This window comes from Clostridium sp. Marseille-Q7071 (genome assembly GCF_965112025.1).
Map to the genome: position 1 here is coordinate 2,573,630 of NZ_CBCOPR010000001.1, position 115,343 is coordinate 2,688,972.

Annotated in this window: 104 protein-coding genes, 1 pseudogene and 1 riboswitch (2 of these 106 running past the window's edge); of the genes and pseudogenes, 89 read left to right on the plus strand and 16 right to left on the minus strand. The window is 27.7% G+C overall.

What is annotated here, in order from left to right; all coding sequences use genetic code 11:
* Positions 1 to 968, minus strand: partial view of an APC family permease gene (locus ACWPW7_RS12065; RefSeq protein ID WP_454053699.1) — the 5' portion only. It extends 352 nt beyond the left edge of the window; 968 of the gene's 1,320 nt are visible here — the first part of the coding sequence; the start codon lies at positions 966 to 968; its stop codon lies beyond the left edge, outside the window.
* Between the two features lie 907 nt (positions 969 to 1,875).
* Here ACWPW7_RS12065 and ACWPW7_RS12070 point away from each other — a divergent pair.
* The 3 genes from ACWPW7_RS12070 to ACWPW7_RS12080 all read left to right on the plus strand — a co-directional run bounded on the left by ACWPW7_RS12070 (position 1,876) and on the right by ACWPW7_RS12080 (position 4,601).
* A complete protein-coding gene (locus ACWPW7_RS12070) occupies positions 1,876 to 3,318 on the plus strand; it encodes an amino acid permease (protein ID WP_454053700.1) in 1,443 nt (480 codons plus the stop codon).
* A gap of 271 nt (positions 3,319 to 3,589) precedes the next feature.
* Positions 3,590 to 4,069, plus strand: a complete 480-nt coding sequence (locus ACWPW7_RS12075; RefSeq protein ID WP_454053701.1) for a permease — start codon at positions 3,590 to 3,592, stop codon at positions 4,067 to 4,069.
* Positions 4,070 to 4,073: 4 nt separating this feature from the next.
* Positions 4,074 to 4,601, plus strand: coding sequence for a permease (locus tag ACWPW7_RS12080; protein ID WP_454053702.1), 528 nt, complete (start codon positions 4,074 to 4,076; stop codon positions 4,599 to 4,601).
* Positions 4,602 to 4,724: 123 nt separating this feature from the next.
* On the opposite strand, the gene ACWPW7_RS12085 is transcribed toward ACWPW7_RS12080, so the two are convergent.
* Positions 4,725 to 5,096: a hypothetical protein gene (locus ACWPW7_RS12085; protein ID WP_291566446.1), complete on the minus strand. Its 372-nt coding sequence runs from the start codon at positions 5,094 to 5,096 to the stop codon at positions 4,725 to 4,727.
* Positions 5,097 to 5,528: 432 nt separating this feature from the next.
* Positions 5,529 to 6,299, minus strand: coding sequence for an exodeoxyribonuclease III (locus ACWPW7_RS12090; protein ID WP_454053703.1), 771 nt, complete (start codon positions 6,297 to 6,299; stop codon positions 5,529 to 5,531).
* A gap of 550 nt (positions 6,300 to 6,849) precedes the next feature.
* A riboswitch (cobalamin riboswitch) is annotated at positions 6,850 to 7,052 on the plus strand.
* 298 nt (positions 7,053 to 7,350) lie between these two features.
* Between ACWPW7_RS12090 and ACWPW7_RS12095 the strand changes: the two genes are divergently transcribed.
* Both ACWPW7_RS12095 and ACWPW7_RS12100 read left to right on the plus strand, forming a co-directional pair.
* Positions 7,351 to 7,752, plus strand: coding sequence for a DUF4430 domain-containing protein (locus tag ACWPW7_RS12095; RefSeq protein WP_454053704.1), 402 nt, complete (start codon positions 7,351 to 7,353; stop codon positions 7,750 to 7,752).
* Positions 7,753 to 7,757: 5 nt separating this feature from the next.
* The gene (locus ACWPW7_RS12100; RefSeq protein WP_454053705.1) at positions 7,758 to 8,267 is read left to right on the plus strand and encodes a hypothetical protein; all 510 of its coding nucleotides are present in this window, start codon (positions 7,758 to 7,760) and stop codon (positions 8,265 to 8,267) included.
* Positions 8,268 to 8,408: 141 nt separating this feature from the next.
* Here ACWPW7_RS12100 and ACWPW7_RS12105 read toward each other — a convergent pair whose 3' ends face one another.
* Entirely contained in the window at positions 8,409 to 9,566 is a 1,158-nt protein-coding gene (locus ACWPW7_RS12105) for a sensor histidine kinase (protein WP_454053706.1), read from the minus strand.
* Positions 9,567 to 9,961: 395 nt separating this feature from the next.
* Between ACWPW7_RS12105 and ACWPW7_RS12110 the strand changes: the two genes are divergently transcribed.
* The 8 genes from ACWPW7_RS12110 (at position 9,962) to ACWPW7_RS12145 (ending at position 19,088) form a co-directional block, all read left to right on the plus strand.
* Positions 9,962 to 10,186, plus strand: a complete 225-nt coding sequence (locus ACWPW7_RS12110; protein ID WP_454053707.1) for a DUF1858 domain-containing protein — start codon at positions 9,962 to 9,964, stop codon at positions 10,184 to 10,186.
* Between the two features lie 105 nt (positions 10,187 to 10,291).
* Positions 10,292 to 11,449 carry a DUF438 domain-containing protein gene (locus tag ACWPW7_RS12115; protein WP_454053708.1) on the plus strand — a complete coding sequence of 386 codons (1,158 nt, stop codon included), beginning with the start codon at positions 10,292 to 10,294 and terminating at the stop codon, positions 11,447 to 11,449.
* Between the two features lie 202 nt (positions 11,450 to 11,651).
* The gene (locus ACWPW7_RS12120; protein WP_454053709.1) at positions 11,652 to 13,052 is read left to right on the plus strand and encodes an MATE family efflux transporter; all 1,401 of its coding nucleotides are present in this window, start codon (positions 11,652 to 11,654) and stop codon (positions 13,050 to 13,052) included.
* A gap of 348 nt (positions 13,053 to 13,400) precedes the next feature.
* A complete protein-coding gene (locus ACWPW7_RS12125) occupies positions 13,401 to 14,855 on the plus strand; it encodes a potassium/proton antiporter (RefSeq protein ID WP_454053710.1) in 1,455 nt (484 codons plus the stop codon).
* A gap of 413 nt (positions 14,856 to 15,268) precedes the next feature.
* Positions 15,269 to 15,706 (plus strand): heat shock protein Hsp18, encoded by a 438-nt coding sequence (gene hsp18, locus ACWPW7_RS12130; protein WP_454053711.1) that lies wholly within the window; start codon positions 15,269 to 15,271, stop codon positions 15,704 to 15,706.
* Between the two features lie 103 nt (positions 15,707 to 15,809).
* On the plus strand, positions 15,810 to 15,947 hold the full coding sequence (locus ACWPW7_RS12135; RefSeq protein WP_454053712.1) for a hypothetical protein: 138 nt from the start codon (positions 15,810 to 15,812) through the stop codon (positions 15,945 to 15,947).
* A 199-nt stretch (positions 15,948 to 16,146) separates the two neighbouring features.
* Positions 16,147 to 18,063 (plus strand): ribosomal protection-like ABC-F family protein, encoded by a 1,917-nt coding sequence (gene abc-f / locus ACWPW7_RS12140; RefSeq protein WP_454053713.1) that lies wholly within the window; start codon positions 16,147 to 16,149, stop codon positions 18,061 to 18,063.
* 71 nt (positions 18,064 to 18,134) lie between these two features.
* Positions 18,135 to 19,088 carry a patatin-like phospholipase family protein gene (locus tag ACWPW7_RS12145; protein ID WP_454053714.1) on the plus strand — a complete coding sequence of 318 codons (954 nt, stop codon included), beginning with the start codon at positions 18,135 to 18,137 and terminating at the stop codon, positions 19,086 to 19,088.
* 178 nt (positions 19,089 to 19,266) lie between these two features.
* Here ACWPW7_RS12145 and ACWPW7_RS12150 read toward each other — a convergent pair whose 3' ends face one another.
* Positions 19,267 to 19,998 (minus strand): NAD-dependent protein deacylase, encoded by a 732-nt coding sequence (locus tag ACWPW7_RS12150; protein WP_454053715.1) that lies wholly within the window; start codon positions 19,996 to 19,998, stop codon positions 19,267 to 19,269.
* Between the two features lie 391 nt (positions 19,999 to 20,389).
* On the opposite strand from ACWPW7_RS12150, the gene ACWPW7_RS12155 reads away from it, so the two are divergent.
* A complete protein-coding gene (locus ACWPW7_RS12155; protein WP_454053716.1) occupies positions 20,390 to 21,064 on the plus strand; it encodes a uracil-DNA glycosylase in 675 nt (224 codons plus the stop codon).
* A gap of 178 nt (positions 21,065 to 21,242) precedes the next feature.
* Here the strand turns inward: ACWPW7_RS12155 and ACWPW7_RS12160 are convergent, their stop codons facing one another.
* Positions 21,243 to 22,907: a putative ABC transporter permease subunit gene (locus tag ACWPW7_RS12160; protein WP_454053717.1), complete on the minus strand. Its 1,665-nt coding sequence runs from the start codon at positions 22,905 to 22,907 to the stop codon at positions 21,243 to 21,245.
* Positions 22,900 to 23,625: an ABC transporter ATP-binding protein gene (locus tag ACWPW7_RS12165; protein WP_454053718.1), complete on the minus strand. Its 726-nt coding sequence runs from the start codon at positions 23,623 to 23,625 to the stop codon at positions 22,900 to 22,902. The genes ACWPW7_RS12160 and ACWPW7_RS12165 overlap by 8 nt, the downstream gene beginning before the upstream one ends.
* 196 nt (positions 23,626 to 23,821) lie before the next feature.
* Here ACWPW7_RS12165 and ACWPW7_RS12170 point away from each other — a divergent pair, with 196 nt between their 5' ends.
* From ACWPW7_RS12170 to ACWPW7_RS12195, 6 genes are all read left to right on the plus strand, one after another.
* Positions 23,822 to 23,977, plus strand: a complete 156-nt coding sequence (locus tag ACWPW7_RS12170) for a CPC_1213 family protein (protein WP_163247980.1) — start codon at positions 23,822 to 23,824, stop codon at positions 23,975 to 23,977.
* A gap of 143 nt (positions 23,978 to 24,120) precedes the next feature.
* The gene (gene cobT, locus ACWPW7_RS12175; protein ID WP_454053719.1) at positions 24,121 to 25,197 is read left to right on the plus strand and encodes a nicotinate-nucleotide--dimethylbenzimidazole phosphoribosyltransferase; all 1,077 of its coding nucleotides are present in this window, start codon (positions 24,121 to 24,123) and stop codon (positions 25,195 to 25,197) included.
* Positions 25,198 to 25,415: 218 nt separating this feature from the next.
* Positions 25,416 to 27,275, plus strand: coding sequence for an LTA synthase family protein (locus ACWPW7_RS12180; RefSeq protein WP_454053720.1), 1,860 nt, complete (start codon positions 25,416 to 25,418; stop codon positions 27,273 to 27,275).
* 800 nt (positions 27,276 to 28,075) lie between these two features.
* Positions 28,076 to 28,342 (plus strand): hypothetical protein, encoded by a 267-nt coding sequence (locus tag ACWPW7_RS12185; protein WP_454053721.1) that lies wholly within the window; start codon positions 28,076 to 28,078, stop codon positions 28,340 to 28,342.
* A gap of 139 nt (positions 28,343 to 28,481) precedes the next feature.
* A complete protein-coding gene (locus ACWPW7_RS12190; protein ID WP_454053722.1) occupies positions 28,482 to 28,823 on the plus strand; it encodes a hypothetical protein in 342 nt (113 codons plus the stop codon).
* A gap of 99 nt (positions 28,824 to 28,922) precedes the next feature.
* On the plus strand, positions 28,923 to 29,189 hold the full coding sequence (locus tag ACWPW7_RS12195) for a DUF6262 family protein (RefSeq protein WP_454055503.1): 267 nt from the start codon (positions 28,923 to 28,925) through the stop codon (positions 29,187 to 29,189).
* 121 nt (positions 29,190 to 29,310) lie between these two features.
* Here ACWPW7_RS12195 and ACWPW7_RS12200 read toward each other — a convergent pair whose 3' ends face one another.
* The gene (locus tag ACWPW7_RS12200; protein ID WP_454053723.1) at positions 29,311 to 29,799 is read right to left on the minus strand and encodes a hypothetical protein; all 489 of its coding nucleotides are present in this window, start codon (positions 29,797 to 29,799) and stop codon (positions 29,311 to 29,313) included.
* Between the two features lie 188 nt (positions 29,800 to 29,987).
* On the opposite strand from ACWPW7_RS12200, the gene ACWPW7_RS12205 reads away from it, so the two are divergent.
* Positions 29,988 to 30,782 carry a polysaccharide deacetylase family protein gene (locus ACWPW7_RS12205; RefSeq protein WP_454053724.1) on the plus strand — a complete coding sequence of 265 codons (795 nt, stop codon included), beginning with the start codon at positions 29,988 to 29,990 and terminating at the stop codon, positions 30,780 to 30,782.
* A 320-nt stretch (positions 30,783 to 31,102) separates the two neighbouring features.
* Positions 31,103 to 31,912, plus strand: coding sequence for a YhfC family intramembrane metalloprotease (locus tag ACWPW7_RS12210; protein WP_454053725.1), 810 nt, complete (start codon positions 31,103 to 31,105; stop codon positions 31,910 to 31,912).
* Between the two features lie 167 nt (positions 31,913 to 32,079).
* Here the strand turns inward: ACWPW7_RS12210 and ACWPW7_RS12215 are convergent, their stop codons facing one another.
* Positions 32,080 to 33,015, minus strand: a complete 936-nt coding sequence (locus ACWPW7_RS12215) for a DUF4097 family beta strand repeat-containing protein (protein WP_454053726.1) — start codon at positions 33,013 to 33,015, stop codon at positions 32,080 to 32,082.
* A gap of 269 nt (positions 33,016 to 33,284) precedes the next feature.
* Between ACWPW7_RS12215 and ACWPW7_RS12220 the strand changes: the two genes are divergently transcribed.
* From ACWPW7_RS12220 to ACWPW7_RS12265, 10 genes are all read left to right on the plus strand, one after another.
* Complete coding sequence (locus ACWPW7_RS12220) at positions 33,285 to 33,746, plus strand: isochorismatase family protein (protein WP_454053727.1); 462 nt, start codon at positions 33,285 to 33,287, stop codon at positions 33,744 to 33,746.
* 41 nt (positions 33,747 to 33,787) lie between these two features.
* Positions 33,788 to 34,909, plus strand: a complete 1,122-nt coding sequence (locus tag ACWPW7_RS12225; protein ID WP_454051883.1) for an IS4 family transposase — start codon at positions 33,788 to 33,790, stop codon at positions 34,907 to 34,909.
* Between the two features lie 571 nt (positions 34,910 to 35,480).
* Entirely contained in the window at positions 35,481 to 36,197 is a 717-nt protein-coding gene (locus tag ACWPW7_RS12230; protein ID WP_454053728.1) for a metallophosphoesterase family protein, read from the plus strand.
* A gap of 88 nt (positions 36,198 to 36,285) precedes the next feature.
* Positions 36,286 to 37,260, plus strand: coding sequence for a 2-hydroxyacid dehydrogenase (locus ACWPW7_RS12235; protein ID WP_454053729.1), 975 nt, complete (start codon positions 36,286 to 36,288; stop codon positions 37,258 to 37,260).
* Between the two features lie 182 nt (positions 37,261 to 37,442).
* Complete coding sequence (locus tag ACWPW7_RS12240) at positions 37,443 to 38,531, plus strand: M23 family metallopeptidase (RefSeq protein WP_454053730.1); 1,089 nt, start codon at positions 37,443 to 37,445, stop codon at positions 38,529 to 38,531.
* A 26-nt stretch (positions 38,532 to 38,557) separates the two neighbouring features.
* On the plus strand, positions 38,558 to 39,064 hold the full coding sequence (gene lepB, locus ACWPW7_RS12245; RefSeq protein ID WP_454053731.1) for a signal peptidase I: 507 nt from the start codon (positions 38,558 to 38,560) through the stop codon (positions 39,062 to 39,064).
* A gap of 193 nt (positions 39,065 to 39,257) precedes the next feature.
* A complete protein-coding gene (locus tag ACWPW7_RS12250; RefSeq protein ID WP_454053732.1) occupies positions 39,258 to 40,058 on the plus strand; it encodes a hypothetical protein in 801 nt (266 codons plus the stop codon).
* A 10-nt stretch (positions 40,059 to 40,068) separates the two neighbouring features.
* Complete coding sequence (locus ACWPW7_RS12255) at positions 40,069 to 41,193, plus strand: AAA family ATPase (protein ID WP_454053733.1); 1,125 nt, start codon at positions 40,069 to 40,071, stop codon at positions 41,191 to 41,193.
* Positions 41,194 to 41,204: 11 nt separating this feature from the next.
* Positions 41,205 to 42,572 carry a vWA domain-containing protein gene (locus tag ACWPW7_RS12260; protein WP_454053734.1) on the plus strand — a complete coding sequence of 456 codons (1,368 nt, stop codon included), beginning with the start codon at positions 41,205 to 41,207 and terminating at the stop codon, positions 42,570 to 42,572.
* 364 nt (positions 42,573 to 42,936) lie between these two features.
* On the plus strand, positions 42,937 to 44,070 hold the full coding sequence (locus ACWPW7_RS12265; protein ID WP_454051923.1) for an IS4 family transposase: 1,134 nt from the start codon (positions 42,937 to 42,939) through the stop codon (positions 44,068 to 44,070).
* A gap of 340 nt (positions 44,071 to 44,410) precedes the next feature.
* Here the strand turns inward: ACWPW7_RS12265 and ACWPW7_RS12270 are convergent, their stop codons facing one another.
* Entirely contained in the window at positions 44,411 to 46,213 is a 1,803-nt protein-coding gene (locus ACWPW7_RS12270) for a MutS-related protein (protein WP_454053735.1), read from the minus strand.
* Positions 46,214 to 46,884: 671 nt separating this feature from the next.
* Here ACWPW7_RS12270 and mnmH point away from each other — a divergent pair.
* From mnmH to ACWPW7_RS12305, 7 genes are all read left to right on the plus strand, one after another.
* The gene (mnmH, locus tag ACWPW7_RS12275) at positions 46,885 to 47,922 is read left to right on the plus strand and encodes a tRNA 2-selenouridine(34) synthase MnmH (RefSeq protein WP_291566509.1); all 1,038 of its coding nucleotides are present in this window, start codon (positions 46,885 to 46,887) and stop codon (positions 47,920 to 47,922) included.
* A 110-nt stretch (positions 47,923 to 48,032) separates the two neighbouring features.
* A complete protein-coding gene (locus ACWPW7_RS12280; protein ID WP_454053736.1) occupies positions 48,033 to 49,988 on the plus strand; it encodes a DNA gyrase/topoisomerase IV subunit B in 1,956 nt (651 codons plus the stop codon).
* A gap of 13 nt (positions 49,989 to 50,001) precedes the next feature.
* Positions 50,002 to 52,923 carry a DNA topoisomerase IV subunit A gene (locus ACWPW7_RS12285; RefSeq protein WP_454053737.1) on the plus strand — a complete coding sequence of 974 codons (2,922 nt, stop codon included), beginning with the start codon at positions 50,002 to 50,004 and terminating at the stop codon, positions 52,921 to 52,923.
* Positions 52,924 to 52,928: 5 nt separating this feature from the next.
* Positions 52,929 to 54,146 carry a M16 family metallopeptidase gene (locus ACWPW7_RS12290; RefSeq protein ID WP_454053738.1) on the plus strand — a complete coding sequence of 406 codons (1,218 nt, stop codon included), beginning with the start codon at positions 52,929 to 52,931 and terminating at the stop codon, positions 54,144 to 54,146.
* A 223-nt stretch (positions 54,147 to 54,369) separates the two neighbouring features.
* On the plus strand, positions 54,370 to 54,867 hold the full coding sequence (locus ACWPW7_RS12295) for a hypothetical protein (RefSeq protein ID WP_454053739.1): 498 nt from the start codon (positions 54,370 to 54,372) through the stop codon (positions 54,865 to 54,867).
* A 262-nt stretch (positions 54,868 to 55,129) separates the two neighbouring features.
* Entirely contained in the window at positions 55,130 to 56,017 is an 888-nt protein-coding gene (locus tag ACWPW7_RS12300) for a hypothetical protein (RefSeq protein ID WP_454053740.1), read from the plus strand.
* Positions 56,018 to 56,238: 221 nt separating this feature from the next.
* Complete coding sequence (locus tag ACWPW7_RS12305; protein ID WP_454053741.1) at positions 56,239 to 57,198, plus strand: hypothetical protein; 960 nt, start codon at positions 56,239 to 56,241, stop codon at positions 57,196 to 57,198.
* A gap of 43 nt (positions 57,199 to 57,241) precedes the next feature.
* On the opposite strand, the gene ACWPW7_RS12310 is transcribed toward ACWPW7_RS12305, so the two are convergent.
* Complete coding sequence (locus ACWPW7_RS12310; RefSeq protein ID WP_454053742.1) at positions 57,242 to 58,060, minus strand: TIM barrel protein; 819 nt, start codon at positions 58,058 to 58,060, stop codon at positions 57,242 to 57,244.
* Positions 58,061 to 58,424: 364 nt separating this feature from the next.
* Here ACWPW7_RS12310 and recJ point away from each other — a divergent pair, with 364 nt between their 5' ends.
* Positions 58,425 to 60,191 (plus strand): single-stranded-DNA-specific exonuclease RecJ, encoded by a 1,767-nt coding sequence (gene recJ, locus ACWPW7_RS12315; protein WP_454053743.1) that lies wholly within the window; start codon positions 58,425 to 58,427, stop codon positions 60,189 to 60,191.
* Between the two features lie 106 nt (positions 60,192 to 60,297).
* Here recJ and ACWPW7_RS12320 read toward each other — a convergent pair whose 3' ends face one another.
* A complete protein-coding gene (locus ACWPW7_RS12320; RefSeq protein ID WP_454053744.1) occupies positions 60,298 to 61,542 on the minus strand; it encodes an HlyC/CorC family transporter in 1,245 nt (414 codons plus the stop codon).
* Positions 61,543 to 62,300: 758 nt separating this feature from the next.
* On the opposite strand from ACWPW7_RS12320, the gene ACWPW7_RS12325 reads away from it, so the two are divergent.
* Positions 62,301 to 62,450, plus strand: coding sequence for a hypothetical protein (locus ACWPW7_RS12325; protein WP_454053745.1), 150 nt, complete (start codon positions 62,301 to 62,303; stop codon positions 62,448 to 62,450).
* A 152-nt stretch (positions 62,451 to 62,602) separates the two neighbouring features.
* On the opposite strand, the gene ACWPW7_RS12330 is transcribed toward ACWPW7_RS12325, so the two are convergent.
* The 3 genes from ACWPW7_RS12330 to ACWPW7_RS12340 all read right to left on the minus strand — a co-directional run bounded on the left by ACWPW7_RS12330 (position 62,603) and on the right by ACWPW7_RS12340 (position 63,320).
* Positions 62,603 to 62,791, minus strand: a complete 189-nt coding sequence (locus ACWPW7_RS12330) for an alpha/beta-type small acid-soluble spore protein (protein ID WP_291566529.1) — start codon at positions 62,789 to 62,791, stop codon at positions 62,603 to 62,605.
* Positions 62,792 to 62,901: 110 nt separating this feature from the next.
* Positions 62,902 to 63,090 carry an alpha/beta-type small acid-soluble spore protein gene (locus ACWPW7_RS12335; RefSeq protein ID WP_039632433.1) on the minus strand — a complete coding sequence of 63 codons (189 nt, stop codon included), beginning with the start codon at positions 63,088 to 63,090 and terminating at the stop codon, positions 62,902 to 62,904.
* A gap of 35 nt (positions 63,091 to 63,125) precedes the next feature.
* Positions 63,126 to 63,320, minus strand: coding sequence for an alpha/beta-type small acid-soluble spore protein (locus ACWPW7_RS12340; RefSeq protein ID WP_039632435.1), 195 nt, complete (start codon positions 63,318 to 63,320; stop codon positions 63,126 to 63,128).
* Positions 63,321 to 63,890: 570 nt separating this feature from the next.
* Between ACWPW7_RS12340 and ACWPW7_RS12345 the strand changes: the two genes are divergently transcribed.
* The 27 genes from ACWPW7_RS12345 (at position 63,891) to ACWPW7_RS12475 (ending at position 91,145) form a co-directional block, all read left to right on the plus strand.
* On the plus strand, positions 63,891 to 64,964 hold the full coding sequence (locus tag ACWPW7_RS12345; protein ID WP_454053746.1) for an undecaprenyldiphospho-muramoylpentapeptide beta-N-acetylglucosaminyltransferase: 1,074 nt from the start codon (positions 63,891 to 63,893) through the stop codon (positions 64,962 to 64,964).
* Between the two features lie 193 nt (positions 64,965 to 65,157).
* A complete protein-coding gene (locus ACWPW7_RS12350; RefSeq protein WP_454053747.1) occupies positions 65,158 to 65,292 on the plus strand; it encodes a hypothetical protein in 135 nt (44 codons plus the stop codon).
* A gap of 935 nt (positions 65,293 to 66,227) precedes the next feature.
* Complete coding sequence (nifJ, locus tag ACWPW7_RS12355; protein ID WP_454053748.1) at positions 66,228 to 69,749, plus strand: pyruvate:ferredoxin (flavodoxin) oxidoreductase; 3,522 nt, start codon at positions 66,228 to 66,230, stop codon at positions 69,747 to 69,749.
* A gap of 414 nt (positions 69,750 to 70,163) precedes the next feature.
* Positions 70,164 to 70,490, plus strand: a complete 327-nt coding sequence (locus ACWPW7_RS12360) for a DUF1292 domain-containing protein (RefSeq protein ID WP_454053749.1) — start codon at positions 70,164 to 70,166, stop codon at positions 70,488 to 70,490.
* A 345-nt stretch (positions 70,491 to 70,835) separates the two neighbouring features.
* Complete coding sequence (locus tag ACWPW7_RS12365; protein WP_454053750.1) at positions 70,836 to 71,477, plus strand: HAD family hydrolase; 642 nt, start codon at positions 70,836 to 70,838, stop codon at positions 71,475 to 71,477.
* Positions 71,468 to 72,310 carry an aminotransferase class IV gene (locus ACWPW7_RS12370; protein WP_454053751.1) on the plus strand — a complete coding sequence of 281 codons (843 nt, stop codon included), beginning with the start codon at positions 71,468 to 71,470 and terminating at the stop codon, positions 72,308 to 72,310. Before ACWPW7_RS12365 ends, ACWPW7_RS12370 begins: the two co-directional genes overlap by 10 nt.
* A 92-nt stretch (positions 72,311 to 72,402) precedes the next feature.
* On the plus strand, positions 72,403 to 74,181 hold the full coding sequence (locus ACWPW7_RS12375; RefSeq protein ID WP_454053752.1) for a DUF342 domain-containing protein: 1,779 nt from the start codon (positions 72,403 to 72,405) through the stop codon (positions 74,179 to 74,181).
* A gap of 8 nt (positions 74,182 to 74,189) precedes the next feature.
* Positions 74,190 to 74,639 (plus strand): chemotaxis protein CheW, encoded by a 450-nt coding sequence (locus tag ACWPW7_RS12380; RefSeq protein WP_454055504.1) that lies wholly within the window; start codon positions 74,190 to 74,192, stop codon positions 74,637 to 74,639.
* Positions 74,640 to 74,651: 12 nt separating this feature from the next.
* Complete coding sequence (locus ACWPW7_RS12385) at positions 74,652 to 75,140, plus strand: chemotaxis protein CheD (RefSeq protein WP_454053753.1); 489 nt, start codon at positions 74,652 to 74,654, stop codon at positions 75,138 to 75,140.
* 22 nt (positions 75,141 to 75,162) lie between these two features.
* Positions 75,163 to 76,224 (plus strand): protein-glutamate methylesterase/protein-glutamine glutaminase, encoded by a 1,062-nt coding sequence (locus tag ACWPW7_RS12390; protein WP_454053754.1) that lies wholly within the window; start codon positions 75,163 to 75,165, stop codon positions 76,222 to 76,224.
* Positions 76,224 to 76,988 carry a CheR family methyltransferase gene (locus tag ACWPW7_RS12395; protein WP_291567749.1) on the plus strand — a complete coding sequence of 255 codons (765 nt, stop codon included), beginning with the start codon at positions 76,224 to 76,226 and terminating at the stop codon, positions 76,986 to 76,988. The genes ACWPW7_RS12390 and ACWPW7_RS12395 overlap by 1 nt, the downstream gene beginning before the upstream one ends.
* A gap of 11 nt (positions 76,989 to 76,999) precedes the next feature.
* On the plus strand, positions 77,000 to 79,450 hold the full coding sequence (locus ACWPW7_RS12400; protein ID WP_454053755.1) for a chemotaxis protein CheW: 2,451 nt from the start codon (positions 77,000 to 77,002) through the stop codon (positions 79,448 to 79,450).
* 16 nt (positions 79,451 to 79,466) lie between these two features.
* Positions 79,467 to 80,084 (plus strand): chemotaxis protein CheC, encoded by a 618-nt coding sequence (locus tag ACWPW7_RS12405; protein WP_291567745.1) that lies wholly within the window; start codon positions 79,467 to 79,469, stop codon positions 80,082 to 80,084.
* Complete coding sequence (locus ACWPW7_RS12410) at positions 80,077 to 80,436, plus strand: response regulator (protein ID WP_039632460.1); 360 nt, start codon at positions 80,077 to 80,079, stop codon at positions 80,434 to 80,436. Before ACWPW7_RS12405 ends, ACWPW7_RS12410 begins: the two co-directional genes overlap by 8 nt.
* Positions 80,437 to 80,448: 12 nt before the next feature.
* Positions 80,449 to 80,847 carry a chemotaxis protein CheW gene (locus tag ACWPW7_RS12415; protein ID WP_291567742.1) on the plus strand — a complete coding sequence of 133 codons (399 nt, stop codon included), beginning with the start codon at positions 80,449 to 80,451 and terminating at the stop codon, positions 80,845 to 80,847.
* Positions 80,848 to 80,881: 34 nt separating this feature from the next.
* Positions 80,882 to 81,877 carry a flagellar motor switch protein FliM gene (fliM, locus tag ACWPW7_RS12420; protein WP_454053756.1) on the plus strand — a complete coding sequence of 332 codons (996 nt, stop codon included), beginning with the start codon at positions 80,882 to 80,884 and terminating at the stop codon, positions 81,875 to 81,877.
* The gene (gene fliY / locus ACWPW7_RS12425) at positions 81,870 to 83,021 is read left to right on the plus strand and encodes a flagellar motor switch phosphatase FliY (protein ID WP_454053757.1); all 1,152 of its coding nucleotides are present in this window, start codon (positions 81,870 to 81,872) and stop codon (positions 83,019 to 83,021) included. Before fliM ends, fliY begins: the two co-directional genes overlap by 8 nt.
* Positions 83,022 to 83,437: 416 nt before the next feature.
* On the plus strand, positions 83,438 to 83,713 hold the full coding sequence (flgM, locus tag ACWPW7_RS12430) for a flagellar biosynthesis anti-sigma factor FlgM (RefSeq protein WP_454053758.1): 276 nt from the start codon (positions 83,438 to 83,440) through the stop codon (positions 83,711 to 83,713).
* Positions 83,714 to 83,715: 2 nt separating this feature from the next.
* The gene (locus tag ACWPW7_RS12435; protein ID WP_454053759.1) at positions 83,716 to 84,126 is read left to right on the plus strand and encodes a flagellar protein FlgN; all 411 of its coding nucleotides are present in this window, start codon (positions 83,716 to 83,718) and stop codon (positions 84,124 to 84,126) included.
* 12 nt (positions 84,127 to 84,138) lie between these two features.
* A complete protein-coding gene (gene flgK / locus ACWPW7_RS12440) occupies positions 84,139 to 85,860 on the plus strand; it encodes a flagellar hook-associated protein FlgK (protein ID WP_454053760.1) in 1,722 nt (573 codons plus the stop codon).
* Positions 85,861 to 85,872: 12 nt separating this feature from the next.
* Positions 85,873 to 87,057, plus strand: a complete 1,185-nt coding sequence (flgL, locus tag ACWPW7_RS12445) for a flagellar hook-associated protein FlgL (protein WP_454053761.1) — start codon at positions 85,873 to 85,875, stop codon at positions 87,055 to 87,057.
* 251 nt (positions 87,058 to 87,308) lie between these two features.
* Positions 87,309 to 87,734, plus strand: a complete 426-nt coding sequence (fliW, locus tag ACWPW7_RS12450; protein ID WP_454053762.1) for a flagellar assembly protein FliW — start codon at positions 87,309 to 87,311, stop codon at positions 87,732 to 87,734.
* Between the two features lies 1 nt (position 87,735).
* Complete coding sequence (csrA, locus tag ACWPW7_RS12455; RefSeq protein WP_039632477.1) at positions 87,736 to 87,951, plus strand: carbon storage regulator CsrA; 216 nt, start codon at positions 87,736 to 87,738, stop codon at positions 87,949 to 87,951.
* 14 nt (positions 87,952 to 87,965) lie between these two features.
* Positions 87,966 to 88,340 (plus strand): flagellar protein FlaG, encoded by a 375-nt coding sequence (locus tag ACWPW7_RS12460; RefSeq protein ID WP_454053763.1) that lies wholly within the window; start codon positions 87,966 to 87,968, stop codon positions 88,338 to 88,340.
* A gap of 25 nt (positions 88,341 to 88,365) precedes the next feature.
* Positions 88,366 to 88,752, plus strand: a complete 387-nt coding sequence (gene fliS, locus ACWPW7_RS12465; RefSeq protein ID WP_454053764.1) for a flagellar export chaperone FliS — start codon at positions 88,366 to 88,368, stop codon at positions 88,750 to 88,752.
* A gap of 183 nt (positions 88,753 to 88,935) precedes the next feature.
* Complete coding sequence (gene fliD, locus ACWPW7_RS12470) at positions 88,936 to 90,792, plus strand: flagellar filament capping protein FliD (RefSeq protein WP_454053765.1); 1,857 nt, start codon at positions 88,936 to 88,938, stop codon at positions 90,790 to 90,792.
* Positions 90,792 to 91,145, plus strand: coding sequence for a hypothetical protein (locus ACWPW7_RS12475; protein WP_454053766.1), 354 nt, complete (start codon positions 90,792 to 90,794; stop codon positions 91,143 to 91,145). The genes fliD and ACWPW7_RS12475 overlap by 1 nt, the downstream gene beginning before the upstream one ends.
* Positions 91,146 to 91,511: 366 nt before the next feature.
* Here the strand turns inward: ACWPW7_RS12475 and ACWPW7_RS12480 are convergent, their stop codons facing one another.
* Positions 91,512 to 92,633 (minus strand): IS4 family transposase, encoded by a 1,122-nt coding sequence (locus ACWPW7_RS12480; RefSeq protein WP_454053767.1) that lies wholly within the window; start codon positions 92,631 to 92,633, stop codon positions 91,512 to 91,514.
* 528 nt (positions 92,634 to 93,161) lie between these two features.
* Between ACWPW7_RS12480 and ACWPW7_RS12485 the strand changes: the two genes are divergently transcribed.
* From ACWPW7_RS12485 to ACWPW7_RS12585, 21 genes and pseudogenes are all read left to right on the plus strand, one after another.
* Positions 93,162 to 94,352, plus strand: coding sequence for a flagellin N-terminal helical domain-containing protein (locus tag ACWPW7_RS12485; RefSeq protein WP_454053768.1), 1,191 nt, complete (start codon positions 93,162 to 93,164; stop codon positions 94,350 to 94,352).
* Positions 94,353 to 94,824: 472 nt separating this feature from the next.
* A complete protein-coding gene (locus ACWPW7_RS12490; RefSeq protein ID WP_454053769.1) occupies positions 94,825 to 95,280 on the plus strand; it encodes an acyltransferase in 456 nt (151 codons plus the stop codon).
* Positions 95,281 to 95,657: 377 nt separating this feature from the next.
* Complete coding sequence (pseG, locus tag ACWPW7_RS12495; protein WP_454053770.1) at positions 95,658 to 96,644, plus strand: UDP-2,4-diacetamido-2,4,6-trideoxy-beta-L-altropyranose hydrolase; 987 nt, start codon at positions 95,658 to 95,660, stop codon at positions 96,642 to 96,644.
* Between the two features lie 1,374 nt (positions 96,645 to 98,018).
* Positions 98,019 to 98,996 (plus strand): annotated as a pseudogene (gene pseB, locus ACWPW7_RS12500) (UDP-N-acetylglucosamine 4,6-dehydratase (inverting)).
* A 20-nt stretch (positions 98,997 to 99,016) separates the two neighbouring features.
* On the plus strand, positions 99,017 to 99,742 hold the full coding sequence (locus ACWPW7_RS12505; RefSeq protein ID WP_454053771.1) for a cytidylyltransferase domain-containing protein: 726 nt from the start codon (positions 99,017 to 99,019) through the stop codon (positions 99,740 to 99,742).
* A gap of 95 nt (positions 99,743 to 99,837) precedes the next feature.
* Complete coding sequence (gene pseH / locus ACWPW7_RS12510) at positions 99,838 to 100,383, plus strand: UDP-4-amino-4,6-dideoxy-N-acetyl-beta-L-altrosamine N-acetyltransferase (protein ID WP_454053772.1); 546 nt, start codon at positions 99,838 to 99,840, stop codon at positions 100,381 to 100,383.
* A gap of 10 nt (positions 100,384 to 100,393) precedes the next feature.
* On the plus strand, positions 100,394 to 101,422 hold the full coding sequence (pseI, locus tag ACWPW7_RS12515) for a pseudaminic acid synthase (protein WP_454053773.1): 1,029 nt from the start codon (positions 100,394 to 100,396) through the stop codon (positions 101,420 to 101,422).
* 317 nt (positions 101,423 to 101,739) lie between these two features.
* The gene (locus ACWPW7_RS12520) at positions 101,740 to 102,447 is read left to right on the plus strand and encodes a glycosyltransferase family 2 protein (RefSeq protein ID WP_454053774.1); all 708 of its coding nucleotides are present in this window, start codon (positions 101,740 to 101,742) and stop codon (positions 102,445 to 102,447) included.
* Between the two features lie 63 nt (positions 102,448 to 102,510).
* Positions 102,511 to 104,985 (plus strand): class I SAM-dependent methyltransferase, encoded by a 2,475-nt coding sequence (locus tag ACWPW7_RS12525; protein WP_454053775.1) that lies wholly within the window; start codon positions 102,511 to 102,513, stop codon positions 104,983 to 104,985.
* 222 nt (positions 104,986 to 105,207) lie between these two features.
* Positions 105,208 to 106,059: a flagellin N-terminal helical domain-containing protein gene (locus tag ACWPW7_RS12530; RefSeq protein WP_454053776.1), complete on the plus strand. Its 852-nt coding sequence runs from the start codon at positions 105,208 to 105,210 to the stop codon at positions 106,057 to 106,059.
* 590 nt (positions 106,060 to 106,649) lie between these two features.
* A complete protein-coding gene (gene flgB, locus ACWPW7_RS12535) occupies positions 106,650 to 107,036 on the plus strand; it encodes a flagellar basal body rod protein FlgB (RefSeq protein ID WP_454053777.1) in 387 nt (128 codons plus the stop codon).
* Positions 107,037 to 107,038: 2 nt separating this feature from the next.
* The gene (flgC, locus tag ACWPW7_RS12540) at positions 107,039 to 107,470 is read left to right on the plus strand and encodes a flagellar basal body rod protein FlgC (RefSeq protein ID WP_454053778.1); all 432 of its coding nucleotides are present in this window, start codon (positions 107,039 to 107,041) and stop codon (positions 107,468 to 107,470) included.
* Positions 107,471 to 107,480: 10 nt separating this feature from the next.
* Positions 107,481 to 107,786: a flagellar hook-basal body complex protein FliE gene (fliE, locus tag ACWPW7_RS12545; protein WP_454053779.1), complete on the plus strand. Its 306-nt coding sequence runs from the start codon at positions 107,481 to 107,483 to the stop codon at positions 107,784 to 107,786.
* Between the two features lie 15 nt (positions 107,787 to 107,801).
* Positions 107,802 to 109,355 (plus strand): flagellar basal-body MS-ring/collar protein FliF, encoded by a 1,554-nt coding sequence (gene fliF, locus ACWPW7_RS12550; protein ID WP_454053780.1) that lies wholly within the window; start codon positions 107,802 to 107,804, stop codon positions 109,353 to 109,355.
* Positions 109,356 to 109,358: 3 nt separating this feature from the next.
* Complete coding sequence (gene fliG, locus ACWPW7_RS12555) at positions 109,359 to 110,375, plus strand: flagellar motor switch protein FliG (protein WP_454053781.1); 1,017 nt, start codon at positions 109,359 to 109,361, stop codon at positions 110,373 to 110,375.
* A complete protein-coding gene (locus ACWPW7_RS12560) occupies positions 110,359 to 111,105 on the plus strand; it encodes a FliH/SctL family protein (RefSeq protein WP_454053782.1) in 747 nt (248 codons plus the stop codon). Before fliG ends, ACWPW7_RS12560 begins: the two co-directional genes overlap by 17 nt.
* 27 nt (positions 111,106 to 111,132) lie before the next feature.
* Entirely contained in the window at positions 111,133 to 112,440 is a 1,308-nt protein-coding gene (gene fliI, locus ACWPW7_RS12565) for a flagellar protein export ATPase FliI (protein WP_454055505.1), read from the plus strand.
* Between the two features lie 187 nt (positions 112,441 to 112,627).
* Positions 112,628 to 113,065, plus strand: a complete 438-nt coding sequence (gene fliJ, locus ACWPW7_RS12570) for a flagellar export protein FliJ (RefSeq protein WP_454053783.1) — start codon at positions 112,628 to 112,630, stop codon at positions 113,063 to 113,065.
* 5 nt (positions 113,066 to 113,070) lie between these two features.
* Positions 113,071 to 114,393, plus strand: coding sequence for a flagellar hook-length control protein FliK (locus tag ACWPW7_RS12575; RefSeq protein WP_454053784.1), 1,323 nt, complete (start codon positions 113,071 to 113,073; stop codon positions 114,391 to 114,393).
* 12 nt (positions 114,394 to 114,405) lie between these two features.
* Entirely contained in the window at positions 114,406 to 115,152 is a 747-nt protein-coding gene (locus ACWPW7_RS12580) for a flagellar hook assembly protein FlgD (RefSeq protein WP_454053785.1), read from the plus strand.
* Positions 115,153 to 115,170: 18 nt separating this feature from the next.
* Positions 115,171 to 115,343 carry the 5' portion of a TIGR02530 family flagellar biosynthesis protein gene (locus ACWPW7_RS12585; RefSeq protein WP_454053786.1) on the plus strand. The gene runs 232 nt beyond the window's last position, so 173 of the gene's 405 nt are visible here — the first part of the coding sequence; its start codon is at positions 115,171 to 115,173; the stop codon falls past the right edge of the window.

The window sequence follows — 115,343 nt, forward strand, 5'->3', positions numbered from 1 at the left end:
TTTATTTTACCGAAAAATGAACTGAAAGGTGTTAAATTATCTTGAGCCATAGCAAAAGGAATTCTTACACCAGTCATCATGTATCCATTTAAAGCACCAAAGATAGAAACAAATATACCGATAGAAATAAATTTAGCTCCATTATTTCCGAATAAAACCATTGCAGCATCAGAAGCTGGTTTTTCTGAAGTTATAACCGCTTCTATTGGTATTATTTTAATTAATGCTAGGTTTATAAGTGCATAAACTATAATTGTTATAGATAACCCTAATATAATAGATTTTGGAAGATCTTTTTTAGGGTTTTTTAGTTCACCTGCCATATTTCCTACACTAATCCATCCATCATAAGCCCAAAGGGTACCTAATATAGCTGCACCAAAACCAGATACACTACTTGAATCTCCTAGATTAAAGCTAAAACTTTGAGCTGTTCCTTTCATAAAGCCAAGTACTATTATAATTATAATCGGCAAAAGCTTTGCTACAGTTACTATTCCTTGAATTTTACTTCCTAACTTTGTAGAAATTATATTAACTATTGTAAGAAATATTATAAATCCCATGGCTAATAGCTTTTGAGAAGTACTGCTTAAATTAATAAAATCTGTAGCTTGAGTTGATAATACAATAGCTAAGGCTGCAACTGCTCCAGGCAGGTAAACAACAGTTTGTACCCAGCCAAATAAAAATGCCCATTTTTCTCCATAAAGCTCTTTAAGATACACGAATAACCCGCCGGTTTTAGGGATAGCTGCTGCAATTTCTGCAATGGTTAGGCCTGACGCCATAGCTATTATTCCTCCTGATACCCAAGCTAATATACCTAATAATGGTGAACCAGCATTTTTAAAAACTATAGCAGGTTTGAAAAAAATACCTGAACCTATAACCATACCTAATACAATAGTTATGGCATCAAATAATCCAAGTTCTTTTTTTAAGACTTTTTCATTTGAACTCTCCATCAATTTTCATCCTTTCTAAGTATATAAATTATAATATTTTACGAAAATATTATTATATTGATTCTTTTGTACATATTTAAAAAGTTTACCCATATATATAAGAGTTTACTATTATATATCTTAAAAAATAATTAGTGAGGACTGACATATATTTTAGGTTACTTTAATATATCTATAGAAAATTTATTATGACTAGAACATTATACCATTAAATTTATTTAAATAAAGGAAATATTGTGTAAATTGGATTGATTATTTTTATTTTATTTATATAGAGCAAAATTTATATGATTTTTTAGTAAAGATTTAATTTGAAAATATAATGCTATGCTATTATTCTAAGGCTATAGCAGTATTAAGTAATAATAAAATATATTTAGACTTTGATTATTTATAGTTAATCATGTTGAAATTTTTATTTTTGATATAAAATTATGAATATAATGAATAATCTTACAATACTAATTTATATTGTCTATTACCTTTGATTATGGTAGGTTTGTTTTAGGATTAAGCATGTTTAAACCAAATTTTTCATTAAATAACAAAATTTAATTAGATGTTTTTAACAACAGAAAAGAGTTATTTGAGAAACATTAAATAATTTTAAGGCATTTAAAAAAATATCTAGCCAACATTTAAGTATATTTTTATAAAATACTGCATAATAAGAGATGATAAAAGAATGACTATATTAATACTATTTGTGAAAAAGGATGAAACTATATCTGTCTATATATTAAGCCTTAAGGCGGTTATGAAAGCGGATTTTAATATACTTAGATTAATTAATCTTTTTAGATGTCTAATAAAAAAGTATTCTTGTGGGAAATATATTTTTACATGAATAAAATTAAGTAAAAATATTATTATATGAAATGTTTTTACATAAGAGGAGAATGATATTATGGGTAACAACGAAGCTAAAAGGCTTACATGGCAAAATCTTGCGCTAATGGCCTTTGTTACAGTATGGGGTTTTGGTAATGTTGTTAACAATTTTGCTAACCAAGGATTAAAGGTAATAGTATCTTGGATATTAATTATAGGATTATATTTTGTGCCTTATGTTTTAATGGTAGGAGAGTTAGGAGCTACTTTTAAAGAAAGTAATTCAGGTGTAAGTGGATGGATTGACGCTACTATGGGTAAAAAATTAGCTTATCTAGCTGGATGGACTTATTGGGTTGTGCATATACCTTATTTAGCACAAAAGCCTCAATCAGTATTAATAGCATTAGGTTGGGGAGTATCACAAAGCGGAGATTTCATTAAAGGAATTAATCCACTAACATTGCAATTAATATCACTAGTAGTGTTCTTAGTATTTTTATGGATTGCTTCAAGAGGAATTACATCTTTAAAAAGAATAGGAACTTTAGCAGGTACTTCAATATTTGTAATGTCATTATTATATATATTATTAGTAATTGCAGCACCTGGAATGAGAGGAATTAAGCCTGCAACAACAAATATAACCTTTAGTTCAGTTATGCCAGAATTTAATTTTGCATATTTTACTACATTATCAATGTTAGTTTTTGCAGTTGGTGGTGCGGAAAAATTATCACCATATGTAAATAATACTAAAAATCCATCAAAAGATTTTCCAAGAGGAATGATAGTTCTTGCAATAATGGTAGCAGTATCAGCATTGTTAGGTTCATTTGCAATGTCAATAATGTTTGATGCAAACAACATTCCTGCAGATTTAAAGATGAATGGCCAATATTATGCCTTTAAAATGTTGGGAGAATATTATGGAGTAGGAAACTTCTTCTTAATTCTATATGCTCTTGCTAATATGACTGGTCAAATTTCTGCATTAGTATTTTCAATAGATGCACCATTAAAAGTATTATTAGGAGATGCAAATTCAGAGTATATACCAAAGTCATTAACTAAAACTAACAAATATGGTGCACCAATAAATGGATATAAAGTCACAGCAATTTTAGTTAGTATTCTAATAATAATACCTGCACTTGGTATTGGTGATATGAATACTTTATTCAACTGGTTATTAGACCTAAACTCAATAGTTATGCCACTAAGATATTTATGGGTATTCTTAGCGTATATGTTTTTAAGGAAAAAATATACAGAAAAGTATCCTTCAGAATATAGATTTATAAAAAATTCTAAGGTAGCCTATGGTGTTGGATTATGGTGTTTTGTCTTTACTGCTTTTGCATGCATTATGGGTATGTTCCCAAAGGGATTAGAAGCTTTTACATCAGAATGGTATTTTCAAATATCACTTAATATATTAACACCTTTTGTTCTTATAGGATTAGGGTTAATACTACCTTTTATTGCTAAGAGGAAAAATAATATATCAGAACTTTAAAAAATATTTTTAATTATTGAATATTATTACAGAGAGTATAATTTATGAGTCCATCTATTTTATATGAATTTAAGTTTCATAATAAATATTTTATTAGAAACTTAAAATCTTTAAATAGGTGGACTTTAATTTTATATATTTTATAAAAAATTAACAATTTATTAAAAAGTTGATTTGAAGAAAATTTACAAATTTACAAATATAGGAACTAATAAATATAAATTTAATATTAATATAATAAAGATTTAATAGTTTCTAGGGAGGATTTGTAATGACTACATTTTTGCTTTATGGAGCTGTAATTGTACTTTATTTGATTTCTTTTTTAAAAGATAAGAAGAAAACAAAAAGTGCATTATTGATAGGAATAAAGTCCTTTGAAAATATAATGCCACAGTTTTTAGGAATTATATTTATAGTAGGGATTATACTTACTATATTATCACCGGAGAACATATCATCTATTATTGGTGAAGAATCTGGAATCATTGGTGTGATAACTGCAGCTATAATAGGTTCATTAACTTTAGTACCTACATTTGTAGCTTTTTCTACAGTAGCATTACTTTTAGAAAATGGAGCAGGTTATACTCAAGTTACAGCATTAATTTCTGCTTTCATGTTTGTTGGAATATTTACTTTTACTATGGAAGCAAAGTTTATAGGTAAAAAGGCAACAGCAGTTAGAAATATAATTTATTTTGTTTATTCTATAGTAAGTGCATTTATTGTAGGGGTTATGATGAGGTGATTTTATGAAATGGCTAAAACGATATTCTTTTTTTATAATAATATTAATTATAACTTTAATAATAACTTTACTTGACTTTAATAAGGGTCAAAATATAGGGTTAATAGCACTGGATTCCTTTAAACAAATGCTAGCAGTATTGCCACCTATAATGCTATTATTAGGACTTTTAGATATTTGGGTTCCTAGAGAAACCATGATAAAATATATGGGAAACAACTCAGGAATTTTAGGAGTAGTCCTTGCTATATTATTAGGCTCATTAGCAGCAGGACCTGTATATGCAGCCTTTCCTATAACTGCTGTATTTATTAAAAAAGGAGCTAAATTTAGTAACATAATGGTCTTTATGGGAGCTTGGTGTACTACAAAAATACCAACATTTTTATTTGAATTATCAGCACTTGGATATAAATATACTTTTACTAGACTTTTAGTAAATTTACCTAGTATTATATTTTTAGCATACTTAATAGAAAGGCTATTAAGTAAAAATGATTTAGAAGAAATTTATAACAAATTTAAAGAATGAAGCATTATATAGATATGCTTCATTCTTTTTGTATGAAATGAATTATTTTTCATTGCTTTAAAATTAATATGAAAAATTATTTAATAAAATAAATTGAAACGTATTGCGTTATAGTAGAAAATATTAAAGTTGTTTTCTATAAAGGACATGGTGCATATTTTTAAAGTTATATAATTGTTCCTTAGTTATCTCTTCTATAGTATTAATTTTAATAACATTGTGTATAGTTCCTATCCTAAGTTTAGCATCCCCTAAATCTCTTGCTAGCATTATTCCACAATAAACTGCTACATCACTATTTATATTAAATAAAAACATTTTTAATTGATCTATTGGAACGACATCTTTCTTTAAAAATTCATCATCAAACTCAACTTCGCTATCTAATGAAATTAACCCATCTCTTACAATATGCTTATCCCATCCCTTATACTCACACAGTCTGCCCCATAAGCCTAGATTAATAAGATTTTTAACAGTTAATTTTATCATCATAATTCTCACTCCTTACTTATAATTAAACTATTAAATATATTTTAATAGTTATTTGAAAATTTTTCAAATTTTATACATATATATATTTTAAACATTATGTTAAAATACTTTATAATATTTATAAAAAATTAATGTTAATTAAAATTTATAAATATATAATAAACATATAACTTTAGATATAGCTATAAGATTTATACTATTATAATTAATATATTTCCCAATTATAATAAGTTCATTATAAATTATAGAAAACTTTAATATTAAATAAACTATAATTACTTTTCATATTTAAATATAAATTATATCATATTTTATGTTTTTATTATAAAAATATTTTATGAAAAGAAAAATATAATATACACAAATATAAAATAATTATTACTTTGTAATATTTTTAATATTTAAAGAGTATATAAATTAAAAGCCGTGATCTTAATCACGACTTTCAATTTCTAAAGTTATAGGACAGTGGTCTGAACCTAGAACTTCATTTAAAATCTCTGCCTTTAAAACTCGATTAACCATGTTTCTTGAAACAAAGAAATAATCTATTCTCCATCCGGCATTTCTTTCACGAGCCTTAAATCTGTAGCTCCACCAACTATATTTTATTTTATCTGGATTTATATATCTAAAGGTATCGATGTATCCATTTGATATAAATTTGTCTATCCAAGCTCTTTCCATTGGTAGAAAACCAGAGGTCTTTTCATTAGCTTTAGCATTTTTTATATCCATAGGAGTATGAGCAGTATTATAATCACCACAAATTATTAAATTAGTACCTTTTGATACTTCAATATTACAAAAATCTAATATAGCATCATAAAATTCCATTTTATATTCAAGTCTTTCTTCAGAAGATTGACCATTAGGAAAATAGATATTCATAAGAGTAAAGTCTTCATATTCAGCAATTAATATACGTCCTTCTATATCAAATCTTTTAATACCAATACCATTTTTAATAGATTTTGGTTTTGTTTTAGTGTAAATTGCAACTCCGCTATATCCTTTTTTTATTCCATGAGAAAAATATGAATAGTAGCCTTCAATATTAGTTATATTCTCATCTAAATTATTTTCTTGAAGCTTAGTTTCTTGAATACATAATATATCAGGTGATGACTCCATTATCCAAGGAATAAAATCTTTTTTTAACATGGCTCTAAGGCCATTTATATTCCATGAGTAAATTTTCATTGTAAAACTCCCCTCATAAGTATTTGAGATAAATTTATAAAATATATCTCAATTTTAAAATATTTTATAAGATAAAATATAAATAATAATTAACAAAAATTTTGTCATAATAATATATATGAATATTTTAATATTATTTATAATGATTAATTTTTATCTTTTCTATCATTATATAGTTTAATAGTCTATTAATAAAGACAAATTGATAATTCTTATCAATATAAAAAATTAATCTTTTTAAATAATTGTATTTATAGGCTTTATTAATGAAAATTTAACTTATACATTACTTTGATTTCTATAACAAAAATTATTGTTCGTAAATAAAAAAATAGAATGAAAGATACGAATTGTTGTTAAAACTTCATCATCAAAGTTCTTGGAGCTTTTTAGAATAAATTTTGTTTTAAAAAATTCACTAAAGGTGAATTTCATCTTCAATTCATATTCTTAAGTATTAACCCTTAATCTCTAAAAAGTTAAGTTATTTTTATAAAAAATTATTTCTTTCAGTATATTTTAAATTTTCACATTGCATACCTATATTCACTAGATTTATTGAAAGTTAAATTCTCATATGATAGAATTAAAATAAATTAATATTTGCTGTTCTGTAAGGAATATGGTTTTAAGCCATAGCAGCCCCCGCTACTGTAATCGTGGACAAAGAGCAATAGTCACTGGAATTTATCTGGGAAGACGCTTTGAGGTTGAAACGAGAGCCAGGATACTTATTAAACAGTATATTCAAGCTTTTCTTCGGAGGGAAGAGTTGGTTTAGTTTTACAGAAAGCCACTCTCTTTCTTTTACATTTAAAGAAAGAGAGTTTTTTATTTTGTAATACATAGAATTTAAATTTAAATATAGAAAGGAGCAATACACAAGTTGTTTCTATTTTAAAATAGAAACTATTATGGAATCAGCTAGGATATCTGAAAGAAAATATATCAAAATATTGACTAGTTATTTTTGAATATAGCTAAATAGAAATTGATTAGTCAGGGGCTTATATCGACTTAATTTATATGGAAAATATAGGAGGATATAGTTATGAAGAATAACAATAAAAGGATTATAACAACTATTTTAATTTTACTTATTGCTGTTGTAGGTTATTTCGCTTATGGAAAATTTGCAAAAGTTGAAACCGTTAAAGGAAATAAAAATATAACAGTAATTGTTAAATCTGAAAAAGATAAATATGAAAAAGAACATAAACATTCAACAGATGCTGAATTTTTAGGAAAGGCATTGGATGAGATGAAGATAATAGATGCAGAAAAGTCACAATTTGGAAGATATGTAAATAAAGTAGATGGAATTTTAGCAGATAAGAATAAACAAGAGTGGTGGAAACTTACAATAAACGGAGTGGATGCAACAGCAGGAATAGACGAAACTCCGATAGCTGATGGAGATAGATTTGAGTTTATATTTACAACAGGCTGGTAAATATTATGAATAAAACCAGAGAGTTAATTATAATAGTGTTATTATCTTCAATAATCACAGTATCAAAAATGTTTTTAAGCTTTTTACCGAATGTAGAACTTGTATCAATGCTTTTAATTGTTTATACACTTGTATTTAGGAAAAAAGCTATAATTATAGCACTATTATTTATTCTTATAGAAGGGCTAATCTACGGAATTGGATTATGGTGGTTTAGCTATGTTTTTGTTTGGCCATTATTAGTTATACTGACATTATTATTTACAAGGATAAATAAAGAAAACTTTTTACTTTGGTCTATATTTTCAGGAGTTTTCGGCTTAATCTTTGGTATGCTTTTTGCCCTTCCTTATATAATATTAAATGATCTTAGTTTTGCTGTTGCTTATTGGATAAGAGGAATACCTTATGATATAATCCATATGGTAGGAAATTATCTGGCAATGATGCTATTAGGAGAACATATTTATAAATTATTAGTAAGGCTAAATAAAGAAGAGTGCAAAAGTTATTAATTTTAAAATTTTATTGCTTAAATTTAGGTATCATATTAAAAGATCAAAAAAACCTTCTTGTAAATGGAGTTACTATACACCATTTACAAGAAGGTTTTTTTGATTCAATTATAAAGGTAATTCATTAATCAAAATGCTTTATTAATTATATATATCGGAAAATTCCATATATATCTTTTCTATAGGGTTAAAATTTATTTGTTTATTTTCACTATAATTACAATTTTTATTTTGTAATATAGGAATTTCCACTATAAATTCACTTCCTACATTTTCTTCACTTATAACAGAGATTTCACCATTATGCATTTCTACCAGAGATTTCACAATGGAAAGGCCTATACCACTACCTTCATGATTTCTGTTCATAAGAGGCTGTACTTGTCTAAACCTATTAAAGATTATCCTTTGTTTTTCTTTAGGGATTCCTATACCATTATCCTTTACCGAAATGATTAGGTTACCATTATTTTCAGAGATGTTCAGCTGAATTTTACTATGAGGCTTTGAGAACTTTGCAGCATTAGATAATAAATTTAAAATTATTTGCTCTATTTTTTCAGCATCACAGCTCATTATTTTACTAGTAATTGTACTATGATAGGTAAAGATTAAATCTTTACTTTCTATATAATTTTTAATAGAATTACAGATGTTTATTATTATGCAAATTATGTCTTGATCATGCATATTTAAAGATAAAAACCCAGCATCAATTTTTGTGGAATCGATGAGATTGTTGATCAATCTTAACAGTCTATAGCAGTTTTGTTTCATTATATTAACATAATTATATAGTTTTTCTTTACTTTTTAAATTATCTTCATTATCAAGATATACCTTAAAGAGTTGAATAGAACTAAATATACTATTTAAGGGTGTTCTAAGTTCGTGAGACATATTTGATAAAAATTCTGTTTTAAGATTACTATACTCTAAGGCTTCTTTTAAAAGAATATTATTTTTACCGTATGTATCTTTACTATATATGTATATATCATCTTCAATTATTTCTGATAATTTGTATTTTGAGTTATAACTTTTATTTTTTTTAAGTTTTTTACTTTTGTAATATAAATAAATTAAGTCACTAGGATGAATATATTCATATAAAATTTCTAGTGCAGTTAACATGAGCTTTTTTTGATTACAACCAACTACCTTACTAAGTTCTTCTGAGAATTTTACAGCATTTTTTTTAAAGATATATTCATAATCACCTACTTCATTTAAATTTTCTAAGGCATTTAGCATCTCTGATAAGTCTTCATTGTTTAACATTAAATTTACATCATTCACATTACATCACCTTTTAGTATCAAATATGTTTTATTATATCACCATTATTGTAAATATTATGTAAAATATTGCGCAGATTGAGAATAAAAGATGAACAATAAATAAATGCTGTATTTATAAGCATTTATTCTATTAAAGATAATATGCTATGGAATATTATTACATATATTCCCAAAAATTAATAGGTTTACTTTGTTGTATTAAAATTGTGTAAAGCTTAAATTGTTTTTACTTATTATAAATAAGATATTTGAAATATTGTATCAAAATTTAGTAGAAAATTTTTTTACATTTACTCTATTTTTAAATTTTGATTTAAATCACAGTTTATTAGAGAGATCTTTCTTATACTTGAATTAATAAATTAAGATATATTCTTAAAAAGAAGGTGAAGTATGAAGAATATATTAGATATGAATAAAACTATTTATGAGCTATGCAAGGAAAATTCTAGGCTTAAAGAAAGGTTAAAAAGTATAGGATTTGAAAATATAGCTAATGATAAAATGCTAAATACAGTTGGACGAGTTATGACCATTCCTAAAGGTGCGAAAATAAAAGGTTATGACATAAGTGAAGTTAAAGAAAAACTAATAAAAGAAGGTTATTATATAGTTTAATAGAAAAGGAGGTAGAGCATATGAGTGAGCTTATAAATAATAGAGAAAATAAAAAAAATAAATAAAAATAAGAGAGAGGAAAGGTTAAAGAAAATAATAAAAGATTTGCATAATGGAAAAAGTGTAGAAGAAGTCAAAGAGGAATTTGAAACTCTTATAAAAAATGTCTCTGTAAATGAAATATCTGAAATGGAAGCAGCCTTAATAAAGGAAGGAATGGAAGTAGAAGAGATTCAGAGATTATGTGATGTTCATGCTGAAGTATTTAAAGGTTCAATTGAGGAAATTCATAGAGATGAAAGAACTGAAAATAGTAAAGGACATCCTATCTATACTTTAAAAATGGAGAACCTAGCAATAGAAAACCTCTTAAATAAAAATATATTACAAGCTTTAGTATTATATAAAAAGGAAAATACCAATGAAAATTTACTAAAGCTATTAGAAGAATTTAATTTACTATGGGATATAGACAAACACTATAGTAGAAAAGAAAATATATTATTTCCTTATATGGAAAAATATAAAATTAAAGCTCCACCTAAAGTTATGTGGGCTGTAGATGATGAAATAAGAAGAGATATAAAAGATATAAAAGATATTTTAATTAATTTTAATGGTGATATAGAAGTGCTGGAAGAAAAAATTAATATCATTACAACAAAAATTTTAGATATGATCTTTAAGGAAGAAAATATATTATTTCCGTTATTATTAGAAACTTTAACAGAAGATGAATGGGTTGAAATAATGGAAGATAGTGATGAAATAGGATATTGCTTAATAGATGTAGTAGAAAAGTGGAAACCTCAGCGAATGGCTATGAAATATGCAAAAGAAGATAATAGATTTGAAAAAGAGTATATTAAATTAGATACAGGAATTTTGAATATAGAGGAATTATCAGCTATATTTAATCATTTACCAGTGGATATTACTTTTATTGATAAAGATGATGTAGTAAAATATTTTTCTCAGAGCCAAGAGAGGATATTTGCAAGAACTAAATCTGTAATTGGAAGAACTGTTCAAAATTGTCATCCACCTGCAAGTGTTCATATTGTAGAACAAATGCTTAAAGATTTTAAATCTGGAAAGAAGCATAGTGAAGAATTTTGGATTAAAATGGGAGAATTATATGTATATATAAGATATTTTGCAATCAAAAATGAAAAGGATGAATATATAGGGACATTAGAAGTAACTCAAAATATAAAGTCCATTCAAGAAATAACTGGTGAGAAGAGGTTATTATCACAATAATTTATATATAACTTTTAATAGTTATTGACATAGAAGAAAAAATTTTATATAATTCTATAGGAATTTAAAAAAATATATGAAATTCAATAATCTGCTTTATATATCTTTTACAAAAAAAGATATACAAGTGCTGAAGTTAAACACTTTGAAAATCTTCAAAGTGTTTTTTTTATCTAAAAACATAGAGAAAGGAGAAATAAAATTGAGTTTAAAGATAAACTTTAAAGAACTTTTTAACGACAAAAAATTCTATAAGAGCTTATTTCTATTGTCCATGCCTATTGTATTACAACAGTTAATAGCATCTTCATTAAATATGTTAGATACAGTTATGATTGGTATGGTTGGAGAAACTGAATTAGCATCAGTAGGTATAGCAAATCAGTATTATTTTTTATTTAGTATATTTATTATGGGTATAAGTTCTGGGTGTTCCGTATTTATATCTCAACTTTGGGGTAAAAAAGACAAGGAAAACATAAGAAAAGTATTAGGTATTGGACTTATAAGTGGTATGGTAATAACTGCATTATTTACCATTATAGCATTATTAATACCAAAATCAATTATAGGAATATTTAATAAAGATATAGAAGTTATAAGACTAGGAAGTGAATACTTAATTATAGTATGTTTAAGTTATGTATTTACGGCTATTAGCTTTAACTTTGCAGCAGCTTCTAGAAGCATTGAAAATACAGTACTTCCTATGGTGGCTAGTTTAGCAGGATTAATTTGTAATGGAATATTAAACTATGTATTTATATTTGGTAAATTTGGATTTGGGGCTATGGGAGTAAAGGGCGCTGCACTTGCTACCCTAATTGCAAGAATAGTAGAATCAATTATATTAGTAGCTCCTATATATTTTACTAAGGGAATATTAGCAGTTAAATTTAAAGAAATCTTTAGTATAACTAAAGATTTAGTTAAGAGTGTTTATGCAACTATAATACCTGTTATGCTTAATGAAGCTTGTTGGGGATTTGGAAATGTAACTTATGCAATAATCTACGGAAGAATAGGTACTCAAGCTTCCGCAGCAATACAAATTTGTACAACTGTTCAAAATTTATTTATGATAATTACTTTTGGATTAGCTAATGCTTCAGTAGTTATTGTAGGAAAAGAGATTGGTTCAGGACGTGAAGAAAGAGGTAAACTTTATGCAAGAAGACTATGTACAGTATCTGCATTGGTTGGACTAGCGTTATCCTTTATTCTTGCTTTAAGTGCTCCAATGGTATTATCACTATTTAATGTTTCACAGGCTGTATTAAATGATGCATTACTAATTTTGTATATCTATGCCGTAGTTATGACTGCAAAAGTATATAATGTTATGCTTATTGTAGGTGTACTTAGAGGAGGAGGAGATGCAAAGTTTGGTGCTATGGTGCAGGGTATCACACTATGGTTTATAGGAATACCATTAGCTTTTGTCGCTGCCTTTATATTTAAACTTCCTGTTTATATAGTTGCACTAATGACTGCTATTGAGGAAACTTTAAAAGTAGTGGTATTAGTTAAAAGATTTATTTCAAACAAATGGATTAACAATGTTATAAAAGATATAGAAAATGAAAGTGAAATTGCTATTTAAAATAAGCCTATTATGGGCTTATTTTATTTTTAATGAAATATTTACCTGTTATAAAAAAGAAAAATAAAGATAAATAAATGTAGCCTGTGATTAACAAAGAAAAATACATAAAAATTTTAATAGATTCATATATAATATACTAATTGACTATTTTTCAGATTTGATTTTATAGAAAAATTTAATCTAAATTATAGAAGTTTTTATGCGAACTATGTTATAATAACAACATGAGCTCCTATATACATTACTCCATAAAGAAATTTAAGACTTATTTAAAGTGTAAAGATTTAAATAAGGAAATTAACGGCTTTATACAATAAAATCTTAAAACTTTTGGGGGTGAAAAATATGCTAACAGTAGAAAATATTTTACTTATAAGCTCTATACTACTTTTTGTTAGTATTTTTGCTAGTAAGATATTATATAAAATTGGAATACCAACTTTAATATTATTTTTGGTTGTTGGTATGTTAGCAGGTTCTGATGGTATAGGGAAAATTTATTTTTATGATCCCAAAATAGCACAATTTATAGGAACTGTTGCATTAAGCTTCATTTTATTCTCTGGTGGATTAGATACAAAATACGATGTTATAAAACCAGTATTTAAGCAGGGAGTATTTTTATCCACATGTGGAGTTTTAATTACTGCTATAACAGTAGGATGCTTTGTTTACATTATAACAGATTTAAGTTTTTTAGAAGGAATGTTATTAGGTTCAATTGTTTCCTCTACTGATGCCGCAGCGGTATTTTCCATACTTCGTTCACAAAGTTTAAAACTTAAAGGGAATTTGGCACCATTATTGGAACTAGAAAGTGGTAGCAATGACCCTATGGCCTATATGTTGACTGTATCAATTCTTGGCCTTTTAACAGAAGGTGATATGGGTATAGCTAACTTTATTGCATTATTTTTTATGCAAATGGTTATTGGTTCATTACTAGGAGTTTTTTTTGGCAAGCTTATGGTATTTATAATCAATAAGATTAAGTTAGACATTGATGGGTTATATCCAGTGTTAACTATAGCTATGGCTATATTTACTTTTTCAATTACAGATTTAATTGGTGGAAATGGATTTTTAGCTATATACATTTCAGGATTAATACTAGGAAACAGTAGTTTTATACACAAAAAAACTGTAATGAAATTTTTTGATGGTCAATCTTGGCTTATGCAGATAATTTTATTTATAACCCTAGGACTATTAGTATTTCCTAAACAACTTACATCTATTAGTGGTACAGGACTTATGATATCAATATTTATGGTTTTAGTTGCAAGACCACTATGTGTGTTTATAATACTATCATTTTTTGATTTTACATTTAAAGAAAAACTTTTAATATCATGGGTTGGGTTAAGAGGAGCTGCACCTATAGTTTTTTCAATTTACCCATTGTTAGCAGGTATAGATATTGCACCTATGATATTTAATATAGTATTCTTTATATCTGTTACTTCTGTTTTAATTCAAGGCACTTTTTTGCCTAAAGTAGCAAAGCTTTTGGATCTAGCTGAAGAAGATATGGGAAAACTAGATAATGATAAGTTTGTAGATAGGTATGATAGTTTTAAGAATCAGCTATTTGAACTTAAAATTAATAAAGATTCTAAAGTTATAAATAAACCTATTGTTGATATTCAATTTCCTAAAACTTCTTTAATTATTACAATTAATCGTAATGGAAAATATGTTACACCTAATGGTTCTACTGTGTTGGAAGCAGGGGATAAATTAATTATAACTTCAGAAAAAAAAGAGGACATATTTGACATAAGGAAATGTATAAAATAAAAATTTAGAAAATTCATAATCTAAAAGTAAAAGACTATAGAGATAATTTTCCAATAAATCATTTAAAATAACATCATCATTTAACAGAAAATTATGGAGAGATTAGGAGTAAATATTGAGAGATTAGCTAACTTAAGTATATTTGCTAATGGAAAAATAAAGTGAAAACTTATACTAAATTAGGTAATTTTGCTAGAAAAAATTGATTTCTAAAGAGGTATGGCCGTGGATTGTTTAGAAATCTTATAAAATATAAAATTTTAATTAGGATAAATAAAATGTTGGAAAATAAGGATGTTTAATTAAAATATGAAAGACAGTAGTGAGAATAATCATTACTGTCTTTAGTTTTAATCTTTTGAATAAAATTAGGTGTTATACAAATAATATAAAAAAATTGAGGAGGTTTTTATATGTTTGAAATAATGCCATGGAAAAGACATAATTCTATAAGTAAAAGAGGGGATATTTTTAATCAGTTAATGAATCAATTTTTTGATGAAGATTTCTTAGAAAGAATAAATTATAATAGTTTTTCAGTAGATTTAAAAGAAGATGAAAAATCTTATATAATTGAAGCTGATTTGCCAGGAATAAAAAAAGAAGATATATATCTAGATTATAATAATGGTTATTTAACTATTAGTGCTAAAAGAGAAAATCTAGTTGAGGATAAAAAAGATAATTATGTAAGAAAAGAGAGAAGTTATGGTACATTTAAAAGAAGCTTTTATGTAGATAATATTGACGAAGATAATATTGATGCAAAGTTTGATAATGGAGTATTAAACATAATTATTCCTAAACTAAATGATAGTAAAGTAGAAAAAAGAAGGATAGAAATAAAATAAATATTAAAAATTGTTGAAATATATATGTAAATAAATTAGAATATAAATAGTGTAATCTTTTAATTACAAAATATATAAATAATTAAGAAAAGGAGGGTAGAAAATGGAATTTAATATTAGCAATATGACAGACAAAAATCAAAAATATAGTAGTTCCGTTGCAAAAAATGGAAATATCGATTTTTACGGGAGTAGTCTGTCCTTTTTTAAGTATATTGCTAATATAAGTGTAAATCCATGAGTATATCTGTAGCTTTTTTATAAGGAAAAGTATTTTTTGAGCTCTATGGGTTTTCCATAGAGCTTTTAATATTTAAAAAAGAATAGCTATTCTTGTAAGCCAATATGTCCATAAGTATGAGCGAAAGTTTTATGGATATTATTAGGCTTATTTTATTTTATAAAAAATTAATATTAGAGAAATATATGGAGGGATTAATATGATAGAGTTAGCTTTAAATAAAGTTTCAAAATACTATGGAGCTACAATGGTTTTAGAGGATATAAGTTTTGAGGTTCATAGCGGAGAAAGAATAGGATTAATAGGAAGAAATGGTTGTGGTAAAAGTACACTTTTAAAAATAATTGGTGGAATAGAAAGTAATGATGGAGGTATGGTAACTGTAAGAAAAGATGCAACCATAGGATATTTAGATCAACTTCCTCAGTATAATGATGATTTTAGGGTAATAGATGTACTTGATTTAGCTTTTAATGAAGCTAATGAGATTGCAAGAGAGATGAAGATACTAGAAAATAAAATGTCCATACTTCAAGGAAAAGATTTGGAAAAAGTTTTATATAAATATGAGGATCTACAGAAATCTTTTGAAATTTTAGGAGGATATGATATAGAAGAAAAACTAAGTAAGATTTGTAATGGCTTAAAAATTACTGAGAGTTTTAAAAATAGAATATTCAATAGTTTAAGTGGTGGAGAAAAAACTACTGTAATATTGGGTAAGATATTACTAGAGTCACCAGAGATTTTGCTCTTAGATGAACCTTCTAATCATTTAGATTTAAAATCTATAGAGTGGCTTGAGGATTATTTAAAAGATTATAAAGGAGTATCAATTATTGTTTCTCATGATAGATATTTCTTAGACAGGGTTGTTAATAAAATTGTAGAAATTGAAGATATGGTATCTACAGTTTATATGGGAAACTATTCTTCATATGTTAAAGAAAAAGAAGATAATATTCTTAGAATGTTACAAGCTTATGAAAATCAACAAAAGAAGATAAAATCTATGGAAAAAACCATAAAGGATTTAAGGGAATGGGGAAAAAGAGCTGATAATGTTAAATTTTTCAAAAGAGCAGCAAGTATGGAAAAACGGTTAGAAAAAATGGAAAAATTTCAAAAACCCAAAATAGAGAAAGAAAATATAAAATTATCACTAGAGGTAAAAAATCGTTCTGGTAAAGAAGTAATAAAAATTAAAGAGCTGAGTAAAAGATTCAATGATAAGATTTTACTAGATAAAGCTAATTTTCTTTTAACTTATGGAGAAAAAATAGCTCTTATTGGAGACAATGGTACAGGAAAATCAACACTTTTAAAAATACTTTTAAATAATTTTGATGAAAGCTTTAATGAAAAAGAATATTGTGGAGATAGTGGTATGGCAGAGTTAGGGGCTTCAGTGAAGTTAGGCTATTTACCTCAAAAGATTAAGTTTAACAATGAGGATAATACTGTTTTAGAGTGTTTTAGAGAAGACATTTCAATAACAGAAGGTAAGGCAAGGGAGTATGTTGCAAAATATATGTTTTTTGGTGAAGAAGTTTTTAAAAAAGTCAAAAACCTTTCTGGTGGAGAAAGAAGTAGATTATGTTTATGCAAGCTTATGTATAATGAGATTAATTTACTAATATTAGATGAGCCTACTAACCATTTAGATATTGACTCAAGAGAAGTATTAGAAGAGTGCTTAAAAGAATTTGAAGGTAGTATCTTCTTTGTATCTCATGACAGATATTTTATAAATCAACTATGTCATGGTATAGTTGAATTAAATAGTGGTAAATTAAATTTATATATAGGTAACTATGATTATTATAAAGAAAAGAAAAATGAGGAGAAAAATAAAGTAAAAACCATAAATGAAAAAACTATTAGTAAAAAAAGTTATAAAAGTGTTAATGAAGATAAAAGGTTAAAAAATAAAGAAAAAAAAGTGGAAGATTTAGAAGAGGAAATATCATGTCTAGAGATAAGATTAAAAAATATTGAGAAAGAGATGGTATCCAACTCTATAGATTATGAAAGTTTAAATACTTTATATGAGGAAAAATTATTTATAGAAAATAGTTTAGAAGAACTAATAAAAAAATGGGAACAATTGATTTAATATAGTTTATTTTCAAGAGCAAAATATTTATTGTATATGTATAGTTATAACTTAATTAAAGGAGTGAGTTTATGAAGGAGAGAATGGGGCTTGCTCTAGCTGGTGGTGGAGGAAAAGGCGCTTATGAAATAGGAGTATGGAGAGCACTTAAGGATTATGGGATAGAGGATTCTATAGGTGCTGTGGCAGGAGCATCTATAGGAGCATTAAATGGGGTATTATTTGCTTTAGGTGAATATGACTTAGCCTTAAATCTATGGACTTCTATATCACCAGAAAAGGCATTCGGAAAAGAAAATAAAAAAGAAAATATCATAGAAACTATTAAAGAAAACTATGATGATAAAAAAATGAAAAATACTAATGGTGAAAAAAGTTATTTAAAAGAAAAAAAATATATTTATTATTTAAGATGTTTAAAGGAGAGCTATATAAAGTTTAGAGAAAGAAAAAGAAGTGTAAGTTTAAAGAAACGAATTGAAAATATGGAGGTTAATGGTATATTCTCTAAAGAAGGGATAATAAATATTTTAGATAATTTAGTAGATTTAGAGAGATTGTCTCATACGGATATAGAATGTTTTGCTTCTTGTTGCAAAGCTCCTTTAAATAAACCTAAAATACTTTGTTATAGAAGCAATATGAACACAGAATATTTTAAATTAAATAACTGTGAAAAAGAAAAAGTTAAAACAATTTTATTAGCAACTTCAGCCCTTCCACTAGTTTTTGGTACAGAAATTATTGATGATATTGAGTATGTTGATGGGGGGATTGTAGAAAATATACCAATACTACCTTTGTATGAAGCAGGATATAAAAAAATAATAGCAGTTCATTTAAAAAAAGGTTATATAATAGATAAAGAACCTTTTCCAGGTCTAGAAATTATTGAAATTATACCTAGTGAACCTATTGGAGATTTTTTTAATGGAACTTTAGACTTCTCATTAGAGAATGCCCTAAAAAGAATGGAGCTTGGATATAAGGATACAGTTAAAATTATAAGAGAACTAAAACTTTAATAATGAATAATTAAGAAATAACAATTATAGAAACTTCTCCCTTCGTGGAGAAGTTTTAACTTGTTTTTTGAAAAAGCTACTTAGATATTTTTATTATAAAGTAATTAAGAGTGTATTAAAAAAATTAATTTGAATAGAATTAATTTAATTTTTAATTGTCAATAGTCAGTTGACTAACCTATTCTTCATTTATAAAGTTTAATGCCTTTCCTATACTTTCATTTATAACTAAGTGAGCATAATTGTCATAAGGAGTAGAGGATTTATTTATCAATACTAAATTTTTCCCATTAAAATATCTTATAAGACCAGCAGCTGGATAAACAACTAAAGATGTACCGCCTACAATTAAAGTATCCGCATTTGCAATAGCTTCTATAGAGTCAGTTAAAATTTGTTGGTCTAGAGATTCTTCATACAATACAACATTTGGTCTTACAATGCCACCGCAATTATCACAATAAGGTACTAATGTATCACTATCTAAAACATAATTTAAACTAAAATTTTTATTACATTTTATACAGAAATTTTTATGAACAGATCCATGAAGTTCGAAAACATTTCTACTTCCTGCAAGTTGATGCAATCCATCTATATTTTGAGTTATAACCGCTTTTAGTTTACCTATTTTTTCAAGTTTTGATAGAGCATAATGACAACTATTAGGAGAAGCATTAGGATATAACATTTTTTCTTTGTAAAATCTAAAGAAATCTTCTGGATATCTTATGAAAAAACTGTGGCTTAATATTTCTTCAGGATTATATTTCTTATTATTAGAAGAATTATATAATCCTTCAGCAGATCTAAAATCAGGGATAGAAGATTCAGTAGACACCCCTGCACCACCAAAAAATACTATGTTGTTGGAATTTTTAATACTATATTTTAAATTTTCAATGCACATGTAATCACCTCATAATTATTATACCAAAGATTAATGGAATAAAAAGTCTTTTAAAGACAAAAAATGTTATAAAAATATAATACCTAAATTTTTTATTTTTAAATTAGTATATTTATCATAATTGTCAACCCAATTGTGATTTTAGCAGGTAAACATAAGAAAGCAAGAGTGAACTATAATATTTATAACTAGTATACACATTCATTATAAGCTATAAACTTTTATTTTTTGTTATAATAATGTATAGCATATATTTACCAGATAAAAATAGAGTATATTTAAGAAAGAGAGTGTTCAATATAGATTTAGGACTTAAGATACATTAAAAAGATAAGCTTATAATAAAAATAGTATAAAACTTAAAATTATAATAATTAAAAAGGAGATAAATATGGTTGTTTTAAATAATGATTGGGATGAACTATTAAAAGATGAGTTTGAGAAAGACTATTATAAAAAACTTAGGCAATTTTTAATTGAAGAGTATAAGACTAAAACTATTTATCCAGATAAGCACAATATATTTAACGCTTTAAAGTTAACTTCATATAAGGATACAAAAATAGTTATATTAGGTCAGGATCCTTACCATGGACCTAACCAAGCTTATGGATTAGCATTTTCAGTAAAGCCAGAGGTACAAACACCACCTTCATTACTGAATATGTATAAAGAGCTTCATAATACCTTAGGGTGTTATATTCCTAATAACGGATATTTAGTTAATTGGGCGGAACAAGGAATATTATTACTTAATGCAGTACTTACTGTTAGAGCAGGAGAAGCAAACTCTCATAGAAATAAGGGATGGGAGATATTTACAGATAGAGTAATCTCAATCTTAAATGATAGAGAGGATCCAGTGATATTTATTCTTTGGGGAAATAATGCAAAAGAAAAAGTTAAGCTTATAACAAATAAGAATCATTTTATATTGAAGGCAGCCCATCCAAGTCCATTATCTGCTAGTAGAGGATTTTTTGGATGTAATCATTTTATGAAAGCTAATGATATATTAAAAAGCTTAAATAAAAATCCAATTGATTGGCAGATTAAAAATATATAAATAGGTTAGAATTGATTTCTTTTTTAAAAGAATTACAATAACATATTTTTAAAAACTAGCAATGAATTTGCTAGTTTTTAAAATTCATTAAAGAATTTATATGTTAATAGGTTATATATACACATATTACTTGAAAAGTTAATATATATTCCAGTATACATTACAAACATACTATATTTTAATTATTTAATAGCTTACTAAATCTTTTAACCCCTTTATTACACAATTTTTTATAAAGTATTATATTTAATATGATAAAAATTCCTAGAGTCACTATAGTCCATAATAATAAAGATGGATTAACAAGAAACACAAATATAGCATAGGCTACTAAAAATATAAGATTTATAAAATTTAACATAGTTAAACTTCTGTTCTTACTTACAACTTTGCTTTCATCATCCCAAAATAAATTAGGATTTTTTAAATTAATATAAACTCCTAGCATTGAACCATAAAACAATATTAATATAGCAATTATAATACTTAATACAATAATTACAGGAGGTGGAGTTAAGAGTATTATAAAAAAGATTAAAATAGCTAATATACTTAACCCATTTATGATTACAGAACTTATAACCTTAGATAAGATTTGTAGTTTGTAGCTTATAGGAATGTATTTTGCAACTATAATGTTTTCACCTTCTCTTGAAATTGATGATGTTGCAGCTATATTACTTCCACCTTGAAGCAAAAACAGTAGAGTTATACTGCCTAAAATAATTCCAATATCATTTGTGTTAGACATCATTACCTTAGCTTCACTTATAAGTTGAGATATATTATTATCTATCATTAAAGGAACTATAAAAAGCAAAGGAAATAGAAGAGTATAAACAACACAATTAGTAACATAGGCAGGAGTTCTAAAAATAATTTTAAGTTCTTTTATTACATAACTTTTTATAGGAGAGTTTTTCCTTAAAGCTTTATTATAGTTCTGTAAAGTAAGTTTTTTCTCTTTTGAGAAGCTTTCGGATCCACCAACTATCCCCTTTAAATAAAGTCTATTAGCAAGAAACATAAAAATCAAAAAGAAAGCAATACTAGAGCCTATAAATAACAATATGTTTAGAAATCCTTTTGCATTACCACTGTTAATAATAGAATTGGTTACTATTTCAATTTGGAACATTACTTTATAAAGAATATTTAAAATAGAATTATTATCGTTTTTAATTATATTTGATATATTTTCAGTACTATTACTTACTCTACTGTAAATTTGAGTACCTATATTAATTAAAAAGAAAAATAAAATAGCTATAATTCCACTTATAGTTTTAAATCTATCTTTATGCTTACTGAGGTTAGTGAAACTCATAATGACCATAATAATAATTGAAGAAATTACAAGAGGTATTATTGGTGTAAAAGTAAAAATTATTACTCCATATATATAATAAGCTAATCCCATGGAAGCTCTAATGCCATAAACAACATAAAAAGGCAAAAATAATATTAAACAAAAAGAATATTGGTAAATTAATACTGACACAAATTTAGAACATAATATCTCATTAGGTTTAAGAGGTAAGGGTAAAAGTTTATCTATATCATTAGAATAATAAAAGGTTGTAATTATTTGAGTAAAGCTAAATAATATTATAGAAATATTTACAAAGGATAAAGAAAAACTTATCAATAAATACTCTTTATTCATCGTTTCTAACATTTGATATAAAGAAGAGGCAAAGTATCCAATAGGAATGCAGAGGATTAATGAAAGTAATAAAAAAGCTATTAATTTGGAATCAAATTTATTCCTTTTTTTAGATGAGTCATAATTTTGATTACCATTTTTAATTAAAACTTTTGTTAAAGTGTAAATTTTATTCATTTTCAATCATCTCCAAGAACATATTTTCAAGAGAAGTATTTTCTTTAAAGTGTTCTTTCATTTCATCTAAGGTCCCGCAAAATAATAATTTTCCTCTGTTAATTATAGCAACCCTATCACAAAGTTTTTCTGCAACTTCCAATACGTGAGTAGAAAAGAATACAGTTTTGCCACTACTGGCATGATCTTTCATCATTTCTTTTAATAGATAGGAAGATTTAGGATCTAATCCAGTAAGAGGTTCATCTAATATCCAAATATCTGGATCATGAATTAGTGCACCTATTATAACTATTTTTTGTCTCATTCCATGTGAGTAACTTTGAATCTTATTATTTAATGCATTTTCAATTCCAAGCTTATCTGAGAGAGTTTTAATTCTCTCTACTCTTACTTCTTTAGGAACTTCATAAATATCTGCCATAAAATTAATGTATTCGATACCTTTAAGTCTTAAAAACATGTCAGGACTATCAGGAACAAAGGCAAATTGCTTTTTAGCTTCAATAGAATTTTTTAAGGTATTAATATTATTTAACAAAATTTCTCCACTATCTTGAGTTATGATTCCAGTAATCATTTTAATAGTAGTAGTTTTCCCAGCTCCGTTAGGGCCTAGAAAACCAAATATTTCTCCATCTTTAACAGTTATATTAAGATCATCTAATGCTTTAGTAGAGTCACTGTAGCTTTTATTTAAATTTTTTATTTCAATCATTATAACCTCCAAATTTTTATTTATAAAATACTAAGTTATTTTCTGAAGATGTCTGAATTTATAATAGCATAAGAGAATTATAAATTGTAAGCTTTTAAACATATTTTTATAATAAAATTCAAATTTTATAAAATATTTTTAAAGAATATTTAAATATTTTATGGGAGAAGCTAAAATTGAGAAAGGAGTGGTTAGAATGAGTAGTAAGATGAGAAACACCAAAAATAATAAAATGCAAGACGGAAAATTTAAAAAGAAAAATATAAAGCATGATCCTCAAGCAGAGAGTGCTAGAGCAGTGTTTGGTGAGCCTAAAGCTAAAGAATATGATCCAACAGATTTTAAAATATAGTATTAGAAATACATTAATGTACGCTTAAGATTTATTAAGTTTTATTGATTTTATTATATTTATGGCATAAACTTATATTAGTTTAAGTAACAGATGATATATTTGTCATCTGTTTATTCTATTTGATAAGGGGAGAAGCTTCCATGGATATATTAAACAATGCTTTAGAAAGTATAAAACCTTCATATAAAGAAGTGGAGGAGAAAGCTTGGGTAAGATTAGATTCATTGTCCAAGCCTATAGGTAGTTTAGGAATATTAGAAGATATAGTATCAAAAATCGCTGGAATAACAGGTGATATCTATAATGAGGTATCTAAGAGAAATATTATTATAATGTGTGCTGATAATGGTGTAGTAGAAGAGGGTGTAAGTACTTGTCCTCAAAAAGTAACAGAAACAGTGACTTACAATTTTACTAAAGGCATTACAGGAGTATGTGTACTTTCGGATTTTACTAACACTGATTTAACTATAGTAGATATTGGAATAAACTCTGATATAAAAAGTGATAAAATAATAAATAAAAAAATTTCTTATGGTACAAAAAATATGACTAAGGAACCTGCAATGACTAGAGAACAAGCAATAAAAGCTATAGAAACAGGAATTGAAGTTGTAGATGAACTAGTAAGTCAAGGTTATAATATTTTAGGTACTGGAGAAATGGGAATAGGAAATACTACAACAAGTGCAGCGGTATTAAGTGTGTTATCCGGGATTGATGTGGACAAAGTTACTGGAAAAGGTTCTGGACTTACAGATGAACAGCTAAATCATAAAATAGAAGTTATTAAAAAAGCTATTGAGGTAAACAAGCCTTCCAGTAATGATGTAGTAGATGTGTTAAGCAAAGTAGGAGGATATGATATTGCAGGACTTTGTGGATGTTTTATTGGGGCAGCTAAAAATAGAGTGCCTATAGTTATAGATGGATTTATTGCCTCTGCAGCAGCACTTTGTGCACAAAGATTAAATCCACATGCTAGAGAATTTATGTTTCCCTCTCATTTATCTGCTGAACCAGGAGCTTTATATATGATGAAGGAATTAAATTTAGAACCTATATTAAATTTAAAAATGCGATTAGGTGAAGGCTCAGGATGTCCATTAGCTTTTAATATAATTGATGCAGCACTATATACCATGAAACACATGGCAACCTTTGAAGAAGCTAGTATATGTAGAGATGACTATGTTGATATTAGAAAGGAAAATTAAGAGGAAGATTTTTTAAGCAATTTAAAACTTAGTAATGAATTTTAAATTAATAATAAAGAATTAACTTTTTAATGGATTTTTTTAACTAGCAATTTCTTTGCTAGTTAAAAAAATCAATTATAAATTTAAAACTAAAGAAAGAACATTTTAGCATAGGATTAAAATAGAGTTTAAAGATTCATATACAATTCAATATAAGACTTAATGAGGAGGAAATTATGAATGATATAAATTTACAACAACCGAAGATAAAAGAAAAAATTCCTCAAAGAATATCAGATGTATTTATTGATTATAAATATTATTTTTTTACTGTCTCAATTCTTTTGATAAAAACAATTCTTTTCATGGCAGTAATAGATTCAGTAGGAGCATCTTCTATTAATTTAAATAGAGTGATAACTAATCTACCAGTAATTCCAATCTATTTAAGTAGTATAATATTACTTTTATCAATAAGTTTGTTGTTTAATAAGAAAACACAATTTAAGATACTATTTATTTTGAATACATTAATATCAATTATCATGATAACAGATTTATGTTTTTATAGAAGTTTTTCAAGTTATTTTAATTTATTTGTACTTCAAATGGGATCTAATACAGAAAATTTAGGAAGTTCTATTTTAGCTATATTTAGACCAATAGACATTTTATTTTTAATAGATATATTTGTAGTTATTTTCTTATTTAAAAAGAGAAAAACAATAAATTCTAATAGAAGAAAAAGTAAAAAGTTATTTTTTACATTGACTATACTTTCTATTTTATATTTATCTGTAAACTTCTTAAATATAAATAAAAACTTCCAAAGTTTTAGTGGAGAAAAATCTTTTAGTAAAAGTATGATGCCAAATAATAAAATGTTTTATTTAGGACCTATAGGATATCATGTATATGATTTATACAATTTTTATCTAAATGTAAAACCTTATGAATTTTCAAAGGAAAAATTACAAGAAATAGATAATTGGTATAAAGATAATGATGAAAATATAATAGATAATAAATATAAAGATATGTTTAAAGGAAAAAATTTATTGTTTATTCAAGTTGAATCTCTTGAAAATTTTGTTATAAATAAAGAAATAAATGGTCAAGAAATAACGCCTAATATAAATAAAATGATAAGTAATTCTCTGTATTTTGATAACTTTCATGAACAGGTATGGAATGGAAATAGTTCAGATAGTGATTTAATTATGAATACATCAATTCATCCAGTAAGAGAAGGTTCAACATTTTTTAGATATCCTAATAATACTTATCCACATTCACTTCCAAATTTAATGGAGGGGTTGGGCTATTCTTCTATTGCCATTCATCCAGATAGTGGAGATTATTGGAATTATAAAAAGGCATTAGCCTCTATTGGATTTGATAAGTTTGTTTCAGCAGAAAATTTAGATACCAGTGAAAAAATAGGATTAGGTATTAGTGATAAATCTTATTTTAATCAAGCTATTAATTTTATAAAAGAACAAAAACAACCTTTTTATGGTTTTACAGTAACTTTAACTAGTCACACTCCTTTCAAGCTTCCTAAAGAATATAGAAATCTTAATCTTGATGAGGAGTTTGATAAAAATGAATTAGGAGATTATTTTCAATCAGTTAATTACACTGATAGTGCTATAGGAGAATTTATACAAAAATTAGATGAGGAAGGTATACTTGATAATACAGTGGTAGTACTTTATGGAGATCATACTGGCGTTCATAAGTATTTTCAAGATAAAATTAATCAAATTGAACCTAAGGAGCAATGGTGGTTAGATAATGAAAATAAAATACCTCTATTAATTTATAGCAAGGGATTAAAGAGCGAAACTATTTCTACTTATGGAGGACAAATAGATACGCTTCCTACAGTGGCTTATTTAATGGGAGTAAATAAAGAAAACTATAAATATGCCATGGGGAAAAATTTATTAAATACCAATAAAAATAGTGTAATACTTTCTGATTTTAAAGTTAAAGGAGAGGTAACAGAAAGTGATGTTGAACACCTTGAAAATAGTATTGAGCTTTCTGACAAGATTATAAGAGGAGATTATTTTAAGAAAATTTCTAAATAATAAATAGAAAAACTGCTAGATTTAAATTAATAGTATATAAGCAATAAGAGTAAGGTAAGTTATATTAGATATAATTTACCTTATTTTTATATATATAATTATATACAAATAATATATAGTAATTATAGAATAAATTAAGTCAGTATAGTAGGGATAGCGCCAACATTTCTGACAAAACCCCCGTTAAAGGCAAAAGTGGGTAGATTAATGATTTTTTACCCACGCTAAGCATTTTATGGATTGGTATTTAAAGGTCTTGATTGAACAAATTCATATTTTAGCATAATAGACTCCTACTTAATTTAATATATGTAATTAATATATAAATTTTATATATTAATATTTACAATGTAAATATATTACTTTATTATTTATATAATATGTTTCTTTAAATAAATTTAAATTGTGGTAATTTCACGAAAAAAATTTAAAATCAGTGAATCTTTTTTGAATGTTTTCTTTATCAGTTCTTAATTGTCAATATATTGTATATGTAAAATTTAATAATATGACAATCTTTAGAGAAAAAGATTATTTTGATAGTGTCTATAGTCAATATTTAGAGACTGTATATGGTTATTAAAATTTTCATTACTTAATATATTTATATTAAATAGAAAGAAGGTATTATATGAAAAATATTATTTATAAAATTAAAATGTTTATTATTAATCATTTTTCTATACTTATTTTATTACTTTTTTTAATTCTATCTATTTTTTTAAATATAAATATGCGAAATAAATTGAGTAAATATGAAAATACAATATATGGAACTTATATGAGACAAGTACTAAAGCATGGATGAATTAGAGTATTTTGTATTTGAAAAAGATAAATTTTATCATTATATTCCATTTAAATTATTAGATAAAGGAGATTATAATGAAGTATATGAAAACGTTTATTTTTTAAAAGGTAATAATGAGATAAATAATTTTATTATTAAAGGTGTTATGAAAGATAACGAAGTTATTTATTTTAAGGATAAAAATCTGAATAATATTAATATCTATTCAAAAATTTCCGATGTGCCTACATTTATAAATATAGAAATAAAAAAATAAGGAGTTATCTCAAAATTTTTATTTTGAGATAGCTCCTTATTTTTTTATACTCTTTTAGCAGAAGTAACAGTAGATATATGGAGCTTAGAATATCCAGAACTCCATTCTTTCCATTGATACCCAACAAAATCATCAACATATGTTCTTCTATATATTATATAAGGTTTTACTTCGTATTCGAGTTTTTGAGCTTGGTGATGGCTACTGTAAACACCCTTATAAAATGCCTTCTTGCTATCATATGGCTTGTAAAACCTGTGTTAAGAAAAAGATATATCCAAGGCATTTACAGACTGTTAAAGACACTATAGAAAGTGAAATTATACATAGAGATAATGCTCTAAAAATGAGACTGGATGAAAAAGCAGAAGAGTTTGATAAAATCGTTAGGTTTTACACTGTTACTTTAGAAATAATTAATAAGGGTGAAACTTTTGAAGACTCAAAACACTTTTATGTTAAGGGGTGGAATAATGGGTAATAAAAATCCTAATACATCAGAGATAATTAGATTAAAAAACAAACAGTTTTATCTGTTTTAAAAGAGTTAGAATTACTGGATGACCCTGTTAATAACTTCATCTCAAAGGCTGATATATGTTGCAGGGCAGGAGCAAGTAAAACATTCTTATACACTTATGCTGATGAACTTATAAGACCTATTAATGAGGCTATAAAGAGACAAAACAATAAAATGAGGGTAATATCTCAAAATCAGACATTCATAGAAACATTAAAAGATAGAGTTATAGAATCTCTTAAAAGAAGAATACAATCTTTGGAAGAAGAAAATAAGAAATTAAAAAATGACAATGCTATGTTGTTAGGAGAACTTGCTCAAAAGTAATTTTAGCCTATATCTTGTTTTAATTAGTAATTTAAGATATAGGCTTTATTTTATAAGTTTTTAAGTTGATTATATATTTTTAAAGTGTATCTAGTAGTTTTTCATTATTGGTAAAGAATAATTAATCAGAAACTCCTGCTCTTAAAGCAGTTATTAAATACATATGAGAAAATGAAAGTGATAGCTTATGTTGAGATATTCCTAAGAATAAGTTAATTATACCTAGCACTCCACCACAAACAATAGCAAGTATAATAGAGCCCAGTATTCCTTTAAAGGTTTTATCCTTAAAAATAGGAACATCAATACTACTATATTTGAACATACATCTTAATCCTATATATGCAATAGCAGTTATAAGTCCCATGAATGGAGATTTAACTCCAGCAATAATGCCAAAAAATATTCCTATAAAAATATCTTTTTTCTCAAGTTTCTTTGTTTTAAATATCATATAGATTGTGATTATTAATGTGGTTGTAAGACAAATCAAGAATAATCTTTGTGTATATGGATTTGTACTATTTTTATTAATTGGAATTATTAAATTTATAACAAATATAAACAAGAATATTAAGAATAGATAAATCAGCTTTAAACTTTTTCTCATAATCTTCCCTCATCCCATAACCTTTTAATTAAATTATAGCATTGATTTTAATGTAATCTATATGAGTAAATAAATATTGAGTTTCTTGATTGGATGTCCATTATTTTTTCAAGATGGGTTATGTAAGGATAATTTAATATTTTTAAGGAATACTATTGTTATTGAAAATATAACAGAAGGTGAGAAAAATGAAGAATGTAAAAGGATTTATAGCATTAATTTTAGCTTTTTTTCTATTGACAATATCTACTACTGCTTTTGGATCAATAGAAGGTGATGATAGTACATCAAATGAAAAGAAAGTTGCTTATTTAACTTTTGATGATGGTCCTTGTGAAGTTACACTAGAAATATTAAAAGTTTTAAAAGAAGAAAATATAAAAGGTACTTTTTTTGTTCTTGGTAAAATGGCTATGGAGAATCCTGAAATATTAAAACAAGTTCAAGATGAGGGACATGGAATCTGCATACACAGCCATTCTCATTTGGATAAAAATTATAGTTCCAAGGAAGCATATTTTCAAGACTATGAAAAATGCTATGTAGCTATAAATGACATTACTAAAGAAGAACCTATTATGTATATGAGAATGCCAGGTGGGTCAAGCACTAGAATACCTAATAAAGAGGTATTAAAGGATATAAGAGGTGAATTAGTTAGTAGAGGATTATATTATGTAGATTGGAATGTATCTTTAGAAGATGCTATAGGAGTTAATATTCCTGTAGAAAAACTGATAAAAAACTTTACAATGGAAATGAATAAGAAAAATTTAGATAAATCTACATTAATGATATTGATGCATGATGGAAATAGCAATAAAACTACTCCTGCTGCATTAAAATATGTAATTAAAGCATTAAAAGAACAAGGATATGAATTTAAAGCTTTAAATGATATTTCTCAAGAAGATCATGATAGGCTTTTAGAAAAGAAAATTATAAACAAACATAATGAGAGTCCTACTTGTGATTCTTTTTGAATTAATTTTTAGACTCTGGGAGTTATAACGAAAAATCATGGCATAAGCCATGGTTTTTTTAATATAAATATTATTAAAAATTAGATGATAAAAAAGAATAAAATTATATAATTATACTATTATTATGAAAAGCTTGGTAAATTTTATTTTAAAAAAATTGTTATATGTGGTATAGTATATAACAAAAAGATATGTGTGCATTATTTAAATTTAGCTTTTAATAAAAAATGTATGTATTCATCATAGGAAATAAATAATAAAACAATATTTACGAAAAATGTATAAAGGCTCAAATTTACCTTTGCTAGGGAGATGATTTTATGGTAAGTAATAATTCTATATTTTTTATGATTTTAACTTTTTTAGTAAGTACTATATTGCCTATTTTATTAGTTATATTTTTTTATAAGAAAGAAAAAATTTCTTTAAAAGTAGTATTTATTGGTGCTATAGGCTTTTTTATAGCTACTCAAATTTTAGAAGCACCAATTCATAAAATGGTTTTAATAAACAATAAAACTACTGCAGAACTTTTTAAAAACCCTTGGCTTTATATGTTATATGGTGGCCTTATGGCAGGGATATTTGAAGAGCTTAGCAGATATTTAATGTTTAAGTTTGTTTTAAAAGATAATAGAAAGTGGAAAGATGGTCTTGCCTATGGCATTGGTCATGGGGGCATAGAGGCAATGTTAATAGTAGGAATGACTTTTTTTAACAATATTATAATGGCATTTCAAATAAATAGTGGAAGCTTTGAAAAACTATTGCAAGTGGAAGGAGCACCAGTAGAAGCATTAAAGACAGTATATATACAAATGGTAAGCTCACCAAGTTATATATGGGCAATAGCTTCGATTGAGAGAATTTGCGCAATAATAATTCAAATTGCCTTATCATTAATAGTTCTTTATGCTTTAAAAGAAAGAAAAAAAATCTACTTATTCCTAGCTATATTGATACATGCAGTAATAGATTTTCCAGCAGCACTTCATCAAGCAGGAGTAATAAAAAGTATTGCTATAATTGAAGAATTTTCAATTATAGTAGCGGTTATAGCTTTAGTATTTATAGTAAAGAGTAAAAAGTTTTTTAGAAATAATAACATTACTACTGATTTAATTGATTGATATAGTATAGTTTATATGGAATAGATAGTAAAAATTTTATTCAAAAGCTGACATATATTAAATGCTTAGGACTTAAGTCCTAAGCATTTAATAATTTATATAAGCTTATATTTCAGTAGTTTTAAAAGTGAATAGATGGTTTGAAATTCTTAATTTAAGCCTTAAAGTCAATCCTTACTTCTAATATCTATAGAACCCATGCTACTATTTGCAATAATTCTATTATTGCTATTATTAATATTTCCATCTATTTCAGAACCTTTATGGATAGATGTATTTAAAGGGAAATCGCAACTAACAGATCCCATACTAGTTTTTGCTGAAAGTGAAAACTCAGATTTTTTAGGAAGAGTTAGTCTTATAGAACCCATAGATGCTTCTAAATCTACATTATTATTAAATTCATCATATTCTACATCTATTTCTCCCATGCTATTTTCAGCTTTTAAATTTCCCCTAAAGTTTTTTATATTAGCTGAACCCATAGAAAGTTCAATTTCACTTTCTTTAGTATATATCTTATCTCCATTTAAATCACCCATACTATTATCATATTCAAAGTAGTTGCAATTAATATTATTTATAAGGGATTTACCCATAGATAGAGAGCATTTTAAATTATCTAAATCTAAGTTATTTAAATTTATATCTCCTAATTTGGTATCTAAAGATAGGCTTCTATTATAACTTTTAGGAATATAAACTTCCAAGGATATTCTACTATTTCCCAAATTTAAATTTTTAAGACTTGATCTATACTTAATTTCTATTTTTGCTTCTGTGCCATAGGAATTAACATTTAGAGTTGGAACTGAATTTTTAAAAAAACTTTCATTGTAACTAAAAATTAATTTTACATCTTTTCTATCCTCTGAGGTAATCTTTATGCTTCCTAAAGCAGCATCAATATCAATATTATTTATGTTATCTATTGATAAGTTTTTTTCTGTTCTAAATTGAACTCCGGTACTATTATCACTATTATTTATTATAACATTTTTATTTGAACTAAATAAAAATATTATGCCACTTAGAAAAAAACAGAGAAACATCACTCCTAGTAAAACATAAATAATTTTTTTTGTCTTAGAATTATTGGCCATAATCCTCCTCCTAAATAAAGAATATTAAATTTTATATCCATATTATTCTTATATTGTATCATAATTTGCATTGTATATTATATACATAAAATAATCGATAATATAGAATATTTAATAAAAATGTCACATAATATAATTTATAATTTTATAATCTAGAATATAACTTTAGTATACCAAAGTTATTTAGAAGAAAAGAAATTTTGGTTTAAATATTTTAAATTTTTTTCATATAAATTTTAAATTAATTGCAATATTGTGGGGGGATATTTATGAGAGCATTGTTAGTCTTAGGCGTGCAAAAGCATGTATTAGATCAAAAAGAATTTGTGGAAGAAAAAGATAAAATAAAAAATCTAATTCATATATTTAGAGAAAAGGGAGAAAGAGTGATATTTACAAGACATATAGAGAATGTAAAAGAAAGTACTTTCAATAAAAACAACAGTTCTTCAGAAATTCATAAAGAGTTTAATAATTTATATGATTATTTAATTGAAAAAACAACTCCCAGCGCTTTTTATAAAACTAATTTAGAAAAAGTATTAAAGGCAGAGAACATAGATGAATTAATTGTTATAGGATTTAATACAGAATATTGTTGTATGTTTACCTCTATTGCTGCTTTTGATAGAGGATATAATGTAACCTTTATAGAGGATGCTACTGGTTTTAGTGTTGTATCTTTGAATAAGTATCCTAAATTACCTAAAGAAACCTTATTGATATTTTAATAAGAATATTATTAAAATTGTTTTAAAGGAGGTAATTTATCATGATCAGCAGAAAAATGGAAAAAGTTTTTATAAAATTAATTAAACCAATTTCTAGGAATAAAGTAAATTATTTAGCAAACACGTACAATAGTGATTTCAAAACAAAAACTTTTGATACTTTTTCTCACGTAAAATCAATGATATTTCTACAGGTTTCTAATTATAACTCACTTCATGCTTTAGTTGATGTTTATAAGGAAACACCAAGTATGCAAGAACTTTTTAACTTACCAAGTATATCTCAAATATCTCGTAAAAATGAACAAAGAAATTATCAGGTTTTCGAAAAAACTTTTCAAGATATTGTGAGCTATTTTGTAAAAAGAGTTGGGTTTAATAAAGCGTCAAAGAAATTAGGAAATATAAAAATTATGGATTCTACTACAATTCAAATAGCTGCTAAATTAGCTCCGAAGCTTTATTATGAATGTGAAAAATCTTCAATTAAATTTAATATACTATATAACTATACAAAAGATATTCCTGAAAAAGTTAATATATTTCCTTCAAAGATTAGGGATATGGATTGTATAGACAACATTATTATGGATGATGGAAGCATATATTTATTTGATAGAGGATATCGTAGTTATAAGTGGTATAGTACGCTTTATGATGATAAAATTCAATTTATTACTCCACTGTATACAGATGCTAAGGTGTTTTATTGTGGGGAAAGATATTGTTCAAAAGACAATGTATTAGATAGAGATATATTATTAGGTGCCAATGCAATTAAAAATAAAGATACAGATGAAAATAAAAGAGTATATAGGGAAATTACTTATACTGATATTAACAGTAAAAATGAAGAGGTAGAAATAAGATTATTAACAAATATGCGTAATATATGTGCAAGAAAGGTAATTTATCTTTATAAAATAAGATGGAAAATTGAGTGCTTTTTCAAGTGGATTAAGCAGCACCTAACAATTAAACATTGGATAGGTCACAATGAAAATGCACTCAAAATACAGATTTACTCTGCATTAATATCTTATATATTATTGCAAATTTTAAATATAGAATCTAAAAAGAACATGACCATGTTAAAAGTAATGCGAATAATACGAACTAACTTATTAATGAACGTTCAAGATGTCCCACTATTTGGAACATGATTTTAGCAAAAATTTAAAAATTTTTTTAAAAATACTCGCAATAATATTTGCATTATTACTGTAAATATATTGAAAAAAACATGTAAATTACTATTAAGTATAATAATTACCTATAAATTTATCAAATAAATATTAACATGTGTTTCTATATTTTATTTTTCTTGGAACGATGCAACACTAAAATGCTACTGGCACAGTAAATAGTGGAGGAATATATGGTATTAAAGGATTAGATATTAAGAACTTTATAGGTTCTGTAATGGATTTGTCTAATGTCATTAGAGTTTTATATTATGATGAATTTTTAAATAAAGAGAAATAATATATAGTTTTTCTAACAGTATTAATAGTATTATTAAGAATTTATTTAAATTATTAATAGATAATCTTATAAATGTATTCATAGATAACTAGTAATCTTACTAGTTATTTTTGAATATGGTTAGGTTGTTTTCTCATTATTTGATGATATAATATTAATAAACAGATAGTTAATAATATTTAAAATAGTATATTTATTTTAAATATTTAGAAATATTAATTTATACAAGGGGGCAAAAAAGAGGGAGCTATGGGGAAAGAAAAAGTGATTGTTGTGGCAGATATTCATGCTAATATCCATGCCTTAAATGTTTTTTTAGATTATTTACAAAATGAAAATGAAGATGTAAAGTATATTCTTAACTTAGGAGATTTTATTCAAGAAGGTCCTAACCCAACAGAAGTTTTTGATATTGTTATGAATGATAAAAGATTTGTAAATATCTTAGGAAATAATGAGCATATATTATTAAATAGAAATTTTGAAGATTTTCCAAAGGGAGAAATCGAGCATCAAAATTGGAACATTGAACTTTTAGGGGAAGAGAGAATTTGTAGATTAAAAACTTTACCAACGGAAAGAGTTATTAATATTTGCGATAAGAAGATACTTATGGTACATTCTAGAATAGATAGTATGACTGATTTACCTTTACTGTATAAGGAAGTTACTTTAGATAAGTACACAGAAGATTATGGAGATATTTGTGATTATGTGTTAATTGGACATACTCATTATCAAAGTTTAGTTAAACATTGGAGTGGTAGACCAATAATAAATCCTGGTTCAATAGGATGTTCTAGAGATGGTCTTGTAAACTTTGCAATTCTAGAATTTGATGGAAAAGCTGTGGATATTAGTTTTAAAACTCTAAATTATGATTTAGATGCTGTAGTTATGGATTTTTTTAAATATGATGTTCCAGATAAGGAACATATTCTAAAGTTTATGTATGGAATGAATTAAATAATAAGATGTGAAGCTTTGAAATTGTATATTAATTAATATACAATTTTTAATTATTAGTTCCCAATTATCTTTAGGAGGAGAAATTATGAAGCCGAGAGTATTTATAGCTCAAAATATATCAAAGGAAGTAGAGAATTATATAGAAAAATATTGTGATTATGAAATCTGGAATTCAGATGAAAAAATACCTAGGGATATATTACTAAAATCTATAGCTGATGTAGATGGTCTCATTCAATTTGGTGCTAGAATTGATAAAGAATTATTAGATGCAGCGCCTAAATTAAAAGTGGTAAGTAATGTGGCAGTAGGATATGATAATTTTGACTTAGCGGAAATGAAAAAAAGAAATATAATAGGAACAAATACACCGTATGTACTAGATAATACTGTAGCAGATTTAGTTTTTGCACTTATACTTGCTACTTCTAGAAGAGTAGTAGAACTTGATAAATTTATAAGGGATGGAAAGTGGAATAAAGATATAGATAAAGAAAATTTCGGAGTAGATGTTTATAATAAGACTTTAGGAATTATAGGAATGGGAAGAATAGGAGAAAAAATTGCGAAAAGAGGTAAGTTCGGCTTTGATATGGAGGTAATTTATTATAATAGACATAGAAACTTAGAAATGGAAGAAAAGCTAGATATAAAATATAGTACCTTTGATGAACTTTTAATAAAGTCAGACTTTATTGTTATTATGACTCCACTTAATGAAGAAACAAAAAATTTAATAGATTATAGAGAATTTAATCTTATGAAGCAATCTTCTATATTTATAAATGCTTCAAGAGGCCAAACTGTAAATGAAGATGCTTTGATAGACGCACTTGAAAAGAAAAAAATTCACGGTGCAGGATTAGACGTATTTTATAAAGAACCTATAGATAAAGATAATCCTTTATTAAAGATGAACAATGTTGTATTATTACCTCACATAGGCTCAGCTACTATAAAAACTCGTAATGAAATGGCAATGTCAGCAGCTAAAAATATAGTATCTGCTTTAATTGGAGAACCTGTTCCTAATATAGTGAAAGAATTAAAGTTACTTTAAAAATAAATTAATTTGATGTATTTATAACTTACTATATGTAAGTTATTTTTAACTTATAATGAGTAAAACAGAATAATTAAAAACTATATAACTATAAGTCCCTTGGAAACTTCACATATCTTAAAGGAAAATAATAAAATTAGTAGAATATAACTGTAGGTAAAATATGGAGGTAAACAATTATGAAAGTATTTACTAGTCCAAAGGATTATTTAATTCCTATAACCAAGGATTTAGGTGGAAAATTTCAAAATGATTTTTATTTAAGATTAATTGCTATAGAAAATGATTTTAAGGAGAATATTGTTTTAAATTCAATCTCTTTTATTTTAGTTAATAATAAAGGAGAAGTATTAAAGGAAATAGGTTATAAAGGAAACACCCTTGAAAAGAGAGCAAAGGATAGTATTGAAGAATTAAATATTTATAGAGAAAATATAATTTATGAATGTTTAGGGTTAGAAAAATTTTGGAGTAATGATAGCTTAAGTGCAAATTTAACAATACCACCAAATAAGCAGTTTGTAATTATGGCAGAATATTTTAATTTAATTACCTATGATGAAATTGAAAAAGTGGAAATAGTTATAAATTATAATATAAATAATGAAAATATAAATCATATCCATAGTCTTTCACTTAAGGCTTATGAGGTAAAAAATTCTTATGTTTTTCCTGTAAAGGGAACTTGGATAGCTACAGATATCTATTCTTCTATTGATAGCCATAGATGGTGTTATAATTCAGAGTTTGCTTTTGATTTAGGTCAACTTAATGAGGATTTTATGCTTATAAGTAAAGAGGGAATGGAAAATGAAGAATATGTTCATTATGGAAAAGAAATAGTGGCTATTGGAGATGGAACAGTAATGGAAGCTTATAATGATTTTCCAGAGTATTCACTAGGATATAAGAATAAATTAGAAAGAAGTCATTATGATAATCTTGAAAAGATTCATGGACCGGTTCCACGTTCTGCAGGAAATTATGTTGTTATAGAACATGCAAATAGTGAATGCTCTTTTTACTGTCATATGATACCGAATAGTGTTCAAGTAAAGAAAGGTCAAAAAGTTAAAGCTGGAGAAGTACTAGGTAAATTAGGTAATAGTGGAAATTCTAATTGTCCTCATCTTCATTTTCATTTAATGGATGGACCAAATAAACTTACAGCAAGAGGATTACCTTGTAATTTTACAAATATAAAAGATATAGCAAATGAAGAAATAAACTCTATTGATGAAGATTCTATGATAATAAAAACATTTTAATTTATTATACTATATAGGAGGACAGCATGATAAAAGATGAATTAAAGCAATGGAGTTTAGCTGCCATTGTAGGTATTATTTTAGCATTAGGTATAAATTATTTTTTATTTTTTATTTGTAAAATACCTTCTGCTTCTATGGAACCAACCATAATGGTAGGAGATCGACTTATTGCTACAAGGGTCTATAATAAAGATAAAATAAAAAATGGAGAAATTGTGGTGTTTTATTCTGAGGAAGAGAAGCAGTTACTAATAAAAAGAGTAATTGGTATAGGTGGAGATAAAATTAAAATTCAAGATAATGGTGAAGTTTTTGTTAACGATAAAAAATTAGAAGAAAATTATGTTTTAAACAATGAAGAAGTAGGAGGAGAATACTTAGTTCCAAAAGATCATTTCTTTTTTCTAGGAGATAACAGAATAAGATCTTTTGATAGCCGAAAATGGAATAATCCATATATTCATAAAAAAGATATTAAAGGAAAAGCAAGAATTATAATTTATCCTTTTAATAGAATTAAAGTTATGTAGTATAAATTACTTTTTATAATACAAAGTTTATAATTAAATTAGAAATTTTTACAGTGTGTATTGAATAAATATTAATTAGGTCTACAATCTTATTGTAGGCTCTTTTTCTTTTATATATTTTTCTATATAATCAATATAGATAGTTATTTAATAATCATTATTAGATAATTTTATTAGCTAAGGGGTGAGAAAAATGACAGAAGAACAAATTATTGCTATGCTTGAAAGAGATCCAATTTTAATAAGGAATATTTCAATTCCTACAGAAGAAATGAAGTTTACGGCACTTAGAAAAAATGGAGCGGTAATAAGATATTTTAAAGACCCTACAGAAGAGATGAAAAAGGTAGCATTAAGAAGCAATATATGGACAATAGAATTTATTGATAATCCTAGTGAAGAAATGTGCATATATGTAGTTAAAGAAGCTTGGAATACTTTAAAATTTATAAAAAATCCAAGTGAGGATTTAATTAAGTTAGGTATAGAGCAAAAAGGTTGGGCAATACAATATATAAAAAATCCAAGTGAAGAATTGCAACTTTTGGCTGTAGAAAAGGATTTTGATTCTATAAAATACATAAAAAATCCAACTGAAAAAGTGAAACTTACAGCAGTAACTTTGAATTATAATGCTTTAAGATTTATTGACAATCCTTATATGGAGGTTGAACTTACAGCAGTTAAACAAAATGAAGCAGCATTAAATTTTATAGAAAATATAGATGAAGAGAAAAAACTATTATTTTTAAAGGAAAATGTACTTGTAATGAAGTACTTTAAGGATAGTATTCCTATTAAAAAGGTGGAAGAAATATTTATAGATAAATTTAGTGATGAAAATATAGATGAAAAATATGTAATAGATTTTTTAAATTGTAGTAGTATAGAAAAAAATAATAATAATATATCTATGGATAAAGTTCTTTTTATATATAAATATGGAAGTAAAAAATCAAAAAGAATTGTAGTAGATCAGAGGCTAAGCTATTAAGGAGGAAACTATGAATTTTGTAGATACACTATTAAGTGCTGAGCTGGTTATTAAAACTAATTCAGTACCTCTAATTATTGGAGAAAGCGGCATAGGTAAGACTGCTCTTGCCAAAAGTCTTGCTGAGAGGAATAATTATTATTTAATTATTATAGATGGGAATCTTTTGAAAGAGGGAGAGATAGGTGGTCTTCCTACAGTAGAAGATTATATAGAATTTAATAAAGAAGGATTGGAAATCAAAAAGAGAAGAACAGTATATGCTATTCACACAAAACTTCAAGAAATTGATAATGCTACAATTAACGGTAGAGAAGTACTATTATTTATAGATGAAATCAATCGATGTGAACATACAGTACAACAGGAATTGATGAACTTAATACTAAATAGAGAGATAAATGGTTACAGCTTACCTGACAATGTTAGTATGTTAGCTGCTATGAATCCTTCAAATAAATATAATAATTTTGAAGATACTGATTATCAAGTAGTAGATATGGATCCTGCACAAGAAAATAGATTTGTATGGCTAGAGATGGAGAGTGACGTTAAAAGCTGGCTTCAATGGGCAATTGAAAATAATTTAAATAATAAAGTGATAGAATTTATTTCAACTTTTCCAGAGTATTTACATACTCCAACTTTAGAAGAAACTGTTAAGGCTACACCTAGAAGCTGGGAGAGAGTTTCAAAGAGTTATAATCACTATAAAAATAATGAAGAAAATATACCATCAAGAATATTTTTTAATGTTTTAAAGGGAAATGTAGGTACTAAAATTGCACAAGAATTTATTAGTTTTATTGAAAGTGGCAATGAACCTTTAATAAGCTATGAGGAAATATTTGAAGTGGAGAGTTTTTCACAGGAATTAAAAGATAAAGTGAAAAATGAAAGCCATTCTAGACTTTATTTAACATCAAAGAATGTATTATTTTATCTAGAAAATAAAGCTAATAAGGAAAGAGAAATAAGAATATTTTCGGATTTTCTTCAACTATATCCTGTAGATTTAAAAGTAGGAATAATGCAAGAAATAAAGGAAAATCATAAGAATTTATATTCTAAGTTTTTATATAATGATGATTTTGTTGAAGGGTATTTTAAGGCTTATAGTGAGGTGAAAAATTAGGAGGTGTTTTTATGGATAATAAATTTGAGAATTTAAGAAAACAACTCTATGAGGAAATAAGTGGATTAAAGATAAAAGATGATTTAAAAGAAAATTTTAATGATAGATTTTTTCAAATTATAGATATGGTAAACTTTTCACTGATGGAAGATAGAGATAATTTCTATGGACATTTTCTTCTTCATATGAAAAGAAATATCAATTTAGAAATAGCTACACCTACTGGAATAACAGCAAGCATTTCAGATTTTACTATACATTTTAATCCATTACTTTTTATTCAATGTAGCTTAGAACAGATGCAAGGTCAAATTAAGCATGAAATTCATCATATTTTATCGTTGCATTTAAATAGAGCAAAAGATTTAAAGAAAAAATATAGTACATTAGCTTTAAATATAGCCATGGATTTAGCAGTTAATCAATATATAGATAATCTACCGCCATATTCTATTACTATAGATTGGATTAATTTAAAATACGGAATTAATTTAGAACCTTTTAGTACTATGGAATATTATGCAGATAAAATGCAACAGGCATTGAATCTTTTAGATGAAGATAGCGATTCTGAGGAAGATGACACCAAGGTGAATGATGAAATTGCTAACGAATATAATCCAGAACTAACCCATGATATATGGGAATTCTCCGAAGAGATAGATGAAAAACTTTTAAAAGAACTTACTAAAAAATATGTTGATAAAGCATGGAAAGATGATTTGCCCGTATTTATAGATACTATGATTAAAAATCTAAATGGAAAAACTGCAGAAATTCCTTGGAATATATACTTAAAAAGACTTATGGGAAACATACCTAGTGGATATAAAAAAACTATAACTAGAAGGAATAGAAGGCAACCAGAAAGATATGATTTAAGAGGAGTTTTATCCAAACAAATTGCTAAGATTACCATAGCAATTGATATAAGTGGAAGTATTAGTGATGAAGAAATAGAACAGGCATTTATAGAGATTTTTTCTATTGTAAAAAATTATAATCATAAAATAACAATAGTTGAATGTGATAGTGAGATAAGAAGAGTTTATACTGTGAAATCTATTAGAGACTTAAAGAAAAAAGTTGATACAAAAGGTGGCACAAAATTTTCTCCAGTTTTTGATTTTGTTAATAAAAATAAAAGTAATATACTTATATATTTTACTGATGGTGAAGGTGAGGAGAGACTTAGAGTTACCCCTAAAGGATATAAAACTCTTTGGATTATCAGTGGAAGAGGAGACAAGCTGTCACTAACAAAACCTTTTGGCATTGTGAAAAAATTAAAAAGAATTGAAGTTGTAGATAATATAGATATGTATGATGTAAGAATTGATGGCTGGTCTATGAATAGTCAACAACCAGTTGAGGAATAGGTTATTCAATGCACAATTATGGATATTTCTCAGTATTAACTTCCACCCCTGGGGTTTATAATAAAATTGTATATTTTAAACAAAATTAAAGTAGTTACAAAATTTAAATCGGCGACTATTTTCTATTTAAACCCCTGGGGTGCAGTATGATATGGAACTGTATCTGCAACATTTAAAATATTTTAATTATATAGCTTATCTCTACAGTGTTAGTTTAAATTCACTAATTTTTGCTTCAAACTATACTGCACCTCAGGGGTTTTAGTGTTGCATCTTTGAATAAGTATCCTAAATTACCTAAAGAAACCTTATTGATATTTTAGTAAGAATATTATTAAAATTGTTTAAAAGGAGGTAATTTAGCATGATTAGCAGAAAAATGGAAAAAGTTTTTACGAAATTAATTAAGCCAATTTCTGAGAATAAAGTAAATTGTTTAACAAACACGTACAATAGTGATTTTAAAACAAAAACTTTTGATACTTTTTCTCATATAAAATCAATGATATTTTTACAGGTTTCCAACTGCAACTCACTTCATGCATTAGTTGATGTTTATAAGGAAACACCAAGTATGCAAGAGCTCTTTAACTTACCAAGTGTATCTCAAATATCTCGTAAAAATGAACAAAGAAATTATCAAGTTTTTGAAAAAACCTTTCAAGATATTGTAAACTATTTTATAAAAAAGGTCGGAATTAATAAAGCTTCAGAGAAATTAGGAAATATAAAAATTATGGATTCTACCACAATTCAGATAGCTGCTAAATTTGCTCCTGAGCTTTATTATGAATGTGGAAAATCATCAATTAAATTTAATATACTATATAACTATACAAAAGATATTCCTGAGAAAGTTAATACATTTCCCTCAAAGATTAGGGACACTGATTGTATAGGCGACCTTATTGTAGATGATGGAAGCATATATTTATTTGATAGAGGATATCGCAACTATAAGTGGTATGATACTCTTTATGATAATAAAATTCAGTTTATTACTCCACTATATGCAGATGCTAGGGTGTTTCATTGTGGGAAAAGAGATTGTTCAGAAGAAAATGCATTCGAAAATGTATTAGATAGAGATATTATATTAGGTGCTAATGCAATTAAAAATAAAGATACAGATGAAAATAAAAGAGTATATAGAGAAATTACTTATACTGATACTAATAGCAAAAATGAAAAGATAGAAATAAGATTATTAACAAATATGCGTAATATATGTGCAAGAGAGGTAATTTACCTTTATAAAATAAGATGGAAAATTGAGTGCTTTTTCAAGTGGATTAAGCAACACCTAACAATTAAACATTGGATAGGTCACAATGAAAATGCACTCAAGATACAGATTTACTCTGCACTAATATCCTATGTATTATTGCAAATTTTAAACATAGAATCTAAAAAGAACATGGCCATGTTAAAAGTAATGCGAATAATACGAACTAATTTACTAATAAATGTTCAAGATGTTCCACTATTTGGAACATGATTTTAGCAAAAATTTAAAATTTTTTTTAAAAATACTCGCAATAATATTTGCATTATTACTGTAAATATATTGATAAAAATATGTAAATTTCCATTAAATATAACAATTACCTATAAATTTATCAAATAGATATTAACATGTGTTTCTATATTTTATTTTTCTTGGAACGATGCAACACTAAAACCTCAGGGGAACCCTAAAGGGTTTCACTACTGTTCCCCAGAGGTGGAGTAACTAGCAATATAAAATTGCTAGTTTTAAAATTTATTCAAAGAAATTATTTTGCTAAAAAATAATTTCATCCGTAATTGTGAATTGTGAACTGTGCATTGTGAATTATTTAAATTTCAATCCCTGCCATTTTAAGCAGATATAATGCATTTTTAGTTTTACTTACACCTTCTCGTAGCTTATAGTCAAAATGAATACTATTATCAACATAGTATTCTCTAAAATTATAATTTTTAATTTTAGAGTTTTCTACAGCAAGATCACAAAGCTCTAAATCATGAGTGGATACCATTCCTAAAGTATTTTTTTTACTTAATTGATTTATTAAAACCTTAGCACCTATATGCCTATCTGTAGAGTTGGTACCTTTAAATATTTCATCCAATAAAAAGAAGATAGGAATATTATCCTTTGAAGCTTCAATTAAAGATTTCACTCTAAGGATTTCTGCATAAAAAGAAGAAATACTTTCTTCAAGATTATCAACGATTCTCATGCAGGTATAAATTTTCATTTTGCTACATTTAAAGCTAGAAGCAGCTACTTTAGTTCCACTATATGAAAGCACCATATTAAGTCCTATAGTTCTAAGTAAGGTACTTTTTCCAGACATATTGGAACCGGTAATTAATGCTATAGAATTAATATTGTTTAAAGAGAAACTATTTGATACCGCTTTTTCTCCTAATAGAGGATGATGAGCTTCTTTTGTTTCTAGTATAAGATTGTTTTTTTCAAAAGATGGCAAACTGTAATTGGGATTATCATGATTTATTAGCGCTAAGCTGCAAAGAGCTTCAATTTCACCAACAACTTCGACATACTTTTGAATATTCTTTCCATAAGATTTTTTCCAATTTTCAAGACCTAATATGGCCCTATAATCCATTAAAAATAATATGTTTAATGGGAAATATAAAAAGTTTTTTCTATCTTGAATAAGAGAAATTATTTTAGAAAGTTCTTTTATTTGATGATTTACTTTTTTATTTTCATTACCTTTTAAGTCTTTTTGAAGTTTTTTTAGATAACTGCTTCTAAAATGTTTATTTTCAAATTGCTCTATCATTGAGCCATAGGCATATATATCTTCCTTATATTTAAAAACTTCCCCTAAAAGAACCTCTCTATTTTTTACATCTATTATTAAAAGAATAATTTGAAATGCTATTAAGATTTTTCCTATATTAAAAGATAAAGTAGCTATAAACAAAGGCAATATTAAAAATATTATTGTTATTAAAGGAAAAATTTTAATAGCTACAGACAATATAGGTTTTAAATAAGTTTTATTGTAAGAACTTCCCCAAGCTATAAGTTTAGATGGGTCTTTAAATTCATCTTTAGCTTTCTCTCCTTCACTAACAAACCTTTGCATAAAACATAAATTAGAGGCAAGTTCTTCTATAGCAACTTGTCTTTCATATATTTCCTCAATGGAAAAATCCACTTCTCCACAAAGAATAGCTTTTAATCTGCGCCTTCCTAAAAAGCTATTACAACAGTTTATCATTTGAAAAAGAGATCCTTTACCTAAGATGTCTAAATCCATAGCATAATTATGATTTTTTATCGCTAAATCTTCTCCGGTATCTGAGAAATGCTTCCATTTTCCCGAAACTCTATCAATAGAGTTTTTATTTATATTTTTAATAGCTGTTGTAAGAGTTTTTTTCATTTCAAGATTTTTATGTACACTTCCTAAAACAAAAAATGCTATTAAAAAAGCTATAAAAGTTAAGGAAGATAAAGTATAAATTTCTTTTCTATATAGAAGAAAAAATACTAAAAGTGATATTATAACCAGCACAACTCTTAAAGTGCTAATAAAATTCATTAATTTATATTGACGTTTTTCAAGATGTTCAAAAGCTGCTACTCTTCTTTCATATTTTTTTATAAGATTTTTCATCACACACCTCCTGTATCTATATATTACCATTATTTTTTAAATATACAACTTTAATCAATGGAAAATTGAAAATGGACAATTGTGGTGGAAATTAATTTTGTAAATTAATTTCTTAAAATAGATTTTTTAATAAAAGTGACTGTGTCACTTTAAAAAGAAATCAATTGATAATTCTCCATTGTATAAGGGTGCAGTATAGTTCGGAACAAGACTTGTTTACTTAAGTAGAATAATGAAGATAGGTAATACAACTAAACTATACTGAGCAAAAAGTAACTACGTCACTTCAAAATAAATTAATTTTAAGTTTCTGAGCCTTTATTGAGAAATATCCAAAATTGTGAATTATGAATTGAATACTTTCTAGTAATTAATAAATCAATAATTAAGTGGGAAGATTAATTGTAGAGAAGCTAAGGAATCTTTAAAAAACATAAGTAGAAAAGTTTATAAAGTTGACACTTAGTACAAATAAATATTAAAATATAACACTGTAGAAGATTTTAATAATTCATAACTGAGAATTAGAAATTTAAAGTTAGATAAAAATTTAGTTATAGCAAACTAAATTTAAACTTTTTCTTAAGATGAGAAGTAACCATAATTGTATATTTTCAACAATTAATTATTAATTGTATAGGTTATGGATTAAAATAAAGGTGGATGAAAAAATGGTTAGGACAATTGATTATAAGGAACTTCGAGGAGATTATGTTTTAGTTGATGTGAGGAGTCCAGGGGAATATAAGGAAGCAACAATACCTGGTGCAGTAAATATTCCATTATTTAATGATGAAGAAAGAGCTCTAATAGGCACTATTTACACTAGGGAAAGTACAGAAAAAGCTAAAAAATTAGGAGTAGATTTAGTATCTAAAAAGTTGCCTAAAATTTATGAAGAAATAAGCGATTTAGAAAAGAAATATAATAAAGTTGTCATGTTTTGTGCAAGAGGAGGTATGAGGAGTGCCTCTATAGCAGAGTTACTTGGTGCTTTAGGCATAAAGGTTGAAAGAATTAAAGGTGGATATAAGGGATATAGAGCAGTAATAAATCAAGAACTTCCAAAATTAAATGAAGAGGTTACTTATGTAGTGCTTCATGGAAATACAGGGGTAGGTAAAACTGAAATTCTTAAAAAACTTATGGAAAATAATCGTGATGTATTAGATTTAGAAGGATTTGCTAATCATAGAGGATCTATATTAGGCTCAGTTGGATTAGGAGAAAACTATTCTCAAAAGCATTTTGAATCTTTAATTTATGAAGGACTTAAAAATAGAAAGAGTAAGTATGTTTTTATTGAAGCTGAAAGCAGAAGAATAGGAAGAGTTTTAATACCAGAATATATCCATAATAGAATGAAAGAAGGCATACATGTTTTTATTGATGCAGATTTAGATTTTAGAAGCAATTTAATTATTAATGAATATACTAAAGGAAAAAATTGTAATGAAGAACTTTGTGATGCTATAATGAAGATTAGAAAGCATATTAGTGTGGCTAATTTGGAACAATATTGTGAAAGAATAAGAAATAATGATTATATAGACGTGGTAAAGGAACTTATGGTAAGATATTATGATCCGCTTTATATGCATAGTTCTAATCAATATAAATATGATTTTAAAATAATCGTAGAAAGTATAGAAGCTTCTGCAAGGCAATTAGAAGATTTTATTGATAACTATAAAAATGATGTGAATTAGCAAAAGGCAGAACATTTGTTTCTGTTTTTTGCTTTTTTATCTTTACTATAAATAAGTAACGTTATAAAATAACATTTGTAACCAAAAACAAAGTTAGTATGGAGGTAAGAATGATTTTAGAAAATAAAGATATTAACAGTTATGAAGTTACAGATTTAACTTCTTTAGAAAAACTAGAACCTGTTAGAGTTAGACCAGGTATGTATATTGGGTCAACAGGAACAAAAGGACTTCATCATTGTATTTGGGAGATCTTTGATAACGCCATAGATGAAATTGCGAATGGCTATGGAGATAGTGCAGAATTGATTTTAAATAGTGATAAAAGTGTAACTATTATAGATAATGGTAGGGGAATTCCTACAGGAATACATCCTATAAAAAAGAAGTCTGGTGTAGAGATGGTATATACAGAACTTCATACAGGAGGAAAGTTTAATAATTCTAACTATAAAACTTCAGGAGGACTTCATGGTGTTGGGGCAGCGGTGGTAAATGCTCTTTCATCTTGGCTTGAGGTTGAAGTTAGACAAAAGGGACAAATTTTTCGTCAGCGTTTTGAATATGCTTATGATAAAGCACTTAAAAAGAAAATGCCTGGAACTCCAGTTACTAAGCTTGAAGTTGTAGGTAAGACTAAAGAAACAGGAACTAAAATAACTTTTATGGCTGATAGTGAAATTTTTGGAAGTGTAGATTATAAATTTGATCTCATTGATGAAAGACTTCAAGAGCTAGCTTTTCAAAATAAAGGAATAACTTTAATTTTAAAAGATAATAGAAAAAGTGAGCCCATAGAGAAAACTTATCACTCTGAAAGAGGATTATTAGACTTTATAGATTATTTAAATGAGAGTAAAGCTATACTTCATAAAGACCCTATTTTATTTAGTGGTGAAAGAGAAGTTAATGGACTTAACTTAGATGGTGAAGTTTGCATCCAATTTACTGATTCTACTACGGAGTATATAGCTAGTTATGTAAATAATATTCCTACCACAGAAGCAGGAACCCATGAAACTGGTTTTAAAACTGGAATGACTAGAGCCTTTAAAGAATGGAGTAAAAAGCTTAATTTAATTAAAGAGAAGGACAAGGAATTTGAAGGTGACGATTTAAGAGAAGGGATGACAGCAATCGTAAAAATAAAGGTCAGTAACCCTATTTTTGAAGGTCAAACTAAAACAAAATTAGGGAATGCAGAGGCTTATTCTATGATGAATGAGCTATGTTATCAAAAGATTGGTGAATGGATAGAAGACAATAAAGAAACAGCTACTATTATTATAAATAATGCTATTTCTGCTGCACAACGTAGAGAAAAGATTAAAAAGATAAATGAAGCTGAAAAAAAGAAAATAGGAAATGGTACATCACCATTAGCAGGAAAGATAGCAGTATGTACTCTTAAAAATTCTCAGTTCACAGAATTTATAGTAGTTGAGGGAGATTCAGCTGGTGGTAGTGCAAAGCAAGCCAGAGACAGAAGGTTTCAAACCATTATGCCTTCAAAAGGTAAAATAATGAATACAGAAAAGCAAAAGCTAGAAAATGTATTAGCCAGTGAAGAACTTAAAATTTTTAATACAGCTGTTGGAACAGGAGTTTTAGATAATTATAAAGAAGAAGATTTAAAATATGATAAAATAATTATCTTAAGTGATGCTGACGTGGATGGATATCATATACGTACACTATGGATGACTTATGTTTATAGGTATATGAGGCCATTAATTCAAAATGGACATTTATATATAGCACTTCCTCCATTATATAAGGTTTATAAAAATAGTAAAAATGGTGAGATTTCTAAATATGCTTATAGTGGTGAAGAGTTAGAGAAGGTAAAAAAAGAAATTGGAAAGGGTGCATTAATTCAACGATATAAAGGTCTTGGAGAAATGAATGCTGAACAATTATGGCAAACTACTTTAAATCCTGAAACTAGAACTCTTCAACGAGTGACTATTGAAGATGCATCGAAGGCTGAAAAAATGATTTCACTTTTAATGGGAGATATAGTAGAACCAAGGAAAAATTATATGTACAAATACGCAGAATTTTAGGAGGTGTTAAATCATGGCTAAGAAAAGTAATCAAATTCCAATAGATAGTAATATTATTAATACACCATTACATGAGGCAATGCCTGATAACTATCTCCCTTATGCGGTAGAAGTTTCAAAAGATAGAGCTCTGCCAGATGTAAGAGATGGTCTAAAGCCTGTTCATAGGAGAATACTCTATGGTGCATATATGCTTAAAGCTTTTCCGGATAAGCCCTATTATAAATCTGCAAGAATAGTAGGGGACATATTAGGTAAATATCATCCACATGGTGATACATCTGTATATGATGCAATGGTAATTTTAGCTCAAGATTTCTCTACAAGAATGCCACTTATTGACGGTCATGGAAACTGGGGAAGTATTGATGGAGATAGTGCTGCTGCCATGCGTTACACAGAAGCTAGACTTTCAAACATTTCTATAGAACTTTTAAAAGATATAGATAAAAATGTAGTAGATATGGTGGACAATTATTCTGATACAGAGAAGGAGCCATCTGTATTACCAGGGAGATACCCAAATCTTTTAGTAAATGGAGCCTTTGGTATAGCAGTAGGTCTTGCTACAAATATTCCACCTCACAATTTGGGGGAGGTAATTGATGCTTCATTAGCTTATGCAGATAATAATGAAATAACTACAAAAGAATTAATGTCATATATTCAAGGACCTGATTTACCAACAGGCGGAACATTAATAGGTAAGAATGCTATTTTAGCTGCTTATGAAACGGGAGAAGGAAAGGTAACTCTAAGGGCAAAGACTCATATTGAAACCTTAGAAAATGGTCGCTTAGGAATTGTAATAACAGAGTTTCCATATAGAAAAAACAAGGCAAAATTGCTTCAGTCTATCTCTGATATGACTGGAGATAAGAAACATTCTAAAGCATTAGAAGGAATTTCTGATATTAGAGATGAATCGGACAGAGAAGGAATACGAGCTGTTATAGAATTTAAGAAAAGTGCTACTGAGGAAAGTGTAAATAAAGTATTAAAATACTTATTTAAGAAAACAGAACTTCAGTGTAATGTTTCCTTTAATATGGTGGCATTGGCAAATGGAAAACCAGAAACCTTAGGATTGAAGGCGTTAATCCATCATTATGTTGAACATCAAAAGGATGTAGTGACTAGAAGAACAAAAAGAGAGCTTGAAATTGCAGAAAAAAGATTTCATATAGTTGAAGGCTTTATAAAAGCTATTGATATTATGGATGAAATAATAAAAACTATAAGAGCATCTAAGTCAAAAAAGGATGCTGCTATAAATTTAATAGCTAATTTTGGATTTACTGAACTTCAAGCAGAAGCTATATTAGAGATGATGCTATATAGATTGACTGGACTTGAAATAAAAACTTTTGAAAAGGAATATAAAGAACTTGAAGTTCTTATGAGAAAACTAAGAAAAATTTTAGATAATGAAAAAGAACTTATAAAAGTTATAAAAAAAGAGCTTTTAGAGATAAAAGATAAATATGATGATAAAAGAAGGACAGAAATTATTGAAAATGACAATGAAGCTAAAATAGAATTAGAAGAATTAATAATAGAAGAGGATATAGTTATAACTGTTTCTAATGAAGGTTTTATAAAGAGAACACCACTAAAATCCTTTAATAGAACCTCTCAAGATGTAGAAGATATAGATCATCGAGAAGGAGATTATAATAAATTCCTACTTCAAAGTAATACAAAAGATACTTTAATCTTCTTTACGTCAGGGGGAAATATGTATCAACTAAAGGGAATTTCTATTCCTGAATTTAAGTGGAAGGAAAGAGGAGAAAAAATAGAGAGTTTAATAAAAAGCTTCGACTCGTCTAAAGAATCTATTGTAGCAACTTTTTCTATAGAGAGTTTTGAAAAACCAAGAAACTTATTATTATTTACCTCTAGTGGTATGTTAAAGAAAACTGAGCTTTCTAAATTTAATACTAATTACACAAAGCTTTCTGCATTAAGATTAAGAGAAGGAGAAAAGCTTGTAGATGTAAAGATAGTTAATATGGATAGAGAAGAGTGTTTTATTAAAGTTACTACAAAAAATGATTTATGTTTTAATGTAGAAGAACCAATTATTGAAGAAAGTGATAGAAGTCTACTTGGAAAGCAACTTTTTAATTTACCTAATGGTGATGAAGTTATATCCATAGATTACACTGATGAATACGAATTTAGAGAGTTTTTCTTAAGTATAAATTCTAAGGGATTTATAAGAACAAGTAATAGGAAATCTAATGATAAGCACATAACTTTAACTAGTAGTAATGAAGAAATTCTTTTATTCACAGAAAAAGGAAAGGTGTATAAGCTAAAAGGTTATATTCTTCAAAATATAGATAAGAAGGGAATAAGTCTAGTTGAACTGCTTCAAGATTATGATAAAGAGGATAAGATTATTAGTATAATTTCTTTAAATAAATATGAAGATGGAAAAAGCTTTTACTTTATCACTAAAAAAGGGTTAATTAAAAGAACTTTATGCAGCGAATTTGAGGGAGATTATATTATAACTACCGGATATAAATTGAAAACTGAGGATGATAGGGTAATTTCTGTATCCTTAGAAAATAGTGATAATTTGGCACTAATTGTTACTGAAAAGGCTATGTGTATTAAATTTAATATCTCTACTATAAATACCATGGGTAAAAATGCTAGTGGAGTTACCGCTATTAGCTTAAAAGATGATGATAGTGTTATCTTTGGAGATATAATTTATGAAGAACTAGGTAGAGAACTTCATGAAAAAGAGAAATACTTATGCGTAGATAAATTAAAAACAAATTTAATTTTAAATACTTTAAAAGGAGAAGCAAAAACAATTCCTATAAGTGATATAAGCACACAAAATAGAGCAGGTCGTGGAAAGAATGTAATGCTCTTCTTAAGTGATGATAAAATAGAGAGTGTTGAAAGAGAGTAAGTTTTATGAAAAAGATATTTTTAAAAAATAAATTAAAATTTATCTATACTCATAGTGAAAACACTATAACTTCTTTTACAATAGGGCTGAATGCAGGTGCAATAGTAGAAGAGAGTAATGAACTAGGATTAGCCCATGTGGTTGAACATATGGTTTTTAAAGGAACCAAAAATAGAAGTGAAGCAGAAATTAATAATCAATGCGATAAAATTTTTGGATTTCATAATGCTATGACAAATTACCCTTATGTAGTTTATTATGGTACTTGCCTTTCAGAAGACTTTGAAAAGGGCTTAGAAGTCTATAGTGATATATTATTAAATCCTACTTTTGATGAAGAGCATTTTAAAGATGAAATATCGGTCATTTGTGAAGAATTAAAGGAATGGAGCGATGATACATCTCAATATTGTGAAGATAGGATATTATCTAATGGGTTTATTCATAGAAGAATAAAAGAACTTATTATAGGGAGTGAAGATATAATAAAGTCTTTTACGGTAAATGATGTAAGAAGCTTTTATGATAAATACTATATACCTAATAATTGTACTATTTCAGTAGTATCTTCACTGTGCTTTGAAGATGTTTATAAAATAATAGATAAATATTTTTCTCAGTGGGAAGAAAAATATTATGAAAATAATGAAATAGTTTATGAGGAAAATACATGTGGAACATTTATTGAAGAAAAAAGTGATATAAACTCTTGTAAAATACAATATATTTTTCCAATACACAATTTGAACCATAGAGAAATAACTTTACTTAGAATATTTAATTCTTTTTTTGGAGAAGGAACTAGTAGTATTTTATATGATGAAATAAGGACTAAAAGGGGATTAGTTTATGATATAAGCTCTAAGCTTAAAAATGAAAATGGCATTAAATTATATACTATAACCCTTGGTACCTCAAAAGAAAATATAAACACTTCAATTGAAATTATAAATGATGAAATTGAAAAGGTTAAAGTATTAAAGGGATATTTTACAGAAGGAAAAATTGAGGATATAATAAAATCATTAAAATTAAAAAGAATCTTAGGACTAGAGAAATCTATATCATTATCCTTTAATATATGTATTTTTGATATTATGTATGGAGATTACAATATTTTATTCAATGAGTACGATATAGAAGATATAACTGAGGATGAAATTCTTAAAGTTGCAAATAAAGTCCTTAACAACCCAACTATTCAAATAATAAAATCAAAATAGAGGCTGTTGCAAAACGGATATTTATAAATTTTGATGAATAAAACCATGCATATAAGGGAATTTGTTTTCCTGTTTATGCATGGTTTTTTATTTTATATAGGGAGCTTTGCATTTTGCAACGCCACTTATTTCAAAAATTTTTGAAAAACACAGGGTGTTTGTCTTAGATGGTAATATATGATAAATTTAACACATAAATAAAATTTATATTTGGGGGATTGAGATGAGAAAAATATTATATGTTATGCTGTCTATAATCTTAAGTTTTGGGCTATTTGGATGTTCTAAAGACTCTAGCATTGAAGAAAATAAAGTGGAAAGTAAAGTAGAAGTAAATCCATTAGTTAATGAATTACCTAAACTAAAAGTATTTATAGACGATAAAGAAATGGATGTTCAGTTAGGGGATTACATGTATTATGCTGGAGATAAGCAAATTACTACTCCAGCTCATAAAGAAGAATTAAATCAAGAGCCGACAGTGTTTAAAAAAGTTAAAAAAAGTAGTGAGATGGTTTTAGAATTTAGTGAAGAACCTAAGTCTTATAACGTAATAGTTATAAAAGATATAGATATTGTAGGTAGAGCTGAAGGCATAGATGTAGATTTAAAGGACAATAAGGCAATACTTCCAAAAGAAAAAGGCAAATACGTTATAATGATAGATGCCGAATATAGTAAAGGTAATGTAGGGTATGGTTTAGATATTCAGATTAAGTAAGTTATATAAACATATTGATTTAAAATTTAATAGATAGACAAGTATTTTCTAGAACGAGAAGTGGTAACATTTAGTTATCACTTCTTGTTTTTTTATAATTATATAATTGTTAATATAAAATTACCAAAATAAATGTAAAAATATATATAATTATATATATTTTGCTTGAATTTATTTCTAAATTATAATAAAATGCAATAGTATGTCAAGAAATATAAGAAAAAGGTCGAATTTTTATGTGGCAGTATAAAGTAAACTTCATATGGCTTTACTAGGATATTTATATGAAAAATTTTTTGAAAGATTTATGAAAGGAGCAAAAGAAATGTTTAATGAACACATGAAACCATTTAAAATACTTAATTTTGGAAAGCTTAAAAGAAAAGGGTGGAAGAAAGAAAAAAATTTTATATATGGAAAATATAATGATTATGATTTTACTGTTTTTCAAGGAGATAATTATAAAGGAATAATTATGCCCTTAGAAGGAATATCTAAACCGCAAATTGAAATAATTCAAAGTTTTTTTACTAACAATGCTAAAAAATATAATTTGAAAAATTATTTTTTTGAAGGAGAATTTTTACGTATAAATATTTCAGAAAAATTTCTAACCTTAAGCAGTGGTAAATTAGAAGATATGTTAGAAGAATTTACTATGTTTTTAAATCTATCTGATATAAATCTAAAAAACAGATGTATATTTTGCGGAGAAGACAATGCTTATGAAACAATACTTAAGGAAAAGGTATTATGCCAAAGTCATCAGGAATGCTATGCACAAGAAGATACAAAGCTAAAGGTTGAAAAAAATAATCTAGAATTAGAAAATAAAAATTATTTTAGAGGAACTATAGGAGCTTTATTAGGAGGAATTATAGTTGTAATATTAAATTTTATATTTAGCATTTTTACTGATAAAACTTTTATTTTCATAGGTTTTTTTATAGCTTTAGGAGCATTTAAAGGATATAGCTGTTTAGGTGGAAAAGTAGGAAAAGGCACTAAATATATTATTATTTTTTCAACTATTTTCTTATTAATACTTTCACCAATAATAAATATTATATATTATATGATATTTAGTGAGACACCTCTTACTATAGAGAATTTTAGTTTTCTAATAGCTTTAAAAGAAAATTTTTATTAATTGCAAAAGAATTAATTATGAATTCAATTATGGCAATCTTAGGCATTCTTGATGTAATACGAAGAATTAATATCGAAATTAAAGGGTCATCATCAAAACTTAAAAAAGTTTCATTATAAAAAAGATAAGAACAAACATAAGTAAAGTTAATAGGACATAATTTTAGTAGAATTTTTATATGAAGATTATCTCTTCAAAAAATTTATGACGGGAGAAAATAAATGCTTAATAGAAAAATATTTAATGAAATTTCTGATTTATTTATAATGTTTGGATTTAGACGATTTAAAGCTAAAGGTTGGAAAAGATATAAGAAGTTTATATGTGGGAAATATAATAATTATAATTTTACAGTTTTTCAAGGTGACAAATGCAAGCATATATTCGTGCCACTAAAGGGGATATCTCAGCAGGAGATTAAAATAATTCAAAGTTACTTAGATAATAATGCTAAAAAATATAATTTGAAAAATTATATTTTTGAAGAAGAAATTTTACAAATGATTATATCAGAGAAAATGTGGTATTTAAGTGGAAGAAAGTTAGAAAATATATTAAGTGATTTTACTATGTTTTTAAATCTATCAAATATAAATTTTCAAAACAGATGCATGTTTTGTGGAGAAAACGGTGCTAATAAAGTTATACTTAAAACTAATATATTATGTGAAGTTCATGAAGCATGCTATACAGAAGAGATTAATAGGCTTATAACTGAAAGAGATGCTTTGGAGCTAGAACATAAAAACTATATTAGAGGAACTATAGGCGCTATATTTGGAGGAATAGGAGCCTTTATAATAAATATAATGATAATTTTATTTTTTGAAGATTTAGTGATAGTTTCAGGAGTCATCTTTGCAGAAGGTACATTTCTAGGATATAAATTTTTAAGTGGGAAAATGGGTAAAAACACAAAATACATTGTTATTCTTTCCACTATTCTTTCTATATTTTTTGCAGAAATAATATTTATTATTTTATATATAATAGGCATAGATATGCCTTTAAATATGAGCAATTTTATGTTAGTACTGAAAAATTCAGATGTTCGTGAATTTGTAATTTTTAGCCTACCGTGGCTTTTAGGGACATCTGCTTTAAGTATATATAGAATAATAAAAGAAATTGACTATAAAATAAAAAATCAATTGCCGATGATTAAAAAGATTTCATTATAATAAAAAGCTAAGAATAAGATATTTCTCTTATTCTTAGCTTTTTCTATAATGATTCATAGATTTTCTTTATAAGTAGAGCATCATTTTCAAGAATAGGACTTTCGCAAATTACACATCCTTTTATATTAAAATCTCTAAAAGCTTTCATACAAGCATTATAGTTAAAATCACTTTCCTCAAAAGGAAGGTGGTTTTTTTCACCTTTAGGTCCATAGTTTATACCAGATATATGAATGTGCATATCATCTAATGCTTCCTGGCCCAAATTATCTCCTATATGTGATAATATTTTTGCAAAATCATCATATTCTTTTAATGCTCCATTATATCTTGCATGCAAATGAGAAAAGTCTACACATAGTTTACAAGTAGGTATTCTTTTACAAAGCTCAACTAGCTCTTCAAGAGATCCAAACTGAGTAGGTTTACCTGTAGTCTCTAACCTATAATCTACTCCAAAGTGTGGAATTTTTCTTAAATTCTCTTCAATGGTATCAAAAGTTTCCTCTGGGGAGTCTTTCAAATAAAAACCAGGGTGAAATATCAAGCTTCGTCCACCTACCTTTTGAAGGCCTTCTGCTCCTTTAACTATACGCTCAATAGATTTTTCTTGTTTTTCAATTTCATCAGAATTTAGATTTATATAATAAGAACCATGAGCAGAAAGATAAAAGTTATTTTCTTCCTTAGCTTTAAAAACGTCATTTTTATTTTTATCTGTTATATTAACTGAGCGAACAAAAGGTAGTTCCATTGCATCCAATCCTAAATTTTTCAAATGAGGGATGCCAGTTTTATAAGTAAATTTTGTATTTTCATCTCCAAGAGGAAGACCAGAAATTCCAAATAATAATTTGTCCATTAAATCACCTCAAAAATTAAAGTATGATGTGATTATATCATACTTCTGAATAAATTTATAATTAACCTTGAACAATTCAGAATTCACAATACACAATGCAGAATTAAGGTGGGAATCAATTCTTTATAAATTAATTTCTTCAAATAAATTTTTCGGATTTTGCTGAGAAATATTCATAATTGTAAATTGTGAATTGTGAATTAAAATACTAAAAAATAGCATTTACCGTAGTATATTTGTTAATTTTATAGCTGGCTATCTATAGATATAATGAGCAACAAAGTGATAATTAAATAAAGGTCAATTGTAAATTTATTTAAATCTTTGCTATAATGTTAAATAGTATGATTTAAGAGGTGAACCAATGGAAAGTAAATGGATGCTTAGAACTACTAAGACGGATGTTAAGTCGCTGGCGAAAAAGGTAGGCTTAAACCCAATTACAGTAAAAATAATGGCGAATAGAGAAATAGATACCGTTGAAAAAATAAATAAATTTATAAATCCAACTTTTTCCCAATTTCATGATCCACTTCTTATGAAGGACATGGGAAAGGGAGTATCAATAATTAAAAATGCTATAGAACAAGGCGAAAAAATAATGATTTATGGCGACTATGATGCAGATGGCGTTACTAGTACAGTTATATTATATAAAGCATTAAAAAACTGTAATGGTAAGGTAAGTTTTTATATACCAGACAGAGAAAATGAAGGCTATGGCATGAGTAGCGAAAGAATTGAGAAAATAAAGGAAGAGGGATATAATACTATAATTTCTTGTGATAATGGAATTTCTGCATTAGAACAGGTAGAGAGAGCAAAAGAATTAGGAATGACTGTAGTAATTACCGATCATCATGAGTTACCTTTTGAGGATGTAGATGGAGAAAGAGTATATAAAATGCCTGTAGCTGATGCAGTTATAAATCCTAAGAGAAATGACTGCGAATATCCTTTTAAAAACTTATGCGGCGCAGGAATTGCATTTAAATTTAGTTGTGCATTATATGAGGCTATGGGAATTTCTGTAGAAAATGCCTATGATTTAATTGAAATTGCAGGCATAGGCACTATATGTGATGTAGTTGATCTCATTGATGAAAATAGGGTTATAGCTAAAGAAGCTCTTAAACTAATGAATAATACAAAAAATATAGGCTTAAAGACACTGAAAGAAATTTTAGATATAAGAAATGAAATGAGTTCTTATCATGTTGGATTTTTAATAGGACCTTGCATAAATGCTACAGGAAGATTAGAAACAGCTTTTTTATCTGTAGATTTATTACTTTGTGAAGATATAGAAAAGGCTAAGGAATTAGCTTCTACTTTAGTGGAATTAAATAAGAAAAGACAGGAAATGACTAATGATAGTGTAGAAGCAATAGTGAATATGGTAAATAGTTCATCACTTATAAATGATAAGGTTTTAGTAGCTTATAAAGAAGATGTACATGAAAGTATAGCAGGTATTGTAGCAGGAAGAGTTAGAGAAAAATTTAATGTACCAACTATAATATTAACAAAAGGTAAAGAAATGCCTAAAGGTTCTGGAAGATCTATTGAAGAATATAATATGTTTGAAGAGCTTATAAAGTGCAAGGATTTACTTCATAAATTTGGTGGACATCCTATGGCAGCAGGACTTTCGATAAAAGAAGAAAACATAACATTGTTTAGAGAAAAGCTAAATGAGCTTTGTGAACTATCAGAAGAAGATTTAATTCCTAAAATAAGAATAGATGAGAGGCTACCACTTAAATATATAGATTTTAATTTAATAGAAGAACTTCGTAGTTTAGAGCCTTTTGGTAAAGGTAATAATTCTCCAATTTTAGCAGAAAAAAATATACCTATTGAAAGAATAAGTATACTTGGAGAAAAGAAAAACACTTTAAAATTTAGGTGTAGAATATCGGGAACTAATAGATATATAGATGCAATATGCTTTAATAAAGTAGAAGAGTTTATTGAAATGTTAAAAAATGAATATGGAGAAAGCTATGAATATATGCTTGAAAATCCTCAAGGGCTGAAGATGGACATGGTATTTTCACCATCTGTAAATGATTATAACGGTAATGTGTCTGTACAATTAAAAATCAATAATTTTAAAATATCTAACTAACTTATGTAATTGAACTGTTATTTAAAGCTATTAAGCGACTCTTTAAATAATAAAAAAAGGAAAGGTTACAAATAACTTTTCCTTTTTTATTATTAATTGTATAAATCTATAATAAAATTTTTACTTTTTTAATTCTATTTTTTTCAATTTCTTCAACAATAAATTTTTTATCTTTAAAAACAATTTGTTGTTTCAACTGTGGAAAATTTCCTAATTCACCTATAATAAAACCACCAATAGAATCAAACTCATGGGAGTGGATATCAGTTCCTATAAGATCATTGATATCTTCAATTTTAACACTTCCATCAACTAGATATTCACTATCATTGATTATAGTGATTTCTGAATGTTGTTCGTCATATTCGTCATCAATTTCTCCAACAATTTCCTCCAACATATCTTCTATAGTTATAATACCAACAGTACCACCATACTCGTCTAAAACTATGTTCATATGTTGTCTGGTTTTATTTATTTCTCTAAATAAATCAATAACCTTCTTATATTCATAAGTATAATAAGGTTTTCTCATATGGTTTTTTATACGAAACTCATCTTCTTTGAAATCAGCCATCAATATATCTTTCACATAGATAATACCTACTATATTATCTATAGTTTCTTGATAAACCGGTATTCTTGAAAATTGCTCTTCCTTAATAACCTGCATAATTTCTTCAAAAGTAGAGTTTAGTTCTATGGCAATTACATCCACTCTTTGAACCATAGCATCTTTTACATATAGGTCGCCAAACTCAAATACTTTATGAATTATTTCTTTTTCTTCCACTTCTAAAATGCCTTCTTCTTCACTTACATCTACAATAGTTTTTAATTCTGCCTCTGTTATTAGAGGAACAGTATTAGAAGCTTTACCGCCTAGTATTGATATAAGAATATTAGCTATAAATGTAGTCAATGAAACCAAAGGCTTTAAAATTATTGAGGCTACAGATATGATAGGTGCAACTAATAAAGAAATTTTTTCAGCATTTTGTGAGGCCAAAGTTTTAGGGGTAATTTCTCCAAAAATAAGAATTACTATAGTCATCACTAAAGTTGCTATAGCGACCCCTTCAGAACCTAACATTTTTATAGCAACAGCAGTTGCTAAAGATGAACTGGCAATGTTCACTATATTATTACCTACTAGTAAAGTTCCTAAAAGCTTGCTTGGATCATCGTTTAGCTTTTGAACTTTTTTTGCACCTTTTACATCTTCATCTACCATATGTCTTAGTTTAATTTTGTTTAGAGACATAAGTGCAGTTTCAGAAGCAGAAAAAAAAGCAGAACCGCATATGAGAATGATTAAAATAATAAATTGCCACGTACTACCAGGCTCCAAAATTACAACACACTCCTTAAAGCACAATATTTAGTTAATAAATATATTATAGCATATCTAGGAAATTTACAAAAGTTCGAAAAAATTTAAAAATTATTAAAAAAGTTCTTTAAGGACAAGTTTTTCTATATTTAAGTAGAAATTAGTAACCAATGCACCATATATATTAAATAATTTTCATTATGCATATAGATAAACTACTTAAAAAGTTAATTTATAACTAATAACTATTCCATTAAATATTTTAATCAACAATTTAAAATAATGCACAATTCAAAATTCATAATGCACAATTACGGTTGAAATTAATTTTATAAATTAATTTCTTTAAATAGATTTTTTAATAAGAGTGACTTTGTCACTTGAAAAGATAATGTAACTAAACTATATTGCCAAAACTAACTATATCACTTTAAAATAATCAATTCTAAATTTCTCAGTTTCTGCTGAGAAATATCCACAATTGTGAATTCAATAGTTTTAATTATAATACTAAAAGCATCAATAGTCTCAAATATATGCTAATTTTAGAACTGGTATATGTGTATTATAGATTTGACATATTCATATTAAAGCTTCTAGATAAAAATAAAAAATAATTAAGCTTTATAAAAATTAAAGATTCAAATAAAAAGTTAGATTTTATGGATTATAGTTACATAATGCTCAATATTATTAAAGAATATTTAAAATTTAAATGCAAATAATAATATCGTAAGGCAAAGAAAAATTAAATATAATATAAGGAGGAAACTATCATGAAAAATATAGAAAATAAAAAAAATGAAAATCAAGATCTTAAAAATTCAGTAAATGAATTACAAAATGTACAAAATGACTTAAGAAACAACCAAAAAAATGAACAAAAAAATGAATTAGATGATAATCAAAATTGTGATTTGCAATAAGGAAATGAAAGCAATATTTTAGAAAAAATAAGAAACTCTAAATTTTAGAGTTTCTTATTTTTTTTATAAGTTAAACTGACAATTAAATAAGCGTGACCTAAGTCACGCTTATCCTTATATTCATATTCAATTGTAAGTCTGCTATTTTAAGACTATAATCCTCTTTCGTAAGATTCAACCATTTTCTTAACCATTTGTCCGCCAATTGAACCAGCTTCTCTAGAAGTTAAGTCTCCGTTGTAACCATTTTTAAGATTAACTCCTACTTCTTTAGCAGCTTCCATTTTAAAGTTGTTTAATCCTTCTCTAGCTTCTGGTACTAAAACTCTATTTCTGCTCATACAAATTGCCTCCTTATTTTTAAGTTAATGGTATACTAAATGTAACTATTAACTACATTATTAGTATTGATTTTGAATTTTTATTTATAGTATTTAATTTTTGGCAGTTATTATAAATTTCTTTCGTAAGCTTCCACCATTTTTTTAACCATTTGTCCGCCAACTGAACCGTTTTCTCTAGAAGTTAAATCTCCGTTGTAACCATTTTTAAGATTAACTCCTACTTCTTTAGCAGCTTCCATTTTAAATCTATCTAATCCTTCTCTTGCTTCTGGTACTAAAACTCTGTTTCTGCTCATTTGTGAGTACCTCCTTTTTATTTAGTACAGATTAACTATAATCCTCTTTCGTAGGATTCAACCATTTTTTTAACCATTTGTCCGCCAACTGAACCGTTTTCTCTAGAAGTTAAGTCTCCATTGTAACCATTTTTAAGATTAACTCCTACTTCTTTAGCAGCTTCCATTTTAAAGTTGTTTAATCCTTCTCTAGCTTGTGGAACTAATATTCTGTTATTGTTATTAGCCATTTCTTGAACACCTCCTTTTCTTTTGGTACTATTAGTTTAACCGCATATAAATCTTTTATTTTATTAATTTAAAGGAAAGAACTGAATATAATTCTTGCTTTGGTATATATTAGGTAATATAGATACCAATATTAACAATTTATACAAAAATGAGTATTATATTTAGTAGAAAATCTTAAAATAAACTGTGTTCAAAAATTATTATAAAGCCTTTAAAATCAATATTCTAAAGTAATATTTAGTCATGCATTAAAAAAAATAAAAAAATAAAAAATAATTTTTTGTTTTTTATTTATTATTAAATTTTTATTGACTTTTAATTTTCAATTGATATATATTTATTACTTAAATAACTTTAATAAATACATAAAAGAACTATTATATTTATTTTTACATTAAAATTTAAAGTAATACATCTGTAAAAAGGGTATATTAATCTAATTTTGAAAGCTTTTAAAAGTAATAGAGTCATCTAAAGAGTTAAACTTTATTTACACATATAAAAGGTGTCCGTAATTGCAATTTATGTATTAAATAAAAAACACTGAACTATTTCTAGGGGGTAATACTTTGAATGAAAAAAAAATAATCATGACTGGTGGAGGATCTGCTGGCCATGTTACACCAAATATAGCATTGATGCCAAAGCTAAAAGCTTTAGGTTATGATATACAATATGTAGGAACTAAAAATGGTATAGAGCGTCAATTAATTGAGGCAGAAAATATAAAATATCATGTTATTTCCAGTGGTAAACTAAGAAGATACTTTGATGTTAAAAACTTTACAGATCCTTTTAGAGTGATAAAAGGAGTCTTTGATGCTATATCTATACTTAAAAATGAAAAACCTAATATAGTATTTTCTAAAGGCGGATTTGTATCTGTGCCAGTAGTATTAGCAGCAAAATTTAATAAAATTCCTGTTATTATTCATGAAGCAGATATGACACCAGGACTTGCAAATAAAATTTCAATGCCATATTGCACTAAAATTTGTGTAACTTTTCCAGAGGCACTTAGCCATATTGAGAATAAAAAGGCGGTACTTACTGGACTACCAATAAGAAATGAACTATTACAGGGTAGTAAACTAAAAGGACAGCAAATATGCAATTTTAAAGAAGATAAGCCAATTGTATTAGTAGTTGGTGGAAGTTTAGGATCAAGATTTATAAATGAAGTTGTAAGAGAAAACTTACAAGAACTATTAAAAAAATTTAACATAATTCATGTTTGTGGTAAGGGAAATTTATCAGAAAAACATAGAAATATTGAAGGGTATGTACAGTTTGAATATGTAAAAGAAGAATTACCACATTTAATGAAAGCAGCTTCTATAGTTGTGTCAAGAGCAGGTGCAAACTTTATTTTTGAATTACTATCTCTTAAAAAGCCTAATTTACTTATACCACTTTCTGCAAAGGCAAGTAGAGGAGATCAAATACTAAATGCTAAATCCTTTGAAAAAAACGGATATAGCATGGTTATAGAGGAAGAAAATTTAGATCCTCAAGTTTTATTGGAAAAATTAGATGAATTATACTTAAATAGAGAAAAATATGTTGATGCTATGGACAAAAGTGATGTAAAAAATAGTATTGATAAAATTATAGAGTTAATAGAGACTTATAAAAAGCCGTGATTATCACGGCTTTTTATAATTACAATGAATCCATTTTAATTGAATAAAGTTTAAAAAACTTCTTTTTAAAAGATTAAGTCTCCATAGTTAGTAATATTATAGTGTAAAATTTAAATTATTTAAAATTAATTTTCAGGAAATAGATATTTTGATATTATTTAACACTCACATTAATTTCATTGGAAGAAGGCCCTTGTTATATAAAAAGAATTTCAAAGAAAAAATAATACGTACAGAAGGAAATTTAGATAGGTGTAATAATATGCCTATAAATTCTGTATATAGTCAAGATGTGGATTGGAACTTTAAAAATAAAAAAGAAAAATAAAGGGGGTAGAGTTTATAAAGTCTTTATATCATATAGAAGATATAAAAAAGTATTAAAACATTTTGAGTGATATGCTTATGAAGAGGAAATAGAACTTTATGAAGATGAGAAGGCTATTTAAAAAGATGATAGACACCTTTTAGGGATTGCTATTTATGAAATCTTTCTAAATGAAAATAATGAGGACGTAAAAGTTGTATATAGCGGACACTTAAGAAATGTAATAATTTCTATAATTAAGAATCTCACTATATTTACAAAAGATGACTATGTGATTTTAGAAACCACATATAGTGATATATTTCACAATGAAAGTTTGATAAAAATCATACAAAGCATTATAAAGAATCAGTGGCATAAAAGTATATATGTAAGGTCAAGATTATTACTGCAAGCAGCACTGGTGAAAATATGAGGAAAATTTATCATTTAAAAACAATATAGATAAAAAAGAAAACTCTATAATTTTCGTAAAATATCAGATAGAGAGAATTTTAGGATACAGTATACTACAAAAAATTAAAAGAGTAAAAATTTTGAGAGAAGAATATGATTTAAATTTAAAAATATAATACCCTTAAATATTATATTTTTATATTCATAGAGAATATAAAGTGCAAAAAAATAAAGAAAATTTAGAAAAAGACAAATTTAACATAGAAATATCATTGTTAAATCAAGAGTTTATATTAAAGAATAGGAATAATAAATAGTTAAAAATCTAACAATTAAAGTGGTAATTAATACTTGAAATTTGAAGACTATAGTATATAATGAAAGGTGTATAACATGCTATTTTTTAGTAAAAATATTATATATAAAATGTACTTTTAAAAGTGTTTCTCCCAATTTTTATCATCAGTTTTATTTTCAGATAATGTAAATTATGAGAGAAAACTCAAAAGTAAATTTTACAAAGAAAGAAGGTTTGGACGATGAGAAAAATGAAGACTATGGATGGAAATACCGCTGCTGCTCACGTAGCATATGCCTTTACAGATGTAGCTGCGATATATCCAATCACACCATCATCACCAATGGCAGAACACTGTGATGAATGGGCAGCACAAGGAAGAAAAAATATCTTTGGTCAAACTGTAAAAATGATGGAAATGCAATCTGAAGCTGGAGCTGCAGGAGCAGTACATGGTTCATTACAAGCTGGAGCATTAACTACTACATTTACCGCTTCACAAGGACTATTACTTATGATTCCTAACATGTACAAAATTGCTGGAGAACTATTACCAGGTGTATTTCATGTAAGTGCTAGAGCACTAGCTGCTCAAGCGTTATCAATATTTGGAGACCATCAAGACGTAATGGCTGCAAGACAAACAGGATATGCATTACTTGCAACTAATAGCGTTCAAGAAGTTATGGACTTAGCACCAGTTGCTCACTTAGCTGCATTAGAAGGAAGAGTTCCTTTCCTACACTTCTTTGACGGCTTTAGAACATCTCATGAAGTTCAAAAAATTGAAGCTTGGGATTACGAAACACTAGCTAAATTTGCAAATAAAGAAGCTGTTGAAGTATTCAGAAGTAAAGCTTTAAATCCAAACAATCCAGTAACAAGAGGAACAGCACAAAACCCAGATATATACTTCCAAGCTAGAGAAGCATCTAATAAATTCTATCATGCAATACCAGAAATCGTTGAAAAATACATGGAAATGATAAATAAAGAAATAGGTACAGACTATCACCTATTCAACTACTATGGTGCACAAGATGCAGATAGAATGATAGTTGCTATGGGTTCAGTTTGTGATGTTATAGAAGAAACTATCGATTATTTAACAGCTCGTGGAGAAAAAGTAGGACTATTAAAAGTTCACTTATATAGACCGTTCTCATTAGAACACTTCTTCAAATACATACCAAAAACTGTTAAGAAGGTAGCTGTTTTAGATAGAACAAAAGAACCAGGTTCTGCTGGAGAGCCATTATATCAAGATGTAAGAACTGCTTACTATGATATAGAAAATAGACCAGTTATAATAGGTGGAAGATACGGATTAGGATCAAAAGACACTACTCCATCTCAAATAGTTACTGTATTTGACCATTTAAATAATGAAAGTCTAAAAAATGGCTTTACAGTTGGTATAAATGATGATGTAACTCATACTTCATTAGAGACATCAAGAGAAATCAGAACTACAACTGATGGAACAATAGAATGTAAATTCTGGGGTCTTGGATCAGATGGTACTGTTGGAGCGAACAAAAGTGCTATTAAAATCATTGGAGATAACACTAACATGTATGCTCAAGCATACTTCTCATACGACTCTAAAAAATCAGGTGGTATAACAGTATCTCACTTAAGATTTGGTAAAAAACCAATTAAATCACCATATTTAATAAACCATGCTAACTATGTTGGATGTCACAATCAGTCATATGTTAATAAATATGATGTATTATCTGGAATAAAAGATAATGGAACATTCTTATTAAACTGTATTTGGAATAAGGAAGAATTAGAAGCACATTTACCAGCTAGCATGAAGAGATATATAGCAGAACACGATATTAAATTCTATACTATTAACGCTGTTAAAATAGCAGAAGAAATAGGATTAGGTGGAAGAATTAATATGATAATGCAAGCTGCATTCTTTAAATTAGCTGATATAATTCCAATAGAAGAAGCAGTTGATCACTTAAAGAAAGCTGTTGTTGCCTCTTATGGTAAGAAGGGTGAAAAGGTTGTCAAGATGAACCATGATGCCATAGATGCAGGTGTAAACTCAGTTGTTAAAATAGAAGTGCCAGAATCTTGGAAGAATGCACAAGATGAAATGAAACCAATCCAAGAAAGACCAGATTTCATTAAAAACATAGTTGATGTTATGAATAGACAAGAAGGAGACAAGCTTCCTGTAAGTGCATTTATAGATAGAGAAGATGGTACATTTGAACCAGGTACAGCTGCTTTCGAAAAGAGAGAAATTGCTATTAATGTACCAGAATGGCAACCAGATAAATGTATACAATGTAACCAATGTTCATATGTATGTCCACATGCAGTAATTAGACCATTCATAGGAACAGAGGACTCTTATAAAAATGCTCCAGAAACTTTAGACTTCGTAGATGCTAAAGGTGGAAAGGCATTTGAAGGATTGAAATTCAATATAGGAGTAAGTATCCAAGATTGTACAGGCTGTGGAAACTGTGCTCAAGTTTGTCCAGCGAAAGAAAAGGCTCTTATCATGAAGCCATTTGATACACAAGCTAAACAAATAGAAAATTGGGAATTTAATTTATCACTACCTAAGATGTCAAACCCAATGGGAGTAGCAAGTGTTAAAGGTAGCCAATTTGAAACTCCATTATTAGAGTTCAGCGGTGCTTGCGCAGGTTGTGGAGAAACTCCATATGCTAAACTTGTAACTCAATTATATGGTGATAGAATGATGGTAGCTAATGCTACAGGATGTTCTTCTATTTGGGGAGGAAGTGCTCCTTCAACTCCATATACAGTTAACCATAAAGGTAAAGGACCAGCTTGGGCAAACTCATTATTTGAAGACAATGCTGAGTTTGGATTAGGTATGTTCTTAGGAGTTAACCAATTAAGAGGAAAATTAGAGTTAGCTGTTAAAGAAGTAGTAAATGGTAACATTTCTGAAGAATTAAAAGTTCTATTCAATGAGTGGCTAGATAAGAAAGATGATGCAGAAGCTACTAAAGTTCTTGCGGATAAGATATTGCCATTATTAGAAGTAGGAAAAGACAATGCTATATTAACAGAAGTTTATAACAAAAAAGACTTCTTCGTTAAGAGATCACAATGGATCTTTGGAGGAGACGGTTGGGCTTATGATATTGGATACGGCGGAGTTGACCACGTTTTAGCTACTGGAGAAAATGTAAATGTACTAGTATTTGATACAGAAGTTTACTCAAATACAGGAGGACAATCTTCAAAATCTACTCCAACTGCTGCTATAGCTAAATTTGCAGCTGCTGGTAAGAGAACTAAGAAGAAAGACCTTGGAATGATGGCAATGAGCTATGGATATGTTTACGTTGCTCAAATAGCTATGGGAGCTGACCAAAATCAAACTCTTAAAGCTATAAGAGAAGCAGAAGCATATGATGGTCCATCATTAATCATTGCATATGCTCCATGTATAAACCACGGAATTAAAAATGGTATGGGTGCTACTCAATTAGAAACTAAACTTGCAGTTCAATCTGGATATTGGGCATTATACAGATACAACCCAATGCTAAAAGAGGAAGGAAAGAACCCATTTAGCTTAGATTCTAAAGAGCCAACATTATCATTTAGAGATTACCTAATGGGTGAAGTAAGATATGCATCATTAGCTAAGGCATTCCCAGAACAAGCTGAGAAATTATTTGCTAAAACTGAACAAGATGCAAAAGAAAGATTAGAAGGCTACAAAAGACTTGCAGCTCAAGATTTTTCTAAATAATAAATAGAAAAAAAGGATGAGAGATATCTCTCATCCTTTTACAATTGAGAATTGAAAATGGACAATTGACAATTAATGTGGAAATTATTTTTAGGCAAAATAATTTCTTTAATTTATTTTTACCTAGCAATAAAATTGCTAGGCTTTTTAAAAAAAAGTTACTCTGTAACTTTAAAAAAAGAATCAATTTGAAATTTCTCAGTGATAACTGAGAAATATCCATAATTGTCCATCGTCAATTTTCAATCTTCAATTCATAAAGTGTATTTATTTACAATAAAAGGGCATAATAATATAGAATTAATGTTATAAATTAATTTAATATTTAAATTTTTATATTTTTACCTGAAAATGCTTTTATTATTTGATAAATAAGGGTAAAATGATAACATAAACATAGAGGAGGTAATTACTATGGAAGAAAATAAAAATTGCGGATGTGGTTGTGGTCATGAAGAACATAATCATGAACATGAAGATTGCGGATGTGGTTGCGGAGAACATGAAGTATTAACAGTTGAATTAGAAGATGAAAATGGAAATACGGTTCTATGTGAAATAGTAGATGGATTTATGTACAATGAAAATGAATATGCCTTAGTTCAAAATCCAGAAGATGGAGCTATATATTTATTTAAAGTTGTAGGAGATGACGAAGTAGGAGAATTAGTTGTTCCAGAAGATGAAGAATATGAAGCAGCTAAAGCTTATTACGAAGAGTTAATTACACAAGAAGATTAATAAATTAAAAAGTCGCTATGTATAAGCGACTTTTTGCTTTTTTGGTGTATAATTATATTACTAGTAATATGTAGAAATATTTACTCAATTTACTACTTTGTTTAATTGTAGGTAAAAAACGAAGAATGTCAATTATAGATATTTCGTATTACATAAAAATAAAATAAATTCAATTGTATTATTTATTTTTATTATTAATCTTTAATTCAATTTATAATTTTTGGTTAAAAGTAATAATTATAAATTGAATTAAAAGTTATTATGCAAAATTTTTTGGTATAATTTATGAAATTGTCATATAATAGATAGGTAATAAAATATATTTTTCAAGGTAGGAGAGAAAGAATGGAAAGACTAGCTATATTTGATATTGACTATACTCTTACAAAAAGAGAAACGTTATTTGAATTATATATGTTTATGTTAAGGAAGAAACCAAAACTAATAATGTATGCACCACGCAATATATTATCTACCATATTGTATATATTAAAGTTAAGAGATGCATCAAAAGCTAAAGAGACCTTTATAAGATTTATTGATGGTATAAAGGAAGATGAAATGCAGCAGATAGTAAAGGATTTTTATGAAGAAAGACTATCTAAAATTCTTTATGATGACGCTATTAATATGATGAGAAAATTAAAAGAAGAGGGATGTAAAATATATTTAATTTCCGCTTCAGCAGAGTTTTATCTAAAAGAACTATACAACATAAAAGAAGTAGATAAGATTATTGGCACAAGATTTAAAGTGGAAAATAGTATGCATAGGCCGATAATTGAAGGGAAAAACTGCAAAGGCGAAGAAAAAGTAATTAGGCTTATGGAAGAAATTAAAAAAGATAATATAGAGATTGATTTTAAAAATTCTTATATGTTTTCCGATTCACTATCGGATTTGCCGCTTTTCAATTTAGTAGGAAATGCTTATTTAATCAATTATAAAAAATACCATGATACTATTGAAATATTAAAATGGAAGTAAAGGAGAAGATAGATGTGAGTGAAGTTATCAATAAATATTTTATATATAATGGAGAAATAAAAGAAGCAGATCAATATGAAAATATAAAACCAACTGGAAGCAAACTATTATATGAGGTAATAAGAATAATAGATGGAAAACCACTATTTTTAAAAGAACATATAGAAAGATTGGAAAATTCCATAGGATTAACTGAGCAAGAAATCACTATTAATAAGGAAGGGCTTTCTAGAGATATATTAGAATTAGTAAAAGTAAACAAAGTTTACGAAGGAAATATAAAACTTATATTAGATAAGGAGAATATATATATATTCTTTATTAAGCACAGTTATCCAAGTGAAGAAATGTATAAGGAAGGAGTAAAAACTATACTATACTTTGGGGAAAGAGAAAACCCTAATGCTAAGGTTATTAATAATCAATTTAGAGAAAAGGTAAATAGTGAAATAAAATCTAATAATGCCTATGAAGCAATTTTAGTTGATAGAAATGGTTATATAACAGAGGGAAGTAGATCAAATATTTTCATGATAAAAGATGAAGTAGTTTTAACAGCGCCTCTTAAAGGTGTATTGCCAGGAATCACTAGAATGAAAATAATTGAAGCATGTAATGCTTTAAATTTGAAAGTTGAAGAAAAACCTATAAGCTATAATGAAATAAATACTTTAAAGGGATTATTTATTTCTGGAACTTCACCAAAAGTATTACCTATAAATTCTGTGGGAGATATAATCATTAAATCACAAGAAGATAAAATAACTAAGAAAATTATGGATAAATTTAATGAAATAATTGCTCAGGATATAATTAAGTTTAAAATTCTTTAAAAAATATAAAGTAGGTAAGAAAAATGACGATAATTAAAATAAAATGTCATTAATTCATTTACCTAAGTGTGTTAAGGGGTAGGAGGATATTTATGGCAAATTTGAATAGCAGCTTAATTAATAAGCAAGGAATGGGACTTATAAAAATTGAAAATGGAAAAGTGGTTGTTATTAATCCTATAGATGGAAATAAACCGGCGAAAATCTTACCTTGTGATGAAGTACAAATAATTGTAGATAGTAGAGAAGTTATTTCTCCTATCGAAGTTTTTGAAGAGAACAATATTGAGATAAGAATTAGAGAAACAGAGGCTAAAAGAGAATTAAATTTATCAGTATCAGAAGATAAAATGGAAGCAAGAATTTCCTTAAGGTATGTTCCTAAAGAAGAGTACAAGCTAAAGGATACAGAATTATTAACAGAACTAATACCAGGTATACAATATGTTGGTGTCACTATGCCACCTAAGTATACTGAGCTTCAAATATTAAGTGAACTATCTAATTTAGGAATAATTTATGGAATAGATAATGAAGCAATAAAAAAATGTTGTGAAGAAGAGAACATTGGAAATTTAATTATTTCTAAAGGTAAGGAACCTACACAACCTGTAGATGATGAAATAGAAGTATTTTTTCAATCAGAATTTGATAAAAAATTAGAGGTTGATGAAAAAGGAACTGTAGATTTTAAATCTATTGGAGCTGTAGAAGTAGTTCACAGAGGAGATGTTATAGCAGCATTAAAAGAAGGACAAGAAGGTGCTATAGGATTTAATGTCTATGGTCAATTGCAAAGGCCTAGAAAGCGTAAGGAAAAGAAAGTTTTTGCTAATAATGGATGTAGACTTGAAAATAATTCAATTATAGCTACTATTGATGGAAAGCCGCATGTGAAAGGAAATATGTTTTCTGTAGAAAAAGTACACCAAATCAATAAGGATGTAGATATTTCTACAGGTAACATTAAATTCATAGGAGATGTAATAATTTATGGTGATGTTAAAGAAGGAATGACTGTAGAAGCAGGTCATGAATTAACAGTTAATTCAAACGTGCTTCGTGCTGAGTTAAAAGCAGGAGGAAATATTACAGTTAAGGGTAATATAATATCATCATCCATTATAGTAGGCAGTGAAAGTTTGGATTATTCACTATATATAAATGAACTTGAAAACTTTCAAAATTTACTAGGTAGACTTTATGATACTTTACTTAGAGTAAATCATAAAAAGATGATAACAAATAATATTTCTGATAGAGAGTTAGTAAAGTTTATTGTAGAAAGTAGATTTAAAAATTTCAGAAATGATGTTAAAAAAGTGCTAAATGTAATGGAAACACAAGGAGAGGTCTATGATAGTTTGTATGCTATAGTAAAAAATAAGCTGGATAACAATTATTTTTCTAATATAGTAACTATAAATGAAATAAAGCAAATTCAACAAATGGTTACACAAAAGCTAAATAGTGTTAAAGTAGGTGCTATGCACCAATCTAATTTAACTGCTAACTATATACAGGATTCTAAAGTTAGCTCCACAGGCTCCGTTTACATCAATGGAAAAGGAGTTTACAAATCAGAAATAAATGCACTGGATAGTGTGTATTTCGTTGCTGAGAGAAGCACTACAAGAGGTGGTATTATAAATGCAACCAATGAAATAAAATGCAAGATTGTAGGAACCATTGCAGGAGTTTCTACTATTTTAAAGGTAAAGAAAAGTGGACATATCCATGCTGATACTGCTTATTATAATACAAAGTTTATTATAGGTGAGAAGGAATTTTTATTAGAAGAACCTAGTAGGAACATCCATGTTTATTTAGATAATGATAAAGAGTTAGTGGTTGATAAATTTAAATTGTAGAAGGTGAAATTATGAGTAGGGAAATTAAAATGTTAATTTTTTCTATCGGTGACCAGTTTTATTCCGGAGATATTATGGAGGTAGAAAGAATTTTGACTTATGAAGACCCAACAAAGCTTCCGGATTCTCCAGAGTTTTTAAAAGGAGTTATAAATTACGAAGGAAATATACTTCCAGTTATATCTCTTTCTGATAGATTTCATAAAATATCTAGTGACTCAGAGGAACATTTAAAAATTATTGTCACAAGACAAGATGATAAAAAAATAGGTATTATTGTAGATTCAGTTTCAGAAGTAAAGCCAATAATGGAAGATCAAATTGAAGATGCCCCAGATATTGCTTCTCAAGTTTCTAAAAGGTATATTAAAGGATTAATAAAAGAAGATGAGAGAATAATTGTGTTCTTAACTCTTGGAAGTATACTATCTGAAGAAGAAAAGCAATTAGTATATTAATGCGGGGTAACTATGGAGTATAAAGAGATAAAAATTGGAATTGGCGATTGCAATATAGCAAAACCACCAGATAGACTAATTACTATAGGCCTTGGTTCATGCATTGGTATAGCCCTATTTGATAAATATTCAAAAGTTGGGGGACTAGCTCATATAATGCTACCAGATAGTAGTAAATTTAGTAAAATAACTAATGAACTTAAATTTGCAGATTTAGCAATACCTACATTGATAAGCCAAATGAAAAATGCAGGTGCTAAAGAAAAATTTTTAAGAGCAAAAATTGCTGGAGGGGCTTCTATGTTCAATTTCTCTGATAAGAGTATGAATATGGATATAGGAGATAGAAATGCTAAAGCAGTAAAAGAAATATTACAAAAGCTAAGTATACCGATAGATAGCGAAGATACTGGGGGCAATAAAGGAAGAACTGTAATTTTCGATACAGTTACAGGAATATTGTATGTGAAAACTATAGGGGAAGGCATAAAAGAGATTTAACTTCACATATTGAGGTGATTTAATGGATAGAAAAATAAGAGTTATGGTGGTAGATGATTCGGCACTTATGCGTAGAATTATTTCTGATATGATAAATGCAGAACCGGATATGGAAGTAATTGATATTGCAAGAAATGGAGAAAATCTATTAAGCAAAATAAATACAACCATTCCAGATGTAATTACATTAGATGTTGAAATGCCGGTAATGGACGGTATAACCACCTTAAAAAAATTAAAGGAATTAGGAGTATCATCGAAGGTTATAATGTTAAGCAGTTTAACTAAAGCTGGTGCAGAAACTACAATGGAGTGTCTACAAAACGGTGCCTTTGATTTTATTGCTAAGCCATCAGGTTCCATTTCCTTAGATATAAATAAGGTGAGAGAAGATTTAATAGAGAAAATTAGGTCTATTAAAATAAGTAAAGTTACAGTAGAAACTAACAATAAAAAATCTACTTCTTTTATCTCAAGAACAAGGCTTAGAAGTTCAGAAAAAATTAATAAAAAAATAAACTGTGTAGTTATTGGTGCTTCCACAGGAGGGCCCAAGGCACTTTATAGTGTAATAACAGCCTTACCTAGTGACTTAGGAGTGCCAGTATTGGTAGTGCAGCATATGCCTATAGGGTTTACTAAAGCATTTGCTGAAAGGCTGAATAGGTCAGGTAGTTTAAAAGTGGTAGAGGCAGAGGATAAAATGCCTATAGAAAAAAATGTAGTATATATAGCAAAGGCTGGCTATCATATGGAAGTTGAGAATAATAGGATTGTGCTAAATGAAACTCCAGCAATTTGGGGAGTAAGGCCAGCAGTAGATAAATTGTTTATTTCTGCATCAAAGGTTTACGGCAATGGTCTATTAAGTGTTGTATTAACAGGAATGGGCAAAGACGGTGCTAATGGCACTGTAGAAGTAAAGAAAAACGGAGGATATACTTTCTCGGAAGACGAATCTACCTGTGTAATTTATGGAATGCCAAAAGCTACCTTTGAAACAAATATGGTTGATGAGGTATTACCACTGCACCATGTATCAAGCAGAATTGTTAGAGCTATTAGAGGAGTTGAAAGAGATTAATGGATTTTAGACCATTAGAGCAATGGGTGCTCAGAGAATTAGGAATTGATTTAACAGCCTATAAGTCAAATCAACTTCAAAGAAGAATATCAAGTCTAATGTCTAGAGTAGGTGTAAATACAATAGAAGAATATATAAGAGTTTTAAAAACAGATTTAACTCAAAGACAAAAATTCATTGATTATTTAACAATAAATGTAACAGAATTTTTCAGAAATCCGGAAATTTTTGATGAATTTGAAAAAGTGATAAAAAAATATTTAGATTATAAAAACCCATTAAAAATATGGAGTGCAGCTTGTTCAATAGGGGCAGAACCTTATTCTTTAGCTATGATGTTAAATGAATCAACACCTAATGTAAATCATAAGATTATAGCAACGGATATAGATAACACTATACTTGATAAGGCAAAAAAAGGAGAATATTCTGAGCAGGAAGTTAAGACTATACCGAAGACATTAATGAATAAATATTTCCAGAAGGAAGGCAATAATTATTTAATAAATAATAATATTAAAAGAATGGTAAGTTTTAAAAGACATGATCTTATATTAGATAACTATGACAGTAATTTTGATGTTATAGTATGTAGAAATGTAGTAATCTACTTTAACCAAGATGTTAAAGATAAAATATATGATAAGTTTAGTAAATCCTTAAAAAAAGGAGGGATACTTTTTGTAGGTGCTACAGAAAGTATATATAACTACAAAGCTTTCGATTTTGAAAAAGTATCTACTTTTATTTATAGGAAGCTTTAAGGAGGAATAGTATGGATACGTCACAATATCTTTCAATGTTTCTAGAAGAATCTATGGACAACCTTCAAACCTTAAATGAAAGTCTTCTTATCCTGGAACAGGAGCCAAATGATAAGGAAAAACTAAATGAAATATTTAGAGTGGCTCATACTATAAAAGGTATGGCAGCAACTATGGGATATAATACCATAGCTGAACTTACTCATAAGATGGAGGATGTACTTTCAAACTTTAGAGAAGGTAAGTTAAATGTTACACCAAAGGTTGTAACAGTATTGTTTAAATGTTTAGATACCTTAGAAAACATGGTTGATAATATTGCAGAGGATAATGAAGAAGAGGTTGATATAGAAGAAATAGTGGAAGCTCTAGAAGGAATTTCTAAAGAGCATGAAACAGTGGAAGAACCACAAATTGCTTCAGTACCTGCTACGGTGGAAGTAGTAAGCACTTTAGAAGAAATCGAACTGAATGAATATGATATTGACGTAATTAAGCAAGCAAAGGATAAGGGATTTAATGCTTATAATATACATGTATCCCTTGATAAAGGAACAGTTTTAAAGTCTGCTAGGGCATTTATAATAATGCAAAATCTGGAGGCTCATGGAGAAATAATTAAATCTGTGCCAGTATTAGAAGATTTAGAAGCAGAAAACTTTGACTCTGATATACAGCTAGTTTATTTAACTAAAAAGTCAATGGAAGAAGTAAATGAAATACTAGGTGGTATTTCAGAAATAAGCAGCGTCAGTATTTATAATGCAGAAGTAGAACATATTAAAAATAATGAAGTGAAAAGTGAAGAAGATCATATTGAGTTCAATGAATATGATATTAGTGTGATTAAACAAGCGAAAGATAGTGGATTTAATGCTTATAATATACATTTAGTATTAGATGAAGGTACAATATTAAAATCTGCTAGAGCTTTTATAATAATTCAAAATTTAGAGGAGCATGGGGAAATAATTAAAGCTATCCCTGTACTAGAAGATTTAGAAACAGAAAACTTTGATCTAGATATACAATTAGCTTATTTAACTAAAAAATCAAAAGAGGAAATAAGGGATGTATTAAATAGCATCTCGGAAATAAGTGAGATTAGAATTTTTAGCATAGAATCAGAAAATATAAAAAACAGTGAGGTTAAATTAGGCTTTAACTCCATAGAAAATAAGGGTATAAAAACTGAAGCTAATTCTAAAAAAATTGCAACTGAACCAAAGGAAATTGTAAAGAATAACAAACCTAAGAAAAAAGAAGAGGGGAAAAAACAACCAGTTAAAAGTGGTGAAAAATCTTCTCATGAAAAATCTAATAAAAATAGAACCGTTGGACAATCTGTAAGAGTTGATCTTGAAAGATTAGATAAGTTTATGAACATGGTTTCAGAATTGGTTATTCATAGAACTAGGTTAGAGCAAATAAGTTTAAGCCATAAGATTCCAGATTTAAATGAAACACTGGAACAGGTAGCAAGAAGCACTTCAGATTTGCAAGACTTAGTTATGAAAATTAGAATGCTTCCACTAGATGTGGTATTTAATAGATTTCCAAGGATGATAAGAGATTTGGCACTGGAATTAAACAAAGAAATTGAATTAGAAATACTAGGCCAAGACACTGAACTTGATAGAACAGTTATAGAGGAAATTGGAGAACCACTGATACATCTACTTAGAAATGCAGCAGACCATGGAGTTGAAAGTCCTGAGGAAAGAATAAGTTCAGGTAAAAATCCTCAAGGTAAGATTAAGCTTATAGCTTATTCAGAAGGAACAAAGGCTGTAATTAAAGTTGAGGATGATGGAAAAGGTCTTGATGTAGATAAAATTAAGGCAAAGGCTGAAAGAGTAGGAATTAATACTGAAGGTATGAGTGATTTAGATATTAAAAATCTAATCTTTAGTCAGGGCTTTAGTACTAACGAACAGGTTACAGATATATCTGGAAGAGGTGTGGGAATGGATGTTGTTAAAACTAAAATTTCTACTCTAGGTGGAACTGTAGATGCTATCAGCGAACTGGGAAAAGGTACAAGCTTTGTTATAAGATTGCCACTGACACTTCAAATAATTCAAGCACTACTTGTTAAAGTAGGAAGTGAAACAATAGCTATATCCTTAGGATATATAGATAGAGTTATAGAATATAGAGAATCTCTAATTAAAAAGACTAATAATAAAGAGGTCATTATTTATAACGATAATGTAATAAATCTAATAAGGGTAAATGAAAAATTAGGTTTAGAAGAACAAAGTTATGGTAAAAAATATATAGTTATGGTTAAGGTAGGAGAAAAGCAAGTAGGATTACTTGTAGATTCACTACTAGGACAGCAAGAAATAGTAATAAAACCATTTGGGAAGACATTAAAAAGCATGAAAGAGTATATAGGTGCTACAATTTTAGGAGATGGATTAGTAACCTTAATATTAGATGTTGCATCATTAACATAAGGAGGTGCGGTTACTATTGGACTATACAGTATTTAATGAAATTCAATTAGATGCCTTAAGAGAGATTGGTAACATTGGAATAGGTAATGCTGCAACAGCAATGTCACAATTGCTAAACAAAAAAATAGATATTACCTTTCCTACGGTTAATTTAATTCAATATGAGGATATTTTTGAAAAATCTAATGCAGAACAATTTGTTTATGCTGTTATTATTAGAGTTCTCGGGGATGCACCAGGAAACATGCTTTTTATAATTGAAAAGCAGTCACTTTCAAATATCGTAAACACTTTATGCAGTAATTGCGGTGATGAAATAAATGAAATGGGCATTTCAATACTTGGAGAACTTGGAAATATAATTTTTACAACCTATATGAATGCTATTGCAAAAATGACAAATTTATTGCTGGTACCATCTGTACCAGCAGTAACTTCAGACATGATGGGTGCCATATTATCTACAAGCTTTATGGAGTCAGGTCAATATGGTGACTATATATTAGACATTGAAACACAATTTGTACAAGAAAACGAAAAACTTAACGGGCATTTTTATTATATTCCAATGCCTGGTTCACTAGAGAAAATTTTAAAATCGTTAGGTTTAATGGAGGGAAATTTAAATGGCTAGAGTATTAATTGTTGATGACGCCACTTTTATGAGAATGATGATTAAGGATATACTAGAGAAAAATGGATATGAAGTTGTAGGAGAAGCTGGGAATGGGATAAAAGCTGTTGAGCTATATAAAGCTGAAAAACCAGATGTAGTAACAATGGATATAACAATGCCGGACATGGATGGGATAGAAGCAGTAAAAGCTATAAAGGCATTTGATCCAGCAGCAAAAATAGTTATGTGCAGTGCTATGGGACAACAAACCATGGTTATGGATGCAATAAGAGCAGGAGCGAGAGATTTTATAGTTAAGCCTTTCCAAGCGGATAGAGTTTTAGAAGCTATCAATAAGGTAGTTGGATAGGGAGGATTTATAATGCAAGTTGTTATATTTAGGATTGGTGAGGAACAGTTTGCAGTTGAAACCAATAAAGTACAGAGCATTTCTGACATGATGGAGATTACTAAAGTACCAAAATCTCCACAGTATATAAAAGGGTTAATAAATTTAAGAGGAATTATAATAACAGTTTTAGATGTTAATCTTATTTTAGAAATGAAAGAAAGTAATTGTAAGGACCAAAATATTATAATTTTAGATTTGAAAGAAGAAGCAGTAGGAATTACTGTAGATGCTGTAGATGAAGTTTTAGACATTGAAGATAGTCATATAGAAAAAGTTTATAATGAAAAAGAAAAAGTTTATATTAAAGGAGTAATAAATCTAAAAGATAGAATTATTACATTAATCGATTTAGATAAATTAATATTATAAATTTTTTATAATATTTAAGGAATGAGGTAGGGTAATGTCAGAAGTATTATCTCAAAACGAAATAGATGCTCTTTTGAATGCTTTATCTTCTGGAGATTTAGAGCATGATTTTTTAGAGGAAAAAGAAGAAAAAGTTAAGGCTAAACCTTATGATTTTAAAAGACCTCAAAAATTTTCTAAGGATCATATTAGAACCTTAGAGCTTGTTCATGATAACTATAGCAGAATAATTTCAAACTATTTAACTGCACAGCTTAGAAGTAATATTAAGGTAAAAGTGGAAAGTGTTCAACAAATAACCTATGAGGAATTTATACATTCTATTCCAAACCCTACGGTGTTAACACTTTTTAGAATGCCACCTTTTAGCGGACAAATACTACTTGAAACTAATGCAGAATTTGTATTGAGAATTTATGATGTTTTAGCTGGAGGTTCAGGAAGCAAGAAACCTATGCTAAAAGAACTTACAGAAATTGAGAAAAATTTGATAAAGACGTTAAATTCAGGATTAATCTCTAACTTAAGATTAGCTTGGGAAGACGTTTTAGAGGTTGAGCCAGAAATTGAAAATATAGAAACAAATCCAGCTCTGAATCAAACACTAGCGCCAAATGAGCCAGTGGCTCTTATTACTTTCACAATTGAAATGTTTAATACCAATGTTTTTATGAATATTTGTATTCCATTTTTAAGTTTGGAAAAGGTGCTTGATAAACTAGTAATTCAATACTGGTTTAGAGAAGATGATGAAACATTAGTTAAAGAGTCAAGAGAAAAATTACAAAAAAGATTAAAGGTAGTTGATGTTGACCTAAAAGCAGTATTAGGTAAAGCGGAAATTACAGTTAAAGATTTCTTAGAATTAAATGTTGGAGATGTTATAACCTTAAATAGTAATATCCAAGAACCTATTGGGGTTTATGTAGAAGAACAGTTAACCTATAGTGGTAAGCCAGGATTATATGGTAAAAATAGGGCAGTTCAGATATTAGACTTTACAGATAAGGATGTGGAAGAAGATGAATAACGGATTTCTGTCCCAGGAAGAAATAGACTCACTATTAAATGGTGGAGAAACTCCAAAAACAACCAGTGATAAAAATGTTTTTAGCGATATTGAAAAAGACTTACTTGGAGAAGTGGGAAATATATCAATGGGATCTGCAGCTACAGCACTTTCCACCATTATTGGGAAAAAAGTAAATATTACCACTCCAACTATAAAGGTAAGTACTTTAAATGAAATAAAAAAGGGCTTTGAAACTCCTAATGTAATTTTAGATGTTAAGTTTACCAGTGGAATAGCTGGCGGAAACCTGTTAATAATGAAGGTAAACGATGCAGCAGTAATTGCAAACCTAATGATGGGTGGAGATGGAAAGGTAGAAAAAGCCTTAGAACTTTCAGAAATAGAAATAAGTGCTGTTTCAGAAGCGATGAATCAAATGATAGGTTCTGCTGCTACTTCAATGGCAACTATGTTTAGAAGAGAAGTTAATATTTCTCCTCCAGTTTCAAGTGTTTGCGATGAAAATACAACACCTATTGCTGAAGATATAGGCGATGAAGAAAATGTAGCATTTATATCTTTTAGAATGACAATAGAAGACTTAATAGATAGTAACATAATGCAAGTATTGCCACTTGTTACAGCACAAAAAATAGTTAGCATAATGATGGGAACCGATGAAGAACCAGCTAAAGCTGATTCAGAGCCGAAAATGAGCTCTGGAGCAGGTGCACCAGCTCAAAATTATGAATCATCAATGGGGGAAAGCAAAGACATGGGTTACAATGAAAACTATAATGTTCAATACGATCATAAGCCTATTGAAAGCTATAAAGAGCCAGTTCAAGTTAGAGAGGCAACTTTTACTCAGTTACCAGAAAATCAAAATCATATTATGCCTAAAAATATTGATTTAATTTTGGATGTACCTCTTGAGGTATCAGTAGTTCTTGGTAGAACGAAAAAGAATGTTAGAGACATATTAAATTTGGGAACAGGGTCTTTAATTGAATTAGATAAACTTGCAGAAGAACCAGTAGATATATTAGTAAATGGCAAAAAAATTGCCTATGGTGAAGTTGTAGTTGTAGATGAAAATTTTGGTGTTAAAATCACAGGAATAATAAGTGGAGAAGATAGAGTTAAAACTCTTGGAAAATAATTAATTAATCTACGATAATAGTTAAGGATTAATAATGAAGAATGAAGAATTGCAGTGAAAAAAGCTATGCTTTTTAATTGATTTTTAATAAAAACCTTTGGTTTTTATTAGATTTTAAAAGTACGAAGTTACTTTTAAATAGGTCAATTTTAAACTTCTCAGTTAATGCTGAGAAGTTTCCTAAAATTCTTCATTCTTCATTTTTAATTTTTAATAACTTATAATTAGCATTTATATATGCAAATTATGTAAGTTATTTTTTAAAAGATATATCAATAAAGCAAAATGGTGAAAAATGGCGATAAAACCAAGAGATTACTATAAAAAAGAATTTAATTAAATATAAACTTTTTATATATAATGACGATATAAAACATATAAGCAATTACTTTTATTATTAAGGTAGGAGTGTAGAAATGAAAATAAATAATACATCAAATATTATAGCTATTAGTTCATACAAAGCTAATAAAGCAAAGCAAGAGAAAATACAAGAGATGAAGCATCAAGATAGCTGTGAGATATCTGATTTAGGTAAAACTTTAAATAGTTTTTCTAATGGAGAATTTTCTGGAGTTTCTGCAGAAAAAATAGAAAAGATTAGAGAAAAAATATCACAGGGGACTTATAAGGTAGATAGTAAACTAGTAGCTGAAAAACTTATAGACCATATGAAAGGAAGAGAATATTAACTATGGTTGAAATGCTAAAGGAAACTTTACTAAAACAAATAGATAGTATTAAAAAGCTACTGCAATTATTAGAAGAACAACATGAATATATCATTGCTAATGATGTATTCCAATTAGAAGGAATAATTCCTAAGTTAAAAGAAGCCAACAGAAACATTGCTGTAATTGAAAGTGAAAGAAGACAATTAATAGGAAGTGAATCTATGAATGTGATCATTAATGAGTCAAATGATGGTGAACTTGAAAAATATTATGATAACTGCATCATGACTTTAGAATCTGCAAGAACTCAAAAGGAAAGTAATGAAATGTTGATAAAGCAATGTTTAAGCTTTACAAATTCAATGTTAAGTATGATAAAACCAAGGGACAATAGTAATGTATACAATTCCTATGGAAAAATTAGAAAATGATGAGGTGAAAAAATGTCAGGACTATTTGGAACTTTAAACACATCGAAGGGAGCTATGTTTGCACAACAAACTTCCATAAATGTAACAAGCCATAATATGGCCAATGCTGGTACTGTAGGATACTCAAGGCAACAGGCAAGACTGGTTACAGCAAGACCAATAACCTTAACTGGTCCAGGGCAGATTGGAACAGGAGTAACTGTTGCAGCTATAGAAAGAACTAGAGATAGTTTCTTAGATTTTCAAATAAGAAGAGCAACTAGTAATAAAAGCATGGAAGAAATGAGACAAAAATATTTATCAGAAATTGAAAGTATATACAATGAACCAGGAGATACAGGAATATCAAAGTTATTATCAGAGTTTTTCAATGCTTGGCAAACTCTATCTGATCATCCTGAAAAATCAGAAGCTAGAACGGTAGTAGCACAAAAGGCAAAGATGCTAGCTGAAGAGTTAAATCATGTTCATAAACAGCTTAATGATGTTAAGACTAATACTCAAAAAGAAATACAACATTCTGTATTTGAGGTAAACAGTTTAATTGAACAACTTAATGCAGTAAATAAACAAATTATAACTATTACTGTATCAGGAAATAATCCCAATGACCTTTTAGACACTAGAGACTTACTGTTAGATCAACTTAGTACCAAATTTGGAATATCTACTAGTAATAAAAAGTTAAATGGAATGACACTAAAGCCAGAAGGTTATGATGTAGATTTATTAAGAAATATAGATTCAGAAGAAATTCATAAGTTTGCATATGTAAGCGATATAAAAAAGGCTGCTGGAGCTGATGAATATACTGTAACTTATTACAAAAATGGAGATATAACAAATCCTGATAGTGCAGTGACAGTTACTATGGAACTATCAGAAGAGGAGTATAAATCTTTAAATGAAGGTAGAGTGTTAATAACTAATGAAGATGGAGATTTAGTTGATAATTCTGGAAAAGAAGTAGATATAACAAAAACGATAGAATACAAAGATGTTAGTAACTCAGTTTTTAAACCAAAAGCAGGTGGAATTAGTGGATCTCAAAGTATTCAAGAGGATACAGATAATTATATTGCTAAATTAGATACTTTAGCTAAAACCATAGCATTATCTGTTAATGCCATTCATGGAGATGTAGAAGGCAATAATATAAATTTCTTCTGTATAAAGAAGATTGATGGAGCTATTGATGATAAGTATGCTACAGACGATTCAGGAAAAGGAATAACTGCTGGAAATATTGCTATAAACGATGATATCTTAGAAGATGTAATGCGTATAAATGTAGGGGCAGACGGTAAAGCAGGAGCTACTGATGGTAAAAGAGCACTTGCTATAGCTCAACTTAGAGATATGGCCTTTCAAATTCAAAATGTAAAGTCTGATACAACTTTAAAGAAATTTAAAGAAGATAATAAATTTGGAGAGGCTAAACCTAACGGAATACCTACCTTTATAAATGATCCTTCTGGTATGAAAATAGAAGGATATTTTACTAACAGTATAAATAAACTTGGTGTTGATAATGAGAGTGCAAAGAGAAAAATTGCAAATGAAAATTCATTGTTATCAGGATTAGTTTCCTCTAGAAATTCTATATCAGGAGTAAATAGAGATGAAGAGATGATAAACTTAATTCAATTCCAACATTCCTTCCAAGCTAATGCTAAAATGATATCCACTGTGGACCAATTATTAGATGTGGTTATAAACGGATTAAAGAGATAATGAGGTGAAGTAATGAGAATAACTGATAGAATGTTATCTGATAGTTTTTTAAATGATATGTATATAAATCTTAATAATATGAAAAAAATTCAAGAACAAAGAACTTCAGGAAAGGCATTTAAAAGACCTTCTGATAATCCCTTTGCTGTATCACGTTCTATGCAAATGTATGGGCAAATTTCTGCCAACGAGCAATATAACTCTAATATTAAGGATACAATAAACTGGCTAAGTACTACTGATACAACATTAGATCAATCAGGCAAAGCTCTTGCTAGAATAAGAGAACTTATGCATTCATCAGCTAATGCTGCCTATGGAAGCGAAGAACACAGAGCAATAAAAGATGAAATAAATGAGAAAATTGCTGAACTTTCTCAAGTGCTAAATACTACCTTTGATGGTAAATATATACTTGGAGGTACTAGAGGAGATAAAAAGCCTACAGCAGTAGAAACCGATAGCAATGGAAATACTCAATTAAAGCTAGCTACAGCAATGGAAAAAGAAATTGATAAAATTAAAGAAAATCTTAAAGAAGAAATTTCTATCGGAGTAGTTAAGGTAGAAATTGATAAAAATGGTGTTACTGAGTTTAAATTAACAGATGCTACTAAAATTGATGACGTTAAAAATAAACTTGCTGACCAAATAAGTAGAGATATAATTAAAGTAGAGGATGATGGTAGCGGACCTCAACTTATATTAGCTGAAGATAATGAAATTAAACAAATTGGCGAACCTCTTAAAATAGAAATATCTCAGGGGGTAGTTATAGACTATAGTATAAGTGCTACAGAAGTTCTTAACTTTAAGTATAAATGTCAAGATGAGCATGGAAATGATAAAGTAGAACAACTTAATTTAAGCGAATTACTAAAAGAAATAACAAGTCATTTAGATAATCCGGATGATTTAACTAAGGTTGCTAATGAAGATTTAGCTAAAATGGATAGTGCTATAAGCAATTTTTTAACTGTTCGTTCTAAGGTTGGAGCTATGCAAAATCGTATGGAAAGTGCTGAAAGTTTAAATAAAGAACAAAATATGAATTTAACTGAAATATTATCTCACAACGAAGATGTTGACGTTGTAGAAAAATCTATCGAATATGCTACAATGCTTACTGTATATATGTCAGCACTGCAAACCAGCGCTCAAATATTACAACCATCACTTATAGATTATTTAAGATAGTTAATCACCCCAGGGGGTGATAATTAAGAATTAAGTATGAAGAATGAAGTATTGTAGATGAAATTAATTTTAACAAATTAATTTCTTAAACATATCTCTCTTGGAAGCAATTAAGTAACTCCAAGAGAGGTCAATTCTAAGTTTCTTAGCAAAAGCTAAGAAACATCCACAAATTTTTAATTCTTCATTATTAATTTTTAATTAATAAAATTGTCAATCGTCAATTCTCAATTGTAGAAGGGGTAGTTAATATGGAATTAAATAGTAAGCATCATGGAGTAATAAATTATAGTGAAGAAGATATTATATACTTTAAAAATGGATTACCAGGATTTGAAGATTTAAGAAAGTTTGTTGTATTTCCTCTAAAGGATAATGATAGCTTTAGTGTTATTCACTCCATAGAGGAGGATTTAGGTATAATATTAATTTCTCCTTTTATGGTTAAAGAAAATTATGAGTTTAAATTAGAGGAAAATATTGTAGAAGAACTAAAGATTAAAGAACCAAATGAAGTTATGGTATATACCACTGTAACCTTAAATTCTAATATAGAAAAAATTACAACTAATTTAAAGGCTCCAATTGTTATTAATAGGTTTAGTAAATTAGGAAAACAAATTATAATAGACAATGAGAGTTATAAAATAAAAGAACCGATATTTAAGGAGAAATAAGATGTTAGTTGTAAGTAGAAAAAAAGGTGAATCCATATTAATTGGAGATGATATAGAAATAACAATAGTAAAAGCAGATAATGGTTCAGTAAAATTGTCTATAAAGGCGCCTAAAGATGTTACTATCCTGAGAAAGGAATTGAAGGAAGAAGTAACTGAAGAAAACAAAAATGCTATCATAATGGATAGTTCAATTTTAAGTAAGCTAAAAAAATAATGTGAGGTGCAAATATGAAAATAGGAGCAATGAATAATACCATGATTAACAGGGAAGTGGATTATGGTATGAATCTTGAAAACAAAAGAGTAGACCAAGATGAGAACATTATAGCTTCAGATAAAAATACGCTGGCATTAGAAAGTGGCAACTATCAGAAGGTTAAAGAAAAAACATTAAAAATTGCGGTGGATAAACTAAATAAATTCTTTAGTGATAAGGAATCCTGTATAGAGTATGAAAAACACGATGTATTTAATGCTTATATAGTGAAAATTGTAGATAAGGAAACTAGAGAAGTTATAAGAGAAATTCCACCAAGAAAAATATTAGATATGGTTGCCGCTATGTGTGAAATAGCTGGTGTATTACTAGATAAAAAAGCATAAAAATTCCAAAAAAGGTGGGTTTAAATTGAACGCTTATAGTAATGCATATAATACCTATAAAAATAATAGTGTAAACTATGCCTCTAAAGAGCAGCTGTTATTGATGCTATTAGATGGAGCAGTAAAATACTCTAAAATAGGAAGACAAGCTATCATAGATAATGACATTCAAAAAAAACATGACAACATAGTAAGAACACAGGATATATTTTATGAGCTTATGATCTCTCTAGATAAAAATGCTGGAGGAGAATGGGTGGAAAATTTATATGCAGTTTACGAATTTATAAATCATAGACTAACAGAAGCAAACATGAAAAAAGACGTAAAAATTATGGATGAGGTAATTCCATTAATAGAAGAGGTAAGAGACCTATGGAATGAAGCATATAAGTTATCAGTAAAAAAGTAACAACTTATACGCATTATGATTAAAAATGAAGAGTTAAGAATGAAGAATTATAGTGAAAAAAACTACGTTTTTTAATTAATAAAAATAAAGGATTTACTTAAGGAACTTAACAATTGTTAAGTTTCATCCCAAATTCTTTATTTTCATTCTTAATTATTAATTAAACAAAGGGGATGTTTTAACATGAGAATAGGTGGACTGGCTACTGGTATGGATACAGATAAAATGATTCAAGAAATGCTTAAGCCATATAAGATGAGATTGGATAAAACAAATCAAGATAAACAAATCCTTCAGTGGCAACAAGAAATTTATAAAGATATAATAAAGGATACTCGGGATTTAAAGTCAAAATATTTTGATATATTAAATAAGGATAATTATTTATTAAGTAATAATTCATACTATGGTGTAAAGGTAGATACTGAAGATAAGCTAGCTAATATATTGGCTGATTCTTCAGCTAAGGCAGGAAAATATAAGTTAAGTATAGAAAAAATAGCAAAAAGTGCAAAAATAAGTTCTAATGATAAAGTAGAGAAGAGTGAAGAAGCTATTAAAGGTACTAAGCTAAGTCAGTTAGGAATAGTAAAAGATTCAGAGCTTAGTGTTAGATATATGGATAATGGAGATGAAAAGATTGCCACAATTATCATAGATAATAAAGATATGACTATAGAGCAGCTTCAAAGTAAAATTAATAGTGAAACAAACAATAAGGTAGAGTTAACAATTGACAATGGAAGTATGAAATTAAATAAGGCTATCAATTTTGAGGATAGTACTGGAATAATGTCTAAACTTAGTTCTAATATGAAGACAAGCTTATCTACTAGATTAAGTGATTTAGATATAAATACAGGGGAGAAATTTACTATAGATTATACAGGATTAAAAGAACCAATTGAAATTGAAATAACTAATAATATTCAGAGCGTTTCTCAATTAATTTCAGAAGTATCAAAAAAGACAAAAGGAGAAGTTACACTATCCTTTAATGAATTAAGTGGAAAGTTTTCTTTTGAAACTAAAAATACAGGAAGTGAAGTAAAATTAAATCTATCTGACAAATCAGGAAAAGTATTAGAAGGTCTTAATATTGAGAAGCTAGAAAGTACTGGTGAAAATGCAAAAATCATCATTACAGAACCAGATGGAACTAATGCAGAAGTTGTTAAAAATGTTAATAAATTTACTATTAATGGAATAACCTACGATTTAAAAGAAACTTCAGCTGAAAACTCAGGTAAGGATATGGAGTTTACTGTTACTAGAGATACTCAAAAGGGTGTAGATTTAATTAAAGGATTTATTGAAGACTATAATAAATTAGTAGAAAAAACTAATAAATTGACTACTCAAAAGAAAAACTATAAATTTCCACCACTTACAGATGACCAAAAGAAAGATATGAAAGAAGAGGACATTAAAAGGTGGGAAGAAAAGGCTAAAGAAGGTATTATAAAAGGTGACCCTTATATTGAAAAAATGATGAGAGAATTAAGAAATGTTTTCTTTCAAAAGGTAGACGGCAATGATACTTCACTACAGGCTATAGGAATAAATACTACAAAAAATTATCTTGATGGTGGTAAGCTTGCCATAGATGAAAAAAAGCTTGAGAAGGCTTTTACAGAAGATCCAGAAAAGGTTATAGAATTATTTACTAAAAAATCTACTACTTATTCAATGTATGACCCTGATTTAAAACCAGACCAAAGAAAAGTAAGAAATAGTGAGCAAGGCATATTTAGCAGAATAAGTGATATAATTGAAGATTATGCTAGAACTGGTCCTAATAGTAAAGGGTATAGAGGTATACTTCTTGAAAAAGCAGGGCTTGAAGGAAATGTTACAGAAAAAAATAATGTACTTTCTAAAAGCATAAATCAAAAAGATAAAATAATATTAGATCAAACTAGAAAATTAAAAGAGAGAGAAGACAGACTTTATATGCAATTTGCTCAGCTAGAAAAAGCTATGAATTCTCTAAACTCACAACAGGCATGGTTTGCTCAACAAATGGGTGGAGGGCAATAATGAGTGAATTAAAAAACTTATTATTGGAGTATAAAAATATTAATGATAAATTAATTGATATTTTATCTCAGCCTTTAGAGGACAGTAATTATGATGAGCTTCAACCATTATTAGGTGAAAAACAACAAATTATAAATTCTATAAATATTTTAAACCATACTACTGAGGAATTTTCTACTATTTCAAAAGAGCTAAATATACCATCTTCAGAGGAATTATTAAATAAACTATCTATAGAAAAAAAAGAGTTACTAAAAGAAAAGCTAATTGCTATAAAGCAAAGTAAAGCTGCCAATAATGAATATCATAGTAGCTTTTATAGAAATATATATTTTATAAATGATAAAGCTTAAAAAAGGGAGTGAAAACTCCCTTTTTCAATGCACAATTCATGATTCACAATTCACAATTAAGGTTGAAATTAGTTCTAACGAATTAATTTCTTTAATCCACATTTGTAGAGGTGAACATTGTTCGCCAGGTTTTATATCTACCCCTGAGGAACAGTAGTGAAGCCCTTTCGGGTTCCCCTAAGGTTTTAGTGTTGCATCGTTCCAAGAAAAATAAAATATAGAAACACATGTTAATATTTATTTGATAAATTTATAGGTAATTATTATACTTAATAGCAATTTACATGTTTTTTTCAATATATTTACAGTAATAATGCAAATATTATTGCGAGTATTTTTTAAAAAATTTTTAAATTTTTGCTAAAATCATGTTCCAAATAGTGGAATATCTTGAACATTCATTAATAAGTTAGTTCGTATTATTCGTATTACTTTTAACATGGTCATGTTCTTTTTAGATTCTATATTTAAAATTTGCAATAATATATAAGATATTAATGCAGAGTAAATCTGTATTTTGAGTGCATTTTCATTGTGACCTATCCAATGTTTAATTGTTAGGTGTTGCTTAATCCACTTGAAAAAGCACTCAATTTTCCATCTTATTTTATAAAGATAAATTACCTTTCTTGCACATATATTACGCATATTTGTTAATAATCTTATTTCTACCTCTTCATTTTTACTGTTAATATCAGTATAAGTAATTTCCCTATATACTCTTTTATTTTCATCTGTATCTTTATTTTTAATTGCATTGGCACCTAATAATATATCTCTATCTAATACATTGTCTTTTGAACAATATCTTTCCCCACAATAAAACACCTTAGCATCTGTATACAGTGGAGTAATAAATTGAATTTTATCATCATAAAGCGCACTATACCACTTATAGCTACGATATCCTCTATCAAATAAATATATGCTTCCATCATCCATAATAATGTTGTCTATACAATCCATATCCCTAATCTTTGAAGGAAATATATTAACTTTTTCAGGAATATCTTTTGTATAGTTATATAGTATATTAAATTTAATTGAAGATTTTTCACATTCATAATAAAGCTTCGGAGCTAATTTAGCAGCTATTTGAATTGTAGTAGAATCCATAATTTTTATATTTCCTAATTTCTTTGACGCTTTATTAAACCCAACTCTTTTTACAAAATAGCTCACAATATCTTGAAAAGTTTTTTCGAAAACCTGATAATTTCTTTGTTCATTTTTACGAGATATTTGAGATATACTTGGTAAGTTAAAAAGTTCTTGCATACTTGGTGTTTCCTTATAAACATCAACTAAAGCATGAAGTGAGTTATAATTAGAAACCTGTAGAAATATCATTGATTTTACGTGAGAAAAAGTATCAAAAGTTTTTGTTTTGAAATCACTATTGTACGTGTTTGCTAAATAATTTACTTTATTCCTAGAAATTGGTTTAATTAATTTTATAAAAACTTTTTCCATTTTTCTGCTGATCATGATAAATTACCTCCTTTAAAACAATTTTAATAATATTCTTATTAAAATATCAATAAGGTTTCTTTAGGTAATTTAGGATACTTATTCAAAGATACAACACTAAAACCCCTAAGGCGCAGCACTTAGTTCAATGCACAATTCACAGTTCACAATGCATAATTGTGGTTAAAATTAATTTTTGTAGCGGTGAACAGTATTCCCCATTTTTTTATTATATTAATTACAATTTTAATGATGAGATAATATTTTTTAATATTATTTATTATAATATAAATTACCTATTTAATTTTTTATAGTGGTAGCTTGTTGAAATTTCTAGGAGAATAGTGTTTATCCATATAGTTAATCAATGAATTAAGGCATATAATAATGCTAAATATATGCTTTTAAAACAAAAAAATAAAAAAATAAAAAAAATTTTAAAAAAACTATAAAGTATATATAAAATCAACGATAATTATATTGTAAAACAAATAAATAAAATTTTGCACATGGAAGTGCAATGTAAAATTCAAGGAGGTACTTATTATGATAATTAATCACAATATGAACGCATTAAACGCTCATAGAAACATGGGAATCAACATCGGAAATTCTGGGAAATCTATGGAGAAGCTTTCTTCAGGATTAAGAATTAACAGAGCAGGAGATGACGCTGCAGGATTAGCGATTTCTGAAAAAATGAGAGGACAAATCAGAGGTTTAGACCAAGCTTCAAGAAATGCTCAAGATGGTATATCTCTAATTCAAACAGCTGAAGGTGCATTAAATGAAACTCATGCAATTCTTCAAAGAATGAGAGAACTTGCTGTACAAGCTGCTAACGATACTAACTTAACAGACGATAGAGCTCAATTACAACAAGAAATCAACCAATTAACTTCAGAGGTTAATAGAATATCAAATACTACAGAATTTAACCAACAAAAAGTATTAGCAGGACAAGGAGACAAAAACTTTACTGCTAAACTACAAATTGGTGCTAATAAAGGTCAATCTTTAACAATTAATATTTCTAAAGTAGATACAAAAGCACTAGATATTTCTACAGATACTCAAAAAGAAGTAACTATGACTGGAGCTACTAATGCTGCTAATATAAATGTAGCAGATGGTGAGAAATTAACAGTAACTATTGATGGAACAGCAACTGATATAGTAACTGGAGCTGCTACTACTGGAACAGATGTAACTAAAGAAGAGATTGTTGAGAAAGTAAATGCGGCAATAAAAGCTGCAGGAAAAGAAGCTGAATTAAAAATAAATGCAGATGGAAAGTATGAAATTACTGGAAAAGATGCAGAAGAGATAACAGATCTTAAGAATGAGGGTACTGATTTAACTGGTACATTAACTAAGGCAGAAAAAGAACTTAATGGAATAACAAATGGAATGAATGATGATGTAATAGGTTCAGCTCTAGATATAAGCAGTCATGAAAGTGCAGCTGCTGCAGTAGAGAAATTTAATAGTGCAATTAATAATGTTTCTACTGAAAGATCTAAACTTGGTTCATTCCAAAATAGATTAGAGCATACTATAAATAACTTAAATACATCAAGTGAAAACTTAACAGCAGCAGAATCAAGAATAAGAGACGTTGACATGGCTAAAGAAATGATGACATTCTCTAAAAACAATATTCTTCAACAAGCTGCTCAAGCTATGCTTGCTCAAGCTAACCAACAACCACAAGGAGTTCTTCAATTATTAAGATAATTATATAATTGATAAATTCATATATAAAACTGCCCTAGAAATAGGGGAGTTTTTTTCTATTTATAAGATACCTCTGTGGAAAATGCTTCTACTAAGATACAGTATACATATAATAATTAATAAATATGTAAATTGAAATCATAAAATTAAAAATAGTAATTATATAAAAATCGGCATAGAACTAGCTGGTTTTTCTTTATGTCAATATTTATTTGTTTCCTTCATATAATACAATAGCCATAATTATTTTCTGGGAAATATTACTATATATTTTTGAAAAATATTAATTAATTTCAATAGATTATATAGGGTAATTTGAAAAATCAATTAAGGCTTCTCTTTTAAGAGAGAAGTATCCGTAATTGTCAATTGTCCATAGTCAATTATCAATTGATTAAGGGTGATGCTTATAAATATTATAAAGCAATTTTTAATAGATAGGATTGGACCAGATCTTGGTGCTACTCATCGGATGATTAGATTTAAGCTACTAAGAAAGTGGTTTATTAAAAATAAGTTTGGACATATAGGAAATAATAGTGATTTAAGACCCTTTGTTACTATTGTAGGAGGAAAGAATATTTATATAGGAAATAATGTGATTTTAAGAGGAGGAACTCAGCTTCATGGCAGCAGCGAGCTAGGAGGAGCCACTATAACTATTGAGAATGAGGTTCTAATAGCACCAAATGTTTTTATTACAGTTAACAATCATAATTTTTCTGATATCTCTATGCCTATTAGTATGCAGGGAGGAAATGAAAAGAGTGTTCATATTAAAACTGGAGCATGGATAGGCTATGGGGCAATTATACTTCAAGGAGCTACCATAGGAAGAAACTCAGTAGTAGCCGCAGGAGCAGTAGTAACAAAAGATGTACCAGATTACACAGTAGTAGGAGGAATACCGGCTAAAACCATTAAATGAATTAAGAATTAACGATGAAGAATGAAGGATTAAGGTTGAAATTAATTCTAGTGAATTAATTTCTTTAATAGATTTTCTGCTAGCAATTTCATTGCTAGTTTTGGGTGGGGGCGAACATTGTTCGCCAGTTTTCACTTGCATATCTGATATCACTGAATTATAGAATTATAACTATAATAAATATGATTTGTCATAATAATATATTTATCACTTTTAGTGTTAAGATAATATTTTGAAATATTATTTATTGAAATATAAATTGTCTGTTAAATCTATGATAATGAGAGCAGACTGGAATTTTCGGGCGAACACTGTTCGCCCCTACATTATTGTCCATAGTCAATTCTCAATTGTCAATTGATGAGGTTGGTGATATTTTGAAATCTATTGTTATACGGGCTGAAGGTGGAAGGTCAATTGGTATGGGGCATATTATGAGAACTGTAATACTTGCTAAGGAGCTTAGGAAATATTTTTATGTCTTTTATATTTATAAAGAAGATTCTAATAATAATTATTTAGCTAGTAGAGAAAAAATACTGGAGGAAGATTTCGCTGTTATAACAGTCAGTGAGGAGAACTTTTATAATGAATTAAAGAATATAAATGCATATTGTTTAATTACTGATAGTTATGATGTGGATGAGGAATATTTTAATATAACAAAAGAGTATTTTTCTAAAACTGGATATATAGATGATTTAAATTTGTATAATTTTAATGTGGATTTTATTATAAATCAAAATATAAATGGTACTGAGCATAAGTATAAAACTAATGAAAATACAAAATTATTTTTAGGGACAAAGTATCTGATGGTTAGAGAAGAATTTAGGAGAAGTTTTACAAGAAAAATTAAAGATATAGAAAATATTCTTATAACCACTGGGGGAAGTGATGAAAAACACTTATCTTTAAAATTGACAGAGAGGTTACTTTCTACAAACTATAATCTTTACGTGGTTTTAGGTTCAGCCTTTAATGAAAATTTAAAGTCTTCTCTTAGAAACTTAGAAAAGAATAATTCTAATATAAGCATTTATGAAAATCCATCAATGTCAAAGCTTATGATAAACTGCGATTTAGCTATTTCTGCCTGTGGTAGTACCTTGTATGAACTTTGTCTTTGCAAAACTCCTACCTTAGGATTAATTACAGCAGAAAATCAAAGAGCTGTTGGAGAGACAATGAATAAATTAGGACTTATTAAAATTGTAGAGAATTATAATAATATATTAGATTATATAGACTATATTAGTGATATAGATATAAGAAATAAAATAGTGAAAAATATGGAAAAGTATTTTCAAAGTGATGGAATATTAAGATTAGTAGAAGAAATTAAGAAGATATTAAAGGATTAGACAAGTAAGCGATTAATATCTTAATTTGCATAATAAAGATTTTATTTGGGAATTAAGAATAAAAAATGAAGAATGAAGAATTATGGATATTTCTCAGCAAAAGCTGAGAAATTTAAAATTGATTAATTGTAGCGACCAACAATGTTCGTCATATATTATTGAATAAATATTAAACTATAAAACGTATTAAAAAGAACTGGCGAACACTGTTCGACCCTACAATTAAGTACTAGCAAATGTAGCCTTTCCATAGTATTAGTTAAATTTATTAGTATTGCTCCGAGCTATACTCCACCTCTGGGGAACCCTAAAGGGCTTCACTACTGTTCCCCAGAGGTGGAAAACTAGCAATTGTATTGCTAGTTAAAAAATCCATTAAGAAATTATTTTGATAAAAAATAATTTCAACTTAATTATACATTGTGCATTTTGCATTGAGAATTAAAGTACCATAGCGATATACATTAAGCTTTAAGACAGCTTATCTATATGTCCTAAAGCTGAGGAATTTTATGAAAGAATTCTCACCTTACTACTATTTCTAGCAATGAATAATAATGATGGAAAGATGTAATAAATGAAGTGCGTGAAGTCATTAATATTAATAAAATTTAATTAAATAAAGAATTCTCAATTATAGAAACTTCTCCAATTTGGAGAAGTCTTTAAATTTTTCTCCCTAAATCTATAATGAAAACTTTAAGTTTCAAACAAAATAAGAATAGCTAAATAAAGTCAATATGTACTATTTCCTATATAAACCTTAGGATACGTCACAGTACTTATATTATTAAACAATACTTTAATTACATTGAATATCTACATTAATATTGATTAAAACTTTGGTGTTGTACCAAACTCTACTGCACCTCAGGGCAACCCTAAAGGGCTTCACTACTGTTCCCCAGGGGTGGAGGGCAATTCACAGCATCTTCTGAAATAATTTACCCATAATTACTTTTAGAACTATAATTTTACTTTGCAGCAAAGAATTTAAAGTCCTATGTACAAAATCTTTTATATATTCATAGGATATAAGGAAGTAGTTATATATGGGCATTGAATATTAAAGGTTAAAATGTACCTAAAAAATGTGCTTTTTAAAAGATAGCTTGACCTCTTGAAAATTAAGAATTAATAGTTAAGCATGAAGAATTTAGGATGAAATTCACTGAAGGTGAATTTCTTGAAATAAAATCCATTTAAAAAACTCCAACGGTTTTGATGGTGGAGTTTTAATTATAATTCTTCATTTTTCATTCTTAATTTTTAATTCCTAAAGAAGAACTTTTATTATAGAAATTAGAATAATTTGTAAAACTCTATATATAAATACTTAGAACCTTTACGTTTAAGGGAGGGAGAGGGGAAGTGGTGTTAGATGATAAGACTATTTTAATAACTGGTGGAACAGGATCCTTTGGGAAAAAATTTGTAGAGATAGTTCTTTAAAGATATAATCCTAAAAAGGTTATTATTTATTCAAGGGATGAATTTAAACAGGATTTAATTAAAAAGATGTTTATAAATAAATTAGGAAATAAAATAGATAAACTCAGATTTTTTATAGGTGATGTAAGAGATAAAGATAGATTATATAGAGCTTTTAAATGAGTGGATTATGTAATTCATGCTGCGGTAATGAAGCAAGTACCTTCCTGTGAATATACCCCTTTGAACAAGTGAAAACAAATGTCCATGGAGCTCAAAATGTTATAGATGCAGCTAAAGATAGAGGAGTAAAGAAAGTAATTGCTCTATCTACAGATAAAGCGGTAAACCCTATAAATTTGTATGGCGGTACAAAATTAGTTTCAGATAAATTATTTATTTCTGCTAATGCCTACACTGGAGGGAGAAGTATAACTTTTTCAGTAGTGAGATATGGAAATGTTGCTGGAAGTAGGGGCTCTGTTATTCCATTTTTCAAAGAGGTGTTAGATCGAGGAGATACAGTATTACCTATTACTGATATTAGAATGACTAGATTTTGGATTACCTTAGAAGAAGGCGTAGATTTGGTTATTAAAGCACTAGGAGAATCTAAGGGTGGAGAAACCTATATTTCAAAAATACCTTCTTTTAAAATTATAGATTTAGTTATGGCTATGAACTCTAAGGGAACTTTTAAAGAAATAGGCATTAGAGAAGGGGAGAAGCTTCATGAAGTTATGAAAACTAAGGATGACTCTAGAAGTACTTATGAGTATGAAAATCACTATATAATCTATCCTAATTTTGATTGGTGGAATGCTAATTGAAGAAGGCTTTGAATACAATTCTTCTAATAATGTTAATTGGTTAAAGGTAGAAGAACTTAAAGGGCTTTTAAATAAACTTACCTTTGAATAGTGAGGAAAGGTGGTATAAAGTTGAAAATCCTTTGTATAGTACAAGCACCTATGGGATCTAGTAGGTTATATGGGAAAGTGATGAAAAATATTTGTGGAAAAACAGTATTGGAGCATTGTATAAATAGGTTAAAAACTGTAAAAATCATAGATGAAATAATAATTGCAACTACGGATTTATCTTGTGATGACATAATTTGTGAAGAAGGAAAAAGATTAAAGATCAATGTCTTTAGAGGTGATGAAGAAGATGTATTATCAAGATACTATTATGGAGCCTTAGCTTATAGAGGAGAAGTTATAGCAAGGATAACTAGCGACTGTCCATTAATAGATAGTGAGGTAGCTAATAAGGTTATAGATTATTATTTAAAAAATGACTTTCAGTATGTAAATAATACCTTAGAGAGAACTTTTCCAAGAGGATTAGATGTAGAGGTATTTAGTTTTAAAACCTTAGAGGAAACTTTTAATAAGGCAGTGATAAGAAGAGATAGAGAACATGTAACCACATATATATATAATAATCCACAAAAATATAAATTAGGTTGTTATAAGAGTACTATAGACTATTCTATGCATAGATGGACATTAGATACTATAGAAGATTATCAATTTATTTCTAAAATATATGAGGGACTTTATAGAGATAATAATCATTTTGGGATGATGGAAATAATAAATTTTCTAGATAATAATCCAGAGCTTTTAAAAATAAATAGTGGAATTATTCAAAAAGAAATATAGGAAATCTAAAAAAATAGCTAGAGATAAAAGGATATTTCATACAAAATAGTATATTAGTTAGCTGTTTTTTAGATATCTAAATTGAGGGTGAGAATATGGGATTAAAGCTTAGAAAAATATTAAAGGAAGATTTAATGCTTATTGCAATTTGGAGAATGTCTGAAGAAGTTACTAAGTATATGTATACCGACCCAATACTTAATTATGAAACTCAGCTTAAATGGCTTAAAAATATAGAAGCAAATCCCTTTGCTAGATATTGGGTAATAAGCTATGATGATAAGCCTATAGGAGTTTTAAGCATTACTAGTATTGATATGATAAATAAAAGATGTAGTTGGGCTTATTATATAGGAGATACTTCACTAAGAGGAAAGGGCATTGGTAAAATTCTAGAGTGTAATATTTATGATTATGTTTTTGAGGTTTTAAATCTTAATAAGCTTTGCTGTGAAGTTTTAGAATTTAATGAAAAAGTTATAGAAATTCATAAAAAATATGGTTCGGAAGTTGAGGGAGTTTTAAAAGAGCATATTATAAAAAATGGAAAACCTCATAATGTAGTAGTAATGGGTATAACAAAAGATAAATGGAAGGCAATAAAAGATTTATACAGCTATGAAACTATAGAAATTCAATAGGAGAAATAATATGAAGATTATAGAAATAGGAGAGACAAAAATAGGAGATAATTATCCTGCATTTATTGTGGCAGAAATATCGGGTAATCATAACGGAAGCTTAGAAAAAGCTATGAAGTTAATAGAAGAAGCAAAAAAAGCAGGAGTAGATGGAATAAAGCTTCAAACTTATTTACCTAGTACTATTACTTTAAATTGTAATAACGAATTTTTTAATATAAATCAAGATAGCATATGGCATGGTCAAAACTTATATAATCTTTATGAAAAAGCCCATACTCCTTGGCAGTGGCAGCCTAAATTAAAAGAATATGCGGAAGAGTTAGGACTTGTTTGCTTTTCCTCACCCTTTGATAAAACTTCAGTAGACTTTCTAGAGAACTTAAAAGTGCCTGCCTATAAAATTGCTTCTTTTGAAATTGCGGACATACCGCTTATAGAATATATAGCAGAAAAAAATAAGCCTATAATTTTATCAACGGGAATTGCAACTTTAGGGGAAATTGAAGAAGCAATAAAGGTAATTAAAAGTAAGAATAATCATCAAATTATAATATTAAAATGTACCAGTGCCTATCCTTCGAAACCAGAAGAAATAAATTTAAAATCAATAAATTCACTACAAAAATCTTTTGGAGTTACTGTTGGACTATCTGATCACACCTTGGGAATAGAAGTCCCTATTGCAGCAGTAACCTTAGGAGCAAAGGTAGTGGAAAAGCATATAATTTTAAGTAGAAGTGATGGAGGAGTAGACAGTGAATTTTCACTAGAACCGGATGAATTTAAAGCTATGGTTTATGGAATAAGAAATGTAGAAAAAGCACTAGGACAGGAAGAGTATATATTAAGTAAAAGAGCAGAAGAGAGTAGAAAATTTGCTAGGTCTCTTTTCGTAAGTGAAGATATAAAAAAAGGTGAAGTATTTAATGAGAAAAATATAAAATCTGTAAGACCCTCTTATGGGCTTCACCCTAGATATTATAATTATATTTTGGGAAAAAACTCTAAGAAGGATTTAGAAAAAGGTACCCATTAAAACTTGAATATATAGATTAAATATTTAAATTTATAGCTTTAATCAATGGAGAATTGAAATTTATGGTGGAAATTAGTTTTAATTAAATTAATTTCTTTAATAGATTTTTTGCTAGCAATATAATTGTTAGTTTTCACCTCAGGGGAACAGTAGTGAAGCCCTTTAGGGTTCCATTGAGGTGCAGTATCAATAAGTTTAACTAATATTATGAAAAGGTTACATTTGATAGTACCTTTATAAGAAGTTATTGCATAACTTCAATAATTCTCCATTGTCAATTCTCAATTATATAAGGCAAGGGTATTGGAGGGGTAATTGTGAAAACAACTATTTTTATATTTACCTATAATAAATTGCAGCATTTAATTTATTGTATAAATAATGTCTGGGAGTTTTATAAAAATTTAGATTATGAAATTATTGTTGCATATAATAAAAGCAAAAATGAAGTTTCTAATTGGATTGAAAATCAAAGTTATATTAAACTAATACCTAATATAGAAAATGCATCTTTTCAAGAGAGTTTTAATAAGGCAATAAAAATGTTTGGTGGAGATAATATAGTAATTCTTAATGATAATATTTTATTATCTAAAAACTCTATAGAAAATTTACTTTCTGCATTATATAGCGACGATAAAATAGGAGCTGTAGGCCCTATTTTTAATTATTGTAATGATTATGGTTATTATTATCAACCTTATAATTCCTTTGATGAATATTTAAAATTTACTAATGATTATAATTTTAGTAATAGCTTAAAGTGGGAAGAGAGGCTAAAGTTAAGCAATCTATATATTGTGTTAAAAAGAGAAGTTATTGAAGCTGTTGGAGAAATGGATGAGAATTTTAATTCCGTTGATTTTTTTAGTAGTGATTATCTTCTTAGAGTTATAGAAAAAGGTTATAAATTAATCCTTTGTAAGGATACTTTGATACACAATCTCACTAATAAATTTTTTGATATAGAAAGGAGTGATAATTTTAGCTTATATATTAATGAAGGAAAATTTCTAAAAAAATAGAGTTTTAGTGATGCCATAAATTTAAATCCCAGTGAAGGTTTTTATAATCTTATAAATAATAATATGAAAGAGATGAATATTTTAGAGTTAAACTGTGGTTGTGGAGCTAATTTATTATATATAAAAAATTTTATTAAAGATTGCAATTTATATGGAGTGGAAAAAAATCAAGTAGCATCAAGCTTAGCAAAGTTATATGTAAATATATTAAAAGAAAATGAGTTTGAAGGTTTCAAAGAGCATTTTCACTATATATTATTTACAGTTTATAATGATAATATTTTAGACGTAATTTATAAATATATTAGTCTTCTAAAAGAGGATGGAGAGTTTTTAATAAAAATATGCAGCAAGAATTTATCTAATTATATTAGATATTTAAATGAAGACTATTTAAATAATTCACTATGTGATAATATAACAAATATTGTAGAAAATAAAACTATAGATATTGATATTTATAGCTATGATAGTTATAGTGTAGACAATAAATTAAAGGAAGTAGAGAGAAAAGACTTTTTAAAGTATTATGAGGAAAATTCAGATAAAGATTATTATATAAAGATAAAAAAATGCGAGCATATATATCCTAGAATTTCTATAATAATACCTTGTATTAAAGGTGATGATTATGATTTAAAAATAAAATTAGCTCTAAGTGAAGATTATTATAATAAAGAGATTATTTTATGGGATAAGGAAAATTTAATTGATGCTCTTAACCATTATATCTATAAATATAGTGAAATTAAATATTATAAAAATAATGAGAAAGAAAATGAAGAGGAAAACTTAGTTAATATATCATCATTGTGTAATGGTAATTATTTTTATTTAATGGAGACTTTTAAAGCCTATGATAAAAAATTTTTACTTTCAAAAATTAACTATATGTTAAAGGATGAAAATTTGCTTTTGCTAGTTGGAAACAGTGATGAGTACACTATATATAAAGATGAAAATTTCTTTAGCAGTAATTTTATAAAAGAGTATATAACCGCTTTATTTAGAGGAAATTCTATAAAGCTAAACAAAGAGTTTTTTCATAGAGCATTGTTAGAGCATATTAATTTTCATTTAAAAAGTTATAATTTCATTAAGGATATAGAGGTTTATAGCAAAATTCTTGCTAAGGAAAAGGCAGTAGCTTTAAGTAGTAACTATGATATGAAGAAGGATAAGTTCTCTACTAGAGAAGCTATAGAGGTGGCATTAGAAATCTACCAGCTCCTCGATAAATTGAATAGAGAAAGAGCATTTACAAGGGATATTTATAAAAATCTATTAAAAATATGTGTCTTTGAAAGTATATTGATTTTAGAGAAAATAGATGATTGTGTAGAAGCGGATTTATTAAATAAATTTTATAGATACTTTAATTATGGATGTAAATTGATATATAATACTTTATCAGAAACTGAAAAATCGTTATTAAATATGCATAGAAATAAAACCAAAATAAAAAAAGAAAAAAAGGTATGTTTTTTTGTAGTTACAGTGTATCATTTAGTAACTTCAATAATTTTATGTAAAACCATCTATAGAGATTATAATAAGATATTAGTTATCTCTGATTCACATAAGAGTCTAGCTATAACCTATGACAAGGTAAAAGATGCTAAAATTTTTAATGATATAATCTATTTAAAAGAAAATCAGGATTATGAAAGATATAGTTTTAATGATGTAGATAGGATCACTGGTGATATAGAAATATTCCATTTTTTCACTTGGTGCTCCTATATGAGCATGAGAATTTTTGATTTTATTGATAGGGATACAAAGATAATATTAACAGATGAAGGATTAGCTACCTATTCTATTAAAGAAGGACTAGAAGTTTGGATTGAAAACTATGGCCAAAATAGAGGTGCTCCCTTTGATTTATATAGAATAGATGAAATTTTACTATATAATAAAGATATTTATATAGGAGAATTTAAAAATCCTCCTATTAGTGAAATAGATACACATTGTTTAAAGGATAAGATTTTATTTGAAGAATTAATTAATGATATAAATTATATATTTAATTATAAAGAAGAAGAGGATAATAATGTTATTTTCTTTGACCAGTATTTAAGTTTAGTTAATGTTCTGTCAGTAAAAGAAGAAAGAGAAGTTTTAGAAGCAATAAGTGAGTTGTCAGAAATTTATCCTATTGTAGTGAAAAAGCACACCCTTGAACGATTGAATAAATATTCAGATTTCAAATTTAAATTGTATAAATATGGAGATATTCCCTGGGAAGTAATAGCACTAAATAGTCTAAATAAAGGGAAAAAGGTGAAGACATATATTTCCTATGTATCTACCTGTATGCTTACAGATTTTATGTTATTAAAAAATTTTGATATCAATAATAATTATATATTTTTATATAAAATTCTTGAAAAATATACGGATATTTTTAAAAACACTACCTTTGAAAAATTATTGACCACTATAGAAAAAAAATATAATGTACGGTTTTATGTACCAGAAGATTTTGAAGAACTAAAAGAAAATTTTAAAGTTTTAATTAATGAAAATATATAAAAATTAAAGTTATAAGTAAATTTTAGATGTAAAATAAAAATTAATAATTTTGTAGATTTGCAAATAAAAAAGGAATATATATTTAATTTATAATTAAATTTAAAGAGATTAAAAAGTTGTGATTAGTGATCACAACTTTTTTGCTATAAAGTTTTATAAAGTAGCTACGACATATAAGGTAGTATTTAGAGTAGTAAAATATAAGGATATGGAGTTGATAATATGAGATTAAGTCACAATATACCTTCCCTAAATATTTATAGACAATATTCAAAACATATAGCAAATCAAAGCTCTGCCCTAGAGAGAATATCTTCAGGGTATAAGATAGCAAGGGCAAAGGATGATCCTAATGTGATGGCACAAAGTGAACAACTTAAGCTTCAAGTGAGAGGACTTCAAAGTGCAGCGAAAAACACTCAAGATGCAGTAAGTATGCTTCAAGCTGCTGATGGTTCAGCACAAAACATAAGTGAAATTATAATAAGAATAAAAGAACTAGTGTTAAGTGCTGGAGGAAGTCACACTGATGATAGTTTACAGTCTATTCAAGGTGAAATAAATCAACTTGTTGAAGGAATAGATAATATAGCTAATTACAGTGAATTTAACGGAGTAAAATTGTTAGCAGAAGAGGGCAGTACTTTAGAAAATCCTAAAACAGTAGATTTATTAAGTGGTGGAAATGCAGGAGAAATAACTAAAATTCCAAAATATGATTTAACGTCTAAAGGTTTAGGATTAGTAGATGATCAGGGTAAAGTAACAATTGATGTTAAAAATATTGATGGTTCCATTGAAAAAATAAATAAGGCTTTAGATACAACTAGTGCTTCAAGAAGTAAACATGGAGCCTTAGTCAATAGGTTAGAGAGCACTTTTACAATTCTTAATGAAACTTCATCAAAAATTGAAGGTGCAGAAGCGGCACTTACTGGTGCAGATATAAGTTTAGAGATTATAGAGCACTCTAAATACAGCTTATTGATTGAAAGTTCATTAGCATTAATGATTCAAACTAATAAAATGCCTCAAGATATTTTAACAATATTACAAAATGTTAGAGGAAGATAATAATACAATTGAGAATTGACGATTGACAATGGAAAATTTATGAAACTTGTCAGAAATATCTGAGAAGTTGACAACCTGTATAAGGAAAAGTTGTAGTTAACTTTTCCTTAGGATTTGATGAGAAAACAAATTGTTAAATTTTCTATGTTAATAGTAAAGTGTTTTAATACATTTTAACTTTATTTTTAAATATAAAATAGAATTAAGAAAAAAGATGACTAGTGATTTTTAGCCATCTTTTATTTTAGGCTTAGTTTAGGTATTTTGAAAAAATAACTAGTTAGCATGCTAAGTATTCTATTTCAGTTACTTTGTCAAAAAAATTACAAAATGTCAAATTATACTATATAATAGCATATACTAAGATAAATTCGAGCTTTTATAAAAACATTAAAAAAATTTAGATAATTTTGAAGAAATATATAGAAAAAAATATATTAATTGTTAAATCATGTATAATTGTATGCGAATATTCACAGAGAATTTAAATAAAAGTATATAAATTTCATAAAAATATTAAAATTTTTAAAAATTAAGAAGGATTTATTGAATTTTTGTCAAAATAATATAGTCAGTGTGAGGTGGTAATTTTGAGAAATATTGATAATATGAGCTATAATTTAATTAAAAAGGGAATGGATGTAACTATTACCAGTAATAAGGTAATATCTAACAACATTTCAAATTTTAATACTAAAAATTATAAGCGACATTACATTGAGTTTGATGAGGCATTAAAAAATGAGGTAGCTCAAGATTTAATGAAAAAAACAAATGATAAGCATTTAAGTATTAAGGGTAATGAATTAGAAGTTAAAACAGATACCACAAGTAGTATGAGAGAAGATGGAAATAATGTGAACGTGGAAAGTGAAATGACTAGCCAAGCGGCTAACAATTTAATGTATGATGCGTTAGTAAAGCAGGCTAATACAAGATTTAATATGAGAAGTGTAGTGATTAAAGGAGGTAATTAGCTTTGGAGGCTTTTAGGGGAATGAGAATAAGTTCAAGTGGTCTTTCAGCAGAAAGATTAAGAATGGATACCATAACTGGAAATATTGCAAATGCTAGCACAACAAGGGGAAAGGATGGAAAACCCTATATTAGAAAGGTGGCAGTATTTGAAGAAAATTTAACAAATGAACTAAATAAACAAAGTGGAAAATTTGTAGAAAAACATATGGGAATCAAGGCAGTAGGCGTAGAGGAAGATAAATCTGAGCTTAGAAAGGTATATGATCCATATCATCCTGATGCAAATGAAGAAGGCTATGTTTTAATGCCAAATGTAAATATATTAAATGAAATGGTGGATTTAATTGCAGCTTCAAGGTCATATGAAGCAAATATCACTGCACTAAATTCACAAAAGGCAATGTTGTCAAAAACTTTAGAAATTGGAAGATAGGTGAATTAGGATGAAAATTAATAGTTTTGTGCCAGATACTAAAATTTTTACTGATGGATTAAAGCCAAAACAATTTGTGAACATAGAAGAAGAGCCATCTGTTGGCTTTGGGGACTTGCTAAAAAAAGAACTTAGTAAGGTTAATGATAAACAGTTAGAAGCAGAAGGTTCCGCTGTATCTTTTATAAAAGGCGATATGGATTTACATCAAACTTTAGTAGCTACTGAGGAAGCTAGATTATCTCTCGAATTAGCAGTACAAATTAGAAATAAGTTAGTAAATGCTTATGAAGAATTTAATAAAATGCAGGTATAGTAAGGAGTGCACAGAATGAGCAAGCTATCGGAGAGTATTAATAAACAAAAAGAAAAATTAAAAGAGATGAGCAAGGCTAAAAAGATAGCTTTAGGTATCATAACTTCCGTTGCAATAATAACACTTATAACTATAACAGTAATCATTCTGCAGCCTAAATATGTTGTGTTGTTTTCAAATATGACGTCAGAAGATTCAGGTGCGATAATTAACAATTTAAAAGAAAAGAAGACTAAATATAAAATAAAAGATAATTCTATATTAGTAGAGAAAAAATCTGTAGATCAGCTTAGAATGGAGCTTTTATCAGAGGTCTCATTTAAAGAAGGAAGTAATGGGTTTGAGCTTTTTGATAATAGTAAAATTGCTCCTACTGATAAGGAATCTAAAATCATGTATCAAAGAGCCTTATCTGGAGAATTAGAAAGAACAATCAAATCATTTACGGAAGTAGAAAATGCAAAGGTAAATTTAGTAATACCAGATAAATCAGCTTTTATAACTAAACCAGCTCCAGCTACTGCTTCAGTTACATTAATATTAGCAAAGGGTAAAGAATTATCAGAGGATCAAGTAAGAGCTATTGTGGCACTGGTTTCTGGTAGTGTGGAAAACTTACCAAAAGAAAATGTGGCTATTGTAGCTGATGGCTTTAAATTGTTAACAGAAGATCTTTTTAATGAAGAGAAAAATGCAATAACAAAATCTACAGATAAACAGTTGGCAGCAAAAAAACAAATAGAAGAAGAATATGAGAAAAAGATAATGAATGTTTTAGAGCCAATTTATAAAGAAAAAGTTAGAGTTTCAGTTAATGCAGATTTAAATTTTGACGCTGTTCAACAAAATAAACTAGAATACGATAAAGATGGAGCAGTTGTAAGTCAACATGAAATTACAGATTCTAGTAATACTGAAGGTAATAATTCTGGAAGCCCTGTAGACAATAATATGAATAATAATCAGGATACTAATGCCAATGGGGAAAACGTTACACATAAGGAAAATACCACCAATTATGAATTATCTAAGGTAGAAGAAACAGTTATTAAAGCACCAGGCCAAATAGAAAGAGTGTCTGCATCTATAGTTGTAGATGGAGCAATTGATAATCAAACTAGAACATCAATAAATAATTTAGTTTCTGAGGCTATAGGCTTTAATAGAAAAAGAGGAGACTCAATCACTGTAGAAGCTCTACAATTTAATACTGTTGAGAAGGATTTAGCAGAAAAAGAATTAGAAGCAATGAAAGAAGCTGAAAGGATTGCTAAGAGAAATAAACTTATCTATATGGGTATTTTTGGTCTAGCTGCAATAATTATTTTAGCTATAGTTATTTCTGCAATTAGGAAATCTAAACAAGAGGAGGAAGAGGTGGAAGTTCCAAATTTTGATATGATAATTGGAGATGACGTTAAATCTAAAGAGATATTTGAAACATTAAATTTAGAAGCAGAATCAGAAAAAGAACATATTGCTAATGAAGTTAGAAAGTATGCTTCTAATAAACCAGAACAAGTTGCAGATATTGTTAAATCATGGCTAGCTGAAGATGAGAGGGGATAATAAATGGCTAAGGTAGAAAAATTATCGGGAGTTCAAAAAGCAGCAATATTATTTATTACATTAGGCCCTGAAGCTTCTGCAGGCATTATTAAAAAGTTGCCAGAAAGAGAGATACAAAAGGTAACTTACGAAATTGCCAATATGAGTACTGTATCAGCGGAACAAAGACAAGCTATTTTAGATGAGTTCTTAGAAATGAATCAAGCAAAGGAATACATATTAGAAGGTGGACTTGATTATGCAAGAAATCTTTTAGCAAAAGCTTTAGGAACTCAAAGAGCAGCGGAAATATTAGAGAAGGTTACAGAAATAACTCAACAATACAGACCTTTCTCTATTGCAAGAAAGGCAGATGCTCATCAGCTTATGAATGTAATATCTAATGAGCATCCACAAACTATTGCTCTTATACTATGTTATTTACAGCCAGACAAAGCAGCACAGATTATGTCAGAGTTGCCAGTTGAGTTACAGGCAGAAGTAGCATATAGAATAGCGACGATGAACACTATTTATCCTGTGGTGGTTAAAGAAATTGAAGAGGTTCTAAATGATAAACTATCAAATGTAATTCATAATAGTGAAACTACAATAGTTGGAGGAGTTCCATCATTAGTTAATATTCTTAATCAAGTGGATAGATCTACAGAAAGAAATATTACAGAAGGACTTGAAAGAGAAGATGCTGAACTTGCCGAAAAAATTAAAGAATCTATGTTTGTATTTGAGGATATCATTACTCTTGACGATGTGGCTATTCAAAGAGTACTTCGTGAAGTGGATAACAAGGAATTATGTCTTGCCCTTAAAGGTGCTTCAGAACAAGTGGCAAATGTTATATTTAAAAATCAATCTAAGAGGGCAGCTGCTACATTAAGAGAGGATATGGAATTCTTAGGACCAGTAAGACTTATGGATGTTGAAAAGGCGCAGCAAAAGGTTGTATCACTGATAAGAAGACTAGAAGAAGCAGGGGAAATTCAAATAGCAAGAGGTGGAGAAGATGCAATCATCTTATAATGTTATTAAAAATCATTATGTTGTAACAGAAGGTAAGAAAGAGATTTGCACCAAGGCACCTTTGGTAATAGATGACTTTGAAGCAGAAGAGGAAGAGAAGATTGAAAATACTGGGGAAGCTTTAGTATCTTTCGAAAATATAGCACGAGATATAGTAGAAAATGCTCATATAGAAAGTAATAAAATCATTGTAGAAGCTACAGAAAGAGCAAAAGAAATAGAAATTGAAGCCTTTAATAATGCAAGTAGTAAAGGATATGATGATGGATATAACGTAGGTTATAAGGAAGGTATGGAAAAGGCAGTAGCTGAAGGGGAAGCAATTATAAAAAATGCTAATGAGGTTTTAGCTAATGCTAAGCTTCAATATAAAAATTATGTTGAAGAAAAAGAAATCCATATTAGAGAGCTTATATATCAAATGACTTCCTCTGTACTTAAAAGAGAAGTTGAAGATAGTGAAGCTATCAATGAAATCATATTTGATGCATTATTAGAGGAAAAGAATGAAGAGTATTTTATTATAAAATGCAATTCCAATCATTTAAGTAGCTTAAAAGGCGAAGTAGAAAATATGAAAAATAAACTTGCTTTTACTGGTGATATCTTTGTTGTTGAAGATAATAGCTTAGACAATGGAGCTGCTACTATTGAAAAAGACAGTGGTAAAATTTTAGTGGACATGGGATATGTCTGTGAAAAACTTAAGGAAATAATCTTTGAAAGATAAAGATGCGGGTAGGAATGGTGATGTATGATGTTATCCTTAGATTTTAACAAGTTAAATGAAAAAGCAAAAAATACAAACTACAACTATATTGAAGGAATTGTTAAAAATGTTATAGGTCTTACAATTGAAGTGCAGGGCATGAAGGCATTTGTAGGAGAAGTATGTACTATATACAATCAAAAAAATGTTGGAATACCAGCAGAGGTTACAGGATTTAAAGCAGATAACGTCATATTGATGCCATTAGGTGATTTGGTAGGTATTGCACCAGGATGTAGAGTTGTACCTAGCGGAAAAGCTTTAAGTGTTAAATGTAGCGAAGAGCTTTTCGGCAAGGTTCTTGATGGATTGGGGAATCCATTAAAAAAAGAAGAAATTTCTACTTATACATTATATCCTTTAGAAGCAATGCCACCAGATCCATTAAGGAGAAGAAGAATAAAGGATGTACTTCCAACAGGTGTTAGAGCTATTGATGCTTTTCTAACCTGTGGTGAAGGGCAAAGGGTTGGTATTTTTGCTGGTAGTGGAGTAGGAAAAAGTACAACCTTAGGAATGATTGCAAGAGAAGCAAAGGCAGATGTTAACGTAATTGCACTAATAGGGGAAAGAGGTAGAGAGGTTTTAGACTTCTTAGAGAAAGATTTAGGGGAAGAAGGTCTTAAAAAATCAGTAATAGTTTGTGCTACCTCTGACCAACCAGCTCTTGTTAGATTAAAAGGTGCCTTTACTGCTACTGCTATTGCAGAATACTTTAGAGATCAGGGCAAAAAGGTAATTTTAATGATGGATTCAGTTACTCGTTTTGCCATGGCTCAAAGGGAAGTAGGATTAGCTATTGGAGAGCCACCAGCTACAAAGGGATATACACCTTCTGTTTTTGCAATGCTACCTAAACTTCTAGAACGTAGTGGTATGTCTGATAAAGGTTCAATTACAGCCTTTTATACTGTACTTGTTGATGGTGATGATTTTAATGAGCCTATAGCGGATGCAGTTAGAGGTATATTAGATGGACATATAGTCTTATCCAGAAGTTTAGCAGCTAAAAATCATTATCCTTCTATTGATATTTTAAGTAGTATTAGTAGACTTATGCCAGAGATTGCAGAGGAAGGACATAAAGCATCTGCATCAGTGGCTAGAGACTTGTTATCTACTTATAGAGATTCAGAGGATTTGATTAATTTGGGAGCTTATGTAGAAGGTAGCAATGAAAAGGTGGATTTAGCTATAAGATACAATGAACCCCTTACAAGCTTTTTAAAACAGGGAATTAATGAGATATGTGACTTTGATGAAAGCATAGAGGGGCTTATGGGGATGTTTAGGTAATTCACAATGCACAATGCACAATTCACAATTAAGGATAATTTCCAATTTACATTGGAAATTTTAGAATAAATTATTTAAAGTGACAAATCACTTTAAAATAAATTATAGAAATCTTTATCTAAATGAAGAAACATAGATAATTGTGAATTGTGAGTTGTGAATTGATTAAGTTTTTGGGGTGATACCGTTGGGATATAAATTTAGATTACAAAAATTGCTTGAATTTAGACAGGATATAGAGGATAAAAGCAAGATATCTTTTATGGAAGCTATGTCAGAAAAAAATAGGGTGGAAATGGAGTTAAACTGCCTTCAAGATAGTTATAACAAATATAAGAATATACCATTAAATCTATCAACTATAGAGAAAAAAATAGTTCAAAATTATTTAAATGTGGTAAATAATTCTATCGAAGACACTACTTTACTACTAGATGAGAAGGAAGTAATAGTTGAAGAAAAAAGAGAAAAACTAGTTAAATCACAGGTAGAAAGAAAAACCGTAGAAATATTAAAAGAAAAAGATTATGGAAGATATATAAATGAAGAAAATAGAAAAGAGCAAAATCAAGTAGATGAATTTGCACTTTATGGATATGTAAGAAAATTTGCTGAAGGGAGGTGAGAATAATGAATAATATCAATACAAATATTTTAGAGGTTTTACAAAATCAAAGCAAACCATCCAGTAATAACAACACAATAAAAGCTAAAGAATCTAAAGTATCAGACTTTGAAAAAGTACTTAAAAAGGTATCAGAACCAGTAAAGAATAAAACCAATTCTTTAGAAGATAAAGGTTTTATTAAAGAAGAGCTATTAGAGGATATTGAAGAGGGAAAAGATAATGGTCATAAGGATATAATAGCTATACTTTTAAACATGTTTTCAGCTATGGAAAATGATAAAAACACAAGTATAAATGTAGAAGGTTTAATTGAGAATCTTGAAGGAATAGACAACTCTACTTTAGATTTATTAAAAACTTTATTGAAGAGTGTAGAAGACTTAACAGAAGGACTAGATAAGAAAGCTTTGATGAAGGATAATAATTCACTAAAAGATATGCTATTAAAGCTTATGTCAGTAGAAGGAGAAGATAAAAGCTCCAACTTAGACGTAAATAAGTTAATAAAAGAATTAACTGAGGCATTACCTAAATTAGAGGATATATCTAAAGCAGGAATAGCTAGTGATAATTCAAAGATAGAAACATTTAAAGATTTAAATAGCACATTAATAGCTGCAAGGGAAGTAAAAGACAATACTGGGAGTGATAAAGTTTCAGTAGAGATAAAACCAGAAGATAAGATTGTAGCTAAGGAAGAAAAAATAGCTATTGAAAATGAAAATAGTAAAAATACTTCTAATGGAGATTTAAAGAAAAGCCTATCTTCAGAAGAAAAGCTTCTTGAAAAGCTTATAGGTGAAAAGGAAGACGGAAAACTTACAAAGGTAAATCAATTTATGAATGCATTTAATAACTCTAAAATTTCTATGGAAGAAGTTAAAAATGTGGACAAGCTACTTATAAATAAGGTTACTTTTAGTGAAGACATTGTAAAATCTATAAGATTTATGGAGTTAAATAATATTAAAGATTTAACAGTAAAAATAAATCCAAAGCACCTAGGTGAAGTAATTATAAACCTTACAATGGAGCAAGAAGCTATGAGAGCTCAATTAAAAGCCGCTAATAAAGATACTGTTGCACTTTTAAATGCTAATTTAAGAGACATTACAGAAAAACTAAATGAAAATATTAAAATACAACAGGTAGAAGTAGCTATATACAACGATGATACAACTTATTTTAGTAGCAATGAAAGAGAAAATCGCCAAGGATTTAATGGCGAGCAAAGCAAAAGTAAGGTTTCAGCTGTAACGGAAGAAATTGAATTAGAAACAGAAACTTCCATTATAGATGATAGCTCATTAAATTTATTGATATAGGAGGTGAAAGTTTTGAAAATTGATAACAGCATGAAAGATATGTTTGATATGTGGCAAAGTAGGGTAAAAACTCAAAATACAAAATTAGAAGAGAGCAATGAAAGTTCAAAAGATGATAATAAAAATAAAGATGGAAAAGGAAAAATCAATGAAAATGATTTTCAGCATAAGGCTGTTACAGAGAGAGGTACTAAGATTGTTAAACCTGGACAGGAATTAAATAAAAATGCCTTTTTACAAATACTTGCAGCAGAGCTTGCTAACCAAGATCCAACTAGTCCTCAGGATAGTACGGCATATGTTGCACAAATGGCACAATTTGCTGGCCTTGAGCAGATGAATAACTTAAACACTACTATGAGATTATCTTCTGCTACTTCACTAACAGGGAAATTTGTAGCACTAGATGCTTATAATACCAAAGGTCAACAGGAATTTGGTATGGTTACTGAAGTTTATAAAATAGGATCTAATGTATTTGTAACAGTGGCAACTGCTGATGGAGAGCTTAAAAACTTTGATTACGATTCAGTAAGCAATGTTATAAATAATACTGATAACACTTTAGATTACATTAACTTTGTAAATGGTTCAAGCCTAATAGGGAAGACTGTTGAGATGTATGCTAAAGAAGAGGAAGAGCCAGATGTAGGTATTGTTAAAGAAATTTTTAGAGATGAAGATGGAATTAAAGTTAAAATTGACTGTGATGGTAAAATAAAGGACTATCCTTTTGACCATATCATGAAAATCAAATAATAAGTTGTGGTGAGTTTTGTGGGATACAGAGTAATTAATGGAGTTTTATATCCTGTAGGTAGTTTTATAGGTACAGAAGATAAGAAATCCATTAACAATGAAAAGTCATGTGGTATTAAAAAAGAAAAGATCTTTAATGATTTTTTTAAAGATGAAATCAATAAGACAGAAGGGTTTGTATTATCAAATCA

Excerpts from the sequence above, each read along its gene's own strand:
- ACWPW7_RS12285 (WP_454053737.1), top strand. The coding sequence starts at position 50,002 with ATGGCTAAGAAAAGTAATCAAATTCCAATAGATAGTAATATTATTAAT.
- ACWPW7_RS12415 (WP_291567742.1), top strand. The coding sequence starts at position 80,449 with ATGCAAGTTGTTATATTTAGGATTGGTGAGGAACAGTTTGCAGTTGAA.
- ACWPW7_RS12190 (WP_454053722.1), top strand. The coding sequence starts at position 28,482 with ATGTTCTTCTATATATTATATAAGGTTTTACTTCGTATTCGAGTTTTT.
- ACWPW7_RS12205 (WP_454053724.1), top strand. The coding sequence starts at position 29,988 with ATGAAGAATGTAAAAGGATTTATAGCATTAATTTTAGCTTTTTTTCTA.
- pseH (WP_454053772.1), top strand. The coding sequence starts at position 99,838 with ATGGGATTAAAGCTTAGAAAAATATTAAAGGAAGATTTAATGCTTATT.
- ACWPW7_RS12475 (WP_454053766.1), top strand. The coding sequence starts at position 90,792 with ATGAGTGAATTAAAAAACTTATTATTGGAGTATAAAAATATTAATGAT.
- lepB (WP_454053731.1), top strand. The coding sequence starts at position 38,558 with ATGATAAAAGATGAATTAAAGCAATGGAGTTTAGCTGCCATTGTAGGT.
- flgM (WP_454053758.1), top strand. The coding sequence starts at position 83,438 with ATGAAAATAAATAATACATCAAATATTATAGCTATTAGTTCATACAAA.
- ACWPW7_RS12235 (WP_454053729.1), top strand. The coding sequence starts at position 36,286 with ATGAAGCCGAGAGTATTTATAGCTCAAAATATATCAAAGGAAGTAGAG.
- ACWPW7_RS12075 (WP_454053701.1), top strand. The coding sequence starts at position 3,590 with ATGACTACATTTTTGCTTTATGGAGCTGTAATTGTACTTTATTTGATT.
- ACWPW7_RS12255 (WP_454053733.1), top strand. The coding sequence starts at position 40,069 with ATGAATTTTGTAGATACACTATTAAGTGCTGAGCTGGTTATTAAAACT.
- fliG (WP_454053781.1), top strand. The coding sequence starts at position 109,359 with ATGGCTAAGGTAGAAAAATTATCGGGAGTTCAAAAAGCAGCAATATTA.
- fliW (WP_454053762.1), top strand. The coding sequence starts at position 87,309 with ATGGAATTAAATAGTAAGCATCATGGAGTAATAAATTATAGTGAAGAA.
- ACWPW7_RS12095 (WP_454053704.1), top strand. The coding sequence starts at position 7,351 with ATGAAGAATAACAATAAAAGGATTATAACAACTATTTTAATTTTACTT.
- ACWPW7_RS12395 (WP_291567749.1), top strand. The coding sequence starts at position 76,224 with ATGGATTTTAGACCATTAGAGCAATGGGTGCTCAGAGAATTAGGAATT.
- ACWPW7_RS12300 (WP_454053740.1), top strand. The coding sequence starts at position 55,130 with ATGGCTTTACTAGGATATTTATATGAAAAATTTTTTGAAAGATTTATG.
- ACWPW7_RS12110 (WP_454053707.1), top strand. The coding sequence starts at position 9,962 with ATGAAGAATATATTAGATATGAATAAAACTATTTATGAGCTATGCAAG.
- fliF (WP_454053780.1), top strand. The coding sequence starts at position 107,802 with ATGAGCAAGCTATCGGAGAGTATTAATAAACAAAAAGAAAAATTAAAA.
- abc-f (WP_454053713.1), top strand. The coding sequence starts at position 16,147 with ATGATAGAGTTAGCTTTAAATAAAGTTTCAAAATACTATGGAGCTACA.
- ACWPW7_RS12100 (WP_454053705.1), top strand. The coding sequence starts at position 7,758 with ATGAATAAAACCAGAGAGTTAATTATAATAGTGTTATTATCTTCAATA.
- ACWPW7_RS12260 (WP_454053734.1), top strand. The coding sequence starts at position 41,205 with ATGGATAATAAATTTGAGAATTTAAGAAAACAACTCTATGAGGAAATA.
- ACWPW7_RS12340 (WP_039632435.1), bottom strand. The coding sequence starts at position 63,320 with ATGGCTAATAACAATAACAGAATATTAGTTCCACAAGCTAGAGAAGGA.
- fliE (WP_454053779.1), top strand. The coding sequence starts at position 107,481 with ATGAAAATTAATAGTTTTGTGCCAGATACTAAAATTTTTACTGATGGA.
- cobT (WP_454053719.1), top strand. The coding sequence starts at position 24,121 with ATGGATATATTAAACAATGCTTTAGAAAGTATAAAACCTTCATATAAA.
- fliI (WP_454055505.1), top strand. The coding sequence starts at position 111,133 with ATGTTATCCTTAGATTTTAACAAGTTAAATGAAAAAGCAAAAAATACA.
- ACWPW7_RS12280 (WP_454053736.1), top strand. The coding sequence starts at position 48,033 with ATGATTTTAGAAAATAAAGATATTAACAGTTATGAAGTTACAGATTTA.
- ACWPW7_RS12360 (WP_454053749.1), top strand. The coding sequence starts at position 70,164 with ATGGAAGAAAATAAAAATTGCGGATGTGGTTGTGGTCATGAAGAACAT.
- ACWPW7_RS12185 (WP_454053721.1), top strand. The coding sequence starts at position 28,076 with ATGGATGAATTAGAGTATTTTGTATTTGAAAAAGATAAATTTTATCAT.
- ACWPW7_RS12410 (WP_039632460.1), top strand. The coding sequence starts at position 80,077 with ATGGCTAGAGTATTAATTGTTGATGACGCCACTTTTATGAGAATGATG.
- ACWPW7_RS12375 (WP_454053752.1), top strand. The coding sequence starts at position 72,403 with ATGGCAAATTTGAATAGCAGCTTAATTAATAAGCAAGGAATGGGACTT.
- ACWPW7_RS12230 (WP_454053728.1), top strand. The coding sequence starts at position 35,481 with ATGGGGAAAGAAAAAGTGATTGTTGTGGCAGATATTCATGCTAATATC.
- mnmH (WP_291566509.1), top strand. The coding sequence starts at position 46,885 with ATGGTTAGGACAATTGATTATAAGGAACTTCGAGGAGATTATGTTTTA.
- ACWPW7_RS12310 (WP_454053742.1), bottom strand. The coding sequence starts at position 58,060 with ATGGACAAATTATTATTTGGAATTTCTGGTCTTCCTCTTGGAGATGAA.
- ACWPW7_RS12215 (WP_454053726.1), bottom strand. The coding sequence starts at position 33,015 with ATGGCCAATAATTCTAAGACAAAAAAAATTATTTATGTTTTACTAGGA.
- ACWPW7_RS12400 (WP_454053755.1), top strand. The coding sequence starts at position 77,000 with ATGGATACGTCACAATATCTTTCAATGTTTCTAGAAGAATCTATGGAC.
- ACWPW7_RS12390 (WP_454053754.1), top strand. The coding sequence starts at position 75,163 with ATGGATAGAAAAATAAGAGTTATGGTGGTAGATGATTCGGCACTTATG.
- ACWPW7_RS12530 (WP_454053776.1), top strand. The coding sequence starts at position 105,208 with ATGAGATTAAGTCACAATATACCTTCCCTAAATATTTATAGACAATAT.
- ACWPW7_RS12220 (WP_454053727.1), top strand. The coding sequence starts at position 33,285 with ATGAGAGCATTGTTAGTCTTAGGCGTGCAAAAGCATGTATTAGATCAA.
- ACWPW7_RS12085 (WP_291566446.1), bottom strand. The coding sequence starts at position 5,096 with ATGATGATAAAATTAACTGTTAAAAATCTTATTAATCTAGGCTTATGG.
- ACWPW7_RS12150 (WP_454053715.1), bottom strand. The coding sequence starts at position 19,998 with ATGTGCATTGAAAATTTAAAATATAGTATTAAAAATTCCAACAACATA.
- ACWPW7_RS12525 (WP_454053775.1), top strand. The coding sequence starts at position 102,511 with ATGAAAGAGATGAATATTTTAGAGTTAAACTGTGGTTGTGGAGCTAAT.
- ACWPW7_RS12385 (WP_454053753.1), top strand. The coding sequence starts at position 74,652 with ATGGAGTATAAAGAGATAAAAATTGGAATTGGCGATTGCAATATAGCA.
- fliY (WP_454053757.1), top strand. The coding sequence starts at position 81,870 with ATGAATAACGGATTTCTGTCCCAGGAAGAAATAGACTCACTATTAAAT.
- ACWPW7_RS12335 (WP_039632433.1), bottom strand. The coding sequence starts at position 63,090 with ATGAGCAGAAACAGAGTTTTAGTACCAGAAGCAAGAGAAGGATTAGAT.
- ACWPW7_RS12460 (WP_454053763.1), top strand. The coding sequence starts at position 87,966 with ATGAAAATAGGAGCAATGAATAATACCATGATTAACAGGGAAGTGGAT.
- hsp18 (WP_454053711.1), top strand. The coding sequence starts at position 15,269 with ATGTTTGAAATAATGCCATGGAAAAGACATAATTCTATAAGTAAAAGA.
- flgK (WP_454053760.1), top strand. The coding sequence starts at position 84,139 with ATGTCAGGACTATTTGGAACTTTAAACACATCGAAGGGAGCTATGTTT.
- ACWPW7_RS12180 (WP_454053720.1), top strand. The coding sequence starts at position 25,416 with ATGAATGATATAAATTTACAACAACCGAAGATAAAAGAAAAAATTCCT.
- ACWPW7_RS12560 (WP_454053782.1), top strand. The coding sequence starts at position 110,359 with ATGCAATCATCTTATAATGTTATTAAAAATCATTATGTTGTAACAGAA.
- ACWPW7_RS12485 (WP_454053768.1), top strand. The coding sequence starts at position 93,162 with ATGATAATTAATCACAATATGAACGCATTAAACGCTCATAGAAACATG.
- ACWPW7_RS12480 (WP_454053767.1), bottom strand. The coding sequence starts at position 92,633 with ATGATCAGCAGAAAAATGGAAAAAGTTTTTATAAAATTAATTAAACCA.
- pseI (WP_454053773.1), top strand. The coding sequence starts at position 100,394 with ATGAAGATTATAGAAATAGGAGAGACAAAAATAGGAGATAATTATCCT.
- ACWPW7_RS12210 (WP_454053725.1), top strand. The coding sequence starts at position 31,103 with ATGGTAAGTAATAATTCTATATTTTTTATGATTTTAACTTTTTTAGTA.
- ACWPW7_RS12200 (WP_454053723.1), bottom strand. The coding sequence starts at position 29,799 with ATGAGAAAAAGTTTAAAGCTGATTTATCTATTCTTAATATTCTTGTTT.
- ACWPW7_RS12265 (WP_454051923.1), top strand. The coding sequence starts at position 42,937 with ATGATTAGCAGAAAAATGGAAAAAGTTTTTACGAAATTAATTAAGCCA.
- recJ (WP_454053743.1), top strand. The coding sequence starts at position 58,425 with ATGGAAAGTAAATGGATGCTTAGAACTACTAAGACGGATGTTAAGTCG.
- ACWPW7_RS12325 (WP_454053745.1), top strand. The coding sequence starts at position 62,301 with ATGAAAAATATAGAAAATAAAAAAAATGAAAATCAAGATCTTAAAAAT.
- ACWPW7_RS12575 (WP_454053784.1), top strand. The coding sequence starts at position 113,071 with ATGAATAATATCAATACAAATATTTTAGAGGTTTTACAAAATCAAAGC.
- fliM (WP_454053756.1), top strand. The coding sequence starts at position 80,882 with ATGTCAGAAGTATTATCTCAAAACGAAATAGATGCTCTTTTGAATGCT.
- ACWPW7_RS12135 (WP_454053712.1), top strand. The coding sequence starts at position 15,810 with ATGGAATTTAATATTAGCAATATGACAGACAAAAATCAAAAATATAGT.
- ACWPW7_RS12145 (WP_454053714.1), top strand. The coding sequence starts at position 18,135 with ATGAAGGAGAGAATGGGGCTTGCTCTAGCTGGTGGTGGAGGAAAAGGC.
- flgL (WP_454053761.1), top strand. The coding sequence starts at position 85,873 with ATGAGAATAACTGATAGAATGTTATCTGATAGTTTTTTAAATGATATG.
- ACWPW7_RS12250 (WP_454053732.1), top strand. The coding sequence starts at position 39,258 with ATGACAGAAGAACAAATTATTGCTATGCTTGAAAGAGATCCAATTTTA.
- ACWPW7_RS12160 (WP_454053717.1), bottom strand. The coding sequence starts at position 22,907 with ATGAATAAAATTTACACTTTAACAAAAGTTTTAATTAAAAATGGTAAT.
- ACWPW7_RS12155 (WP_454053716.1), top strand. The coding sequence starts at position 20,390 with ATGGTTGTTTTAAATAATGATTGGGATGAACTATTAAAAGATGAGTTT.
- fliD (WP_454053765.1), top strand. The coding sequence starts at position 88,936 with ATGAGAATAGGTGGACTGGCTACTGGTATGGATACAGATAAAATGATT.
- ACWPW7_RS12435 (WP_454053759.1), top strand. The coding sequence starts at position 83,716 with ATGGTTGAAATGCTAAAGGAAACTTTACTAAAACAAATAGATAGTATT.
- ACWPW7_RS12090 (WP_454053703.1), bottom strand. The coding sequence starts at position 6,299 with ATGAAAATTTACTCATGGAATATAAATGGCCTTAGAGCCATGTTAAAA.
- ACWPW7_RS12330 (WP_291566529.1), bottom strand. The coding sequence starts at position 62,791 with ATGAGCAGAAATAGAGTTTTAGTACCAGAAGCTAGAGAAGGATTAAAC.
- ACWPW7_RS12125 (WP_454053710.1), top strand. The coding sequence starts at position 13,401 with ATGCTAACAGTAGAAAATATTTTACTTATAAGCTCTATACTACTTTTT.
- ACWPW7_RS12240 (WP_454053730.1), top strand. The coding sequence starts at position 37,443 with ATGAAAGTATTTACTAGTCCAAAGGATTATTTAATTCCTATAACCAAG.
- ACWPW7_RS12370 (WP_454053751.1), top strand. The coding sequence starts at position 71,468 with ATGGAAGTAAAGGAGAAGATAGATGTGAGTGAAGTTATCAATAAATAT.
- nifJ (WP_454053748.1), top strand. The coding sequence starts at position 66,228 with ATGAGAAAAATGAAGACTATGGATGGAAATACCGCTGCTGCTCACGTA.
- ACWPW7_RS12290 (WP_454053738.1), top strand. The coding sequence starts at position 52,929 with ATGAAAAAGATATTTTTAAAAAATAAATTAAAATTTATCTATACTCAT.
- ACWPW7_RS12225 (WP_454051883.1), top strand. The coding sequence starts at position 33,788 with ATGATCAGCAGAAAAATGGAAAAAGTTTTTATAAAATTAATTAAACCA.
- ACWPW7_RS12165 (WP_454053718.1), bottom strand. The coding sequence starts at position 23,625 with ATGATTGAAATAAAAAATTTAAATAAAAGCTACAGTGACTCTACTAAA.
- ACWPW7_RS12080 (WP_454053702.1), top strand. The coding sequence starts at position 4,074 with ATGAAATGGCTAAAACGATATTCTTTTTTTATAATAATATTAATTATA.
- ACWPW7_RS12170 (WP_163247980.1), top strand. The coding sequence starts at position 23,822 with ATGAGTAGTAAGATGAGAAACACCAAAAATAATAAAATGCAAGACGGA.
- ACWPW7_RS12365 (WP_454053750.1), top strand. The coding sequence starts at position 70,836 with ATGGAAAGACTAGCTATATTTGATATTGACTATACTCTTACAAAAAGA.
- ACWPW7_RS12305 (WP_454053741.1), top strand. The coding sequence starts at position 56,239 with ATGCTTAATAGAAAAATATTTAATGAAATTTCTGATTTATTTATAATG.
- ACWPW7_RS12070 (WP_454053700.1), top strand. The coding sequence starts at position 1,876 with ATGGGTAACAACGAAGCTAAAAGGCTTACATGGCAAAATCTTGCGCTA.
- ACWPW7_RS12270 (WP_454053735.1), bottom strand. The coding sequence starts at position 46,213 with ATGAAAAATCTTATAAAAAAATATGAAAGAAGAGTAGCAGCTTTTGAA.
- ACWPW7_RS12295 (WP_454053739.1), top strand. The coding sequence starts at position 54,370 with ATGAGAAAAATATTATATGTTATGCTGTCTATAATCTTAAGTTTTGGG.
- ACWPW7_RS12490 (WP_454053769.1), top strand. The coding sequence starts at position 94,825 with ATGATTAGATTTAAGCTACTAAGAAAGTGGTTTATTAAAAATAAGTTT.
- csrA (WP_039632477.1), top strand. The coding sequence starts at position 87,736 with ATGTTAGTTGTAAGTAGAAAAAAAGGTGAATCCATATTAATTGGAGAT.